Raw genomic sequence first — 100,302 nt, forward strand, 5'->3', positions numbered from 1 at the left:
GAGATGTGTATAAGAGACAGCGACCCACCCGCCCAGTACGGTCGGGTCGCCAAAACCACCGCCGCCAGCACCGCGAGCGGCGCCGCCAACGGCACCCACGGCAACTCGGGCGCAAGAACCACCGCCGCCAACGCCACGGCCGTGAACGACAGCGCCCCAACGACGGTCGGCACCGTGACGTCGCTGGTGTACCGCAGCACCAGGTACGCCGCGCCTGCCAGACCACACAACGCCGCGTACACCGGGCTCGCCGATGCCATCACGATCACGGCCGCCGTCGCCAACACAGCCACCGTGGCCGCGACCCGAAACACGTTGCCCAACAACACCATGACCACAGCCAAGCCGCACACGCCAAGCGCCGCATCGTCGGCCGGCAACGCCGCGGCCGCCACCATGACGAAACCGAACGCCGTTGACACCGCCCGGTTCACCGTCGCCTCCGCACGGGCCTGGGATGATCGGGCACCAACTGCATCGCCTGGTCGAGCGTGTCCTCTTCGCGCCACGCCACGATGTCGACGCCGACCGTGCCCATGTCGCGATACATGAACGACCGTTGCAGCGACCACATCCGCGCCACCAACGCGTCGCACCCCTCCTCGAACGGCGCCCCGTGCAGGACGTCGACCGCGACCACGGTGTGGCCCCGCTTGCACAGGTCGATCAACGCGAGTGCGAACTCGGTGTCGAGCATCGTCGAGAATGCCACGACGATGGCACCCGGCGGGACCGCGGCCCGCGGCGCCAGAGTCCCCGATGTCGTGTCATAACCCCCGCTGACGCCGAGCATCGCGTCGAGCACCCGATAGAACTGCCTGCGCCCGATGTCGGCGCTCAACCATCGCGGATTGCGGTCCCCGAGCGCGACGATGCCCGCCCGGTCGCCGCTGCGCAGCGCGCTCTGCACCACCTGGACCGCGCCGCGCGCCGTGCGCTCGGTGGCCTCGGTTGCCGGCCCCGCCGGCTGGGCGTAGTTGTCGATCAGCACGACCACGTCGACGGCCCGATCGGTCAACCGCTCGGTCACATGCAGGCTACCCCGACGCGCGCTCACCGCCCAATTCACCGCTCGCAGATGATCTCCCGGCACATACCTGCGCACGTCCGCGTACTCCACACCGGGGCCCGTGTGCCGGGTCAGGTGAGTTCCCAGACGGTCGAGCAACTCGGTGCGCGGGATCGCCGTCGACTGCGGCGGGGCCATCGGGAACACGTACACGTCGGCGGCGTCGACCACCCCGACGCCCTCGACCAGACCGCTCCGCGCTGTGACCGTCAAGTGTGCGTGCAGCGGATAGCGGCCCCAGCGTTGCGCACTCGCCACCACGGTCTGCCCGCCCTCACTCTCGCGCTCCACAGCCTCCAGCGTCATCCCTGCGACAGAACCGCTGAGCAGGCGAACCGTCTCGCCCTCGGCTTCCGCCCACATCCTGATCCGCGCGGGCTCGTCTTCGAAGCAGCGGTGGATGCCGGGGTCGGCGTACACCCGCACCGTCGGAACTGCTCGCTGCCATCCGACCGAACACAGCACCCCGATCAACGGAGCGGCGAAGGCGATCAGCTGCCAGCGCGCCCCGAGCACCGCGACGGCCAAGGCCACGGCGGCACAGGTCAACAACGAGCGGGACAGAGGCGAAGCGCGCCAGCGTAACTCGGCGTCGGTGCAGCGGATTTCGATCACGGGTTGGTCCGCGGCACCGGCAGCCGGCGCAGCAGCTCGTCGACGACGTCGCTGCCGCGTACCCGTCGCACCCACATCTCCGGCCGCAATGTGATCCGATGCGCGATGGCCGGAACCGCAAGTGTTTTCACGTCTTCGGGCACGACGTAGTCGCGGCCCTGCAACAGCGCGCGGGCGCGGGCCAGCTGCACCAAATCGAGTTCGGCGCGCGGGCTGGCGCCGACCGCGATCTGCGGATGCTGGCGCGTCGCGGCGGCCAGCGACACCACGTACCTCAGGACGTCGTCGTGCACGGTCACCTGCTCCACCGATTCGCGCATCGCGACCAGATCGTGGGCATCGACCACCTGCGCGACCGTCGGCTCGGACGAACCGCGCTCGATGCGGCGCCGCAACATCGACGCCTCCTCCTGTTCTGAGAGATACCGCAGCTCCAGCCGGATCGTGAACCGGTCCAGCTGAGCCTCCGGCAGCGGATAGGTGCCCTCGTACTCGATCGGGTTGTCGGTCGCCAGCACAATGAACGGCGCGGGCAGCGCATGCGTGGCACCATCGATGCTCACCTGACTCTCCGCCATCGCCTCGAGCAGTGCCGCTTGCGTTTTCGGCGGTGTGCGGTTGATCTCGTCGGCGAGAAGCAGATTCGTGAAGATCGGGCCACGGCGGAATTCGAAGTGCCCCGACTGCATGTCGTAAACCGTCGATCCGAGCAGGTCGGCAGGCAGCAGGTCCGGCGTGAACTGCACTCGGGTGAACTGCAGCCCAAGCGCCGCGGCGAAAGACCTGGCGATCAACGTCTTTCCGAGGCCGGGCAGATCCTCGATCAGCACATGCCCGCCGGCCAGCACCGTCGTCAGGATCAACGCGAGCGCCCCACGCTTGCCGACCACCACCCGCCCGATCTCGTCGAGCACCGCCTCGCAATTCGCGGTGGTCGCCGCCGCAGGCAGTCCTGTCGTCATACCCGCTCCAACCGTTGCAGGATCTCGTCGAGCGTCGCCCGGCCGGGCCCCGGTGACTCCGACCCGCGCGCGGCGACGTTCTCGGGGTTGACCCACCCCCACAGTTCCGGGCCGAACAGCATCTCGCCGGTCGCGTGATACGCCGCGCGATTACGGGTCCGTCGTTGTCCGGTCGCCAGTTCGAACTGCCGGGCGAGCATCGGCCGCAGGTGGCGATCCCAGTCGGTGCGGGTCGCCTCGGCGCGGCTGATCAGGGTCTCGGTGCGCGAGCGCCAGCGGCGCAGCGACTCGGCGGCGTCATCGGAAAGTGTTTGTTCATCGTCGGTTTCGCCCTCGTGAGCGAGCTGCCATCGCAGGCCGAGCAACGCCAGTGCGAGCGCGACGCCGGAGACGACGAGGATCAGATCCCGGTCTCGGCTCGCGACGGCGAGCAGTTCCGCCCCCGCCACGAACAGGAACGCCGCCGTCACAAGCCTTTTCACGACGCCGCCTCGGCTGTGCGCTGCGGTAGCTCGGTCAACACACGGTTGAGCACCAGCACCGCGGCGTCGCGATGTTTCTCGCTCATCACATGCGGCGAGAACCGCGCCTCCTCGAACAGCTCGACCAGTTCGGTGGCGCTGTCGGCCCGCAACGCCCCGCTGGCGACCGCACGCGCGAGCACCTCGGTCGGGGTGTCGCAAGCCTGCGGTACCGCCCCGGGCACCCGCGTCAGTTCGCGTTCCATCGCGGCGTAGCAGGCGATGATCGCCTCTCGCGGTTCGCGGCTCAAATCGCCGATCTCGGCGAGCCCCACCTCCGCCGCGCGTGCGAGCGACGTCGTGGTCGTCGGCACCACCGACGGCGAGTCCGCCGCCTCGAAAGCAACAGCGGGACCCGGACGGGGTCCCTGCCGCCGTGACGCGACCGCCGTCCCGACGACGATCAGCGCCATCAGCAGAAGCATCGGCGGGATCAGATAATTCACCACGTTGCTGTCGGCGGGTTCGTCCTCGACGGGCGGACGGGGCTCTACCGGGCCACCGGCAACCTCGTCGGGGACCGCCGGCGGCGCCTGTTCGGTCGGGACCGGCAGGGAAACCCGGGACAACAGCGCGACCAGAAACACCAACGCGATGAGCGCCGCCAGCGCGACGAGCGCGAACCGCCATGACGGCCGCTCCCCCGATCGATCGCTTCGCGGCAGGCTGCCCATGGGCACGGGACGCGGCCGTTTGTCCCGCATCCGCACGATGATCGCGAAGCCGATGATCCCCACCGCGGCGCACAACAGCGCGATGACCGCGGCCAGCGCCAGGGGATTGCTCGAACGTGGCTCCACCTCTTCGGCGGCGCGCTCCACGCCGGGGACGTAGCCGCGCAGCGCCCAGGCGGCAAGCACCATGAGCGTGATCACCCCGATCACGCGTCGCGTCGACGTGCCGGTAGCGCCCATGGCCCTGTGGCCATCCTGACACGGATGGCCGCGGCCCGATACGTTCAACGGCTATGAGCATCACACTGCATGAGTCCCGCGTCGCCGATGCGCTCGACCGGATGTACGCCGAGGCCCGCTATCAGATGGAGGCGCTCCGGCGCGCCGACTTCGCCCGCCTGAACGAGGCGACCCCGCAGGAGCGCGCCGACGCCCTCAGCGACTTCTATCTCCCGGTCACACCGGAGGCGGGCCGCCTGCTCTACGCACTGGTGCGGGCGAGCAAGCCAACCACCGTCGTCGAGTTCGGCATGTCGCTCGGCATCTCCGCCATCCACCTCGCCTCCGCGGTGCGCGACAACGGCAGGGGCGCCGTCGTCACCACCGAGCTGAGCGCGGCCAAGGTCGCCGCTGCCACGAAGACCTTCGTCGACATCGGTCTCGACGATGTGATCACCGTACTCGCCGGCGATGCGCTGCACACTCTGCAGACACTCTCCGGCGCAGTCGATTTCGTTCTTCTCGACGGCTGGAAGGAGCTGTATCTGCCAGTGCTCGAGCTCCTGGAGCCGCGCCTGAGCCCCGGCGCGTTGGTCGTCGCCGACAACACGTCGATGGATGAACTCGCGCCCTATCTCGACTACGTCCGCGATCCGGCGAACGGCTATGTCAGCGTTCCGTTCCCGGCGCGGGAGAGCGACAGCATGGAGATCAGCTGTCGCGCGGTCACTTAACGCGACGCAACCGAGCCTTGGCCTCTTTCACCGCGGCCGCGGCATCGCGGCCGGCCTGCTTGCCCTTGTCGTAAGCATCCTCGGCGGCGGCCAGGCCGCGCTCGGCTTCCTGCAACCGGCGCTGAGCGTCCTGATACCGCAACCGCGCGGCGGCCAGGTCGGATTGCACTTCGGACAGCGCGTCGTCGGCCTCGGCCCTGGTGCGCTCTGCGGCGGCCAGTTCGGCGCGGGCCTTCTGCAGTTCGCGGCGCGCCGCCGCGTCCTTCGTGTCACGCCCTTCGGCGGCCGGCTCCTCGGCAGCGGGCTTCGGCGCCGGTTTGCGCTTGGTGGTGGGGCTGAAAACTATTGCGGTGTCCCCGAACTCACCGAAGCCAGACCACTCCTCGGCCTTGGTCAGCCGCCCGAGCCGGTCGGCGACGTCGGGGTCGGCGACCGCGGCCTGCAGGGTCCCGGTGACATCGTCGCGCAGCGCTCCGGTGGGGTTCTTGAGCTCAGCCTCCTCGAACGCGGTGCGCGTCAGATCGTTGACCAGCCTGCGTTGTTCGGTGGAGAGCTCGCGGATCCGGTCGCCGTCCATCGCCGCGTGCGCGTCGCGCAACCGTTCGCCGAGGCTCTTCAGCCGTTTCTGCACGTTTTCGTCGCTGAGTGCGAGTCGGTTCACCACCCACGCCGCGGTGGTCGGTTTGCGCGCGGCCGAGATCCGTTTGACGGCCTCGGCATCGCCGCGCTTCTTCGCGGCTCCGGCCAGCTTCGTGCGCAGCGGGGTGAAGTCCTCGAGCTTGGCGGCATACAGTTCGTCGAGCGCATCGTCGGCCATCGCCTCATTCTCCCAAAACACAGCGGATCATCCGTCGCGATGAGCCGCGAACACGCCCGCGCTCGGCGATGATCATCGGGTGCACACAGCGCCCGGTACCACCTCGCTGCGTCCGGCGGTGGTGATCGCCGCGCTGGGCATTGTGTTCGGCGATATCGGCACCAGCCCGATCTACACCATTCAGACGGTGTTCAACCCGCACGATCCGCATCCCGTCCCCGTCGCGCACAGTCACGTCTACGGCGTCGTCTCGCTGATCTTCTGGTCGGTGATGATCATCGTCACCCTCACCTACGTCACGTTGGTGATGCGCGCCGACAACCGCGGCGAGGGCGGGATCATGGCGCTGATCACCCTGCTGCGCCGATGGACCGGCCGGCACGGTCGACGCGTGACGGCGACGCTTGCGGCGTTGGGACTGTTCGGCGCCGCACTGTTCTTCGGCGACAGCATGATCACACCGGCGATATCGGTGCTGTCGGCCGTCGAAGGCCTCAAGGTGATCGACCCGGGCCTCGGCGATTTCGTCGTCCCGGTCACCGCGGTCATCATCGCCGCACTGTTCTCGGTGCAGCGCCGCGGCACCGCGACGATCGGGCGCTTCTTCGGTCCCGTCATGATTCTGTGGTTCACCACCATCGGTGTATGCGGTGTGCGGGGCATCGCCGGGCATCCGCAGATCCTCAAGGCTTTGTCGCCCACCTACGCCCTGGCGTTCATCACCGAACACTTCCACATCGGGTTCTTCGCGCTGGCCGCGATCGTCCTCGCGGTGACGGGAGCCGAGGCGCTCTACGCTGACATGGGTCATTTCGGCAGGCGCGCAATCACTTTCGGGTGGCTCGGCCTGGTTCTGCCAGCATGCACGCTGAGCTACTTCGGCCAGGGCGCGCTGGTGCTCGGCGACGAATCCACAGTCGCCGCGCCGTTCTTCCTGCTGGCACCCGAGTGGGGTCGAATCCCGTTGGTGCTGTTGGCCACCGCGGCGACCGTGATCGCCTCGCAGGCGGTGATCACCGGCGCGTTCTCGGTGACCGCGCAAGCCGCCCGGCTCGGATATCTGCCGCGGCTGCGCATCGACCACACGTCAGCGTCGACCATCGGCCAGATCTACGTGCCGTGGATCAACGGCGCCCTGCTGTTGGGAGTGCTGATTCTCGTCTTCGCCTTTCGGAGTTCGGCCTCGCTGGCCTACGCGTTCGGAATGGCGGTGACGGGCACCATCACGATCACCACGACGCTGTTCTTCTACTACGCGCGCACCCGCTGGCGGTGGCCGTTGTGGGCGGTGCTGCCCGGCGCGGGTGCGCTGCTGGTGGTCGACCTGATGTTCTTCGGCGCCAACCTCACCAAGCTGGTGCACGGGGCATGGTTGCCGTTGACCATCGCTGTCGCGGCGTTCACGGTGATGACCACGTGGCAGCGCGGGCGCAGGCTGGTCACCGCCGCGCGCGAACGCGCCGAGGGTCCGTTGCGCGGCTTCGTCGACGGCCTGGCGCGGCGTGATCCGCCGCTGATCCGCATACCGGGCACGGCCGTGTTCCTGAACCGCAGCCGGCACACCGCGCCGCTGGCGATGCGGGCCAACGTCGACCACAACCACGTCCTCGCCGAGCACGTGTTGATCGTCTCCGTCGAGACCGAGACGGTGCCGCGCGTCCCCGATGACGAGCGGATGACGCACGACGACCTCGGCTACACCCAGGACGGAATCGTCCACGTGGTCGCCCGGTTCGGTTACATGGAACGACCGAACGTGCCGCGCGCCCTGGCCCTGCTGGATCCGGCGGACACCGAGGGCCCGATCGATCTCGACAGCGCGTCCTACTTCCTGTCCAAGCTCGAACTGTGTCCCGGCGACGCCCCGACCATGGCGCCGTGGCGCAAACGGCTGTTCATCGCGACGTCGCACATCACCGCCGACGCAGCGGCGCACTTCGGCCTACCCCTGGACCGCACCGTGATCGTCGGCTCCCGCATCCAGCTCTGACGGGTCAGGCCACGCCGAGCGAGGCCAGCAGGTCGGCCGTGCGCCACCAGATCAGCACCGCGAAGAGCACGAGCGCCGCCGCGCTGGCCCCCGCCTGCACCAGGTCGCGCGAGCCGCGCGGGGCGTACACGTAGGCCGTCGCGATCGCCGCGCCGGTGACGAGTCCCCCGATGTGGCCCTGCCAGCTGATGTTCTGCGAGCTCACCAGCGGAATGACGAACGTGAACGCCAGGTTGATCGCGATGATCGCGACCACCCACCGCACGTCCATGCGCAACCGCTTGCCGACGACGAAGATCGCGCCGAACAAGCCGAACACCGCGCCGGAGGCTCCCGCGGTCTGTGCGGCCGGCGACGACAGCAGATAGACCAGTACGGATCCGCCCAGCGCGCTCAGCAGGTACAGGCCCGAGAACCGAAGCCGGCCCAGCGCCGCCTCCAGCGGCGGACCGACCACATAGAGGGCCCACATGTTGAACAGGATGTGCGCAGTTCCGTAGTGCAGGAACGCCGACGTCAGCAGGCGGTAGAACTCGCCGTCGGCGACGGCGCAGGACTGCAGCACGAGCTCGCGCTGCAGCCCGGGCACCGCCATCTGCAGCACGAACATCACCACGTTCGCGGCGATCAGCACGTAGGTGACCATCGGCTTGTCCGACGGCATCCCACCGAACTGGGTCCGCACCGGGCGGACCTGTTGGGCGCCGGCGTTCACGCATTCCACGCACTGGTGTCCGACCGCCGCGTCGCGCATGCACTCCGCGCAGATGTAGCGGTTGCAGCGTGCGCAGCGGACGTAGGTGACGCGGTCGGGGTGCCGGTAGCACGTCGGCGTCACCGGAGGGGTCGAGCCGGGATGGGGACCGGTCACAGCGTTCCGAACAATTCGATCCAGTTGCCGTCCGGATCGGCGACGAACATCCAGCCCATCCCCGGCACCGGCGCGAACTCGGTCAGCGGTTCGACGACGTCATACCGCGAAGACGCGAACGCTTCGGCAACGCCGCGCAGGTTCTTCACGCCGACGGTGAAGTAGCGGATGCCCGCCTGCGCTCTGCCGCCTCCGGCGGCCGCGGGTGCCGGCGGCGGCGTCTCGTAGGTGACGAGTTTGACCACGCTGCCGCCCAGCGAGTACCGCTGCGAACCGCCGGGGAACTCGATCTCGCCTTGAGGTTCGAGTTCGAGGAATCCTTCGTAGAAGGCGACCATCTCGTCGCGGTTCGTGGTGACGAGCCCGACTTCGAGGCCGGGGCTCAGCAGGTCCAGCTTCACAGGGACCACCTTAGATTCATGGTCAGAGCCCGTTGCGCCGGATAACAATTCGGTCACTGTGCACATCACGATCAATTAAAGATCGACAGCAAATTCTGAGAGTTCTCGAAGTTTCTGGTTGCCCGCTTATCGAAATCGACCGAAATTGCGGTACAGATCACGCCGTCGCGGTGTAACGCCTGCGTGTGCTCCGATTCCGGGTTCCGCGGCGGCGTTTGCGCGTGTTTGCCATGGGTACCTTGGTTTTCGGGGACGGGGGAAATCAGCGACAAACGCAATGAAGGAAAGAATCAATATGAAATTCCGTGGTATCGCCGCGCGTCGGCAGATCGCCGGCGCCTGTGCCGCCAGCCTGCTCGGCGGCTTGGCCGCAGCAACCATCGCCGCGCCGTCGGCGATGGCCGCACCGGACTGCAGCGCAAGCGCCGTGTCCGGCACCGTCAGCTCCGTGACGGGTGCGGCCCGTACGTACCTGGACAGCCATCCGGGTGCCAACCAGGCCGTGACCACCGCGTTCGGTCAGGACCGCAACCAGGCCTCGGCCACTCTGCGCGGGTACTTCAACGCCAACCCGCAGGAGTACTACGACCTGCGCGGCATCCTGTCGCCGATCGGCGACGTGCAGCGCACCTGCAACGTCAAGGCGTTGTCGCCGGAGTTGGCGTCGGCCTATGACGAGTTCATGGCCGGCTAATCCGGTTGATGATCAACCAACAAGGCCCGTCGCCGCAGCTCGCCGCTGCGGCGACGGGTTTTTTCCTTGCCACGCCCGTCATCCGTTTAGACTGGCTCGCATGACTTTGCCGCGACTTGCCGCCGCCGCTGCGACGGCGCTGCTCGCCCTCGGCGGGCTGGGTGTCGCGCACGCCCAACCGGACGAACCGCACCACACCGATACAACGGCGCCTGGCCCGTCGGCCGCGCCGGGGCCGCCTCCGGCCGCGCCCCTGACCGCGATCGACAAAGACGGCACCTACCAGGTCGGTACCGAGATCCTGCCGGGCACCTACGCGTCGGCGGGTCCCATCGACGGCAGCGCCTGCTACTGGAAGCGGGTCAACAACGACCAGGTTCCCGACAACGCGCTCACCAAGAAGCCGCAGGTGGTTCGCATCGAGGCCACCGACACCGCGTTCACCACCAGAGATTGCCAGCCGTGGCAGCAGACCAACGCCGCGCCGCCGCCTGAGGCCTCGCCCACCGATCTGCTCGGCCAACTCGGCTCGTTCATCGGCAAGGGAATCCTGAGCGGCGGCCCCCGCTAGCCTGTCGGAGTGGTCGACCTCCACCCCGACATCGCCGCACTGCGCCCCCTGCTGGGCGTCTGGTCCGGCCGCGGCTCCGGCGAGTACCCGACGATCGAACCGTTCGGCTACACCGAGCAGATCGCGTTCGACCACGTGGGCAAGCCGTTCCTGACGTACCGACAGAAGACCACCGCCGACGACGGCCGCCCGCTGCACGGCGAGACGGGTTACCTGCGGGTGCCGTCGCCGCGGCGCGCCGAATGGGTGCTGGCCCATCCGAACGGGATCACCGAGATCGAGGAGGGCACCCTCGTGCTCGACGGCGCGGTCATCGAGCTGGAACTGACCGCGACCTCGATCGGCCTCACTTCCACCGCGAAAAATGTTGCGGCGTTGGGTCGTTCGGTCCGGGTCGACGGCGACGAGTTGGTCTACTCGTTACGGATGGCGGCGATGGGCCAGCCGTTGCAACACCATTTGGGTGCGACCCTGCACAGGACCACCGAATGACGGCGCCGGACGGCAGGATCGAAGTACCCGCCGACCTCGACGCCGTGACCGCGGTCGGCGATGAGGACCACTCCGAGGTCGACCCCGCGGCGATCGAGCGCATTTGGCAGGCCGCGCGCCACTGGTACCGCGCCGGTATGCACCCGGCGATCCAGGTCTGCCTACGCCGCAACGGCAAGGTCGTGCTCAACCGCGCGATCGGGCACGGTTGGGGTAACGGTCCTTCGGATCCGCCGGACGCGGAAAAGGTTCCGGTCACCACCGAGACCCCGTTCTGCGCGTACTCGGCCGCCAAGGCGATCACGTCGACGGTGGTGCACATGCTCGTCGAGCGGGGCTGCTTCTCGCTGGACGACCGCGTGTGCGAGTACCTGCCGAGCTACACCAGCCACGGTAAGCACCGCACCACGATCCGGCACGTGATGACCCACAGCGCGGGCATTCCGATCCACACCGGCCCGCGGCCGGACCTGCGCCGCATGGACGACAGCGAGTACACCCGGGAAAAGCTCGGCGAGCTCAAACCGCTCTACCGGCCCGGGCTCGTGCACATCTACCACGGGCTGACGTGGGGTCCGCTGATCCGCGAGATCGTCGGCGCCGCGGCCGGACGCAACATCCGCGACATCCTGGCCTCCGAGATCCTCGGACCGCTGGGTTTCCGGTGGACGAATTACGGTGTGGCCCCGCAGGACGTTGCGTTGGTTGCGCCCAGCCATGCGACCGGCAAGGAGCTGCCGCAGCCGGCCGCGACGGTGTTCCGGCTGGCGGTCGGCGGGTCGCTGTACAAAATCATCCCGTTCTCCAACAGCCCGCAGTACCTCACCAGCGTGCTGCCGTCGTCGAACACCGTCTCGACCGCGTTCGAGCTGTCGCGGTTCGCCGAATTGCTCAGACGCGGTGGCGAACTCGACGGCGTGCGGATCATGGCACCGGAGACGCTGAGGGCGGCGACGGCGGAGTGCCGGCGGTTGCGACCCGACGTCGCGGTCGGTCTGGCACCGCTGCGGTGGGGCACCGGTTTCATGCTCGGCTCGAAACGGTTTGGTCCGTTCGGCCGCAACGCCCCGGCCGCGTTCGGGCACACGGGTCTGACCAACATCGCGGTGTGGGCCGATCCGCAGCGCCGGCTCGCCGCGGGCGTGATCAGCAGCGGCAAGCCTGGCCCGCACCGCGAGGCCAACCGCTACTCAGCCTTGTTAAACACGATCGCCGCTGAGCTGCCGCGAGACTGAGCTTGTGCGCGACAAAACTCCGAAAAGTCACGCATATCTTCAGTTTCGCGGAGCTGCCTCCGGGCGCACGCCGCGGTAGAAGCCGCGCCAGACGATCCACGGCATCAACACGCGATCGATCGACCATCCGGGGAACCGAAATGCCTGGCCCTTCGGGGTGAACACCTCGAGCCCGTCGGCCTGCGGTCCGAGCACCGAACCCCAGCGCCGGGTCGCCGGCCGGAAGGACCGCAGCGGCTTTCCGGCGAAGTGGGCGCGGATGTTGTGGGCGAGCAGGCCATCGGCGCGGTTGCGGGCCGAGGTCCGCAGCGGGTCGGTCGCCGCGACGTCCCCGATCGCGAACACACCTGGCGCACCTGGCACGCGAAGTTCGGGGGTGACCCGCACGAAACCGTTCTCGTCGAGCAACTCGCCGGGAAGCCATCCCGTATTGGGTGTGACGCGGCCGATGGCCCACAGCACGGCGTCGGCGGTCGCTGCCGGTTGTCCGCTGCTCCACTGCACCGGCGCGTCGGTGATCGCATCACAGGCGAAGCCGTCCGGCAGCACCGCGCGGTGACCGGCGTGCAGTCCGACGCCCAGGTCGCGCAGTTGCGTGCCGATCCGCTGCCACACCCGCGGGTGATGGCCTGCGAGGGCGCGCTCGCCGGGAAAGTACAGATCGACGCGTTTGTCGGGCCATGTCTTCGCCAGGTTGGCGGCGCTGCTGACGGCCGCGGCGCCCCCGCCGACGACGATCACCGATCGCGCGGACGCCAGCCGCTGATGTGCGGCATCGAGGTCGTGCGTGATCTCCTCGGCCGTCTGCAGATGCGGTCGGCGCCAGAAGCCGTTCGTGACGCCGGTCGAGATCACCAGCGCGTCATAGGGCTCGACGACCTCGCCGTCGGCGGTGCGGATCAACACCTTGCGGGCCGTCGGGTCCAAGCCGGTCAGGATGCCGTGCACGGTGCGGACGCGGTCGAGTCCGTTGAAGCGGTGGAACGGAATCCAGTTGTAGCGGGCCCAATCCTGCGGCCTGCTGATGCGCATGCCGAGTTCCTGGCCGCTGAGCAGTCCCGGCTTGGCGGAGATCCCGACGACATCGGCGTGCCGCGCGAGCTTGACCGCGGTCAGCACACCGCTGTCGCCGAGTCCCGCGACGACCACCCGCGGGCGACTCCTGCCGTGTCGCATGCGGTCACCCTAGCCACCGGGCAGGCTGCCGACCTCCAGACCCGCCAGCTCGGACTCCCCGTCGAATACCACCCGGCCGAAGTCCTTGACCACGCACCGCAACCGGCCGCCGAGGTGCTCGAAGTCGGTGTCGACGTTGCGCCGCTCGGCGGGCAGCGGAACCGGAAGCACGTGGGGATCGAGATGTGTTCCGTCACCCTGCAATTCGACCTCGTACCGAAGTGAGGTAGCGCGCATGCTCCATGTTCCGTCGCCGACGTCGGAGCGCACCCAGGCGGTCGGCGGGGTCAGGCGGAGCACCTTGTTCTGAAGCCGGACCACGATGCCGCCGACGTCCTGTTTGAGCGGCCCGAGCGCCAGCAGTCCACCGGAGAACGCGACCGAGACGTCGGCGTCGCCGAAGTCGTGCGCCTGACCCCACCACCACCGCTGCGGGAACCCCGCGCCCCAGTTGCGCTCGGTGTAGAGCTTGGCGCCGTCGAACTCCCACCGGTCATCGTCGAATTCGACGGTGCCAGTGGCGGATCCGCCGAGCCGGTACGCGTGCCAGTACTGGTTGAGGAACGGTACGACCGATGCGAGCCCGCCACCGGCCAGTGCCTTGGGCCACCGGACCGGATCGTCGAACTTCATGTCGACGCGCACGCCGGGAAGGTCCATCAGCAGCCGGTCATATGTCGCGTGAAACCGGCCGCCGTCGGCGTCGAGCCGGAACGGGTCCGCGCCCGCGCTCGCGCCGTCCAGCGCCGCGCTGTACACCCGGCCGCCCGGATGCAGGGCCACCGCCGTCGTCGCCCAGTCGCCGTCGGGATGCTTGTTGACGCTGAACAACGCCACGACGACGCGACCGGTCGCCGCATCGGTCAGCCGCCAGAACCAACCCTCCATCTCGGTGCCGTGCGAGGTCAGGGGATCGCTGAAGGGCAGATCGGCGCCGGTTCGGCGATAGAGGCCGGCGAACGGGCCCGCGATGAGCCTCGTCGCGTCACGCGTGGTGTCGAGGGCGGTCATGACCGCTGCTTTGACGGTTCGGCCCGTCCGCAAACCCTCACTGGGGCGGATCGAGCCGCACCCGGTACATGGACGGCCAGAACTTGCCGGTCAGCAGGTATTCGTCGCCGCCGAGGTGGGCGATGCCGTTGAGCACCTTCTCCGGGTCCTCCTCCTGCCCGGGCCACAGGCCCGCGGCGTCGACCACGGTGTTGACCCGGCCCGTCGCCGGATCGATGCGCACGATCTCGTCGGAATGCCAGACGTTGGCCCACACCTGACCGTCGACGCATTCGAGCTCGTTCAGTTCGCGCAACGGTTGGTCGTCGCGGGTGACGTTGACCGAACCGGTCTCGGCGAATGTCGCCGGGTCGTGGAACCGCAGCCGATCGGTGCCGTCGCTGCGGACCAGCCGGTCACCGTCGCGGCACAGGCCCCAGCCCTCCCCGTCGACCGGTGCCTCCCGCACGGGCGTCAGGGTGGCCTTGTCCCACTGCACCGCCACCCCGTCGCGCCATGTCAGCTCCCAGATCCGGTCGTCGACGACGGTGATGCCCTCGCCGTAGTAGTCGTTCGGCGCGGGCGTCGCCCGGCGCACCGCACCGGTGGCCGGGTCGAGTTCGCGCACCTGTGACCTGCCCTTGATGCCCGTGCCCTCGTACAGGCTGGGACCACTGAGTTCCAGCCCCTGCGTCCACGCGTTAGCGTCGTGCGGAATCTCTGCCAGCACAACGGGTTTGATCACGGGCGCCGAGCCCGACGGCGCGGGTGTGTCGCTCTGGGCGGTCGGCGACGGGCCACCGCAGGACACGGTCGCCACCGCCAGCGCGATGACGGTCAGGCGGCGGACAACACAGGCATACATAGGGCATATGCCTACCCGATGGACGGGCGTCGCGTGCGGATGGGGCGAAACTGCGTTACGCGGTCAGGCCGGTGCGGAGGGTGGCCAGGCTGCGCGCCAGCAGTCGCGACACGTGCATCTGGGAGATGCCCAGCTGCTGGGCGATCTGCGTCTGCGTCTGCGAACCGAAGAACCGCAGAGTGAGAATCTCGCGTTCGCGGGGCGGCAGCTTGGCCACGAGCGGCCGCAGCGCCTCGCGAAACTCGACCGCGTCGATGCCGCTGTCCACGCCGCCGATCCCGTCCAGCAGCGACGGACCGGCGTCGGAGTCGCTGTTTGCGGGGGCGTCCAATGAGCGGGTCCGGTAGCACTGCGCAGCGATCAGCGACTGGACGACCTCGTCGCGTTCCATACCGAGTTCGTGGGCGAGTTCGGACGGTGTGGGCGCGCGGCCCATGCGCTGGCTGAGGTCCGCGGTGGCATCGGAAACCTGCGTCCTCGACTCCTTGAGCCGCCTCGGCACGTGCATCGCCCAACCGCTGTCACGGAAATAGCGCTTGACCTCGCCCATGATGGTCGGCACCGCGAAGGCGAGGAAGTCGGTGCCCGCCGCCGGATCGAACCGTTCGACCGCGTTGAGCAACCCGAGTCGGGCGGTCTGCACGAGGTCGTCGCGCGACTCGCCCCGTCCGCCGTAGCGGCGCGCGATGTTCTCGGCCAGCGGAAGGCAGCGGTGAATGATCCGTTCGCGCAACTGATCGCGACTTGCCGAGTTGGCGGGCAAGGTGGTGAGCTGAGCGAGCAGACGCGACACGTCGCCGTAGTCGAAATTGCCGGGTTCGTGCTCGGTTGCGGATCGTTCGAGTGTCGTGGCCATACGCCTCCTCCCATGCCGGCAAAGGCGTACCCGAGTCGGCACAGGCTGTATGCGCGCTTGACGGCCGATTCGCCGAAGTCTTCGCGTATCGGATGACACTCGCCGTGCGAATTTCGCTATGTGGCGTGTGAGCCGGACAGCGCGGCGTCGATTGCGCGGTAGATGCGCTGCTCGCTGACCGGGCGAGGGGTGCCCAACTGCTGTGCCCACAGGCTGACCCGCAGTTCCTCGATCTGGCGGCCGATGTCGCGGATGTCGGTGCCGCGGGCGCGCGCGGGACTCAACGCCCGCAGCAGTTCGTCGTAGGCGTCTTCGACGGCGTGCACCCGGTCCATCCGCTCGCGGTCGGCGGCGGGCGCGTACGGCAGCCGGTCCAGCCGCCGGCCGATCGCCAGCAGATAGCGGCTCAGATCGCTCAGATGCGCCGCGCCCGTGGCGGCGACGAAGCCGCGCGGCAGCAATCGGTCGAGCTGTGCGCGGATGTCGGCGACGGCGTCGGCCTGCGCAGCCGAGGGCGCCGACGGCAGCGCCACCTCGACGTCGTTGGCCGCCGAAAGCACCTTCTCGACGCGAGCGACGATCCCCGCGGTGGTGGGCACGAGGTCGGCGGCGACGTGCTCACGCAGCGCGGTGAACTCCTCGCGGGTCCACGCCGGCGCGGGTGCGAGCATGTCGGTCGCGGCGTCGGCGCAGTCTTCGAGCAGCGCCTGCAGGGAGCCGTCCGGGTTGGCGCCCAGCATCAGCTTGGTGCGCGGCGACAGTTGCCGCTCAACGGCTTTCACCGGCGACGCCACTGCGAGGCGCAACAACGTGCGGGTGCCGGCCCCCATCGACGCCAGTTGTTCAGCCGCCGTGGGGAACACGTGCAGGTCGACCGTGTCGCCCGCATCGACCAGCGCCGGGTAGCCGCGCACGGTGTGGCCGCCGACGGTGTTCTCCACAGTCCGCGGCAGCGCGTCGAGGTCGTCGGGCCACGTCCGCAACCCCGTGCGATCGAGGCCACCGGCGACCGCGTCGGCGACCGCGCGCCGGACCGGGACGGCCAGTTCGTGCTGCAGCGCGTCGAGATCCTTACCGCGTGCGAGTTCCGTTCCGTCGGCGCCTTCGACGGCGAACGTGACGCGTAGGTGCGACGGCAGCTTGCCGAGGTCGAACGCGTCGATCGGCACCAACACGCCCGTGCGGCGGTGCAGTTCGCGCTGCACGGCCTCGAGCAGCGGTTCCGCACCGGGCGTGATCGCCGCCAGCACGGCACGCGCGGTGTCCGGTGCGGGAACGAAGTTGCGCCGCAACGCTTTCGGCAGCGATCGGATCAGTGCGGTGATCAGTTCTTCCCGCAGAGCCGGGACCTGCCACGCGAACTCGTCACCGCCGAGCCGGGCCAGCACCTCGACCGGCACGTGCACCGTCACACCGTCGTCCTCGGCGCCCGGTTCGAAGCGGTAGCTCAACGGCAGCGCCAGGTCGCCGGCGCGCCACGCGTCCGGCTGTCCCGCGGCCGCGTCCTCGGTTCGCAGTAGATCGTCGCGGGTGAACGTCAGCAGGTCGGGCGTGACGTGACGTTGCTTCTTCCACCACGCATCGAAGTGCCGCGCGGACACCACATCCGCGGGAATTCGGGCGTCGTAGAACGCGAAGATCTCGTCGTCACCGACGAGCAGGTCGCGGCGACGCGCCTTCTCCTCCAGTTCCTCGAGTTCCTCACGCAACCGGGCGTTGTCGCGGAAGAAGTGGTGGCGGGTCTGCCAGTCACCCTCGACCAACCCATGCCGGATGAAGAGCTCACGCGCCAGGACGGGTTCGATCTGCGAGTAACCGACACGGCGGCGAGGCACCAGCGGCAAGCCGTAGAGCGTCACCCGCTCGTACGCCATCACCACACCGCGTCGGGCATCCCAGTGCGGTTCACTGTAGGTCCGCTGCACGAGGTCGCCCGCGATGCGCTCGACCGTTTCGGGCTGGATGCGTGCCCCGATCCGGCCGAACAGCCTGCTGGTCTCGACGAGGTCGGCGACGACGATCCAGCGCGGCGGCCGCTTGGTCAGCACCGAACCCGGCGCCAGCACGAACTTGGCGTTGCGCGCACCCTGGTATTCGCGGCCGTCGCCGTCGCGCAATCCGATATGCGACAGCAGGCCCGCCAGAAGCGCGGCGTGCACCCCGCCGGGATCGGCGGGCTCGGGATCGCGGGACTCGGTGATCCCCAGCTCCCGTGCGATGCTACGCAGTTGCCCGACCAGGTCCTGCCATTCGCGGATCCGCAGGTAGTGCAGAAACTCGTCGCGACACATCCGTCGAAATGCGTTGCCGGACAGTTCCTTACGTTGCTCGCTCAGGTAGCGCCAGAGATTGAGGTAGGACACGAAATCCGAATGCTCGTCGGCGAACCGGGCGTGCTTCTGTCGTGCGGCGTCCTCGCGATCGGCGGGCCGCTCCCGCGGATCGGGAATCGACAGTGCGGCGGCCAGCACCAGGATCTCCCGCACACAACCCTCGGCATCGGCCTGCAGGATCATGCGGCCCAGCCGGGGATCGACGGGCAGCTGCGCGAGCCTGCGGCCGACGTCGGTGATGCGCCCCTCGGCGTCGAATGCGCCGAGTTCCTGCAACAGCTGCACACCGTCGCGGATGGCGCGCCGGTCCGGCGGGTCGAGAAACGGAAAGCCCTCGATGTCACCGAGATTCAGCGCAGCCATCTGCAGGATGACCGCCGCCAGGTTGGTCCGCAGGATCTCCGGGTCGGTGTAGCGAGGCCGCGCCGCGAAGTCCGCCTCGGAGTACAGGCGGATGCAGACCCCCGGCGCCGTGCGTCCCGAACGGCCCGCCCGCTGCGCCGCCGACGCCTGGGAGATCGGCTCGATCGGCAACCGCTGCACCTTGGTCCGGCGGCTGTAGCGGGAGATGCGCGCGGTGCCCGGGTCGACGACGTACCGGATACCGGGCACCGTCAGCGACGTTTCGGCGACGTTGGTGGCCAGGACGACGCGGCGCCCGGTGTGGCCGGGTTGGAACACCCGCTGCTGCTCGGCCGTCGGCAGCCGCGCGTACAGAGGAAGCACTTCGGTGTTCTTCAAGCCGCGCAGAGCTTCTGCGGTGTCACGGATCTCCCGCTCGCCCGACAGGAACACCAGCACGTCGCCCGGCGGCTCGCTCTCCAACTCGTGAATGGCGTCGACGATCGCCTCGGTCTGGTCGCGCATCTGCGTGCGCACCACCTCGTGGTCGGGATCGTCGGGATCGTCGTCCTCGTCGACCGGGACCGCGACCTCCAGAGGGCGATAACGTATTTCGACCGGATACGTGCGGCCGGACACCTCGACAATCGGTGCGTTGTCGAAGTGCGCCGCGAAGCGCTCGGGTTCGATCGTGGCGGAGGTGACGATCACCTTGAGGTCGGGGCGTCTCGGCAGCAGTTCACGGAGGTAGCCGAGAAGGAAATCGATGTTGAGGCTGCGTTCGTGGGCCTCGTCGAGGATCAGGGTGTCGTAGCGCAACAGCCGGCGGTCGCGCTGGATCTCCGCGAGCAGGATGCCGTCGGTCATCAACTTCACCAGCGTGCGGTCACCGGCCTGGTCGGTGAAGCGCACCGTGTACCCGATCGCGTCGCCGAGCGGGCTGCCCACCTCGTCGGCGATGCGCTGGGCGACGGTGCGGGCGGCGAGGCGCCGCGGCTGGGTGTGTCCGATGGTGCCCCGCACGCCGCGACCGAGCTCGAGGCAGATCTTCGGCAGCTGCGTCGTCTTCCCGGAACCGGTCTCGCCCGCGACGATCACCACCTGGTGCTCGTTGATCGCCTTGGCGATCTCGTCGCGGCGCTCACTGACCGGCAGGTCGGGATAGGTGATGGTGGGCACCGCGGCCGCACGGGTCGCGACCAGCCCTTCGGCCGCGGCGATCTGTTCGGCGATTCTGGCGATCTTGTCCGGATCGGCGCCACGCAGCTGGCGCAGGCGCCTGCCGAACCGGGCGGCGTCGCGGATCGTCAGCCCGTCGAGGCGCTTGCGGAGCTGCGCGACAGAGGGCCCGGACACCGTGGCCAGGATAGGCGGCCGGTCAGGGAGTCGGCAGCTCGGCGGTCGACGGGGTGCCGGTCCAGTTGGCCAGCAGCCGCAGCGCGGTCTCCGACGGCGAGCCGGGCTCCGCGGTGTAGATGCACAACGTCTGGTCCGAATCGCCCAGCACCGCGACGCTCTCGTAGTTCACCGCGAGGTCACCGACCACCGGATGGTGGTAGCGCTTGATCCCGTGCGTGCGTTCGCGCACGTTGTGGTCGGCCCACCACCGGCGGAACTCCCCGCTCTTGACGGCGAGCTCGCCGACCAGCTCGGTCAGCAGCGGATCGTCGGGATGCCTGCCGGCGTCCAGGCGCAGGATCGCGACGTTGTCGCGGGCCACCTCTTCCCAGTCGGTGTAGAGCTCGCGCGCGGACTCGTCGAGAAAGGTGAAACGCAACAGGTTTCGTTCCCTCGGCGGCAGGGCCTCGAAGTCGCCGATCAGCGCGCGGGCCAGCCGGTTGGCCGCCAGCACGTCCATCCGGCGGCCGAACACGAATGCCGGCGTCACGTCGTCGAGCGTCTCGAGCACCCGGCGGATACCCGGTCGCACCCGCTGCACGGGGGCCGGACGCCGCCTCGCGCGACGGGTGTTCGTCCGCGCGATCTGGAACAGATACGACCGCTCGACCTCATCGAGCCGCAGCGCGCGGGCGACGGCGTCGAGCACCTCGTCGGAGACGTTGAGGTGGCGGCCCTGCTCGAGGCGGCTGTAGTAGTCGACGCTCACGCCGGCCAACTGCGCGACCTCCTCGCGGCGCAGACCGGGCACCCGTCGCACCCGGCTGGTGCCACCGATCTCCACGTCGTCGACGCGCAGCCGCGCGCGCCGCGTCCGCAGGAACTCCTTGAGCTCGGCGTTGTGGTCCATGCATCCAGTGTGGGCGCACCGGCCGCCTCGCACCGCGTCAAAGGTGGACCTGCCAGTCCTAGGTACGCCGAACCGAGGCCGACGGGGGCTCGTTTTGGCCGCTCAGAAGGCCGCGCGCGGTTGTTGTCTCGGATGTGCGGCACTCCCGCCGCCATCGAACGGAAGAAAGGTTCCGACATGACAACCCACACCACCGCCCCGTTGGCCGGACGCGTCGCCGTGATCACCGGAGCTTCGAGCGGCATCGGCGAGGCGACCGCCAAGAAGCTCGCCGCGTCCGGGGCCAAGGTCGCCCTGATCGCGCGCCGCGCGGACCGGCTCGACAAGCTCGTCGCGGAGATCGTCGAGGCGGGGGGTACCGCGCTCGCCCTTGCGGTCGACGTCACCGACGCCGACGCCGTGCACGCGGCGGCCGAGCGGGTGGCCGCCGAACTGGGCACCGTCGACGTGTTGTTCAACAACGCCGGGGTCATGCTGCCGTCGGCGATCGACGAGCAGCGCTTCGACCAGTGGCAGCAGCAGATCGACCTCAACATCGCCGGCTTGATGACCGTCATCGGCGCGTTCGTTCCGCAGCTGCTGAAGTCCGCGGCCGACAAGGGCGTCGCCGACCTGATCAACACCTCGTCGATCGCGGCGCAGAACATCTTCCCCAATTTCGCGGTCTATTCGGGCACCAAGGCGTTCGTCACACACATGTCCCGCACCCTGCGCGCCGAGCTCGGCGCCAAGGACGTGCGCGTCGCGACCGTCGAACCGGGCATCGTCGAAACCGAGCTGCAGGGCCACGTCACCGACGCAGGCGCCCTGGAGTGGTTGGACGGCACCCGCGAGCAGATCGACTGGCTCGCACCGGATGACGTCGCCGAGGCGATCGACTTCCTGGTGTCACAACCGGCGCGGGTGAACGTGCAGCAGCTGACGATCATGCCGACACGTCAAGCGTCGTGAGTGTCCGCGGTCGCGGTGCGGTCCTAGCGGGGCCGCACCGCGCCACCGGAGGTCGCGTAAGCCTCACGGGCGGAGTCGATCTCGTCGCAGAGGCGCTCGGCGTCGGTGTACAACCCGCCGAAGATGGCCCACTGGGTCGGCCGGTCGAGCTCCCGGTTCTGCACGTGCTCGGTCAGCTCGTCGAACGCCGCCCGGCAGCGACGGGCCTGCTCGGTCAGCGGCCAGCCGCTGAAGTCCTCGACCGTGTGCATTTCCCCCGCGGCGGCCACGGCGTCGCGTACGGCCGCCAGCAACGTGCCGTAGCGGCGGAGGAATTCGTCGTGTTGCGCACCCGACTCGTCGCGCGCGACGGCGCGGGCGACACCCGTGGCCACCCAGCGCAGCTCTTCACCGATCCGCTCGAGCGCGTTGACCGTCACCCTGTGTCCCGCCACCCCGGTGTCGGTGTGGACCAGTAGGCGGCGCAGGTTGAGCTTTGTCGTGCGCACGGCGTGGTCGAGGGTGTGACGCGCCTGCGCGGCCTTGTTCGGCAGGGTGTCGGCGCGCCACCGCCAGTCGTGGGCCTCGTCGTCGCTCACCTCGCCGCCCGAGAGCCCGTCGGCCATATCCGAGAGCAGGTCGATCATCGACCCGCTGACCGATTCGACGGCGTAGCGCGCGCTGCGGTACCGCAACGGCGGCGCGACGACCAAGGCCACCACGAGCGCCACCGAGGCGCCCAACAGCACCATCCCCGCGATGGAGGGCAGCGGGCTACCGGCCGACGCGCCACCGGACGGCAGCGCGAACGCGCCGTAGGCGAAGATCGCCGCGACCGCGACGTTGATTCCCTGGCTGCCCAGCCGGTGCCACCGCCCGATCACGAGCGCGACGACGAGGATCGCCGGGAACAGCCATACCGCCACACCCCACATCCACACGACCGCGCCGGCCAGGGCGATGCCGGCGAGCATGGCCGCCGTGTAGCGGACGGCCTTCGCGACCGAGTCGGCGATGGTGATCTCGACCAGCATCAGTGCGGAGAACGCCGCGAAGGTGGCGTGGGAGGACCCGAACACCTTCGTGGCCAGGAGCCACGCACCCGTGCAGGCGATGACACCCTTCAACAACGCGAGCGCGGTTTCGCGATCGAGCCTCACCTGGGTCAAGGCGCGACGCAGACGCGGTATGAGACTGCCCACCACGTCGTGAGGCCTTCCCGCGGACCGCGGGGGTAAACCGTCAGGCCTTGTCGGGGGCCCAGTAGTCGAGCATCTCGGCGAACGTCTCGAACGCCGGAACCGAGACGCCGTACGTCGCCTCCAGGTGGATGCTGAGCGGGAACCCGAGGTCGCCGACGCCGTCGAGGACGCGCTTGTACAGGTCGACCATCAGCTTGCGCTTCTCCGCCGGTTCGGTGGCGGCGAGCTTCCTGACGAACTCCTGCTCCGCCGCGACGGCCGCGTTGCCCGGATCCTGGATCAGCCAGTTGATCAGGCCGACCTTGCTCTCCATCTTCGGCACGAACCCGAACGACAGCAGGATCTCCGGGCGGTGGTCGGTCTCGGCGGCGAAGTCGCGCAGGAAGCCGACGATCGCGTCCGAGTACAGCAGCTGGGTCATGCCGTAGGTGGCGCCCTGATCGCACTTGAACCGGAACCGGCCCTGTTCGCCGTCGCGGGTCGGGATGAGGATCGCGCCGCGGTTGGGCACCAGATCGGAGTAGATCGACAGGGCATCAGTGGGGGCGACGCCGGTGCCTTCGCCGTCGTTCATCGTGCGCGGCACCCCGACGAACGCGATGCCGTCGAATCCTGCGCTGGACAGGTCGGTGAGCCGACGGCGCAGCGTCGGTTCGTCCATGAACGCGGTGACCTGCGTGCACAGGCCGTTCATCCCGGACAGTTCGGGGGTGATGATCGCCCAGAAATCGAGCACGTCCATCTTCGGCTTCATCTCGATGGGACGGTCGTCGTCCTCTTCGATCATGCCGGGGATCATCACGTGCCGGATGCGGCCGTCGAGGCCCGTCTCGGCGGAGCATCGCAGCACCTTCTGCGCATCCTCCAGCGCCTGCTCGTGCCCGCGTTCGACGTTCGGCGGCACGAGTTCGAGCGCGATGGTGTTCAGCGTCACCGGGCTGCTCCTCATCCGACGGTTGGTTCCCGCGCGCGGCAGGTCCTCGCTGACCCGATTTTTTTCCAATCCCGCGCTCCCTCGGGAAGCCTCACCATACAGACAGTGCGTTCCGGCGCCGCCGCTCGAGGGCTCGCAGCCGATTCCCAGCTCTCGATCACCTACCTGCCGACTGCGGTTGGTACCAACGGAGCCATGACACCCGGACGACAATGCCTGGACACCGCCGAAGGTGTTCTCATCGCTCTTCGACACTGCACGGTCGACGAGGCGTTTCGCGAGATGATCCGCGCGGCCCAACAACATCAGGTGCCGCTGTTCACGCTCGCCGATGCGCTCGTCACGGCCGCGGGCGGTAAGGCGGAATGCCCGAATGCGGCGGCGCGGACCGCGGTGCTCGCCGAATGGGGTGCGCTGCTGCAGACGCCCGCTCGGTTGTGAATCCGGCGACGCGATAGCGCCCCGAACCGTCGCCGGTTTCACAAACGAGGAGGAGCCGCGGCTGCTCGTACTGTGGATGGAGTGAGCCTCGCACCCACCGCCGTCACCTTCGCCGACCGTTATGCCAGCGACCTGCCCGAGTTAGCGGTGCGCTGGCAGGCCGAGGCGGCGCCCGACCCGCGGCTGCTTGTCCTCAACGAACCGTTGGCCGGCGAACTCGGCATCGACGCGACCTGGCTGCGCGGGCCGGACGGGCTGCGGCTGCTGGTCGGCACGCAACTCCCCGGCGAGGCCACCCCTGTCGCGCAGGCGTACGCCGGACACCAGTTCGGCGGATACGAGCCGCGGCTGGGCGACGGGCGCGCGCTGCTGCTGGGCGAGCTCACGACGACCTCCGGCGAGCTGCGCGACCTGCACCTGAAGGGGTCCGGCGCGACGCCGTTCGCCCGCGGCGGCGACGGGTTGGCGGCCGTCGGACCGATGCTGCGCGAATACATCGTCAGCGAGGCGATGCACGCCCTGGGCATACCGACCACCCGCTCGCTGGCCGTCGTCGCCACCGGACGCCAGGTGCAGCGCGAGACGCCGCTTCCGGGCGCCGTGCTGGCGCGGGTGGCCAGCAGCCATCTGCGGGTCGGCACGTTCCAGTACGCCGCGAACACCGGCGATATCGATCTGCTTCGGCGCCTGGCCGACCACGCGATCGACCGGCACCACCCGCAAGCCGCCGAGGCGGGCAACCCGTATGTCGCGCTGCTCGAGTCGGTGATCGCGGTGCAGGCGGCGCTCATCGCGAAGTGGATGCTGGTCGGTTTCGTGCACGGCGTGATGAACACCGACAACATGACGATCTCCGGCGAGACCATCGACTACGGGCCGTGTGCATTCATGGAGGCCTACGACCCGGAGACCGTGTTCAGCTCGATCGACTCGTGGGGCCGCTACGCCTACGGCAACCAGCCGGCCATCGCGGTGTGGAACCTGGCCCGGCTGGCCGAGGCCCTGCTCCCGTTGTTCGCCGACGACCAGCAGCAGGCGATCGCGATCGCCGAGGGCAGCCTGGCCGGCTTCGCGCCCAAGTTCCAGGACGCCCTGTCCGCGGGCATGTGCGCGAAACTTGGCCTAGCAGAGACGCCGGACGAGATCGCGGTGCCGCTGATGAACGATCTGATCACCCAACTGCACCAGAGCCACGTCGACTTCACCTCGTTCTTCCGTCAGCTCGGACACGCCGCCCGCGGCGACGACGAGCCCGCGCGCGGGCTGTTCCTCGACCTGGCCGCCTTCGACGAGTGGCTGGTGCGCTGGCACGCGTTGCGGCCCGACGCGACGCTGATGGACCGCACCAACCCGGTCTACATCCCGCGCAACCACCTGGTCGAGGAGGCGCTGACCGCGGCGACCGGCCCCATTGGCGGCACCGCCGCCGACGGCGACCTTGAGCCGCTGTATCGGCTGCTCGACGCCGTGACCGCGCCGTACGACGAGCGTCCCGGCCTGGCGCGCTACGCCGAACCCGCGCCGGAGGACTTCGGGAAGTACCGAACCTTCTGTGGGACCTGACCGGGCGGCCTTAGACTGCGTTCATGACTTTGCGACGGCATTTGATCGCGGGGCTTTTCGCGGCTGCGCTGGCGGCAGCGCCCGTTTCACCCGTCGTCGCGGCGGCGCAGCCCGGCAACTGTTGCTGCCCGCCGGGCCAGACCGGCGTCATCTACGGGTGCTCGTCGTTCTGCGTCGACGGCAAGGCGCTCGACACCAGCACCGGTCTGTGCGTTCCGGTTCCGCCGCCTTACCCCCATCCGCCGGTCACGCAGTGACCTGAGTCAGCCGGTCTGCTGAAGGTCGCCCCGGGCGAGGCAGATTTCGGCGAGCTCATCGAGCGACAACGGCAGTACGCGCGCGAGCGCGGCGATCGTCGTGAACGACGGCGTCGCCAGTCGGCCGGTCTCGATCTTGCGGAGCGTTTCCGGTGAAATCGCCGCCGCCTCAGCCACTTCCGCGAGTGTGCGCGCGCCGCGAGCCTGCCGGAGTTGCTCGCCGATGCGCTTACCGGCGGCGAGTTGTTCTGCGGTCAACGGAAGTCGCACCATGCTCGGCAGCCTACCTCGACGCGGTATGAAAATACCGCGCGCTCCGTTAGGCTGGTATTTTCATACCGGTCAGGAGGTCAGTCGGGTGCTGGAGTTGAAGACACCGAGGGAAGTCGCGGCGATGGACGTCACCGGTAGCTTCCTCGCCGAACTGCTCGACGATCTCGCTGCGCGCGCCCAGCCCGGGGTGAACCTGCTGGACCTCGAGCACCGCGCCAGGACGTTGATCGCCGACCGCGGCGCCGAGTCCTGCTACTGGGACTATGCGCCGTCCTTCGGCCGCGGGCCGTTCCGCAACGTCATCTGCCTGTCGGTGAACGACGCTGTGCTGCACGGACTTCCGCACGACTATGTGCTGAGCGACGGTGACCTGCTCAGCATGGACATCGCGGTCTCGATCGACGGATGGGTCGCCGACTGCGCACGCAGCATCATCGTCGGCACCGCGGCAGCCGAGGATCGGCGCCTCATTACCGCCACCGAACAGGCGCTCGATGCGGGCATCGCCGCGGCGCTTCCCGGCAACCGCCTCGGCGACATCTCCGCGGCCATCGGCGCCGTCGCCGCCGACTACGGATATCTGGTCAACACCGAATTCGGCGGCCACGGGTTGGGCCGCACCATGCACGAGGATCCGCACGTCCCCAACACCGGGCGCCCGGGCCGCGGGCTCAAGCTGCGCCCCGGGCTGACGCTGGCACTCGAACCGTGGTTCGCCGCAGGCACGGACAAGATCGTCTACGACCCCGACGGGTGGACCATCCGCTCGGCCGACGGCTCGCGCACGTCGCACAGCGAACACACCATCGCGATCACCGACGGCCCGCCGCTCGTGCTCACCCGCCGCGAGCGCGTCACCAGCCCGCCGGGCGGCGGCGAAGGTTAAGCCCGCGTCGTGTCGGTAATTCAAGATCTATGCCCGACGAACCACCGCGCCGCGACCTGCTGCAAGAGCTTCTCCATGCGTACGGCCCGTGCGGCCAGGAGAACTCCGTGCGCGATGTGTGCCGCCGCGAGCTGAAACCCCACGCCGACGAGATGTGGGTCGACGAGGCGGGAAACCTCGTCGGCCTGGTTCACGGCCGGGACCGGCAGGCGCAGGCGATCCGCGTGATGGCGCACATGGACGAGCTGTCGATGCTCGTCAAGCGCATCAACGATGACGGGACCCTGCGCATGACGCCGCTGGGCACGATGTATCCGGGGAACTTCGGCCTGGGCCCGGTCGCACTGCTCGGCGATCAGCGCACCGTCTGCGGCGTACTGACGCTCGGCTCCGAGCACACCACCAAGGAGAGCACGCGCATCTGGGAGACCAAACCCGATCAGGGTGATCAGGCGCTGGACTGGCTGCACGTGTACGTCTTCACCGGCCACAGCCCCGACGAATTTGCCGAGGCCGGCATCAAACCGGGCACGCGGGCGTGCGTGCACCGCAGCAAGCGCACTTTGATCGACGTCGGCTCGGACTACCTCGGGTGCTATTTCATGGACGACCGCGCGGCGGTCACCGCGCTGCTGGACGTGGCCGGCCGGCTCGCTTCGGAGGGCGGGCGTCCCGCGCGCGACACCTATCTCGTGTTCACCACCAGCGAGGAGGTCGGCGGTGTCGGGGGCACCTACGCCAGCCGCGCTCTGCCCGGCGACCTGACCCTGGCACTGGAGGTGGGGCCGACGGAGGACGAGTACGGCACGACTTGCAGCGGCGGCCCGATCGTCGCGTACAGCGACGCCGAGACCATCTACGACAAGGCGGTCGCCGACGCCCTGATCGCCGCCGCGACCGACCTCGGACTGTCGCCTCAGCCCGCGGTGCTCGGTGCGTTCGAATCCGATGCCTCACACGCGAAAGCCAGCGGACTCACGGCTCGTGCCGGCCTGCTGTGCCTGCCCACGCTCAGCACGCACGGCTACGAAGTCATTGCCCGACAAGCGATTCCAGACATGGCCTCGACGCTCGCCGAATTCCTGCGGCGCGCTGCGTGATTCGACGTTCAGCCGTCTAGTTCGCCGGCGATTCCGCGCTCGATCGCCGCGCGGGCACGCTCGGGTAGCACCAGCAGCCCGTCGAGTTCGCGCCGGGCGAGGTCGTAGCCGCGCTCGCGTTCCTGCGGGGTGGCCGCGATGTCGGTCGCGATGCGCAGCATGCTCTGAGCGCGTGCGATGCGCTGCTGATCCTGTGCCGAGAAGTCGCCGCGCCGACGGCGGACCGCCTCGGTTTCGGCGGCCTCGAACGCGGTGACGTAGTCGGTGACGGCGTCGACATACTCGCGCGCCGCGCCGGCGTCGTCGACGAGATCCTCCGCCTTGGCCGGGCGCAGCAGGTCCGCGCGCAGTTTGGTCCGGTGGAATCGCTCGGTCAACGGGTCGCGCATGTCGGTCATCAGCGGGTAGTCGAGCAGCTTCGCGACGTCGAGTTCGTACTCGAGCCAGCGGGTGTCGACCCGGTCGTGTGCCTTCACCGCCCGCGCGATCGCCTGCCACTGCACGCCGGGACCCGTGACGCGCTGCGGCGGGTCGGTGGCGATCTCTTCGCGGCCGCCGTCCTGGCGTGCGCGGGCCGCGACCACGGCCCGCCATCCGCCGTAGAGCACGCCGACGAGCGGAACGAGCACGATCAGCAGCTCGAACAGGCGGATGATCAGGCCCATGCAGCCAGGATGCCACCGGGGCGGAACCGGCCGGTGGTCCGCGCAAGATTGCAGCTAGGGCTGTGGGTGGATTGCGTTCACGACCCTGGGCGCAAAATCGACGACACGGGCGGTCAGGCGTCGCCGGCACCTGGACCGTAGGCCCGCGCGATGTCGGGCGAGTCGAGCCAGCCCGAGTACGTCGGCCGCTGCGGCCAGCCCTCCGGCGAGTCCTGCCACTCCTCCTGGCGGCCCCACGGCAGCACGTCGATGAGCGCGAACGTGTGGCTGACTTGTTCGGTACCACGGCCGTTGGTGTGCCAGGTGCGGTACACGGTGTCACCGTCACGCAGGAACACGTTGACCCCGAACCCTTCACCGGGCGCGGAGTCGACGTCGGCGCCGAACGAGCTCTCCGACGACGAGTACCAGTCCATCCGGTTGCCGACCTTGGTGCGGTAGGCCAGCGCCTCCTCGATGGGGCCGTTGGTGACGATGACGAAGCGGGCGTCGTAGTTGTCGAGGAACTCCAGGCGGGTGAACTGTGAGGTGAAGCCGGTGCAGCCGCCGCACTGCCATTCCGCGCCGTCGGACCACATGTGGTTGTAGACGATCAGCTGGGAGCGGCCCTCGAAGACATCGGCAAGCCGGACCGGACCCTTTTCGCCGATCAGCGTGTAGTCGGGCATCCGGACCATCGGCAGCCGCCTGCGCTGGGCGGCGATGGCGTCCAGTTCTCGCGTCGCCGCCTTCTCGCGGCGGCGCAGGTCGTCGAGCGCGGCGCGCCATGTCGCATGATCGACGACGGGGGGTAAGGCGGCCGGTTGAGTCGTGGCGGTCATACGTTCCTCCTGCGGTGGTGATGCTCTTGCAGGAGTAGACCGACTCAGCGGCCCAAAGTCATCGCTATTTGCTCTTCTTGCCGCCGCCGGAGTTCTTGCCGCCCTTCTTCGACGCATCGGGCGTGTTGGCGATCGCCGCTGCGCGGGACTTGCTCATGCCCTTCTTGCGCAGACCCTCGTACTGTTTGTCGTTCTTGACGCTGGAACCGTGATCCTTCGCCATGGTGGCCCTCCTTGATGGTGGTCCGCACCGAATACCCGCGAGCGGGCGTGTCTGCACACGACACACCGCGAATTTTCCGCCGTTCCTGCACGCTCACGCCGCCCGAGCGTGCGCACTTCACCGCATGACGTGCGGATATTGCGTAGCGGGGTGGACATCGAACATGTCCCGGTACGACGGTGGCTGCCGGTCGCCGTCGTCCTTGATGCCGTACTTGACCGCCAGCTCCGCGCCGATCAGCGTCTGGCCGCTGACGTCCATCACGGCGGGATCCCGAAACAGCGCCCAGATGACGTGGCCGGTCAGCTCCGGGGTTTCGGCGGTGTCGAGGATGTGACCGAACTTCTCGGGGTTGCTCGCGATGATTCCGCGGACCCGTTCGGTCAACAGCGAACCCATCCAGATCGACACCGCGGCGATGCCGAATTCCCGGAAGTCGAAGGCCATGTCGGCGGCCATCTTGTCGGTGCCGGCCTTCGGGACTCCGTAGGCCGGCCCGAACGCGTAATGCACCGCGCCCGACGATGACGTGAACGCGACCAGGCCGCTGCGGTGCGGAAGCATCAGCGGCGCGGCGTGGACTGTCGCGACGTAGCTGCTGCGCAACCCGACGTCGAGGGTGTCGATGACGTTGAGCGGTTCTTCCCAGAACTTCGTGCGGCCCATCATCTCGTCGCGGATCAGCGCGGCGTTGTTGACCAAGATGTCGATGCGTCCCTGCTCGCGCGCGACCCGATCGAAGAACTCCTTGACTTGAGCGTCGTCGCCGTGGTCGACACGGACGGCGATGCCCTTGCCTCCCGCATCGGTGACCGCCTGCGCGGTCTCGTCGATCGTGCCCGACAGCCGCGAACCCCCTACGCTGCCGCCGTTCTGGGTCCGTCCCGTGACGTAGACGGTGCACCCGTGGCTGCCCAGTGCGCGTGCGATACCCGCCCCCGCACCGCGGCTGGCCCCGGTCACCACCGCGACGGTCTCGGTCACCTGATCACTCTCCTCGAACGTTCTACTCGCCACGACGCCGTACTGTACGCTCGTATAGCGGGACCGGTCGAGTCGACCTTGGAAGGGTCGCGGCGGCAGGATTCGTTCTGGCGAACCGCGTGTCGGCGTCACCCGCGGCCGAAGCCACCGCGGGTGCGAGAATGTTCGTCAGCCAATCTGAGAGGTGACGATGGCAGCATCGCCCCGCCGCGTCGGTGCCGAGACGTCGAAGACGCGCGACATCCTGCTGGACTCCGTCGAGAAGATGATGCTCGAGGAGGGATACGCCAGCGTGAGTTACCGCGCGCTGGCGGCCAAGGCGGGCGTCACCTCGAGCCTGGTGCAGTACTACTTCCCCTCGCTCGACGACATCTTTCTCGCGGCGATCCGGCGCTACTCCGAGCGCAATCTCACGGTGTTGAGCGAGGCACTCGACACGCGTTCGGAGGATCCCCTGCACGCGCTGTGGGAGTACAGCTGGGACGAGGCGACCGGCGCCCTCATCACCGAATTCATGGCGCTGGGCAACCATCGCAAGTCCATCGCATCGGAGATCGCCGAAGTCACCAACCGGGTCCGCAAGATCCAGGTCGACGCGCTGGCGCAGCGGTACGGCGCTCGCACCCGCTTCGACGGTGATCTGTCGCTGGGCGCCGCCGTGCTATTGATCACCGGGATTCCCAAGTTCCTCAACCTCGAGGAGGGCGTCGGCGTCGATGCGTCGCACACCGAGGTCGTCAAGGCGGTCGAAAAGTACCTCGACACAATCGAACCCCGGGCCGCGCGGCGCAAGCCCAAGAAGAGGCCGACCACCCGTCGCTGACCTTGCTATACGATTGCATGGCCTGTACGTTCGTACAGCAAGGTGATGCGATAGCGAGGGGACAAGCGTGAACCGCGTGGCAGTGGTCACCGGCGGCGGCTCGGGGCTGGGCCGCTCGATTGCCGAACATCTCGCCCGCGACGGACATTCCGTCGCCGTCGTGGACGTCAACCTCGGCTCCGCATCCCAGGTGGCCGACGAGTTGCAGGCGTCTGGCGCAACCGCCGCGGGAATCGCGGCCGACGTATCCGATCGGGCCGCCGTACAACAGGCCTTCGATACGACGCGTAAGTCGTTGGGGCCGATCGGGATTCTGGTAACCAGCGCGGCGCTCGCCGGATTCACGAAGTTCGACGAAATCACCCTCGACGAATGGAACCGCTACCTGGCGGTCAACCTCACGGGCACCTTCTTGTGTATGCAGGCCGCGCTGCCCGACATGGTCGCTTCGCAGTGGGGGCGGATCGTCACGATCTCGTCGGCGGCCGGTCAGAACGGAGCCGTCCGTCAGGGCCACTATTCGGCGACCAAGGGCGGGGTCATCGCGATGACCAAGACCGTCGCAGCGGAGTACGCGTCGCGGGGAATCACCGCAAACACCATCCCGCCGTTCGTGATCGACACTCCGATGCTGCGCGAACAACAGCGAGCCAAGAAGCTGCCGCCTGCCGAGACGCTGGTGCGGGCCATCCCCGCCGGCCGCCTCGGTACCGCGGACGACGTGGCGGCGACGTGTGCGTTCTTGTGTTCGGAGGCAGCGGGTTACGTGACCGGACAGGTGATCGGCGTCAACGGGGGCGCGGTGCTGTGACGCGTCAACCGGCAGGCGGCACGGGGCGCACCTTGTTGTGCACCAGCTCGATCAGCTGACCCTCCGGGTCGCGCGCCATGCAGGCGAATCCGCCTCCCGGATCGGCGACGATCGTGCCACCCGCGGAGGTGACCGCCGCTTGCGCCGCGGCCATATCGTCCACGACGATCGACAGGTGGGTCAGGCCGGCGCCGACCATGCCGCGTTCGGGTTCATCGGGCGCGGGATGCCCCGCGAAGGTCAACAGCTGCAGCACGAAGCCGTCCTGCTGTAGGTAGGCGGCTTCGAACCCGATCGGTGGGGTGAGCGGAAGCAGTCCGGCCGCCATCTGGTCGGGGATCGTCATTCGTTTCACCTCGGCGAAGCCGAGCGCCTCGTAGAACGACTTGGAGGCGTCGAGGTCGCGTACACGCAGACCGACATGGCTGACTCCCATGTCACACCCCCGCCGGGCCGGGGCCGCCGTGCATGTACAACGTCTGGCCCGAACAGAAGCTGGACGCGTCGGAGGCGAAGAACAACACGCCGTGGCCGATTTCGTCGGGTTCGCCGACGCGGCCGGCTCCGTTGGTCTGGCCGATCATGTCGATGTCGAAACCCTGCCGCTGCGCGTCGGATTCGAGGCCCGGTGTGCGGATCGCACCGCATGCGATCGCGTTGACCCGCACGCCTTTACGGGTCCACGCCGCAGCCATCGACCCTGTCAGGTTGTTCAGTCCGGCCTTGGCGGCCGCATACGCCACCGCCTGAGGCATGGCCAACAGGCTGGCGCCCGACGAGATGTTAACGATCGCACCCTTGCCCTGCTTGATCATCGGCTCGACCGCGGCACGGGACAGGTACCAGGCGGAGGACAGGTTCAGGTCGAGGACGTGCTGCCATTCGTCGTCGGTCCACTTCATGATCGACTTCGTCTCGCCGCCGCCCGCGCTGTTGACCAGAATGTCGAGCCGGCCGAACTCGGTCAGCGTCGTGGCGACCAGCTCGCGGCACGCATCGGCCTGGGTCACGTCGGTCGGCACCGCGAGCGCGCGGCGGCCGAGCGCCTCGATCTCGGTGACGGTGGACTTCAGCGGTTCCGTTCGCCTGCCGGCGAGCACGATGTCGGCGCCGCGCTCGGCCAGCGTGAGCGCCGAACCGCGGCCGATGCCGGTCCCTCCGCCGGTGATGACGGCGACCCGTCCCTCCATCGAGAATCTGTCGTTCACGGTCATGTCCTTTCTTGGTGGGTCTGCGGCGTTGAGCGTCAACGCAGTTCGTCGATGACGTTCGCGTAGCGATCGAGGTAGGCCAACGTGGTGAAGGGATCGTCGCCGTCACGACGGCCGCCGCCCAGCACCACCCGGTTGATTCCGAGATCCCGGTAGCGGAGCAGTCTTTCGGGCTTCGGCTCTCCCCACGCCATGACGGTGATATCGAGCATGGCGGGGTCGCGCCCGACGTCCTCGGCCGTGCAGCGGTAGTCGGCCAGCGCCGCAGGCAGATCACGGAATGCGGCGTCGCCAGGCAGCCACCCGTCGGCCCAGCCGAGGCACTCACGCGTCGCCTTGGGCCCGGTGGTGGCCGCCAGCAGCGGCGGATGTGGTTTCTGGTGCGGTTTGGGATGGCTCCACACCGGTTCGAAATCGTAGAAGTCGCCGTGGTGTTCGGCTTCGTCGTCGCGCCACAGCGTCTTCAAAGCGGCCACCATGTCCGCCAGTGCACGGTAACGGTCCCGCCATGCGGTCGAACTGCCCACCTCGAGTTCGGCGCGCATCCCGACCCCGGCACCGAGGACCAGACGCCCCTGGCTCATCTGGTCAAGCGTCGCGACTTCCTTTGCGAGGGTGAAGATCTCACGTTCGAGCGGTAGCACCACCGAGGTGCCGACGCGCAGCGTCTCGGTCGCCTGCGCGGCCGCCAGCAGGGACAGGAGGGGATCCCCCATCTGCTTCTGCGATGCGAGCAGGCCGCCGGGCACCTGTTCTTTGGCGGCGACGGGAATCTGTGGGTGCTCGCCGACCCAGAGCGATTCGAATCCCCGGGCTTCGAGTTCGGCGCCGAGTACGTCGGGTTTGAGGTCGCGCGGCGTGTTCAGCGAGACGAACCCGAGATCCACCGCCACGCTCCTTTACGCCGCCACCGGTTGTGCCATACGATCGTACAATGCCATACGTTCGTACAACAAGCGCCCGTCCTGCCGGAAGGCCGCCATCGTGACCGCGCCCATCAGGAACGAGCTGTACTACGACCCGTATGACGTGGCTATCGACGTCGACCCATATCCCGTCTACCGCCGCCTGCGGGACGAATCACCGGTGTACTACAACGACAAATTCGGGTTCTGGGGCCTGAGTCGGTTCGCCGACGTCGAGAACGCGCTGCGCGACGTCGAGAACCTCAGCTCGGCCAAGGGCGACATCCTCGAGGTCGTCAAGGCTGAACCGGTTATGCCGCTGGGGGTTTTCATCAACGAGGACCCACCCCTGCACACCGTTCATCGCCTGTTGGTGTCGCGCGCGTTCACACCGCGGAAGATGGCGGCCATCGAGGACCAGGTGCGCGCGTTCTGCGCGGCCTGCCTGGATCCATTGCGCGACGGCGATCGCTTCGACTTCACCACCGACCTCGGCTCGGAGATGCCGATGCGCGTTATCGGGATGCTGGTCGGCATGCCGGACTCGCTGCAGCGTTCGGTCCGCAGTGTCGCCGGTCGCAGGCTGCGCAACACGCCGGGTGAACCGCTGCCGGTCAGCAAGAACAACTACTTCAACGGCAACATGTTTCGCGAGTACGTCGCCTGGCGCGAGCAGAACCCGTCCGACGACCTGGTGAGCGAACTGCTCAATGTCGAGTTCACCGACGTCGACGGCACGGTGCGGCGTTTGAGCACCGAAGAACTGCTGGTCTTCCTCGGCGTGATCGCCAACGCCGGGACCGAGACCGTGGGCCGGCTGTTCGGCTGGCTGGGCAAGCTGCTCGGCGAACACCCCGACCAGCGGCGTGAGCTGAGCCGCGACCCGAGCCTGATCGGAAACGCGGTCGAGGAAGTGCTGCGTTTCGAGCCGCCGGTACACCACATCGCTCGGTATGTCGCCAATGACGTTGTGTACCACGACCAGACGATCCCGACCGGCAGCGCGCTGCTGCTGATGAGCGGGTCGGCGAACCGCGACGACCGCAAGTTCGACGATCCGGACACCTTCGACATCCACCGCGCGGCCAACAACCACCTGTCGTTCGGGCGGGGCACGCACTTCTGCCTCGGTGCTTCCCTGGCCCGCGTCGAGGGCCGGGTGGCCCTGGAGGAGATCCTCAAGCGCTGGCCGGACTGGACGATCGACACGGACAACGCTGTGCGGGCGCCCACGACGACGGTGCGCGGCTGGGACTCGATGCCCGCGGTGCTCGGCTGAGACTTCGCAGCCCCGCCGCGGTCAGCGGCGGGGGCGGTCCGCAGGCACGTTGAGCCGGTTGTCCGCAGTCTCCAGCTCTGCGAATTGCATTGGCCACGGGTCTCTTCCGTGCTGGACGACCCAGCACGCCCCCGTGGTGTCCAGGGGCGCGGTCGCCGCAGTGACGACGGCATCCGCGCTGGCTTCCGGTTCCATCACCGGTACCCCGATTCCCTCCACCAGCGCGCGACGGTCGCCGAGCGCGCCCGTCTCGGTGATACCCGGGCAGATCGTGTGCACCGCGATGCGTTCGGCGGCGAGGCTGGGAGCGACAGAGCGCATCAAGCCGACGACGGCGTGCTTGCCGAGCGAGTACACCGGGTCGGGGTGCCACGGCATGAGTCCGGCGAGCGACGCCGTCGCCAGGATCGCGCGGTCGCCGTCGGCGAGGGAGCGCATCGTTCGCACGGCCGTCGCGACGCCGTACACCACGCCGTCGAGGTTCACGCCCAACGACTTCCGGTAGTCGGAAAGGTCGAGTGAGCCGATGTCGCCCGACCACCGGACGGTGACGCCGGCGTTCAGCAATGCGAGATCGAGCCCGCCGAGGTCCTCGACGCACCGGGTGAACGACGCAGCCACCTGATCGCTGTCCGCGACGTCGCAGGCCAACGCCAACCCGCCGAGCGGTTCGGCCGCCGCACGCGCCGCGCCTTCGTCGATGTCGACGACGCAGACCCGCATGCCTTCGACCGAAAGCCGTTGCGCGGCAGCACGGCCGATGCCCGAACCACCGCCGGTGACGAGCGCGACCCGTCCGGCCAGCTGCATCAGGGCCTCACCACCGGTCGACGGGTTCGCTGTCCATCTGCAGCGGCCGCGCATAGGACAGGTCGGTCCGGTCCCACTTGCCCTTGATGAAGCCCTTCACCGCGCCGGACGCCAGCACCGACGAGTCGCCCTGCATCATCCACTCGATCGTGCAGCGCCGCAGCGCGATCTTCCACTCGCCGTCGCGGCGTTCGAGGCGGTCGAGGTAGCGCCCGCCCATCAACGCGACCACCTTGCCGCCCTTGGCCCGCATCGAGCCCATCACGTAACTCTCGGCGTGGGCCACGTCGCCGTCGATCTCGCACGTGTGGGTGGTGATGTTGTGCAAGTGGTCCTCGAACACCGCGCTGTGGGCGTTGTTGGCGTACTCGGCGTACTCGGCGCCGACCTTCACCACGGGGCCGTGTTCGTCGACGCCGTCTTCGAAGTAGACGCTCGACATCAGGTCGCTGTCGTGACGGTCGTGCCCGCGAGCCTGGTTCATGACACAGTCCAGGATCGCGATCCGGTCCTCGACGTACTGCAGCCGATTGCGCAACTGCTCAAGGTCGTCGGCGGTGGTCATGCGGGCCCCTTCCCATGGCGTCCATACATTCGTACAGCACGTTATACGATCGTATAGCATCGGCTCAACGGCCACCGCTTCCCGCTAAGGTCGACGGGCAGCACGACCGCCGAACGGAGGAGCATGCGGCAACCGACCAACGACGTGTGGGAGACGCTGGCCACCGCGCGGGCCATCCGCCGGTTCACCGACGAACCCGTCGACGAGGCGACGCTCAAGCGCTGCCTGGAGGCGGCCACGTGGGCTCCCAACGGCGCCAACGCCCAACTGTGGCGCTTTGTCATCCTGGACTCTCCCGAGCAGCGGGCCGTGGTGGCGAAGGCGGCGCAGGCCGCACTGCGGTCCATCGAGTCGATCTACGGGATGAGCAGGCCCGCCGTCGACGACACCAGCCGCGCCGCCCGCAACAACCGGGCGACCTACGAACTGCACGACCGCGCCGGCGAGCTCACCTCCGTCCTGTTCGCCGCGTTCCGCAACGAGTTCGCCTCGGAGTTCCTGCAGGGCGGGTCGATCTTCCCGGCGATGCAGAACTTCTATCTCGCCGCCCGCGCGCAGGGACTCGGGGCGTGCTTCACGAGCTGGGCCTCCTACGACGGGGAGAAGCTGATCCGCGAGGCGGTCGGCGTGCCCGACGAATGGGCGCTGGCCGGCCACGTCGTCGTGGGGTGGCCGCGCGGTCGGCACGGCCCCGTGCGCCGCCGCCCGATCTCCGACGTCGTCTTCCGCAACCACTGGGACGGCGAGCGCAGCGACATCATCTACGGTGCCGGCGCCCGCAAGCGCTGACCCCGGGAGCGTCAGACCGCCACCGACAGCCTTGCGGCGGGATGCAACCACGCAGCGACACTGCGGACATAGTCCTTGAACGCAACGAGGCGCGACGGATCGTCCTTGATCTGCGAACCCGGCCGCTCGGTCACGAATGACGGTGCACCGCAGGAGATGTCCCAGTTGTAGTCGGCGAAGTGGTGGACCGTCGACTCGGCGACCGCCCGGCCCATCGGCCTGCCGTCCGGCGCGCGTTCACCGTCGAGCAGTACCGCGAGGTTGAACACCCGGCCGGTCGACGCGCTCCGACCCTGGGCCAGCACGGCGGCGTTCGGAACGCCGTCGGCCGACACCAGACCTTCGTGCGGATGCGCGGGAAACCATTCGATCCGTCCGCTGGCGGTCTGGTCGGTGCGCAGCAGTTCGTGAGCGGATTCGCTCGCCAGCACCCGCTGGCAATCCCCGTTGGCTCCGGAATGGTAGTTCGGCCACGAGATGTCGGGCGTGTCCCGATCGTCGCACATGGTCTCCGGATCGACTGTCGCGTCGTGGAATTCGTTGACCAGGCCGAGTGAGCCGAGCCGGTTCAGACAGCAGCCAAGATCTTGGTGATCGCGCGCGGTGAGCACGCCGCCGCCGTCGTAGCGGAACCGCATGATCGCCTCGGCATCCGCGGGAGTCAACCCGTTGCCGACGTCGACGGCCATCAACCACAGCTGGTCGTAGCCGAGCTCGTCGAGGTGGCTCAGCACGGGGTCGTCGCCGTCGACACGGTTGCGCGCCACGACTTCGTGCCCTGCGGCGCGGAGGTCGTCTGCCAGCAGTGAGAACCGGGAGATGTCCCAGTCGTCGGGATGGGCACAGATCGTCGACTGCAACAGGATCCTGGACATCGGAACTCACCCCTGCACGCGCAGGTGTTTGCGCGCTTCGAGTTCGGCCTCGTCGACGAGCACGAGCATCGGCTGGTCCGGTACGCACAGCATGGTCACGGTGAAGCGACACCGCATGTCATCGCGATTGTTGCCGTCCGAGTAGTGAATGACGTCACCGCCGGGCTCCCAGAACGCCTCACCCGCCCGGAGCACCCTGGGCGGTTGGCCTTCGAGCTCGAAGAGCATCTCGCCTTCGAGCATGTAGCCGAACGCCGGGCCGCCTGGATGGCGGTGAGGCGGAGCGCCGGGGCTCCCCGGCGGGTAGTCGATGACGACGGTCATCGCGTGCGCACCGGCGGGGATGGTGGGCGGCTGCACCTCCTGTACAACGGTCAGTGCGTCTTCCCACGAGGCGTCCTGTGTCTTGGTCATTCTCGTTCTCCTTTCGGGAGTTCCAGGTTTCAGACGGCGCCGCCGCCACCGTCGGCGTGCAGCACCGAACCGGTGACGAAGCTCGCGCGCGGCGAAGCGAGAAACAGCACCGCCTCGGCGATCTCTCGCGGTCTTGCCGTTCGTCCGAGCGGAAGCGAACGGCCGAGCTCCTCGTTGGTCTCGCCCCATTCGGCCTCCACGCCTTCGGTTTTCGTCGGGCCGGGCGCGACGCTGTTGACGCGTACACCGCCTGGACCGAATTCAGCGGCCCACGTCCGGGTCAGCGATTCGACGGCGGCCTTGGACGCGCTGTAGACGCCCGCACCCGGCACACCCTTCGACGCGACCATCGTCGTCACGTTGACGATCGAGCCGTGGCCGCGCTGCAACATTCCGGGCACCAGGCCGGCCGCCAGGAAGTACAGGCCGCGGACGTTGGTGTCGAACGTCTTCCCGAACGCGTCGACCTGCTGGTCGACGGTCAGCGCCGACGGGAAGTTCGCGGCGTTGTTCACCAGGATGTCGATGTCGCCTGCCTGCTCGATCAGCGACGCCACCGAGTCCATGTCCGACAGGTCGGCCTGGACGAAGCGCACGTTGCCGTCGATGCCCGATGCGGCGCGCTTACCGCGTTCGGCGTCCCTTCCGGTGATGATGACCGCGGCACCCTCGCGCGCAAACAACCGCGCGCAGGCGAGCCCGATTCCGGCGGTGCCGCCGGTGATCAACGCGTTCTTGTATGCCAATTCCATTGCTGTTCCTCAGGCGATGCAGGGTTCGGGGGTTGCGGTGCGGTCGTGCGCGAGATGGGCGAGCGCCATGCGCATGCGCTGCCTGGCCCGCGAAATCCGCGACATCACGGTGCCCATCGGGATGGCGAGGATCTCGGCCGTCTCGGCGTAGGTGTAGCCCTCGACATCGGCGTAGAACAGCACCTCGCGGAAGCCCTCGGGCATCGCGGCCATCGCCGACTTGACGTCGCCGTCGGGTAGCGCGTCGAGCACCTCCGCCTCGGCCGAACGGACGCCCCCTCGGCGGGCCGCGGCGCCGGCCAGGTCACCGTCGGTCAGGTAGTCGGCCGAAACCTCGGTCACGCGGCGCTGTTTGGCACGGTGGGTGCTGACCCATCGGTTGTAGAGGATGCGGAACAGCCACGCCTTGAGGTTGCTGCCTTCCTGGAAGGACGAGAACCCGGCGTATGCGTGCAGCAGGGTGTCCTGAAGCAGGTCCTCGGCGTCGGCGTCGCTGCGGGCCAGCCGGCGCGCGCCCCGGGCCAGCACCTCGAAGAGCGGCGCGGCATCTCGAGCGAACCGCGCGGCGAGTTCCGTGTCCTGGGTGGTCCTGGTGGGGAGGGACGTGATGGTCATGATCCGATCTCCTCGAGTCGCTGGTGTCACACCCCACGCTCGCCGCTAGCGAGGGAAAGCGGACCCTTGAAAACCCGTAGTCCGTCGTTTCGTGGTCCGTAGCGGATCTCCACGGTCAGTCGCCGACGAAGCTGACGGTCTCCTCGACCGGGGCTCGCCCCGTCCGGATGTAGACCTCGTCAGGGTGCTGGTGGCCGATCGACATGCCGCAGAAGAGCATGAGCTCGTCGGGCGGCTGCACGACGTCTCCAACGGTCTCGCGCACCTGTGACCAGGCCATCTGCGGGCAGCTGTGCAATCCCTCCGCCCGCAGGAGCAGCATCACGGTCTGCAGATACATGCCGAGATCCGCCCACTGCGGCCGGCCGAGGTCACGGTCGACGTAGCAGAACAGCGCCGCAGGAGCGCCGAAGCAGTCCCAGTTCGCGATCGCGGCGCGCTGCCGAGCCTGCCAGTCCTCGCGCTCGATTCCGAGCGCGCTGTACCGCTCTCTACCGAAGGTCGAGCGGCGCTCGCTGTAGGGCGACTTCAGATCGGCCGGGTACAGCTGGTACTCGCGTTCGTCCCAGGGGTCGCCTGCGGCCACGCGCTCCGTCGCGAGCTTCTTGAGCCGCTCGAGGGGTTCGCCGGTCACGACGTAGATGCGCCACGGCTGAAGGTTGGATCCCGATGGGGACCACCGGGCTGCGTCGAGCACACGCTCGAGCACCTCCATGGGGACCGGCTCGTCGGTGAATCGGCGTACCGCTCGTCTGCTCTTGACCGCGTCGTAGACGTTCATGATGACCTGCTTTTCGGTTCGATGCCTTGACGGCTACCTCAAGACTGCCGACATTCGCGGCCAATCGAACCCTGGAAAGCGCGTGGTCCGAATCGATTACGGATTCTGCGTGGTCTGCTAACTCGCCCACGACATGTTACGAAGCTGCCGGCGCGAGGTGATGCCGAGCTTGACGAACACCTTGCGCAGATGCCATTCGACGGTGTGCGTGCTGATGAACAGCTGCGCGCCGATCTCCTGATTCGTCAGGCCGTCGGCGGCCAGCCGGGCGATCTGCGCTTCCTGCGCCGTCAGGTCGCCGCCGCCCGAACTCGCCGTCTGCTTGCGCACCTTCTCCCCCGTGGCGACGAGTTCGCGGCGTGCGCGTTCGGCGAATGCCTGCGCGCCGATCCGCGTGAAAGTCTCATGGGCGTCGGTGAGTTCGCGGCGGGCGTCGATCCGTCGGTTCGCCCGGCGCAGCCATTCGCCGTACAGCAGCCGGGCCCTGGCGTGATGCACCACGATTCCGGCGCGGTCCAGGCGCTCGATGGCCTCGACGAACAGGCGGTCGGCGGTGTCGTCGTCGGCGAGCAGGGCCTGGGCGTTGGCCAGCGCCCCGAGACCCCAGTCGGTACCGCTGGCGCCGGCGCGCTGCTCGAGCCGTTCGAGGGCGCGTCGCGCCGTATCGTCGTCCCCGGTCCGCGTCGCGGCCTCGACGAGTTCGAACAGGCACCAGCCGTGGATTCCGAAGTCGTCGTAGTCACATGCGTCGCGGGCGGCGGCCACCGCCTCCTCGTAGCGACCGAGACCGTTGTACAGCAACGCAGTTGCGTAGCCGGTGAGCCCGAGCAGACGGCCCTCACCCCGGGCGATCCCGTCGGACGCGGCGCTCTGGAGCAGCGGACCCGCCTGCGTGACGTCACCCCGCCACGCTGCGAGCAATACCCAGTGGTAGCGCACCGGCGAGTTGTGGTCGGTGGCCGCGGTGATCGAGGCGGCCTCCTCGAGAAGCTCTGCTGCCGAGCCGAATTCGCCCGCAATCGTGTGGACCCCGGCCCGGTAGATGAGCGCTCGGGGCAGCCCGGCGAGCGCACCGGAGGTGCGAGCGTAACGCACCGCCGCAGTCGACAGTTCGAGCAGGAGTCGGCGGTCCCACAGTTCGTGGGCGCACGATTCCTGCAGTATCGGAAACCCGGGCACCTTCAGCCAGCGGCCGACCGCGCCGTCGTCGGAATTCGCCTGCTCGCACATCGCTTCCAAGCCTGCACGCAGCGTGGCCCCACCCTGTCCGACCCCGCCGGTGATCCGCTCGGCGATTCCCTTCAGCAGGTGGTCGATCGCCCGGGGTAGCTCCGAGACCTCCTGCAACGCGGTTCGCGCGTCCTCCGCGGCGCGCACGAGCGCATCCGGTTCGCCGAGGCGACCCGCATACATCAGCGCTGCGATCGCCTCGAGATACCCCTCCCGCGACGAATACCCGTCGACCCCGTGCAGGCGGCGCGCGGCGTCGAGAAGCGGGGGCGCGGTGTCCGCCAGTCGCGGCGCGCCGGTTTCGCCGGCCCGGCTGCGCACGAAGTCCATCTGCGCCCGCAGCCGCGCGATCAGCGCCCGCTGCAACTCGGACAGCGGGCCGAGTTCGGCGATCGCGAGCAGTTCATGCGCGGCTTCCGGCGCGGCGGCGTCCCGTTTGGCGTATGCCGCTGTCAGCGCTCTCGCCCCGCGCAGCGACGGGTCGGCCGTCAGCGTGGTCGCGCGCTCCAAAAACGTTGCTGCCGCCGCCATTCCGCCTCTGCTCTGGGCACGCGCCGCGGAATCCTCCAGCTCGGCGGCGATCGCCTCGTCCGGTCCCGCCGCGGCGTTGGCCGCATGCCAGGCGCGACGGTCGGGGTCGGTCGCCGGATCGGTCGTGTCGGCGAGCGCGCGATGGACCGCCCGGCGATCCGCCAGGGCGGCGGCGCGGTAGGCCGCAGAGCGAATCAGCGGGTGGTGGAAGCGCATCCGCGGGCCGAACTCGATCAGGCCGTCGGCTTCCGCGGGTGCCAGGTCGTCGACGGGGATGCCCAATTGCGCTGCGGCGCGCAGGAACAGGGCGGCGTCACCGATGGGTTCGGTGGCGGCGATCAGCAGCAGCTGCCGCGTCGCGCGAGGTAACGCCTGGATGCGCCGGATGAAGCCCTGTTCGACTGCCGCCGTCGACGAGCGCTTACCGGATATCCAGAATCCGCCGGACAGTTCGGTCGCCGACACGCTGCGCGGCACCTCGAGGATTGCGAGCGGAACGCCTCGGGTCTCGGCGATGATGCGGTCGCGCACCCGCGGGTCGATCCCGCCGAACATGACCGATTCCAACAGTTCTCGCGCATCGGTGTCCGACAGTCCCTCGACCGGCAGCTCGGGCAGACCGGACAGCAGCTCGGGCTGGTCGCGGACCGCGAACACCAGTCCGACCGGCTCGGCGAGCAGTCGTCGCGCGATGAAGCCGAGCGTCTGGATTGAAACCTGGTCCAGCCACTGGGCGTCGTCGACGATGCACAGGACCGGTTGGTCATCGGCCGCGGCGGCCAGCACGCTGAGCACCGCGAGCCCGACCAGGAAGCGGTCGGGTGTCTCCCCGACTCCGCGCCCGAACGCTACGTTGAGCGCTTCGCGTTGCGGTTCGGGGATCGCGTCGAGGTGCGTCATCAGCGGAGCACAAAGTTGCTGCAGTCCGGCGAAGGCCAGCTCCATATCCGATTCCACACCGGCGACGTGCACGATCTGGAATCCGGACGCGGCTTCGCAGACGTAGTCGAGCAGGGCCGTCTTCCCGACACCCGCCTCGCCGCGCAGGACCAGCACCTGACAGCTGCCGGATCGGACGGTCGCCACCAGGTTGTGCAGCGTTTCGCATTCCCGGGTACGGCCACGCAGGGCTTGTGCTGCACCCTGGCCAGACATAGACACCACCGCGTTCTGGGTGGACCCGCGACGGTCGCCGGTTACCCGATCTGATCTTGGATCGTACGAGGCGTGCGCCGGCGGGTCCACAGCCGCGATTTGTGAGTGATTCCGTTCGCTCGCCGAACGTTTTCACTCACAAATCGCCCGTCAGGCCGTCGCGGCGGTCGCCAGGATCCAGTCCTCGTAACGCGTGGCGAACAGCGTTGCGCCCGCGCCGGGCACCAGCGTGCGTTCCTCGAGGTCGATGCCCCAGTACTTCGCCGCGGGATCGGCGACGACCCGGCGGGTGTCGCCGCGGGCGGTCAGCGCGGTCCGGATCAGGTCGGGCAGCAGGACCTCCGCGGGTCCCCCGATCTCGACAATGCGGTTGGCCGGCTCGTTCGCCGCGGCGATGGCGAGGCCCTCGGCGACATCGGCGGCGGCCATCGGCCGGAAGTACGCCGGTGGCATCCGCACGATGTCGCCGTCGGTGGCCGAGTCGGCGAGCGTCGGGAGAAACTCGAAGAACTGTGTCGCGTGCACGATCGTGTACGGGATCGGCCCGTCGCTGATCAGCCGTTCCTGGTCGAGCTTGGCCTGGAAGTAGCCACTTTGCGGGGCCATCTGGTCGGTGCCCACCACCGACAGCGCGACGTGGTGGCCGACGCCGGCGTCCTTTTCCGCGTCGAGCAGAGTGGTCGTGGCGGTGCGAAAGAACTCCTGCGCCGAATCGTCGAGCTGCGGCGAGTTCGACACGTCGACCACCACGGCCGCGCCCTGCAGCGCATCCCGCAGGCCCTCGCCGGTGAAGGTGTTCACGCCCGTCGAGGGCGCCGCGGCGACCGTGTCGTGGCCCTGCCGATCCAGGATCTGAACCAGTTTCGAACCGATGAGGCCGGTTCCGCCGATGACGACGATCTTCATGATGAGCCTTCCGTTTGTCCGACAGCTTCCTGCCCGTCCAAACGGCTGGCGGCTCAAAAACTCATCCCGCCGCCGGCGAAGAAGCTCAAAACGCGTACCGCACCCGGCAGCTGGGCAGCTTCGCGGCGATCAGATCGGTCAACTCGTTGACCCAGCGACCCTTCCACGGGCTCTTGTAGCGCACGTTCCACTGCCCGCTCTGGCTGCGCTTGACCTGTTGCAGGTCGGGACGCCACAGCAGGTCCTCGCCTTTGGGATGCCAGCCGAGATTCACGTCGTGCAGACCCTCGTTGTGGGTGAGGAAGATGATCTCGGCGGCCAGCTGCTGCTTGGTGCGATCGGACGTGCCGTCGGCGATCTGCTCGAGCAGCTCCGTCCAGTCGGCAAGCCAATTCTCATGCACGACAACCGGGCTGAAGTTCAGGTGCACCTCGTAGCCGGCTTCGACGAAGTCGTCGATCGCGGCGATCCGGTCGACGATCTTCGACGTACGCACGTCGAGCACCCGCGACGTCTCCGCCGGCATCAGGCTGAACCGCACGCGGGTACCGCCGCGCGGGTCGTAGTCGAGCAGGTCGCGGTTGACCAGCTTGGTCGCGAAGCTCGCCTTGGCGTTGGGGATTCGCGCGAACAGGTCGACCAGGTCGCGGACATTGTCGGAGACCATGGCGTCGACCGAGCAGTCGCTGTTCTCGCCGATGTCGTAAACCCAGTCGACGGGATCGCATTGGTTCGGTTGCGGTTTCACGCCTTGCCGGGCGGCGTGGCGTTCGAGGTATCCGGTGATCTTCTCGATGTTGGCGAACACCGTGATCGGGTTCGCGAAACCCTTACGACGCGGAACGTAGCAGTACGAGCACGCCATCGCGCATCCGTTCGCGGTCGATGGTGCGATCCAGTCGCTGGAGCGCTCGTTGCGTCGCGCGCTCAGGCTCTTCTTCTCACCGAGCACCAGCACTTCCCGCTTGTTGCGAACCCAGTCCTCGATGTTGCCCTCGTTTCCGTACAGGCCCGGTATCGCCTGATGCGACAGCACCTGGATGCGCTCGGCATCGGGGAAGCGCTCGAACACCTGACGCGCGCGCGGTAACCGTTCGATGTCGGGCTCGTGGTAAATCCGCTTGACGTCGAGAAGGCGGTCGGCGAGCGCAGCGGGTGTGCGCCGGGTCACGCCGTCGTGGTCGGCCATCGTCATGTCCCGTTCAACGTGCGGCGGTCCGACTCCGATGCAGTTGATCTTGTTGACGGCCAATGAGGTTCGTCACGCTCGCCGCGATACTGCGCGATATCGCGTGCGATCGGTGTGGCCTGCTGCCGAAAAGACCGCAGCGGGCCGATCAGCGGCTCGTCGTAACCGGCGAACCACAGACCCGGCGCGGCGGCAGGCAACCCGTTGACCTTCGGGGCGCCCTCGTCGTCCAGCACGTCGTGGTGTCCCACCAGCGGATCGAGTCCTCGCCGGTAGCCTGTCGCGGCAATCACCGCATCCGGCGTCACCACGTTGCCGTCGGCCAGCACCACCTTGTCGCCGTCGAACGACTCGACGGCGGCGACGATCTCGATGCGCCCCGCCTTGACGTGGGGCACCAGCTCGTCACCGATCGTCGGGATCTGCTCATCGGTCAGCAGCGCCGAGTAGATGCCCCGGCGCGGCGCGGGCAGGCCCTCGCGGCGGAGGTCGCCGAACCACAGCTTGCGCATCAGTGCGGCCGCCTGGTCCAGCACGGGCACCGGGAGGCGTTCGAACGCGGCGCTGAACGTGTCGACCGGAATCCCTGCGGCAGACCGCGGCACGAGATGCGGCGGTGTACGCACCGCCATCCGCACCCGCCGTGCGGCACCGTCGCTGAGCTGCAACGCGATGTCGGCCGCCGAGTTCCCCGCGCCCGCCACCAGCACGTCGCGGCCGGCGAAGGGTTCGGTGTTGCGGTAGTGCTCGGAGTGCAGCACCTCGCCGGTGAATGTCTCGATTCCGGGCCACTCCGGCAGCGCCGGCGTGTGGTAGTTGCCGGTGGCGATGACGACGGCCGCCGCGCTGAGCGACCCGTCGTCGGTGACCAGCCGCCATGCGCCGTGTTCACGGTCCACTCGAATTACGTTGACGCCGAACGCCATACGAATCTTCTGCCGACGCACGTAGTCGTCGAAATAGTCGACCATGTGGTCGCGGGTGGGCCAGCGTCCGTACTGCAGCGGAATCCGCTGTCCGGGCAGATGCGACCACCACCCGCAGGTGTTGAGCCGGAAGCCGTCGTAGCGATTGCGCCATGACGACGCGGGGGCATCGGCGCGGTCGACCACGAGCGCCTCGACATCGCATTCGTGACGGAGCTGCCGGGCGATCGCGAGGCCACTGGGACCCGCGCCGATGATGACGACGGGTTCGTCGTGCGCCATCTACGGCAGGTGTCTGGTGGTCAGCAGCCCCTTGGTGAGGTCGCGCTGGAACTGCTCGAGCAGCGACCGGCGCCGCAGCGGCGGGCTTTCGGTGTGCGCTTGCTGGGCCACTCCACCGATGACGTCGGCGAGCGCGTCGACCGAGTTCCACTGGGGGCGCCAGTCGAGTTCGGCCTCGGCGCGCCCGCAGTCGAGCAGCGGAACGCTGAACGGCATGTCGAGCCAGCCGCGGTCGATCGGCTGCAGTCGCGCGCGCCAGCTGAGGTCGACCAGCGCGCCGAGTACCCCCGACGGCACGTGGACCGGTTTGGCCTTCAGCACCTCGGCGACCTGATCGCGGCCCACCGGCGGCTCGGATGCCAGGTTGAACGGGCCGCTCGCGCCGCGTTCGACCACTCTGGCCAGCGCGTCGGCGACATCGTCGGCGTGGATCAACGGAATACACAGGCGGCGGTCGAGAGGCAGCAGCGGCAACAGCGGTACCGCGAGCATCGGCACGTATCCGGGCAGCGCGTAGCGCATCAGACCGCTCGCCGCGGCACGCTGCACGATGAAGCCGGGCCGCATCCGCGCGATCGGGACGCCCGCATCCCCGTGTTCGAGTTCGTAATCGTCGAGCAGCGCTTCGGCGCTCGACTTGTCGCGGCTGTACGGCGAGGTGCGGATTCCGCTCGTGGGCCACGACTCGTCGACGTATTGGCCGTACCGGCCGGGCGCGTAGGCGCCGACCGACGACTGGTGCACCAGGCGCCCGACCCGCGCGTCGTGCGCGGCCTCCAGAACGGCCGTCGTGCCGCCCACGCCGATGCGGTTGAGGTACTCGGTGTTTCGGGTCGGTTGGAAACCCCATGCGAGGTGGACGACCGCGTCCGCGCCGTCGAAGATGCCCCGGAGTTGGGCGGCCGCATCGGAATCGGCGAGGTCGAGCCCGTGCCAGCGGGCCCTTTTGTAGACGCCGGTCGGTTCCGGCGGCCGTCGCACGACGCCGACGATCTCGTGTGCGGTGTCGCTTTCGGTCAGCCGCCGCAGCAGTGCGGTGCCGACGTTGCCCGAAGCTCCGGTGATGACGATGCGCATGGAACAAGACTTCCCGCATCGCACCCGATCAACACGGGTCAGACGGCAGCGGCGGTCTCACCCTCGAGTTGGCGGGCCCGGACATCGTTGAGGAACCGGCCCACCTCGACCGCGAGTCGGCGCGCATGCGACGAATCGACAAGATCGAATGCGTGTCCCGCACGTCGAACCTCGCTGTACTCCACCGGATTTCGCGACACGGCGCGCAGTTCCTCGGCGAACACGCGAGCCTCCCCCACGGGGATGATGGTGTCCTGCTCACCGTGGATGAGGAAGAACGGCGGCGCATCCGCGTGGATGCGGGCCAGCGGTGAGGCCGCCTCGAAAATCTCCGGATGCCGAGACTGCTTGCGCCCGACCACGACTCGCTCCAGGAAGTTCTGGAAGTTCTTCCGGGTGGGGGTCGACCGGTCCTGCCAGTCGTAGCGCCCGTAGATCCCGACGACGGCGTCGACGGTGGTGTCGGCGTCCTCGGTGAGTTCGCCGCGGAATGCCGGGTCGCCGGGTGTGAGGCCCGCGAGGGAGGCCAGGTGGCCGCCCGCGGAGCAGCCCGCGATCGCGACGAAGTTCCGGTCACCGCCGTACTTGTCGACGTTGGCGCGCGCCCAGGCGATCGCCGCGTTCACGTCGGCGATGTGGCGGGGCCAGCGGTTCACCGGGGAGACCCGGTAGTCCATCGTCAGGCACACCCAGCCCTGCTTGACCAAGTGGTGCAGCATCGTGTGGCCCTGCATCACGCGTGACCCCTGCACCCAGGCGCCGCCGGGGACGAACAGCAGTACGGGCGCGTCGGGCGGCAGGTCGGGGCGCCGCCACACGTCGAGCAGCTGCGAGGGGTGGTCTCCGTAGCGCACCGAGCTGCGGTACAGGCAGCGCTGACGCTGGGCGCGGAAGCGGAGATAGGGAGGCACGCGGCTGCCGCGGTAGGACGCGACGTCCTGATCGGGCATATCGGCGGGCGCGGCCTCGGCCGGGTCGGCGCCGAGACGTCGGGTGACCATGCCGCGCAGCGCTGCGGGCGCGTAGTGGTGGCCGTACATCGCCATCGCGGTGAGGCCGGCGAACGGTTCCAGATGCTTGCCGACGACCGGGAGCGACGAATAGAACCGCGTCGACGCCATGACCAGGTCGAACGGGTGCAGTGACGGATGAAGAGCCATGATCAGCCAGCCAACGCCAGGTCAGGGTCGCCGGCTCCGCTGCAGGTCACGCAGACGGCCTCTTCGAGGCTGAAATGCCCGCACGTGGGGCAGATGAACTCGAGCATGCGTTACGCCTTTCGAGACTTGTGTCATGCCGACTTTCTGCAGCCCGCCTCACATACCCCTGCGTCTGCGCGCCAAAACCCGCCGATACCGATCTGTGCCGTCAGTACTGTGGCGTTCGTGAAATACCTAGACGTCGAGGGAATGGGCCGGGTCAGCCGTATTGGGCTCGGGACCTGGCAGTTCGGTTCTCGGGAGTGGGGCTACGGCGAGAGCTACGCCTCCGGACCCGCCCGTGAGATCGTGCAGCGATCCCTGGCGCTCGGCGTCACGTTGTTCGACACCGCCGAGATCTACGGGTTCGGCAAGAGCGAGCGGATCCTCAGCGAGGCCCTGGGCGATCGGCGCTCGGAAGTGGCGGTGGCCAGCAAGGTCTTCCCGGTCGCACCGTTCCCCGCGGTGGTCAAGCAGCGCGCGCACGCCAGCGCGCAGCGGTTGGGGCTGCAGAAGATCCCCCTGTATCAGGTCCACCAGCCGAACCCCGTGGTGCCCGATTCGGTGATCATGCCGGGAATGCGTGACCTGCTCGATGAGGGCGTGATCGGCGCCGCCGGCGTCTCGAACTACTCGCTGTCGCGCTGGCAGCGGGCCGACACGGCGCTCGGACGACCCGTGATCAGCAACCAGGTGCACTTCTCGCTGGCCCATCCGCAGGCGCTCGAACGCCTGGTGCCGTTCGCCGAGCGGGAGAACCGCGTCGTGATCGCCTACAGCCCGCTGGCGCAGGGATTGCTCGGCGGAAAGTACGGACCCGACAACCGCCCCGGCGGCATCCGTGCGACGAATCCGCTCTTCGGCACCGAGAACTTGCGCCGCGCCGAACCGCTGTTGCAGACGCTGCGCGACGTGGCCGCCGATGTCGGGGCCAAGCCCGCGCAGGTGGCGCTCGCGTGGCTGATCCACTTGCCCAACGTGGTCGCGATACCGGGCGCGTCGAGCGTCGAACAACTCGAGTTCAACGTGGCCGCCGCCGACATCGAGTTGAGCGCCGAGGCGCAGGAAGCGCTCACCGCCGCCGCCCGCGCGTTCCGGCCGGTGGGCACCGCGCGCTTCCTGGCGGACACGGTTCGCGAAAGGCTCGGCGTCGGTTAGTTTTTCGTGTTCTCGAGGGTGAGCACCGTGATGTCGGGCGGGGCGCCGACGCGCACCGGCGGGCCCCAGAACCCGGCGCCGCGGGTCACATACAGCTGGGTGTCGTCGACGCGCGTGAGGCCCGCGAGCGACGGCTGGGCGGCGCGAACGAGGTAGTGGAACGGCCACATCTGCCCGCCGTGGGTGTGGCCGGACAGTTGCAGGTCGACCCCTCGCGCGGCCGCCTCTTCGACCTGCACCGGCTGATGGGCGAGCAGGATCGTCGGCCCACCGGATGAGAGACCGGACAGTGCGCGATCGAAATCCGGCCCGTCCGAATGCCTTTCCCCGACGAGGTCGTTGACCCCTGCGAGGTTGAGCACCGCGGAGCCGCGACGGATCGCCGTGTTCTCGTTGCGCAGCGGCTGGACGCCCCAGCGCGCCATCTCGCGTAACCACTCGGCGGTGTCATCGACGAAGTACTCGTGATTGCCGGTGACGAAGAACGCGCCGTCGGGTGCCGCGAGGTCTCGCAACGGCGCTGCGGCCGAACCGAGTTCGGCGACGGTGCCGTCGACCAGATCACCGACGATCGCGACGAGGTCGGGTTCCGCCTCGTTGATCATTCCGACGATCCGCTCGGTGTGCGCCCGTCCCAGCAGCGGCCCGAGGTGGATGTCCGACACCACCGCGATCCGAAAACCGCGGAACGCCGGATCGAGGGCACGCAGCCGCACCGGCGCCCGCAGCAGGTCCGGTGGCCCCAGTGCGGTGGCCGTGCCGACTCCGACCAGGCCGACCGATGCGGCCCCCGCGGCGACGGCGCTCGCGCGGGCCAGGAACAGGCGGCGGCTGAGCGCGTTCGGGTCCTCGGGCTCCGGAGCCGACGGCGCCCGACGGACCCACCGCCGCAGCAGCAGTCGCACCGGTTCGAGCACCAGCAGCGTCAGCAGCAGATAGGCGGCCACACCGAACCACAGGTAACCCGGCCAGGCGTACCAGCCGGCGTCGGCCGGACCGAACACGCGCGGCAGCAGCAGCGCCGCGAGAAGGAGCGCGGCCAACCCTAGGAGGACGGCGCTGAGCACCCGCCGCGCGCGACCCGGCCGGGTGGTGTCCTTGACCAGCCGTTTCCACAGGTAGACGTGCATCAGCGCGAGCACCGCGCCGAGGATGACGATGAACATGCGCACCCTTCAGGTGATTTCGGTGCACTACCGATCGATCAGCGACTGGTAGCGCACCGGAATCGCAGAGGTCCCCTACAGCGAGACCGTGCCGTAGTCGCAGACGTGCTCGACCAGCGTGCGGAGCTGATCGTCGGTGGTGCCGAACGTGTTGTCGATCGCCGTCAGCCGCGCCGCATAGTGCCCGACGGGATACTCCGCCGTCATCCCGATACCGCCGTGCAGCTGGATCGCCTCCTGCGCGATGTGCCGGCCCGACCGCCCGATCTGGAACTTGGCCCGCGCGGCGATCACCGGGTCGAACCGGTTGTCGGCGATCGACATGGCCGCGTAGAAGTTCATGCTGCGCGCGAGTTCGAGCGAGACATACATGTCGGCTGCCCGCTGCGTCAACGTCTGAAAGTTGCTCAGCGGAACGCCGAATTGCTTTCGGCTGGTGAGGTATTCGGTGGTCAGGCGCAACGCCTCCTCCATCGCCCCGACCGCCTCCGCGCACAGCGCCGACTGGAACCGGATCACGGTGCGGGCGACGTGTTCGGTCGCGTCGCCGCCGTCGCCGAGCGGTTCGGCGGGGGTGGAGTCGAAGTCGAGCTGCGCACCCCGGCGGCCGTCGAAGGTTCGGTAGGGCTGCCGTGTCACGGCCGCACCGTCGACGACGAACAGTCCCACGCCGCCGTCGGGCAGCGCCGCGGTGACGATGACGGTGTCGGCGGTGTCACCGGCCAGCACCGGGTTCTTGCGCCCGGTGATCGTCCAACCGTCACCGCTATTCTCGGCGCGCGTCGCCGGTGCGGCCGACGGCAACCGCGTTCCGGGTTCGGCGTGGGCGAACGCCAGCAGCGTCTCGCCGGTGGCGACGGCGTCGAGCACCTGCTTCTGCTGGTCGCTGCCGAGCTCGGCGATCAAGCCGCCGGGGACGATCGCGGCCTGGGCGACCGGTTCGGGCGCGAGCCGCCGGCCGACCTCGGTCAGCACCACCATCACCTCGATCTGGCCGGCCTCGTCGGGATCGAACCCGAGTCCCAGGATGCCGACCTCGGCCAGTTGGCCCCACACCTCACGGCTCCAGCCGGGCTCACCTTCGGTGCGCACACCCTCGCGGCGCGACAACACGTCGCGGGTGACGTCGCGCAGTAGTTGCTGTTCTTCGGTCAGGTCGAAGTCCACGGCCGGCTCACAATCCCAAGATGGTCGAAGCGATGATGGTGCGCTGAACCTCGTTGGTACCGCCGTAGATCGACGTCTTCCGATAGTTCAGGTAACGCGGTGCGGCGTCCTGCGCCCAGGTGGGCACGTCGAGGTCGCCGGCGTCGAACGGCAGCGTCTCCGGCCCCGCCACCTCAACGAACAGCTCGGTGGCGGCCTGCTGCAACTGGCTGCCGCGCAACTTGAGGATCGACGACGCGGGGTTCGGCTTGCCGTCGGCTTCGGATCCGCTGACGCGCATCTGCGTGAGTTCCAGTGCGAGCAGCCCGGTTTCGATCTCGGCCACCCGGGCGGCGAACAGCGGATCCTCCAGCAGCGGTGTGCCGTTGACCTCCAACTTGGCGGCGTGTTCCTTGACCTGCGCCATCCACAGCTTCGTCAACCCGATGCGGGCGATGCCGGTGCGCTCGTTGCCGAGCAGGAACTTGGCGTATGTCCAGCCCTGGTTCTCCTCGCCGACAAGCTGATCGGCCGGAATCCGGACGTCTTCGAAGAAGACCTCGTTGACCTCGTAGCTGCCGTCGATCAGCTCGATCGGTCGCAGCGTGATTCCCGGCGTCGACATCTCGGCCAGCAGGAAGGAGATGCCGGCCTGCCGCTTCGGCGCGCTCGGGTCGGTGCGCGCCAGCAGGAAGATCCAGTCGGCGTACTGGCCGAGCGTCGTCCACGTCTTCTGCCCGTTGACGACGTATGTGTCGCCGTCGCGCACGGCGGTGGTCCGCAGCGACGCGAGGTCCGAACCGGCCTCCGGCTCGGAGAAGCCCTGACACCACCAGATGTCGATGTTGGCCGTCGGCGGCAGGAAGCGTTCCTTCATCGCCTGCGAACCGAACTGCGCGATCACCGGGCCGACCATCTTGGTGTTGAACGCCAGCGGTTCGGGGACGCCGGCCAACTGCATCTCGTCGAGCCAGATCTGGCGCTGCAGCGGCGACCACTCCTTGCCGCCCCACTCGACCGGCCAGTTCGGCACGGCCAGCCCGTTGGCGTTGAGGATGCGCTGGCTGGTGACCATGTCTTCGGGGAACTTGGTATGGCCGGTCTTGCCCCGCTCGCGGATGTCTTCCGGAATCTCGGAGGTGTAGAAGCGCCGCAACTCCTCGCGGAATGCGGCGTCCTCGTCACTCAACGCCAGTTTCACGGTCTACCCCGTTCTCGTTGCTCCACATTGCGCACGGTTTACCCACCGCGAGCAGACGCAAAAGTGTCCTTTCGGAGACGATTGTGGGCAGTTTTACGTCTTCTCGCGCAGAGAACTGACACTACTTCCAGGCGAATACGGGTTGCTCGAGTTCGTCGACCGGATCGTGTCTGCCCTCGAGGCCGAGCCAGCGCAACTGCAGCAGCACCGCACCCGTCGGCGCGTGGATCAGGTCGTTGCCCAGCGGGACCTGCACGACGGGTCGCGGGCTCTCCGGAATCTCGATGAACCGCGGCGAGTCGGGCCGCTGCAGTTGATGCAGGCCCACCCGATACACCGCGACGACCTCGTCGGGCGCCGGGCGGGGCTCCAGCCGCCCGCCGCCCCAGATGACGACGGGCGTGATGACGTATCCCGACCGGGTCGGATAGTCGTCAAGCAGGCCCAGCACGGTCGAGTCGGGCAGCTGGACGCCGACTTCCTCGTCGAGTTCACGCAGCGCGGCGTCGACCACGGTCTCATCCGGGTCGAGCCGACCGCCGGGCAGCGCCCACTGTGCGGCGTGCGACGTCAGACGCGACGCCCTGCGGCACAGCAGAAAGGCAGCGCCCCCGGAGACGTCGACCATACGGCCGTCGAGGCCGGCGTCGGGCATACCCCGCCCGTCATTCCAACCCTCGACATCGACCGGGTCCACCCGGTCCTCGCCGACCTCGGAGTCCACGAGCACCACGGCGACCGCCGCGTGCCGCTTGGTCGGGTCGGTGACGGCGCGACGTTCGTGTCGCGACAGGTTCGCTGTGATCCGCTCGCGCAGCGACTCGTCGTAGGAGATCGTCACCGCTCGACCATAGTTTCGCGGTGTTTCGTCGCCACCGTCCGGGGCAACTCCCTCTGGACCACAGCCCATAGAGAGGATCGACATGGCACTCGACGATGACGACATCACCACCTCGGGCGCAGGCGGAGAGGGACCCGCGGACGGCGGCTCCAACCCACAAGGACACGACGGCGGCGCCGACGGCACGGCCGGCGGCGAAGGCCCCGCTGACGGCGGCAGCAACCCACAAGGACACGACGGCGGCGCCGACGGCACGGCCGGCGGCGAAGGCCCCGCTGACGGCGGCAGCAACCCCGAGGGTCACGACGGGGGCGCCGACGGGACGGCCTGACACCCGCCCGATGACGACATCCCCATGCTGACGGCACCGATGCTTCGGCGCTGCGTGGCGGTCGACGCCCGACGGTTCGCCGACGAGTACTGGGGGCGCAGACCGCTGCTCACCCGGGCGGATGCGTTACCCCGCGACTTCAACGATCTGCTCTCGCCCGACACGGTCGACGAACTGATCGCCGAGCGCGGGGTGCGCGCACCGTTCATCCGGCTGGCCAAGGAAGGCGGCGTCCTGCCCAAGGACTGCTACCTCGGGCCCGCCGGCTTCGGCGCGGAGATCCCGGATCAGATCGACTCCGCCAAGCTGCTGACCCAATTCGCCTCGGGCGCAACGATTGTGATGCAGGGTCTGCATCGGTTATGGCCGCCGGTCATCGACTTCGTCCGCCGGGCGGTCGACGATCTGGGACATCCGGTGCAGGCCAACGCCTACATCACCCCGGCGAGCAACCGTGGCTTCGATCCGCACTACGACGTGCACGATGTCTTCGTCCTTCAGGTGTCCGGTCGGAAGCGCTGGATCGTGCACGAGCCGGTGTACGAACATCCGCTGCCCTCTCAGCCGTGGACGAAGCACCGCGCCCAGATCGAGAAGCGGGTGGCCGACGACGCCCCGGTCATCGACACGGTGCTGGGCGAGGGTGATGTGTTGTATCTGCCGCGCGGATGGGTGCATTCGGCGCAGGCGCTGCAGACGACGTCGATTCACCTCACGATCGGGGTCGAACCCGTGACGGCGGTCGACGTGGCGCGCGCCGTCGTCGACCAACTGACGAACGATGCGGCCTTCCGCGCCTCGCTGCCCATGGGCGCCGCCGACGCGGATGAGACGATGGCGACGGTGACGAAGGTGATGGCGGAGATGGTCGGGTCGCTGCGCGACGACGCGGCGACCCTCAGTGCGGGCGCCGCCGCGAACCTGTCCAGCCGTCACGCCGACCGGACCCGTCCGGTGGCGGTGCGCCCGCTGGCATCCTTGGCCGCTGCCGACCGGGCCGGGGAGGTCACCGTCCAGTGGCGGCACGGGCTGAGTGCGACCGTCGACCAATCCGGGGAGCGCGTCGTCCTGCGCCTGCCGGACCGGACCATCACCTTCCCGCAGATCTGCGGCGACGCCATCCGCGCCGTGCATCTGGGCGGCGTCGTCGATGCGGCGAGCATGCCCGGTCTCGACACCGCCGATGCCACCGTCCTGATCCGGCGGCTGCTGCGGGAGGGCGTTCTCGTTCCCGCGAGCGTTCCCGAGCACCGGAACCTTCCGGCAGACGCCGGATGACGGCGGCGAAGCGAATCCCGTGCAGCGATCAATCGCTGGCCCGTGACGACCCGATGTTCGGCACCGCGTCGGCGGGCTCGCGGTGGCTGCTGCTCGAACTCAGCGGCGCCTGGGGGCCCTCGGTGTTTCTGCAGTCCCCCGGCTGTATCGACCCCGAGCTCGGCCGCGCGGTCGTGCGTCGGGTCGAGAAGGCGGGCATGCGCATCGCGGCGATACGCAAACACGGTCGCCGGCCCGAGACTCCGCGGTGGCGCTGGTTCATCGCGCACTGCGACGTCGGCGCCGAGGCGCTTCACCACGGGGAGGTCGATGCCCCCCGTGACTTTCTCGAGCTCGCGCTCGACGGCAGCGACGGAAGCCCGACGACCGATCCGGTGATCGCGATCTGCTCCCACGGCAAACACGACCAGTGTTGTGCGGTGCGGGGGCGCAGCGCGTGTCGGGCGATCGCGGCGGAGTACCCCCAATTCACCTGGGAATGCTCGCATCTCGGCGGCGACCGCTTCGCGGCCACCATGCTGATACTGCCCGAGGGCCTGTGCTACGGCAGGGTCGACTCCGCCGATGCGGCGGGGCTGGTGCGCCGCTACCTCGACGGTCGGCTGGACAACCGGTTCCTGCGCGGACGCACGTCGCTTCCCCATGCCGTTCAGGCCGCACAGTACTTCGTGCGTGAGCGCACCGGCGACGACCGCATCGACGCGCTGCACCCGCTGCGGGTCGAGCGCGGTGAACACCTGATCACGGTCCTGCTCGACGGTGACGACGGACCCATCGAGGTGGTCCTGCACGAGGAGTTGTCCGAACCCCTTCTCTCGCAATGCCATGCGCAGGTCCCCGGTCAGGTTCGCGTGTTCACGCTGGGGTCCTTGACCCTGGCCGGCGGGTGAGCGTCAGCCTCCTCCACGCACCGCAGGCAGCACCAGTGTGTTGATGACCTCGCGGACGAACGCCGTGTCGACACGTTGCCCGTTCACCACCCGCATCAGGCTCATCGCGGTGGCCACGTCGGCCACCATCGTCCAGTCGCGATCCGCGACCTCACCGCGGTCGACGGCCCGTCGGAGGATCGTCGCCATCTTTCGGCGGCCCCGCAGCAGCATCAAATCGTCGAGCGCCAAGGCCAATTCGCGGTCGTGGACGGCTTCGATCGCTACCCGCAGGATCAGGTCGTAGGTGACCATCGCGTCCTCGTTGCGCTCCGCGCGCTGCACCAGCGCTTCCATGTCACCCTGGAGGCTGCCGGTGTCCGGGGGCTCGTCGGTGAGCAGGTCGGGCCGCCAATAGACCAGCGCATCGGTGATCAACGCGGCCTTCGACGACCATCGGCGGTAGATCGCCGCCTTGCCCACCCCGGCCCGCGCGGCGATGTCGTTCATGTTGGTGGCCTCGTAGCCATGCTCCCGCAGCGCGGCCAGCGCCGCGTCGAGGATCGCGGGGTCCCTCGACCGATCCAAGCGCCCCTCAGTGCGCTGGCGTAGCTTCGGCTCCGACGCGGACATCACCGACCAACCTAGACGTCACGGCGTCGACGGTTGCGGGATCGGCGCGGTGTCCGCCGGATCCGACCTTCTGCGCCGGGTCCTTTCAACGATCTGGAACGTGTTCAGTGGCCACCAGAACCACCGGCCGAGTGCCGCCGCGATCGATGGCGTCATGAAGGAGCGCACGATCAGCGTGTCGACGACCAGTCCGATGCCGATGGTCGTACCGAGCTGGCCGACCACCCGCAGATCGCTGACGATCATCGACATCATCGTGAAAGCGAACACCAGTCCGGCCGCGGTGACCACCCGGCCGGTCGCGCCCATGCCGCGGATGATGCCGGTGTTCAGGCCGGCGTGGATCTCCTCCTTGAGACGCGATACCAGAAGCAGGTTGTAATCCGAGCCGACCGCCAACAGGATCACCATCGACAGCGGAATCACGATCCACTGCACACCCAGGCCCAGAATGTCCTGCCACAGCAGCACCGACAGGCCGCAAGCGGTGCCCAGCGAGGCCGCCACAGTGCCGACGATCACCAGCGCGGCCACGACGCTGCGGGTGATCAGCAGCATGATCGCGAAGATCAGGATCATCGATGCCAGGACCGCGATCATCAGATCGCTGACGACGCCATCCTGCATATCGGAGTACAGCGATGCGGTACCGGCCAGTGAGACCTTTGCGTTGGCGAGCGGAGTGCCCTTCACGGCGTCGGCGACAACACCCCTGAGGTCCCGAACGTGTGAGATGCCCTCGACTGACGCGGGATCGCCCTGATGGGTGATGATGAACCGGACCGCCTTGCCGTCCGGCGACAGGAACATCTTGAGGCCACGCTCGAAGTCCGGATTCTGGAACACATCCGGCGGTAGGTAGAAGAAGTCGTCGTTCTTGGCCTGATCGAAGAACAGACCGATCTCCGTCGCGCCTCGCGCCAACTCCTGTTGCTGGGCCTGCATTCCCGCCATGGTGCTGTGGGTGGAAAGCATGAAGTCACGCATCGTCTTCATGGACCCGATGGTGTTCTCCAACAGGGGCAACATTTGCGGCAGAAGTTCATCGAGGCGATCGAGATCGACTGTCAGGCTGCTGATCTGATCTGCGAGGGTGTCGATCCCGTCGAGCGAATCGAAGATCGAGCGCAGCGACCAGCAGATCGGGATGTCGAAGCAGTGCGGCTCCCAATAGAAGTAATTCCGCAGCGGCCGGAAGAAGTCATCGAAGTCGGCGAGGCTGTCGCGCAGTTCGTTGGTGGTCTCCACCATCTCATGGGTCTTGGCGACCATGCTGTGCGTGGTTTCGGTCATCTCCTTCGTGACCGTGTACATGCGTTCCATGTTCGCGACGGTCCGGCTCAGTTCGTCTGCCTGCTCGAGCATCTGAGCCGAGTTGTCGTTGTTGAACTTCGCTGACTGCAGCGTGCCGGCATTCTGCGCACCGAGCAGGAACGGAATGGAACTGTGCTCGATGGGCGAGCCCAACGGGCGGGTGATGGTCTGCACTCGGTCGATGCCACGCATGTGGACCACATACTTGGCGACGCGGTCGATGACCAGCATGTCCGCGGAGTTTCGCAGGTCGTGGTCGGCCTCGAGCATCAACAGCTCCGGGTTCATCCGGGCCTGCGAGAAGTGTCGGTCGGCAACGCCCATGGCGATGTTGGCGGGCATGTCCTCGGGAGTGAACTTCTGGTCGTTGTACTGCGGCACATAGGTCAGCAGGCTCACGAAGCCGATGACCGCGATCAGGCTGGTCATGAAGATGATCGGGACCGGCCAGCGGACAACGGCAGTGCCGACCTTGCGCCATCCCCTTTGCGAGAGCTCACGCTTGGGATCGAGTAGGCCGAACTTCGATGCGACGGTCAGGACCGCCGGCGCGAGCGTCAGCGCCGCCACGATGATCACCAGGACCGCGATCGCGCAGGGCAGGGCCATGGTCTGGAAGTACGGCAGCGTGGTCATGGTGAGGCACATGCAGGCGCCCGCGATGGTCAGGCCGGAGCCCAGGATCACGTGTGACACACCGTGATAGGCAATGTAGTACGCGTCCTCGCGGCTTCGACCCCTGGATCGTTCCTCGTGATATCGGCCCCAAAGGAAGATCACGTAGTCGGTGCCGGCGGCCAGCGAGAGCATCGTGACCATGCTCACCGCGTAAGGCGTGAGGCCGATGATGTTCAGATAGCCCGCCAAAGCGGTAACGCCCTGAGCGGAGAAGAGTTCCAGGCCGATGACCACCATCGAGATGACCATCGTGACGACAGATCGGTAGATCAGGAGCAGCATCACGATGATGACCGCCACCGAGACCAACTCCATCGTCGCCATGCTCTGATGGCCCGCGACGCTGGTGTCGGCGTTGAGGACAGTGTTACCGGCGACATGCGCCTTGATGCCCGGCGGCGCGGGCACCGAAGCAACGAGATCTCGGACGGCGGCCACCGACTCGTGACTGGCGGTGGTGCCCTGAGACCCGTTGAGGAAGATCTGCACGTACGCGGACTTACCGTCCACGCTCTGCGAGCCTGCCGCGGTCAGCGGATCACTCCAGAAGTCTTGAACGTTCTGGACGTGCTCGCGATCGGCCTCCAGCTTGGCGACGATCTCGTCATAGAACTTGTGCGCTGTATCGCCCAGGGGCTCATCGCCTTCCAGCACGACCATCGCCGAGGAGTCCGAGTCGTACTGCTGAAACACCTTGCCGATGTTCAGCATCGACTGATACGACGGCGCATTCGTGGGACTGATGGGCACCGAGCGGGTCGCGGCGACCTCATCCAGGGAGGGAACGAACATTCCCAGCGCAACGGCCACGAGGGCCCAGAACACGATGATCGGCACCGAGAAGATCCGGATCATGCGCGCCAGGATCGGCCGACGGGGCTTCGTGTCCGCGTTGGTCATCGAATCGCCCCTAGGCGCGCCGCGTGCCGGGAAGCGCCTCGCTGACTCGTGACGCTCATACGGATTTCACCAAGCAGTAGATGAACGGCTTCACGGTGTCCGTACTCGCCCGCTCATCGCGGATTTCACCGTCGACGGTCACCCGGCAGCCGAGATCACTGACGTCGCGTTCGCCTTGGGCGATGATGTTCGCTGACATCGACGGCAACGTCGTCACGATTGTGAACGACCATGGTAGCGGTGTGTTTTCGATGAGATGTGGCTGCCCGTTCTCATCGAGATAGTTGAGGTTGGCGGTCCCTCCCGACCCGGTGACCTCGTAGGTGATGTGTTTCGGATTGAAGTTCGAGGTTATCGCCGAGGTTTCCGCGGGGTTCGGGATGTGCGCACCGGCGGACTCGCGGATCCGCAGAATGGCATAGGCGCCCACCGCAACCACCACCAACAACAGCAGTGGTATCCAGAACTTCTTGAAGATCCGGAACACCTGACCCTCCTGACCCGACCGTTCCGGCACGGTGAGCGGAACTCGAGTTCCGTCTGCGTGCTGGCGAGAACTGTACCGCACCGCCGACGACCGATCTCTGGCCGATCCCGGCCCGCCTCGGCGCGATGCCGATTTTCGACGTTTCGGTATTAGTGGTTGGGGGTACACGGGCGCGGTCCGCTGGAGTCAACGGCGCCGACCGCGGGACGAACTAGTTGATAGGCGGTCGAAAATGAAGTTGCTTCACCTGTTCCCTGCAGTTGCTCCAATTGCGTTGGCATTGGCGGGTTCTCCCGTCGTCGCGGCACCCGCATCCGCCGCACCGTGTCCCGATGTCCAGGTGGTGTTTGCCCGCGGCACGTTCGAGGCGCCCGGCGTCGGCGCCACCGGCCAGGGATTCGTGGACGCATTGCGCGCCAAGGAACCGGACCGGTCGATCGACGTCTACGCGGTGAATTACCCCGCTTCGCTTGACTTTGCCACCGCCGCCGACGGCGTCATCGACGCAAGCAACAAGGTCACCTCCACCGCGGCCAACTGCCCGGACACGCGGATCGTGCTGGGTGGATACTCGCAGGGCGCGGCGGTCGCCGCGTACATCACCGAGGACGAGCTCCCCGAGGGTTACACGCCCCCGCCGGGGATGACCGGTCCGATGCCGGCGTCGGTCGCCGACAACGTGGCCGCGGTGGCGCTGTTCGGCAAACCGTCGAGCGGCTTCTTGCAGATGATCTACACTGGCGCCCCGCCGATCACCGTCGGGTCCCGTTATGCCGGAAAGACTTTGGACCTCTGCATCCCGGCCGATCCGGTGTGCTCACCGTCGGGCAGTGACAACGCCGCGCACGGCGGCTACCTGGTCAATGGGATGACCGACGAGGCGGCGCAGTACGTGGCCGACAGGTTGCCGCGCGGCGAGGCGCCCGGCGGCTCCCAGTGAACGCTCAGGCGGCGGCCCTGCCGAAATAGAGTTCCTGGGTCGCGAGGCACACCAGCTGTCCGGCCCGGTTGTACATCGTCGATGTGGTCAGCCCGCGCCCCGCGATGCCGCTCGGTGAAAACTGGTCGGACAGCACCCAATCCGAAAGGTCGACCGGGCGGTGGAACCACAGCGCGTGGTCGATCAGCGCGTTGAAGGTGCCGATCGGGGTGGCGCCACGCATGGCGAGAGCGGTTTCGACCATGGTGGTGCCGGACAGATAGGCCAGCAGGCAACTGTGCAGAACCGCGTCGTCACCGACGGGTTCGCTCGGCCGCCACCACATGCGCAGCCGCGGTGACGGTTCGCCGGCCTCGAGCGCCAACCGCGGAGGCGCGTCGACGTAACGCAGGTCGAACGGCTGTGGGCGGACCCAGAAGCCGTCGTGCTCACCGGCGAATGCGGCCAGTTGTTCCTGCACCGGCGGCAGCGAATCCGGTTCACCTACATCGGGAATCGACTGCTGGTAGTCGAGCGACTCGACCGGAGCGCTGAGCGACACCAGCGCCTCGAGCAGGATCTGGTCGTCCTGGCGGGCCGTGACCTGGCGGGTCGACAGCGTTCCGCCGTCGCGGGCCACGTCGACGTGGAGGTCGACCGGATAGCGGGCGTCGCCCGCGCGGACGTAGTAGACGTGCGCGCTGTGCGGCAGGCGGCCCGGGGCCGTCCTGCTCGCCGCCATCAATGCCTGGCCGGCGATGTGGCCGCCGACGATGTGGTGCGCGGGGTTGTCGAGTTGCTTCGCGACGAAGTGCCGGTCGCCCTGACGGTCCACGTCGAGCGTGGTGATGATGTCGGCGAAGGTCGGGGCGCGGTAAGTCACCTCGGCATCATGCCAGTGCGATTTGTGTGCGCTTCGTTGCGCTCAGCGCAACAAACTGCACACAAATCACAGTTCGGCGATCGTCGACGTCGGCCTCGGTGGTGTCCCACGCGGTCATCCACCGCACCTCGCCCCGCGAGCGGTCCCAGTCGTAGAACCGCACCCGGTGCCGGATGCGGTCGGCCGCGTCGACCGGCAGGGTCGCGAAGATCGCGTTCGCCGGGCTGTTCTGTGTGAAGGCGAGACCGGCCAACCGTCCCTCGGCGATGTGCGCCTCCAAAGCGGCGCGCAGTCGCGCGGCCATCGCGTTCGCGTGCGCGGCGCTGCGCAACCCGAGGTCGTCGTCGAACAGCGTCAGCAGTTGCGCCGAGGTGAAGCGCATCTTGCTGGCCAGTTGCATCGTCAGCTTCCGCAGATATGTCAGGCCGCTCGCGCGGCCCGCGTCGAGCACGACCACCGCCTCGGCGCCGAGCAGCCCGTTCTTGGTGCCGCCCAGGCTGAGGATGTCAACACCCGCGTCTGTGGTGAACTCGCGGAACGGCACGCCGAGCGCCGCGGCCGCGTTCCATAGCCGCGAACCGTCCATGTGCACCGCCATCCCGTGGGCGTGCGCGAAGTCCGCGACGGCGCTGACCTCGTTCGGCGAGTACACGGTGCCCATCTCGGTCGTCTGGGTGATGCTCACCGCCAGCGGCTGGGCACGGTGCTCGTCACCCCAGCCCCAGGCCTCGCGCGCGACGAGTTCGGGTGTCAGCTTGCCGTCGGGCGTGGGCACGGTGAGCAGCTTGAGCCCGGTCATGCGTTCGGGTGCGCCGGCCTCGTCGGTGTGGATGTGGGCGGTCGACGCCGTCACGACGGCGCCCCAGCGCGGCAGAACGCTGGTCAGCCCAATGACATTCGCGCCGGTGCCGTTGAAGACGGGATACACCTCGGCGGCCTCGCCGAAGTGTTCGCCGATCACCCGCTGCAGGCGCGCGGTGTAGACGTCCTGTCCGTACGCCGGCTGGTGGCCTCCGTTGGCGACGGCGAGCGCGGCGAGCACCTCCGGGTGCACACCGGCGTAGTTGTCGCTGGCGAAGCCTCTCCATTCACGGTCATGCAGGGTCCCGACACTCACGCGCTCATCCTTTCACCGGCGACGGTGAAACGATTTCCGCACAGAAATATGTATGTGCTATGCATACTTAGTGCCGCCGTCCCGATACGACCAACTCGACGAACTGCTGACCCGCATCGCGGTCGCGCGGCTGCGGCCGGGTTGGCGTGACCGCCTTCTCGACGGCGCGGGTCCGGTGACCAGCGCTTCGACGCTACGAGTCCTGCGCGCCATCGAGCAGTGCCAGCAGCATTCCGGCGGCGCCTCCATCCGCGATGTCGCCGACTTCCTGGCCGTCGACCACTCCACCGCGAGCCGGTCGGTGGCCGCCGTCGTCACCGCGGGCCTGGTGACCAAAACCTTCGCCGCCGACGATCAGCGACGCTGCATGCTGGTGCTCACCAAGGCCGGGCGGCAGACGTCGCAGACGGTAACCGACCGACGCCGCGAACTGGTCGCCGAGATGATCGCCGACTGGCCCGACACCAAGGTCGACACGCTCGTCGACCTCCTCGACCGGCTGACCGAACGATTCGAACGGGCGGCCGCCCGATGACCGCCGAAGCCACCGCCCCACCCCAGGCCCGCGGCGCGCTCGGGTTGATCTTCGACCCGGTCTTCGGCGCGTTGTTCTGGGGGAAGATCTTCTCGGTCGTGGCGGTGTGGACGCACGGCATCGTCGCGGCGATCGTGATGTTCGACGCGACGCACTCGGCGCTGATGGTCGGGTTGGTCGGCGTCGTGCAGTTCGCGCCGCAGCTGATCCTCAGCCCGACGAGCGGCAAGTGGGCCGACACCGGCAACCCGGCCCGCCAGATCCTGCTCGGTCGCGTGCTGTGCGTGGCCGGCTCCGGATTCACCGCGGTGTGGCTGCTCGCCGAACCCGCGCAGCACGACATCTCGTCGGCCGTCCCCGTGCTCCTCGGCACGCTGCTCGTCGGATTCGGTTTCGTGGTCGGCGGGCCCGCGATGCAGTCGATCGTGCCGAACCTCATCCGCGACGGTGAGCTGTCGACGGCCATGGCGCTCAACAGCTTTCCAATGACGATCGGGCGCATCGTCGGGCCGGCGGCGGGCGCGTACATCGCCGCGCACACGGGTGCCGGTGCCGCGTTCGCGGTCAGCGCGGGCCTGCATTTGATCTTCGCGTTCTTCCTGCTCGCCGTGCGGTTCCCCGCGCCACCGACAAGGCATGCCGACACGGATTACCGCGTGCGCGTGGCGATCAGGTACGTGTGGCGGGATCGGCCCCTGTTCCTGGCCCTGCTGGCGGTGACGACCGTCGGGCTGGCGTCCGATTCCTCGATCACCCTGACCCCGTCCCTGGCCCACGAACTCGGCGGCGGCGCCAGCCTCGTCGGAACCCTTTCCGCCGTCTTCGGCGTCGGCGCGGCCGTCGGCATGGCGGCGCTCGCCTTGCTGCGCGGGCGCATCGCGTCGCAGACCGTGTCGGCGATCGGGCTGGCAGGGCTGGGCCTCGGGTGCGCGGTGCTCGCCGCCGCGCCGGCCCCCGCGGTCGCCATCGCCGGGTTCGTCCTCGCCGGCCTCGGCTTCGGCTGGGCGATGACCGGGCTCAGCACCGTCGTGCAGGAACGGGCCCCCGAACCGCTGCGCGGCCGGATCATGGCGCTCTGGCTGGTCGGCTTCCTCGGGTCACGCCCCATCGCCGCGGCGCTGCTCGGCGGCACCGCCGACGTGTTCAACGTGCAGGCGGCCTTTGCGGTGGCGATGGTGTTCTGCGCGACGGCCGCGCTGTGGTGCCGGCCGGCCAAGCTCGCAGGCCCGTTACCGGCGCACGTCTAACCGGCCGGGAGTCAGGCGCTTTCGGCGGCCTTACGCGCGCGCTCGGTCATCGAGGCGACCACTCCCCCGTCGTTGAGGATGTCGGTGCCGGTGAGATAGCCCGCCTTCGGACTCGCGCAGAACGCGAACAGCTCGGCCATCTCCTGCGGTGTGCCCCACCGTGGCACGGCCGCGTCGGCGACCATCGCGCCGGCGCCCGCCTGCTCCTCCAGCCTGCCCATCTCGGTGTCGACGGATCCCGGCGAGACCGAGACGATGCGCAGGCCCTTGGTGTTGAACCGTTCGGCCTGCGACGAGCTGTACCACCGGACGAAGCTCTTGCTGATCGCATACGCGATGCCCGACCGCGCCTCCGGCCCCGCGATGTCGCACGCGGCCAGCATGTTCGTCATGAACACGTTTTGGTCCGTGAACGCCTGCGGGAACTGACTTTTCGGAATCAGCTCATCGGGCAGCATGTGCGCGGCCATCGACGCGACGTTCACGATCGCCACGCCCTCGGCCGCCGCTTCGAAGAATGCCTCGTTGACGTTGAGCGTGCCGATCGCGTTGGTACGCATGACGTATTCGCCATCACCCATGCTGGGACTGACGCCTGCGGTGTGGATGACCGACGCGATCGTTCCGAGGCCGGCGGCGGTTTCGAAGAGCCGGTCGACCGCCGCGCGCTCGGTGACATCGCCGTGCACGACGGTGGGTGTGATGCCCTCGTCTGTCAGCGCGGCGGCCGCGGTGTCGAGCCGGTCCTTCCGGACGTCGCACAGGACAAGGGCGTGGTCACGTCCGACGATGCGGGCCGTCGCCTGACCCATGCCCCCCGCACCGCCCGTGATGATCGACACTCGACTCATACGGGGACGGTATACCGAAAGCCCGACGGGATGGCCGACGGGTACGCGCCTTTTAAACGCCGACCGCGCGTTCCAGGTCCTTGAGCGACGTCTCGAGGTGGCCGAGCAGGCGCTGCAGTGACGGCACGCTGCGGCGGTCGCCGACCAATCCGAAGTCGAGGTTGTCGGCGTTGTTGGCCAACGTGATGTTGAGCGCCTGCCCGTCGAGCGGGATCGAGAACGGGTAGTTGCCGTCGAGTCGGGCGCCGTTCCAGTACATCGGCTGCCGCGCGCCCGGCACGTTCGAGATCACGATGTTGAACGGCGGCGGCGCGGTGGCGACGAAGCCCGGCAGCAGTCCGAGCGCCAGCCCGCCGACCAGCAACGCCGAGACCGCCAGCTGCTGCACGCGCGGCAATTCCGCGTACACCTTCTTGTTGTCACGCATCGATTTCGCGATCGCCTCCAACCGCTGCATCGGGTCCTCGAGATCAGTGGCGAGGTTGCACAGGATGGCGCCGACCAGGTTCCCTCCGTTGTCCGCGTCCTTCTCGGTGCGCAGGTTCACCGGGACCATCGCGACCAGCGGCGTATCCGGCAGAGCGTTCTCCTCCGCCAGGTACTCCCGCAACGCCCCCGCGCACATCGCCAGTACGACGTCGTTGACGGTCACGCCCGCAGCGCTTTTCACCTTCTGGATGCGCTCCAGCGCCCACGACTGCGCGGCGACCCGCCGTGCCCCGCCGATGCGCACGTTGAGCATCGTCTTCGGGGCGCGGAAGGGGAGGGTGAGTTCCTGTTCGAGCAGCGCGGCACGGGCCAGCGACAGCGTCGTCGGCGCGACACCGGCGACGGAACTCGCGGCCTCCGTCACCGTGCGTAGCAGCGACGGGCGGTCTTTAGGGCCCGACCTGCGGCGCGGCGCCAAACTCCACGGCGCCTGAATCGTGGTCTCGCCGGGATCGGTGGAAAGCGTCCGCTGCACCAGCTTCATCGCCGACACCCCGTCGATCAGCGAATGGTGGAACTTCGTGTAGACCGCGAATCGTCCGTCGTCGAGGCCTTCGATCAGGTGCGCCTCCCACAACGGGCGGTGCCGGTCGAGCAGCGTGCCGTGCAGCCTCGACACCAGCTCCAGAAGTTCGCGCACGCGGCCCGGCGCGGGCAGGGCCGAGCGACGCAGGTGATATTCGAGGTCGACCTCTTTGTCCGACGACCACACCAGGTTGGTGACCCCACCGAAGAACGCCGGGTGCTTCCGGAACGTCGGCTGCACATCCGTCTGCGCAACGAGGGTGTCGTACATCCCGCGCAGGAAGTCGGGTCCGGCGCCCTCCGGAGGCTTGTAGAGCGTCAGACCGCCGACATGCATTGGGTGCTCGCGGGATTCGCCGAGCAGAAAGATCAGGTCGGTGGGTGATATCGGTTGCATGCAGCCTCCGGCTCCGGTGCTCGAGAATGCTCAGGACTTGTCTGAACATCCCCCTCGGCGCCGTTCCACAAACGTGTGCGGTGCCCGCCCGCCGTCACGGCGATGACTCCAGCTTCCCACTCGCGGCGCGGCCGCGCGAGGTCCTCAGATCGCGGATGAGGACGGCGGCGCGGAGTGTCCCTGGGGCTCGCGAGTCGTCATCAACCGGACGATCTCCTTGCGGTCCGCCTCCGACGGCAGGCCCATTCCCGGCTCGTAGCCGTACACCTCGTGCAACGGTGTCGAGGCGGTGCGGGTGTCGAGGATGTCGACGTCCTCGGTGCTGATGAGTCCGGGGTGTTCGACGCCGCACGCCTCGGCCACCTTGACCAGGTCACGACGCAGCGTCTTGATGTAGTTCGCGACGCGCTCGGCCTTGACCTCGGGCACCAGCCCGCGCGCCAGCCAGGCGTTCTGGGTGGCGACTCCGGTCGGGCACGTGTCGGTGTGGCACTTCTGCGCCTGGATGCATCCGATCGCGAGCATCGCCTCGCGCGCGACGTAGACCATGTCGCAGCCCAGCGCGAACCCGACGACGGCATTGTCCGGCAGGCCGAGCTTGCCGCCGCCGAGGAACACGACGTCCTCGTGCAGGCCCCGGTCGGCGAAGATCCGATAGGTGCGGGCGAAGCCGAGTTGGAAGGGCAACGACACGGTATCGGTGAAGATCAGCGGCGCCGCGCCGGTGCCGCCCTCACCGCCGTCGATCGAGATGAAGTCCACGCCGCGGTCGGTCTCGCGCATCAGATCGGCCAGCTCACACCAGAATTCGAGGTCGCCGACCGCCGACTTGATCCCCACCGGCAGCCCCGTCTCGGCCGCGAGCAGTTCAACCCAGTCCAGAAGGCTGTCGGTGTCGGAGAACTCAGCGTGCCGCGACGGGCTCACGCAGTCGCGGCCCTCCGGGATCCCGCGGGCGGCCGCGATCTCGGCGGAGACCTTGGGTGCGGGCAGTAGCCCACCGAGGGTGGGCTTGGCGCCCTGGCTGAGCTTGATCTCCAGGGCGCGAACCGGCGCACCGGCCACCACGTCCTTGAGCTTGGCCAGATCGAAGCGGCCCTCGGCGTCCCGGCAGCCGAAGTAGGCGGTCCCGATCTGGAAGATCAGCTCGCCGCCGTGGCGGTGGTAGCGCGAGATGCCGCCCTCACCGGTGTTCTGCAGACAGTCCGCCAGCACCGCTCCCCGGTTGAGCGCCTCGACGGCGTTGGCCGACAGCGATCCGAAGCTCATCGCGGAGATGTTGACGACCGAGTTCGGCCGGAATGCGCCGCGCCGCCCGCGCGCCGCACCGAGCACCTTGGCGCAGGGCACCTCGATCTCGCGGCTGGTGCCGGGTGAGGTCGGGGGTACGGCCCTGGCGAAGGTGCGGTGTTTGATCACCGGATAGCCGGCGGTGTACTCCAGATCGTTGTCCGTGCCGAAACCGAAGTAGTTGTTCTCCTTCTTCGCCGACGCGTACACCCACCGGCGCTGGTCCCTGGTGAACGGCCGTTCCTCGTCGTTGGAAGCGACGATGTACTGCCGCAGTTCCGGTCCGATGGCTTCGAGGAGATACCTCGCATGCCCGACGACGGGGAAGTTTCGCAGGAGTGCGTGCCTGCGCTGGAACAGATCACGCGCGGCCACGGCACCCAACGTCGAGGCGGCCGCGGCGGCGAGACCACGAACGGTCCGGCCCATGGCGGCAGGGTTTCCGCGCAGCCTCGGCCCGAAACCCGGCCCGTCACCGGGCGTGGCGCAGGATCACCAATTCTCCGGTCAGCGTTCCGTCTTCGAGGAGCCGCCCGATATCGCTGCTTTGTTCTTCGGCCAGTTGCCAGGCCCGCTTGCTGCCGTGCCGTTCGGCCAGCGCGGTTTCCACCTTGTCGGCGCGTTCGTTCCACGCCCCGGGTATCTCGGGCAGATCGGCGGTGCTCAGCCGGTCCTCGGCGACGAGGGTCGCCCGCTGGATCAGCGCGTCCAACCGGTCCGGCGTCGGGAAGTGGTTGTCGGGGAGCCGATCGTCGGGGATCGCGCGGTGCGCCACGAACGCGAGCAACCCGATGTATCCGCCGGGCCGCACCGCGCGGCGCAACTCGCCCAGCAGCGTGAGTTGATCCGGCGTGGTGCACAGCACGCCCAGCGACCACGCCGCGTCGAAACTCGCGTCGGCGATCGGCAGCGCCGAGCCGAGCCCACAGATCACGGGGTGGTCGAACAGTTTGCGCGCCGCATGGCAGGCGCCGGCCTCGGGTTCGACGAGCACGGGGCGCACCGAGCGCGCTTGCGCCGCGTACGCCGCCGGCCCGCCCACGCCCGCGCCGCAGTCCAGCAGCGTGTCGCCCTCCGAGAGGCCCATGTGCTCAATGAGCCAGTCCAGCGCGGCGGGGCTTCCGCTGCCGCGGCAGGCCGCGGGTATGTAGTAGTCCGGGCCCAGGTCCCGCGCCACCCCGGCCGTCCATTCGGCGACGGTGTCGAACTCGGCCTCCATCGCTTCACTCACGCAGCCACCTCCTGAACGCGGCGTCCCACCTCGGCCTTGATCTCGGCCCCGACGCGTGCGCCGGACGCCGACGCCAGCCCGGAGATGTTCACGCCTTCGACCCCGTCGATCGACAACAATGCCCGAGCCTCGGCGACCGCGGCCTCGATTCCGGCAGCCACGGGATCGGGTGCGGCCAGGACGTATTCGGTCACCGACGGGTCGAGGTCGAGGCCGGGCAGCCCCTGCAGCACCGCGGCGGACACGTTGTCGGTGAACACCGCGACCGCCGCGATCACCGGGATGGACAAACCGGCGGCCCGGGCCGCCTGCATGAAGTCCGCGATCATCGCCGGATACGGGACGTGGTTGAGCACCGCCAAACTGGCACCCGCGTGCTGCTTTTGCACCAGCCGGGTGGGCCGGGCGGAAACGGGTGGCGCCGTCGGCGTCTCCGGTACCGCCGCAACCATGCCGATCGACGCGGCGAGGTCCACCAGGCGGGGGCCGTCGAGATCGAAGGTCTGCGTGACGTCGGGCCGCACGTCGTAACCCCGTCCGTCGCCGGTCACGCACAGTGCGGTCTCGACACCGACGCTGCGCAACCCCCGTAGTTCCTGTTCGAGCACCACGCGGTTGCGGTCCCGGCACGACAGCGTGATCCACGGCGTCACACCGGCGTCGAGCAGCAGACGGCCCATCAAGGTGGGCGGGAAGTCCGGTTTGTTCTGATGTTCACCCACCAGCACGGCGTCACACGACCGCGCGAGCAGTCCCGCCGTCTCCACGACGTCGTGCGCGTCGAACGGTGCGCAGCTGAAGTCGGTGAGCACCAGCGGCGGTCGGACCGGCCGCGGTTCGCGCCGCGGTCCCGACCACGGCACGACCTCGCCGAACACGCAGGGGCCGGGGCGCATCTCGCACTGCCCGTCCGGCCGCACGCCACCGCAAGGTCCGAACTCCATCCGCTTGGGACAGCTCGACTCCGGCGGCGACGTCACGCATCTCCCCTCAACGCTGAGTCTCCCCTCAACGCTGAGCTCAGATACCCACCTCGTCGGTGCGGCAACCGCGGCCAGCGTCGCACCGGGGCGCCGGACCCACCGGGTACGTTCGTTGTGGTGGACGACGCGCAGGACGGGACAGCCGATTCGAGAGCCGACGACATCGCCCTGACCGGGGTCTCGGAGACTGCGTTGCTCACGCTGAACGGCCGGGCGCATCAGGCCCGCCACCCGAACGCCATCATCGACGATCCGATGGCGATCCGCCTCGTCGACGCGATCGACTTCGACTTCGACAAGTTCGGCCGCAAGGGCCAGGAGATGGCGCTGCGCTCGCTGGCGTTCGACCGGGCGGCCGGTCACTATCTGTCGGACCATCCTCGTGCGACGGTCGTCGCGCTCGCGGAGGGGCTGCAGACCAGCTTCTGGCGACTGAACACCCTGATTCCGCACGCTGACTTTCGCTGGCTCACAGTCGATTTCCAGCCGATCATCGACCTGCGCGAGCGGCTGCTGCCGGCGTCGCCGCGGATCACCACCCTCGCCCAGTCGGCGCTCGACTACTCGTGGATGGAGAAGGTCGACGACAGCTCGGGTGTCTTCATCACCGCAGAGGGCCTGTTGATGTACCTGCAGCCCGATGAGGCGATGGGCCTCATCGCCGCCTGCGCCGAACGATTCCCCGGCGGTCAGATGGTCTTCGACCTGCCGCCTGTTGTCGTGAAGAAGATCGCCCCGAAGGGTCTGCGCGCATCGCGGCGGTACCGCGTGCCGCCGATGCCGTTCAGCCTGTCGGCCGCGCAGTTGGCCGCCCTGCCCGAGTCCATCCCCGGCATCCGCGCCGTGCACGACCTGCCGATGCCGCCGGGACGGGGCTGGTTCTTCGAGAAGGCCTATCCGGCTTTCTGGCAGTTCAAGCCGACCAAGAATCTCCGCGGCGCGTACACCTTGCTCGAGTTCGGCTGACGTCAAGGCCGTTTGACGAATATCACTCCGACGTCCCGAAACAGGGTCTGAGCTGGCCCGTTATCGCCCATTCGGCGTAATTGGATTGTTACCGAGGTTTGTCACATTCGTCACTCGGGTAACTTTGATAACAGACCGGCAACACATCGGCCGGCCGCCACACCGAAGAAAGAGACGAATGGGAAATCACGATGAACACCGTCCTGTACTTCAGCACCAACGGCCCCGTTTATGAAACCCGCGCTTACACCACCGCGGATATCGACCAACTCGTAGAAGATCAGGGCCTGCAGTCCCTGACCAGCGCCGACCGGCAGTTCGACTTCTGGTTCAGCCCGACCACGCAACGCTGCCAGCGACGCATCAACCGAAAAGCCACCGAAGTGCTACTGGCGACCAGCAGTTTCACCCCCAAGACCGTCCCCCTGCTGCGCGGATGCGTCGTCGTGGCCACTCATGACGAGGACGGTGAGCTCGACGGGCTCAGCTGGCAGCAACTCGACCTCCTGGTCCGCCGCAGGCACGCCCTGACGCGGCGCGATGAGCGCGTGCTCAACAGGCGGATCCAACGCGAAGAGCGCAAGCAGCAGCGCAGCACCCCCACTCCGGCGGTCGCCTCCCTCGGCTGCGCGCGGCCCCGCTTCGCCGTGCACTGACGCCTCTGCCGATGAGTCGCCCGCTGCGGCGGCGGAGGCACGTACGGTCAGACGGTGAACTTCGAGGAGTACCGCGCTCAGGACGCAACCGGGTTGGCCAAGCTCGTCGCCGACAATGAGGTGACGGCCACCGAGTTGCTGGACGTGGCCAGAAACCGCGCGGCCGCAGTGAATCCGCGCATCAACGCGATCGTGCGTGACGTCCCGGCCTCACCGCGGGATGCGGCCGCGGGCCCGTTCTCAGGTGTGCCGTTCCTGATCAAGGACCTCGCCCAGGATTACGCGGGGTTACCGACGTCTGCGGGATCGCGCGCGCTGATGTCGAAACCCGTGGCCGAGCACTCGGAGGTCGTGCGGCGGTGGCAGGACGCCGGCCTGGTCATCTTCGGCAAGACGAACACCCCGGAATTCGGGGCGAAGGGCATCACCGAACCCGCGGCGTGGGGTCCGGCGCGCAATCCGTGGGACCTCAACCGCACGCCCGGCGGCTCGTCGGGAGGTTCGGCCGCAGCGGTCGCTGCCGGAATCGTGCCGTGCGCAGGCGCCAACGACGGCGGCGGATCCATCCGCATCCCGGCGGCATGCTGCGGGCTGGTCGGCCTGAAGCCCGGGCGCGGCCTGACACCGTCGGGACCCGCGACGGGTGAGTCCATGCACGGCGCCGCGGTCCAGGGCGTCGTCTCCAGGACGGTCCGGGACACGGCGGCGATGCTCGATGTGCTGCGCGGCGGCGAACCGTGGGGACCGTATGTCCCCGGCATCCCTGAGACGCCGTTCGCGTCCTGTGTGGGAGCCGATCCCGGCACGCTGCGCATCGGCGTCCGTGTTGCGTCCGCGATCAACCCGTCTCCGCACCCCGAGGCCGCCGCGGCCGTCGAGGCGACCGTGCAGGCGCTCACCGAACTCGACCACCACGTCGACGAACTTCCGAGCGCCCCCTTCGACGACGCGGCCCTTGCACGGGACTTCCTGCTGACGTGGTTCGTCTACACGGCGTGGGAACTCGATGAGGCCAAACGGGTATCGGGTGCCGGTGATGAATCGTTCGAACGAGACACGCTCATCCTGGCCGCGCTCGGGCGGGCGACGAGCGGCGTCGACTACGTGGACGCCGTGCAGCGGCGCCACGAGCACACGCGCAGGCTGACCACATTCTTCGAGTCGTACGACCTGCTGTTGACACCCGCACTGGCGACGCCGCCGCCAACCATCGGCGAGTTCGACCTACCGGTCACGCTGCAGCGCGCGGCCCACGTGCTGATCAAGACGCGCACGGCGAAGTTGTTGCGGTACACCAAGATCGTCGACGACATGGTGGACAAGAATCTCAGCTGGGTGCCCTACACCCAGCTCGCCAATTTGACTGGGCGTCCGGCGATTTCGCTTCCGCTGCACTGGACGGCGGGCGGGCTGCCGCTGGGGGTTCAGTTCGTCGCGCCGCTTGCAGGCGAGTCCACGCTGATCCAGTTGGCCGCCCAACTCGAGCAGGCCCTGCCCTGGGCCGATCGCGTCGCCCCGATCTAACCGCCCGACATCCGCTGCCGCAGCCTCGCCGCCTGCACGGTGAGATGGTTGCGCTCGGCGATGTTCTGCGCCTTCGCGGCCGCCTCGACGTAAAGTTCAGCGGCCGTGGCAATTTCGCCCGCACGCTCGTGCAGGTACGCGGCCGCTGCGGTATAGCGCGGAAGTGCCGGATCGAGCTCGGCCAGCGCGGCGAGCCCCGCTTGCGGCCCGTCGGCCTCTCCGACGGCGACCGCGCGGTTGAGCCGCACTACCGGGCTGCCGGTGAGGCGGACCAACTCGTCGTACCACTCGACGATCTGCACCCAGTCGGTCTCGTCGGCGGTCTGCGCGTCGGCGTGCAGCGCGGCGATCGCGGCCTGTGCCTGGTACTCCCCCAGTCGATCCCGGGCCAGTGCGGCCTGCAGCACGGCCACCCCCTCGCCGATCAGGTCACGGTGCCACAGCCGACGGTCCTGCTCGGCGAGCGGCACCAGGCTGCCGTCGGCGCGGGTGCGGGCCGGGCGGCGCGCATGGTGCGTTTGGCCCTGCTGATCCGTTGCGCCATCGTCGCTTCCGGTACGAGGTGGGCCTGGGCGATCTGGCGCGTCGTGAGCCCGCCGACCGCCCGCAGAGTCAACGCGACCGCCGACGCGGGGCTGAGGTCGGGGTGTGCACACAGGAAGTACAGCCTCAGCGTGTCGTCGACGGGCACGGCCGGTCCGGGTGCCGGTTCGTCGACGGCCTGCTGCTCGCGCCGGTGCCGGGCAGCATCGGAGCGGGTGAGGTCGATGAACCGGCGCCAGGCGGTGGTGATCAGCCAGCCCTTGGGGTCGTCGGGGGGCCGGGCCGGCCAGGTCTCGAGGGCGCGCAGCAGCGCCTCCTGAACGGCGTCCTCGGCGGTCGCGAAGTCCGCACCGCGGCGGACGAGGGTCGCCAGGACCGCGGGGATCAGGTTCCGCAGCGCCGCCTCGTCCACCGCGCCGGGCCTCACTCGGTGACCGTGGGCGGCGCCGTCAGGAACGGCCGGAGTTCGAGCCATTCGTGGATCGGCCGCCCGCCCGCGCCCGGAGCCGCCGACAGTTCCCCAGCCAATTCGACCGCGCGCTCGTAGGAATCAACGTCGATGACCATCCACCCCGCCACCAGATCCTTGGTTTCGGCGAAGGGGCAGTCGACCACCGGCGGATTGCCCTCGCCGTCGGAACGCACCCATGCGCCCTCCGGCGCCAGGGCCGCATGCGTGACGAACTCGCCGGTGCTCTCCAGTCGCGCCGCGAAATCGTTCATGTACCTGATGTGCGCCTCGATCTCCTCGGGCGTCCACCGGTCCATCGGCACGTCGTTGACGCCGGCCGGCGCGCCTCGGTAGTGCTTGAGCAGCAGATACTTGGCCATGGTTCTTCCTTTTGTCGTTCGGGTCGCGACCCTAGTTGGTCGCCCACCCCTGGGACGGAGCCATCGCGCGATTCTCGACATCGATCGGCTCGGCCGGCCCGTCACCTGGCTAGGGTGCAGCCATGAGCCTCGTGACCTACGAGTTGGACGAACACATCGCGACCATCACCCTCAACCGCCCCGAAGCGCGCAATGCGATCAACGGTGAGGTGCGGCGCGGCCTGAACGCGGCGTGGGAGCGGTTCCGCGACGACGAGGACGCCTGGGTCGGCATCCTGACCGCCAACGGCGACGTCTTCTGTGCAGGCGGTGACCTCAAGGACGGCGAAGGTTCGGTCGGCACCTTCGGCGGCACGTTCTGGGAGAAGCCGACTATCAACTCGTTCGAAAGCGGTATGGAGCTGTTCAAGCCGACGATCGCCGCGGTCAACGGCCCCTGCATCGGTTACGGCCTGACGGGCGTCCTGTTCTGCGATTTCGTGATCGCCTCCACCACAGCCACTTTCGCGTTTCCCGAGGTCTCCATCGGCGTCCCGACGATCGTCGGCGCGATCCGGCTGCCCGAGCGGGTCCGGTGGGCCGACGCCATGGAGTTGCTGCTGACCGGCAAGCCGATCGACGCCGAACGCGCCAAGGAGATGGGGCTGGTGTGGCGGCTGGTCGAGCCCGCCGATCTGCAGGCCGAGGCGCGGTCCTGGGCGGCGACGCTCACCGAAGCGGCGCCGTTGGCGCAACGCGCAACGAAGGAGGTGGCCTGGCGCACCGCCAACATGGGTTGGATCGAGTCCGTCCGCTTCGGGGAGACGATGCGCAAGGTGGCCGCCGCGACCGACGATGTGCGGGAGGGGCTCACGGCCTGGCGGGAGAAGCGCCCGCCGCGATGGCGCGGCCGCTGAGGCCTACTCCGGACTCACGACTCCTCGGCTTCCTCCCGCTCGTCTTTCAGCCGTTCCTTGCTGCGCAGCAGGCGAAGCAGCGTCACCAGCAGCAGGCCGCCGACCACGTTGCCGACGATCGTGTATCCGAACCACTTCAACCAGTCGACGTAGCCGAACGGGGCGCCGCCGATGAGTGCTCCGAAGATCAACAGCGAGTCCAGAATCGAGTGGAACATCTGTAGCCCGGCGAGCAGGAATCCGCCGGCGACGGCCGCGGCGATCTTGCCGAACGTCGAATCCGTGCCGTGCTGCATGCGCGTCATCAACGTGATGACCATGCCGCCCAACAACGACAGCGTCACCGTCTCCGCCGACAACGGCGCCGTGGCGAAGTGGCTGGCCGACTCGACCGTCTGCTCATGCAGTTTCGGGTAGGCCGTCACGATCAGCCACATGATCGCCCATCCGCCAATGAGATTGGCGATCAACGTCCCGCTCCACAACTTCAGCAGCTGTGCGACGCTCGCGCGTTTGGCGACGACGGTCGTGACCGGCACCAGGAAACCTTCGGTGAACAGCTCGCTGCGACCCAGCAGCATCGCGAGGAACCCGATCGAGAACGCGACGCCGGCGAGCAGCTGGTTGTGCGTGGCGGTCAGCACCGACAGATATGCGAGCACGCCGACGGCGACCTCGGTACCGCCGAAGAAGCCGGTGACCAGGACTTCGCGCCACGTCCGGTGAAGGCGCTGCGTGCCCTCGTCGACCATCCTCTGGAAGGCGCCCTCCAGCTCGTCCTCGATGGGACTGTCCGTATCGCCTATCTGGCGCTGACGGGTCTCGCTCATGTGGGTCCTCCGCTTCCGTGACGGTCAGGGGTACCCGGCTTGCGCAGCGCCGAAGCAAAGCGCGGCGGTGGCCGGTTTTTGCGCCGAGGGTCATTCAATGCGTTTTCGCACAGCCCTACGCGCAAAAACGGCTCGCAGTCCCAACATTGTGGATCGGCTACAACGGTCGCCCTCGATGTTGTCGAGCATCGGCAAACCCTCAGCAGGCGATCCGGTTCACCATTGGAGAAACACACGCAATCGCAGACAGCGAGAGGAGAGCACGGTGCATCGCCAGGGTGGCCACGATCAGCGAAGGACGGCCGTCCAGCGGGCTGACGAGCAGGAATGGGCCACCTTCACCCTGCGCCTCCCCCGCCTGCCCGTCCTGGTGCGCCTGAAGGGGCGCGACCCCCTCGTCCGCTCTGTGGACCGCGTTGAGGCCCTGATCCTGACCTTGGCGATCGCCGTGTCGCTGATCGCCGTGCCGATCGCAGGCGCCATCGGTACATCGCTGTTCGACGCGAAACGTTCGGCCTCCCACGCGGCGGTGGAAGCGGTGACGGCCGGTTCGCTCGTCCTGTTCGCGGTTCTCGCGGCCGTGACGGCCGTCCTTCTCGTCACCCGCGCCGTTTGCAACCGCATCCGCTCCGCCAGGTGGCAGCGAGGGCTCGACAGCCTGGTCGACGGCCGCGAAGGCCAGAGCCGAACGCAGTAGCGACGGGGCCGGTTGCAGGTAGCCCCCATACCGATCCCCGCCACCGCTCAAAAGGGTTGGCCGTCAGCATGGCTGACAGTCGCGCCCCCTTCGAGGAACGTACTCGTCGTACCCGTCAGCACCGCCAAGGAGACGATGAGATGTCCACTCCCACCGCCGAAACCACCGCGTCTGCGCTCGAGAGGTTCACCGCGGCCGTCGCCGGTCATGCCGACATCGTCACCGACGGTGCAACGCTGACCGACCGTGGCCACGACTTCTGGGGAGTGGGCGGTGACGCCGAACTGCTTCTGCGCCCGCACAACCGCAACGAGGTGGCGGCGATCATGCGGCTCGCCACCGAATTCGGCATCCCGGTCGTTCCCCGCGGCGGAGCGTCGAACTGCTCCGGCGGCATGATGCCCGCCACCGGGCGGGTGCTGCTCGACCTGTCGGCATTGAATCAGATCATTCACATCGACACCGAAAACCATTGCGCCCGCGTCGAACCCGGCGTCATCAATTCCGACCTCCAGGAGCGCCTCGCGCCGCACGGACTGTGCTTCTCACCGGACCCGGTGTCCGCACATCTGGCCACCGTCGGGGGCAACCTCATCGAGAACGCCGGTGGTCCACACGCGTTGAAGTACGGCGTGACCTACAACCACATCCTGGCCGCCGAGGTCGTGCTGCCCGACGGGTCGACACGCACTCTGCGCGCCGACGACGACGGCCCGGACCTGCTCGGCGTGCTCATCGGATCCGAAGGGACGCTCGGCATCGTCACCGAGGTGACGGTTGCGCTGCGACCGATCGCCGCCGTCACCCACAGCCTGATGGGTGCGTTCGCGACCGCGCAGGAAGCCGCCGACACCATCGCCGCCATCATCGCCACGGGCGTCGTGCCAGCCGCGGTCGAATGGCTCGACCGTGACGGAATCGCGGGGCTGCAGCAGTTTTACGACACCGGTTATCCCCTCGACGCCGACTCGATCGTGCTGATCGACGTCGATGGCAGCGCCGCCGAGGTCCGGCGCGACCAGCAGATCGTCGAGAAGGTGCTCAGGGAGCGGGCCACCGAGGTCCGCGTCGCAGAGAACGAACAGGACCGCGCCAAGCTTTGGTACGGCCGCCTGCACGCGCCCGACTCGGTCGTGCAGAGCGGTAAGGGATTCTTCATCGGTGACGTGACCGTGCCCCGCGACCGCATCCCGGAGATGCAGGCCGCCATCCAGGCCACCGCGGCACGCCACTCCGACGGGCTGCTGTTCATCGCCGTGTGCGGCCACGCGGGCGACGGTGACCTGCACCCGACAACCTTCTACGACAAGGACAATCCGCTCGCCGCCTCGGCGCTCGAGGCCGCGAACAACGAGATCATCGACGCCGCACTGAAACTGGGCGGCACCATCACCGGCGAACACGGTGTCGGCACCGAGAAGATCCCGTTCATGACCAAGCGTTTCACCGCAGTCGAGATCGCCGCCCAACGCTCCATCAAGGCGGCGTTCGACCCGGCCGGACTCCTCAACCCCGGCGTGATGCTGCCCGAGCCATCACCCGACGAACCCGACACCGACTCCTTCGGCGCCGCCGTGCGCAGCGCCATCGACGGGACCCTGCAACCGGATCCGGCCGCGCCGTTGACCACCGGCGGCGACACCGGCATCGACGTCAACCTCGGCAACCTCAGCCTGACCGTCGGCGCCGACGCCACGCTCGATCGGCTCAACCGCTTCCTCGACGAGCACGGCGTCACCTGCGGCGCGGTGCCCGCTTCTGGCGGCGACCGCACCATCGGCGAACTCGTCGCCACCGCGGCCGGCGCGGAGCGGATCGCGGTCCGGCACGCACTGCTGGGCGCCGACGTCACGGTCGTCGACGGCCAGACGCCTGCCCGCTTCGGTGCCGAGACCATGAAGGACGTCGCAGGCTACGACACCAAGCGGCTCTACATCGGCGGCCGCGGCGCGTTCGGCGCCATCTCCCGGCTGATCTTCAAGATCGGGGTGAAGGCGTAGCGGGCGCCCCGACATGTCCCAAACGGAAACCCGCCGGTGTCCCGATTCGTGATTTACACCCAGCCGCCGGAGTCCAACGATGGTCCCAGCTAGCTGGAGAGGCGGTTGGGATGACGATCAGTGTGGCCGAGCGCGCGGAGCTGCGCACGGCGGTCCGCGAGTTGCTGGGTGACAAGTGCACCGAAGACGACGTGCGCCGGGTGATGACCTCGGACGACGGCTTCGACCGCGAGCTGTGGCGTCAACTCGCCGAACAGGGTGTGCTCGGCATGCTCGTCGAGGATCGACTCGGCGGTCTCGGATTCGGGGCCCTCGAACTCGAGGCCGTCGCCGAGGAGACCGGCGCGGCGCTCCTCCCGGCGCCGTTCATCTCCAGCGCGGTTCTGACCGTGGCGCTCGTGCGGGCCGCAGGCTCCGACGACGACAAGCAGCGGCTGCTGCCGGGGCTCTCCGACGGCACCGCGATCGGCACGGTCGCGATCACGGGGCGGTCCGGTTCGTGGACGGTCGAGGGCGTCGACGTCGAGGCCGCCGCGGACGGCACCCTCACCGGCGAGGCGCACTACGTCACCTGGGGTCAGGTGGCCGACGTCGTGCTCGTGGTCGCACGCACCGCCGACGGTGTCGGCGTATTCGAGGTGGCACCCGGCGCGGCGGGTTTCTCCCGCACGGCGGTATCGGTTTTCGATCCGACGGTGCGCTTGTCGACGTTCACGTTCGCGGGCACACCCGCGCGCCGCCTCGGCGCCGCGGGCTGGGACGCCGTACAGGAGGCCCTCGACTACGCCGTCATCGCCTCGGCCGGCGAGCAGGTGGGCGGCTCCCGCCGAATCTTCGACATGACCGTCGACTACCTCAAGACCCGCGTCCAGTTCGGCCGCCAGATCGGGAGCTTTCAGGCGCTCAAGCACATGGCCGCCGATCTGCTGATCGAGGTCGAGAACGCGACGTCGGCGGCCCAGCACGCCGCCGCCGAAAAGTCCACCGGCAGCGAAACATCCGACGGGGCGGTCGCTTTGGCGGGCTTCGCCTGCGCCGAGGCCTACGAGACCATCACGATGAACGCCATCCAGATGCACGGCGGCATCGGATTCACCTGGGAGCACCCCGCCCACCTGTTCCTGCGCAGGGCGCGAACCGGCCTACAGCTGTTCGGCGGTCCGCGGCTGCATCGCGAGCGCTACCTCGTCTCGAAAGGTGCCTGATATGACTTCTCAGCTTCCCACCGCCGACGAGCTGCGCGCCGAAGTCCGGGAGTGGTTGCGCGACAACTGGACTCCGCTGCCCAAGTCCGATGACCCGTGGGCGTCCTCCCCGGAGCGCATCGCATGGCTGGAGAAGGTGCTCGACGCCGGATACGCGGTGCCGACCTACCCCACCGAGTGGTTCGGCCGTGGCTACCCGAGCGACCTGGCCGCCGTCATCGGTCAAGAGTTCTCGGCGATCAAGGCGCCGGGATCGCGGCAGGACAAGTACAACATCCCGGCCAACACCGCGCTCAAGCTCGGCACCGAGAAGCTCAAGGGCGACCTACTGCGCGATTTCCTGGTCGAGCGGTCGCGCACCTGCCTGCTCTACAGCGAGCCGGGCGCCGGCTCCGACCTGGCCAGCGTGCGCACCACCGCGGTCCGCGACGGCGACCAGTGGGTGGTCAACGGGCAGAAGGTGTGGACGTCGGGCGCGCTGACCGCCGACTACGCACTGCTGCTGGCCCGCACCGACTGGGATGTGCCCAAGCACAAAGGCTTGAGCCTGTTCATCATGCCGATGAAGCAGCCCGGCATCGAGGTGCGCCCGCTGGTGCAGATCACCGGCGAATCCCACTTCAACGAGGTCTTCATCAACGACGCGACCGTGGCCGACGACTACCTGTTGGGTGGCGAGGGCAACGGCTGGCGGGCGCTGCAGACCGCGCTGGCGTACGAACGCTCGATCATGGGCGACAGCGCCCGCGGATCCCGAAGCCGCAAGGCCGACAGCCTGATTGAGCTCGCCCGCGAACATGGCGTGCTCGACGACCCCGCCGTGCGCTACCCACTGGCCAAGGTGCTGGCGATGCGCGAGCTCAACAAGCTCAACAACGCCCGCGCGAAAGCCAGTACGTCGCAAGGTACGTCGAGCTCGATCATGTCGCTGGGCAAGCTCGCGATGTCGAAGATCCTGCACACCGAGGCCGCGATGAAGACGCAGATCATCGGCGCGCAGGCCCTGTTGGCCGGGCCGGAGAACCCGGTGGCCGATGACGTCAACTTCCTGACGCTCAACGCATTCTTCACCTCGATCGGCGGCGGCACCGATCAGATTCAGCGCAACATCATCGGCGAGCGAGTGCTGGGGTTGCCCAAGGAGCCCGAGGCCGACCGCGACATCCCGTTCCGTCAGGCCCGCCGGAGCTGACGCGGTGTCACACAGCGCCGCATACGATCCCCCGCTGTCCGGAACCCGAATCCTCGATCTGAGCTCGGGACCTATGACGGCAGTCGGCCGCCTGCTCGCCGATCTCGGCGCCACCGTGACCGCGGTGCAGATGCGCGGTGTCACCGAAGACGTCGCTGTGGGCCCGCACGTCGGCGGGGTTCCGGTGCAGACCGCGATCAACCGGCACGGCATGGCGCCCATCGCGCTGGATCTCTCGACCGTGGTCGACCGCGACCGGTTCGCCGAAATGCTCGGTAGCGCAGACATTCTGATCGAAAACACCCGGCCGGGGTCGCTCGCCGAAGCGACGCTGGCCGTGCGTGAGATCCGCAGGCAGCACCCGTCGCTGGTGATCCTGTCGCTCAGCGACTTCGGCCGCGACAACGACTACCGCACCTGGCAGGGCAGCGGCCCGGTGTTTCACGCCTTGAGTAGCGAGCTGTCCCGGTCCGGCATCCCGGGCCGTGAGCCGCTGGTCCCGCCAGCCGAGTTGCCCTATCACGTGGCCGCCGCGCAGGCCGCGGTGATGACCGTCGCGGTCTACCTGGACCGCTTGCGCACCGGCGAGGGAGACCTGATCGACTTCTCGATCCTCGACGGTGCGATGCAGACGCTCGATCCGCCGTTCGGGTCGGCCGGGAGTGCGTCGGCGGGCGTCGCGGTGAGCGTGCAGCAACGCGACTGGGACGCCGAACGCCAGCGTTATCCGATCATCCCCTGCAAGGACGGCCACGTGCGGATCTGCATTCTGGCCAAACGGCAGTGGCGCGGGATGTTCACCTGGATGGGCAGCCCCGAGGAGTTCGCCGACCCGTCCTACGACAAGCTCGGAAAGCGTTTCCGCTCACCGCATCTGCTCGACGCCATCGCCCGCTTCTGCGCCGACAAGACCCGCGCAGAACTCGAATCGCAGGGGCAGGCCCACGGCGTGCCGACGGCGGCCGTCCTCACGCTGTCGGAGGCCTTGACGGCCGAACACTTCGGTGCCCGCGGCTTTTTCCGCGACGTCGAGTTGGCCCCCGGCGTCGTGGCCCCGATCCCGGTCGGGGTCACTGAGATCGACGGACACCGGGCGAGCGCACTCGACATCTCGTCCGAACGCTCCGAACGCCTCACCGCAGCCCCGTTGTTGGCGAGCCGCCAGCGCCAGGGCGAAGGCCGCCCCCTGGAGGGTATCCGGGTGCTGGACCTCGGCGTCATTGTCGTCGGCGCCGACACCGGCCGGCTTTTCGGTGATCTGGGCGCCGACGTCGTCAAGATCGAACACTCCGCCCACCCCGACGGGCTGCGCGTCGGCAAGCTCACGACGATGACCCAGCCGTTCGCCGCGGGCCACCGCAACAAGCGCTCGATCGGGCTCGATCTGCGCACGGAGGAAGGCAGGGAACTCGCGCATCGCCTGGCGCGGATCTCCGACGTGGTGCTGACGAATTTCAAACCCGGTGTCGCCGAGGCGTTGGGCATGGACCACGCGACGCTGCGGCGGATCAACCCCGGCGTCGTGGTGGTCGACAGTTCGGCGTTCGGCCCGACCGGTCCGTGGGCCAAACGCCTGGGATACGGGCCGCTGGTCCGCGCTGCGGTCGGGTTCACGAACCAGTGGGTGTATCCGGGCGAACCGGATACCTTCTGCGACACCGTCACCGTGTACCCGGACCACGTCGCGGCCAGGATCGGCGCCCTGTCCGCGATCGCGCTGCTCCTGCGTCGCGAGCGCACCGGTGAGGGCGGGTCGGCGAGCGTCGCCCAGGCCGAGGTGATGTTGAGCCACGTCGCCGCCGAGATCGCCGCCGATGCCCTCGAGCGCGCCGGGCACACCCGCTCCGGTGCGCAACCGCGTGGGCCGTGGGGGCTGTTCCCCGCGGCCGGGGACGACAAGTGGATCGCGATCACCGTTCGCGACGACGCCGACCTGCAGGCGTTGCGGTGGGTCGTCGGCCTGCCCGGCGACGGCGAGGTGGACCCCGATGCCGTGCGCGCGTGGACCGAACGGCATTCGCGGACCGAGGCGATGGAGAAGCTGCAGGCCGCGGGCGTGCCGGCCGGTGCCGTCATGCACGCCGACGAGCTGCCGTCGTGGAGCTACTACGAGCAGCGGCGGTCGTTCCGCGAGGAACTCCACCCGCACGGAGACGTCCCGTTCACGATGGAGAACGTGCAGATCCACTGCGATCACGTGGCCGACCCGCCGCTGCGCCAAGCCCCACTCATCGGCGAGCAGACCGCTGAGATCGCCGCGGAGCTCCTCGGCCTGAACGCGACCGAGATCGAGGCGCTGCACAGCCGCGGAGTGTTCGAGACGACAGACGTCGACGCAGCGGTCTGACCGGGACGCGCCGGTGATCTCGTAGCATTCGGGGTGCACGGGCACCCCGTTCGAGACCGGCAGGAATGGACATCGACTTCACCAGGCTCAGGTACTTCGTCGCCGTCGCCGACGAATTGCACTTCAAACGGGCCGCGGACAAGTTGATGATCACGCCGCCCCCGCTGAGCAAGCAGATCAAGCTCCTCGAAAAGGAACTCGGTGGACCGCTGTTCGAACGCGGATATCACGAGGTGCGGTTGAGCCCGCTCGGCGAGCGGCTGATCGGTCCGGCCCGCGAGATCCTGCGGCAGGTCGAGGAGTTCAAGGCCACCGCGATGCAGGGGGCGCAGGGTTCGGTGCCGCTGCGGCTCAGCGCCACCGCCTATGCGCCGTCGGACCTCCTCGCCCAGCTCGAGGCGGTGCTGGCCGACCTGCCCGGGGCGACGGAGTTCACCGTTCCGGGGTCGGGCACCGAGGTCGCCGCCAAGCTGATCGCCGGACAGGCCGAACTCGGCCTGATCCACCTGCCCGCCAGCGACAAACGCCTGCGCCACAAGGTGGTGGCGAGCTACCAGGGCGCGGTCGCGGTGCGGTTCGACGATCCGCTGGCCGCCAAGGACCTGGTGGTGATCGACGAGTTGCGCGACCGGGAGGTCGTGATCGACTTCGCCCGGCCCAATCCGGTGGTGCTGGCGGGATTGACGCGGCGCCTCAACAGCCGCGGTGTGCATCGCATCGTCCGCGCGACGACGAACCAGCGCGGAGGCGAACTCGAGATGGCCACGCAGGTGTTCAACCGGCACCTCGTCGCGCTGGTGAGCTACGCACCGGATTCGCTGATCGGCAAGATGTTCTCCCCGCCGGAGTTCAAGTTGATCCCGATCGACGAGACCAACTGGGCCCCGGCGCGTATCGCGCTGGCGTGGGTGCCCGAACGGCTCCGAAACCGGCTTGCCGAGGTCGAGTCGGCCGTCGAGCAGATCGCCGACCGGCTGGGGCCGGTGCATCGGGGTGCCTGAGGCTTCTCTCGCCGACGTCGCAACAGGACTCGGCACCGATCTCGACGCGCTGTTTGCGGCGTTCGCCGCATGGGCCGAGGCGAACGGCACGGTACTGTATCCGGCGCAGGAAGAAGCGCTGATCGAGTTGGTCAGCGGTGCCAACGTCATCCTGGCGACCCCGACCGGTTCAGGGAAGTCGTTGGTCGCCACGGGCGCGCTGTTCGCGGCGCTGGCTCGATCCTCGGCGGGGCGTAGCCGCAGCTTCTACACCGCACCGATCAAGGCGCTGGTCAGCGAGAAATTCTTCTCACTGTGCGAGGTGTTCGGCGCGGTCAACGTCGGCATGCTGACCGGCGACGCCGCGGTCAACGCCGACGCCCCGATCATCACATGCACCGCCGAGGTGCTGGCCAATATCGCGCTGCGCGAAGGGGCCGACGCGGACATCGCGTTGGTGGTGATGGACGAGTTCCATTTCTACGGCGACCCGGACCGCGGATGGGCCTGGCAGGTTCCGCTGCTGGAACTGCCGAAGGCCCAGTTCCTGCTGATGTCGGCGACGCTGGGTGACGTCTCGTTCCTGCGTGACGACCTCTCCCGGCGCACCGGCCGGCCGACTGCGCTGGTGGCCAACGCCGAACGTCCCGTGCCGCTGTTCTTTTCGTATGCGACCACTCCGATGCACGAGACGATCGGTGACCTACTCGAGACCGGGCAGGCCCCGATCTACGTCGTGCACTTCACCCAGGCCTCGGCGCTGGAGCGCGCGCAGGCGCTGATGAGTGTCAACGTCAGCACCAAAGACGAGAAGGCCGAAATCCGGGAAATGTTAGGCGCATTCCAGTTCTCCACGGCCTTCGGCACGACGCTGTCGCGGCTGGTACGACACGGTATCGGAGTGCACCACGCCGGGATGCTGCCGAAGTACCGGCGGCTGGTCGAACAGTTGGCGCAGGCCGGCCTGCTCAAGGTCATCTGCGGGACCGACACGCTGGGCGTCGGCATCAACGTGCCGATCCGCACGGTGGTGTTCTCGGCGCTGTCGAAGTACGACGGTATCCGCACCCGGTTGCTCAACGCCCGCGAGTTCCACCAGATCGCCGGCCGGGCCGGACGGGCCGGCTACGACACCGCGGGTACCGTAGTCGTGCAGGCGCCCGACCACGAGGTGGAGAACCTCAAACAGTTCGCCAAGGTCGCCGACGATCCCAAAAAACGCCGAAAGCTGGTGCGACGCAAGGCTCCCGAGGGCATGGTGCCGTGGAGCGAGTCGACGATGAATCGGTTGATAGAGGCCACGCCCGAACCGCTGACCAGCAACATGCGGGTGTCGACGGCCATGATCCTCGACGTCGTCGACCGTCCCGATGACCCGTTCGAGGCGATGCGGCGGCTGCTGACCGACAACCACGAGCCACGCAAACGTCAACTGCACCACATCCGCGAGGCCGTCGGTATCGCGCGGTCGCTGCTGCAGGCCGGTGTGGTGGAGCGCCTCGACGAACCCGGACCCGACGGCCGCAGGTACCGGCTGACCGTCGACCTCCCCCCGAACTTCGCGTTGTATCAACCGTTGTCGACCTTCGCGCTGGCCGCCGTCGATGTGCTCGATCCGGCGTCGGAAACGTTCGCGCTGGACGTGGTTTCGGTGATCGAGGCGACGCTGGAGGACCCGCGCCAGATCCTGGCGGCGCAGCTGAACAAGGCGCGAGGCGAAGCCGTCGCGGCGATGAAGGCAGAAGGCATCGAGTACGACGAGCGCATCGTGCTGCTCGACGACGTCACCTATTCCAAGCCGCTCGAGGAGTTGCTCGAGCACACCTTCGAGGTTTACTTGCAGAGCAACCCGTGGGCGGCCGACGCCCGGCTGTCTCCGAAGTCGGTGGTACGCGAAATGTGGGAACGCGCCATGACGTTCCGTGAATACGTCAGCGAGTACGGACTGACCCGCGCCGAGGGCGCGGTACTGCGCTACCTGTCCGACGCGTACAAGGCGCTGCGGTCCGGGGTGCCCGCCGCGGCCAGGACCGAGGAGCTCACCGATATCGTCGAGTGGCTCGGCGAGCTTGTCCGCCAGGTGGATTCGAGCCTGCTCGACGAATGGGAGCAGCTGACCGACCCCGACCAGCCGAACGACGCCCCCGCCGCGGTGCCGGCCACGCCGCGCCCGCTGAGTGGCAACCAGCGTGCGTTCACGGCGATGGTGCGCAACGCCTTGTTCCGGCGCGTGCAGTTGTTCGCTCGGCAACGCTGGAACGAACTCGGCGCGCTGGACAGCGGTTCGGGATGGACCGCGAAGCGCTGGGAGCAGGTCGGGGGAGACTACTTCGACGAGCACGCCGACGTCGGCACCGGCGGCGACGCTCGCGGTCCGGCGCTGCTGATCATCGAGCGTGAGCCTGAGGTGTGGCGGGTGCGGCAGATTTTCGACGATCCAGCGGGCGACCACGACTGGGGCTTCACCGTCGAGGTCGACCTTGCGGACTCCGACGAGGCCGGCGCGGTCGTACTGCGGGTCATCGACGCCGGCCGCTTCGACTGAGCGACCCGGATCGGTCACTACCGAAGCCCACGGATGTTCGGTGCAGGAAGTCGACAGCGGACGTCGATCCGGAGAAGTCCATGGCCATACCGACGAGTTCTCCCTCATCGCGAAGGGCGCCGAACCGTTCCGCCGCGCGGAGGCGCGCCTCGTCGATGTCGCTGACGAAGACCTCGGGTGCACCCCCGCCGGGTGGCCGGTTCGTCGCGGGGCGTGAGCGTCGTCAGACTGCGGCGAACCGCTCCGACGGCGCGGCCGAACGGCTCGCGGTCATCGCTTCCCCGAGGCACCACACCGCGACGCCGATCAGGACCAGGTCTTTGAGCAGGAACTGGCCCGGCAGCCCGGACAGCACCGGGATCGGGCCCGCATGCGTCGAGACCACACCGGGGGTCGTGAACAGGAAGCTCAAGGTTCCGACGAACAGCACGACGGCCATCGCGCTGCCCGCCGTAGAGGCGCGGGCCGAAACCGGGCGCAGCGCAATGAGTATCGCGGCGATGATCTCGGCCGTGCCGAGCGCATAGGCCACCGTCGTCACGCTGAAGATGTCGTACACCCAGCTCATCAGCGGGCTGTGCTCGATGAGCGTGCGGCTCTCCATCTTCACGTATTTGCCGACGCCGATCCAGGCGAGCACCACGACGAGGCCGTAGCGGCAGATCGCCCGGCCCAATACGGTGATCCGCGTTGCGGTCAATGCTCCTCCTGCTGCGCTCGGCCGTGATCCTCGGCGATGGCGGCCAGCAATCCGTCGAAGTCGTCGGCACACGGACCGCAGGCCCGCAGGTGTGCCATCACACCCGGAAAGCGCTGCGCCCTTTCGTCTGCCGGTACCTCGGCGTAGATGTGCAGAACCTCCATCGCCTCCTCGCAACCGACGTCGCGGGGATCGGTGGCGAGGAACCGGTGCAGGCGGGTCCAGTCGGTCACGATGTGTCCAATGCGGCGCGGTCGGTCAGATACTCATTGGCGACCAGGAACTCGCGGATCTTACGTCGCGCCTCGAAAACGGCTTTGTAGACTGCGTTTCGGTTCACGCCGCGCGTGATGCACAAGGCATCGAGCGGTATGCCCTTGACGACGATGTCGATGAACATCTGTCGTTGACGGTCGGTGAGGGTAGTCTCGACGGCGCGCCTGATTGCGGCGGTGAGCTCGGCGGTCTCGGCATATTGGCTCGGATCGACACCGAACCGCTCGGGCAGCCGGTTCCAGTCTTCGGTCTGCAGGGCCACCGGCGGGTCGCGCCAATAGTGGCGGCCGAGCTTGTTGGCGACCTCGAGGATCACGAACTTGTAGGCCCACGTCGTGAAGCGGCTCTCACCGCGAAACGTCGCGAGCTTGTCGAGCACGGCGACGGTGGCATCCGACGCGGCCTGCTGTGCGATGTCGTCGAGTTCAATGCCGCTGATCCGCGTTTGCCGTCGCCGCACCTCGCTGTGCGCGGCCCGCAGCAACTGCCCGTGCAGTCGGGCGATCGCGGTCTCGCGCCGAGGGTTCGCGGAGTGGAGCAGGCGCAGCCATTCATCGGACTCGGCGTCCACCCGCACTCCTTTCCTGAAACGACGTGGGTCCTCTCGTTTCATTGGCGTCGCCGTCCGCCGCCGTCTTACCTCGATCCGAGTTTTTCCCACATGCACCCGCATGTGCCTACCGCCGGACACCAATCTGCACTACCCCGCGCTCACCGTCTCGGCTGACGGGCTTGGCTGATGGTGCGATTACCGCCGGCCGCTCGGGGGTATCGCAACGAGCATGACATCTCCAAACGAGAATGTAACGCCGGAGCCTGCCGAGAGTGCCGAGGACGTGCTGTCTCCCGCGACCCCCGGCGCGGAAGGGTTGCCGCTGCCCGATGACGCCGTCGAGAAGCCGTCGGAGCAGTAGCCTGCCGGAATCATCTCCGGTGGCGTGGCGTTGAACGGCTTCGTGGCCGTTCAGAAGTTGTTTGCACCATTGACCATCGGCTCATTGACCGTTCCGAACCGGTTCGCGATGGCGCCAATGACCCGTCAGGCCTCTCCGGACGGTGTCCCGGGGGCCGATGTGGCCGAGTACTACCGCCGCCGCGCCGCCGGTGGCGTCGGGCTGATCATCACCGAAGGGATCCGGCTTCCGGACGCCGCCGCCGGATACCCGTACTCCATCCCGACACTCGCCGGACAGGACGCGGTGGCGGGCTGGGCGCGCGTCGTCGACGGTGTGCACGCCGAGGGCGGGACGATCGCCGCGCAGCTGTGGCACCAGGGCGCGCAGCGCGACGACGCCGATGGTGTCGCGCCGGTCAGCCCGTCGGGTGTCGACGGCCACGGTCGGCCCAGGGGGCGTGCGCTGGAGGCCGACGAATTGTCTCGAGTCGCCGATTTGTACGTGCAGAGCGCTGAGGCCGCCCGAGACGCCGGTTTCGATGCTGTCGAGCTGCACGGCGCCCACGGTTACCTACTGGACGAGTTCTTCTGGACGCGAACGAATCTGCGCACAGACGAGTATGGCGGATCTCTCGCCGAACGCACGCGTTTCCCGTCGGAGGTCGTCGCCGCGGTGCGGGCCGCCCTGGGGCCGGGATATCCGATCATCTTCCGCTTCTCGCAGTGGAAGGGCACCGACTACGCGGCGTCGATCGCCGCCGATCCCACCGACCTTCTCCAGCTGCTGACCCCGTTAGCCGACGCCGGGGTCGACGTCTTCCACCCGTCGACGCGCAGGCACTACGTGGCCGGATTTCCGGATCACAACCGCGAACTGAGCCTCGCGGGCTGGACGAAGAAGGTGTCGGGCCGTCCGGTGATCGCGGTGGGCTCGGTCGGCCTGGAAACGCAGTTCCGCAGCGAGCGGCGGGGCGAGGTGATTGCGCCGGCGCCCGTCGATCGCCTGGTCGAGCAGTTCGAGTCGGGCGAGTTCGACATCGTCGCGATCGGTCGCGCCCTTCTCGCCGATCCGGCGTGGGTCAACCGGCTACGCGATGGCCGACTCGACGAGTTCGCCGGATACGACCCCGAGGTCGCGCTGGCGGAGCTCGCCTGACCGGTCCCTGCGCGAAACGCCACGTCGGCGTCGTGGTGCTCGGCCTGATCGCCGACAGGTATCCGCCCGGCGTCACTGGGACAACGCGTCGATCACCGCTTTGAGCTTGCTTCCGACTTCTTCGGCGATCGGCTTGAGTCCCGGCTCCTCTGTGACGTCGACCAGCAACTGCGGATTCATCGCTTCGATGAGCGTTGTCTGCGGGTCCTCTGGGTCGCTGCGGACCACGACGTTGCACGGCAGCAGTAGACCGATCTGACGTTGCACGTCTATCGCCCGGTGCGCCAACGGCGGATTGCACGCGCCGAGGATCAGGTAGTTCTCCATGTCCTCGTCGAGCTTGTTCTTCAGCGTCGCTTTCACGTCGATCTCGGTCAGTACACCGAAGCCTTGCTCAGCCAGCGCGTCACGTGTGCGGGTGACCGCATCGTCGAACGATGTCTTCAGGCTCGTGGCCAGTGCGATGCTCATGATGGCTCCCGTGGTCGTCGGAATGGTCAGGCCAGTGCGAGGAAGAGTTTCTCGAGTTCCGCCTCGGTCATGGGCTTCTCATTACCCTCTTGGTCGCCGGTCATGCATTCCCGTAGACCCGTCGCGACGATCTTGAAGCCGGCACGATCGAGCGCCCTAGAGACAGCCGCGAGCTGAGTCACGACGTCCTTGCATTCGCGGCCCTGCTCGATCATCGCGATCACGCCGGCGAGTTGTCCTTGCGCGCGCCGCAGCCGGTTGAGCACGGCGCCGATGGCCTCTTGATCACCAACCATGGTGGTTCCTTTCGTCTGTGGTCCACATTACCCGTGGGGGTATGGACTGCCCCCTTCAACGCGGCGGCCGAAGGCGAAATTCCCTGGTCGCGGCGGCTGCCGGAGCGCTGAAAAAGACCGATCCGGCTCCGGAATAAATACCGCGGGGGGTACGGTAGATAATACCGAGGGGGGTATACGCTTCCTCGTACGTTCTCGAAGAGAGGTCTCATCATGTGTTACGCAGTCCGATGTCCGTCCTGCGGCAAGACGACGTGGGACGGCTGCGGCCAGCACGTCGACGAGGTGATGCGGTCGGTACCGACCGCACAGCAGTGCCGCTGTGAGCGGACCGCGGGGCCCGCGCCTCGCCCCGCGCGCGGGTTCTGGCGCCGGTAACGGGTACAGGCCTTTCATGGCGTTGGCGGCAGGTGTAGGTCTCGGTGCGCTGATCGGCGTACTTCTGGGCCTTCTCGGTGGCGGGGGCTCGATACTCGCCGTTCCGGCCCTCGTCTACGGCATGGGCATCGGCGTCGAACAGGCCATTCCGATCTCGCTGATCGTCGTCGCCACCGCGTCGGCGGTCGGTGTGCTGCCGAAGATTCGCGCCCGACAGGTCCGGTGGCGCATGGCCGGAATCTTCTCGGCGGCCGGTATCCCCGCGACGGTCCTCGGCAGTGCCATCAGCAGACACCTGCCGGAGTCGGCGCTGCTGATCGGGTTCGCCGTCGTGATGGTCATCGCCGGGGTTCGCATGCTGATCGATCAGGGCCATACCGGCACCGCTTGCGAGGTGCGCGCCGGTCAGGTCAATTGGCGCCGCTGCGCGCCACGATCGATCGGGGCCGGCCTTGTCGTGGGCTTGCTGACCGGGCTGTTCGGCGTCGGTGGCGGATTCCTCATCATTCCGGCGCTCGTGGTCGTACTCGGGGTCGAAATGTCCACTGCGATCGGCACTTCGCTGCTGATCATCGTCGCCAACTCCGTGGCCGGCATCTTCTCGCATCTTCACGGCATCAGTGTCGACTGGTCGCTCACCGCGGCATTCGTCGCAGCGGCGATGGTCGCCTCGCTCGCCGCCGGATACTTCGGCACCAAGGTCGACACCGACCGTCTGCAGCGCTGGTTTGCCTACCTCGTATTCGCCGTCGCCGCTTACGTTCTCGTCGACACCATCTTTCTACGATGACAACAGAAGGAGAACCAATGGACGTCTCGATCATCGAAACCGCCGGACTCGGTGACCGCAGTTATCTGATCAGCCACGGTGACGTCGCCGTTGCGATCGATCCGCAGCGCGACATCGACCGGGTGCTCACGCTTGCCGATGATCTCAAGGTGCGCATCACCCACGTGGCCGAAACGCACCTGCACAACGACTATCTGACCGGTGGACTCGAACTGTCGCGCACCGTCGGCGCCGAGTACGTGGTGCCCGCGGGCGATGATGTCAACTACCCCCGTCGCGCAGTCAGCGACGGTGAGGTGATCGACGCCGGACCCATCCGTCTGGAGGCGATGCACACTCCGGGCCACACCCATCATCACATCAGTTATGTGCTGCGGGACGACACCGGCAAGGTCCAGGGCGTCTTCACCGGTGGTTCAATGTTGTTCGGCACCACCGGTCGTACGGACCTGATCGGCGCGGAGGACACCAAGGAACTCACCCATGCGCAATATCACTCGGTGCGCAAGATCGCCGATCATCTGCCCCCCGACACACCGGTCTACCCGACTCATGGTTTCGGCAGCTTCTGTTCGGCCACACCGGCTTCCGGTGATGAATCAACGGTCGGCGAGCAACGACGGTCCAACCCGGCGCTCACACAGGACGAACAGAGCTTCGTCGACGAACTGCTCGCCGGACTTTCGGCCTACCCCGCGTACTACGCGCACATGGGCGTCATCAACAGTGAGGGTCCGGCCCCAGTCGATCTGACGCCGCCCGAGCCGATCGATCCGGACGAACTGCGCCGCCGACTCGAGGCCGGCGAATGGGTGGTCGATCTGCGCAATCGGAGGGCCTTCGCGGCCGGACATTTGCAGGGAGCGTTCGGTTTTGAGTTGTCCGGCTCCTTCGTCAGCTATTTCGGCTGGCTCTATGAGTGGGGTGCGCCGGTGACGTTGATCGGTGAGTCGCCGGATCAGATCGCCGACGCAAAACGGGAATTGGTGCGTATCGGCGTCGACCGACTGACGGGTGCGGCCACCGGTGACATCGACGATCTGAGCGATGGAATGCCGCTCGGTTCCTACCCGGTCGCGGATTTCGCGGAACTGGCCGACCAGCGCCGCGCGGACGCCGTGGCGGTGCTCGATGTGCGACAGAGCCACGAGTACGAGTCCGAGCACATTCCGGGAGCGCGCAACATACCGTTGCATGAGCTACCCGAGCGGCTCGGCGAAGTCCCCACCACGACGGTCTGGGTGCATTGCGCGTCCGGATATCGGTCCTCGATCGCGGCGTCGATACTCCATCGCGCGGGCCACGCCGTCGTGCTGATCGACGACCACTTCGACAGGGCGAAAGAGCTCGGCCTCACCGCGGCGGACGATAACTAGGGTTCGGAAAGCGCGGCAAATGGGCATATCCCGCATGTCTCTCGAAGGAGGAGCTCATATGGTCAGCCGTACCGTCGACGGCCGTTCGCCATCCGCGTGGCTGTTGCCCCTTGTCGTGGGCCTGGCCACGGCGGCCACACTCGTCGTCAATTATCTGGCCAACGCCCTACCGATCAACGGCCAGACCACCGGTGACGTCACCCGCCGCTACGAGGTGTACTTCGTGCCTGCCGGTTACGTCTTCTCTATCTGGAGCGTGATCTACCTCGGGTTGATCGCATACAGCGTGTACCTCGGCGTCGCACTGACCCGGGGCCGTGCCGACAGCGGCGCCGCGCGCGCCATCGCCCCCTGGTACGTGCTGACCGCGGTGGCCAACTGTTGTTGGCTGTTCGCGTGGCATCACAACCGGTTTCCGCTGAGCATGCTGCTGATGGTGGTGCTGCTGATCGCCCTGATCATCATTTACCGCCTGCAAGCCTGCAGCCCGCCCACCTCGACGCTGGAGCGCTGGACGGTGCACATCCCGTTCCGCGTGTACCTGGGCTGGATCTCGGTCGCGACGATCGCCAACGCGACGATCACCCTCGACGACGCGGGGTGGTCCGGCTTCGGGCTCTCCGAGCCGACATGGGGCGTGATCATGATCGCGGTGGCGGCCGCCCTTGGCGTGGTGATGAACCTGCTTCACCGCGACGTCGCCTACGGGCTGGTGATCGTCTGGGCGCTGGTCGGTATCGCGGTGCGCCTGCACGACACCACGTCGATCCTGATCGCCTCGTTGACCGGTGCGGCCGTGGTGGCCGTGGTGGCCGCCGCCGTCGCAGCGAGTGTGCGCCTGCGTACGCGCGCGCCGAAAGAGTCCGCGAAAAACCGTACGCTCGCGAACTAGTCGGCTAAGACTGAGCCATGCCGGATCTCAGCGCACGATCACCTCACGCGCCCACCGCGTTCCGGTACCCGGGGCTCACCGGCCGCCGCGCTCGCCTGCGAAATGTGGTGAAGCGACTCGTGCGTGTGGACCTGCTTCCCTCCGAGGCCACCGCGCGGGCGTTCATCACGGGCCTGAACGCGGGTGACCCCGTCGCCGAACGCTTCGTCGCCGAGACCTATCACGGTGAGCTGGGCGCCAGGAAGGCCCGCGATCTCGTCGAGACGGCGCAGCGGGTGGGCATCGACAACGTCGCCGAGGCGCCCGCATCGATGCGGGCGCTGTTCGAGGAGTTCGAGCAGCTGCCCGACTGGGTCGATCCGCAGCTCGTGGAGGAAGGCGCGGCGGTCTGGCGCCGTTGGGCCTACGCGTTGGGGGCGCTCGGAAACGCCGGCACCAACGACACCTACACCGAGGGCTGGCTGGCGGTACCGCTGTCGCTTTCCGGCGGCTATGCCGGGCAGCGCGCGCTGCATCGGTACCTGGAGACGTCACGCTGGTGGATCGAGGTCTGCAGACCCGGAGCGATCCTGACGCCAGGATCGCTGGGCCGCAACATCTCTCTGCATGTGCGGATCATGCATGTCAGCGTCCGCGACCGTGTCAAACAGCATCCGGAGTGGGACGCCGAACGCTGGGGGCTGCCGATCAGCCAGTCGGCCATGCTGCTGACTCTGTTGGGCGGCAGCGTCGCACCCGCTTTCGGTCTGTTCCTTCTCGGGCACCTCACCTCACCGCGCGAGATGCGGGCCGTTCTGCACTTCAACCGTTACTGCGGGCACCTTGTCGGGGTTCGGTGCGACGGGTACTTCCCCGAAACCGTTGCCGACGCGTGGCGGATTCTGTTCATGTCCGACGCGGCCCGCAGCTACGACAGCGGAGACAGCGGCACCGAGCTCGTCCAGTCCTTCGTCCCGGCCTTCGCGCCCGCGCCGGCGTACCGGGGCCTGGAGCGGCTCCGCGCCGAGTACCACTACCGCCTGCAGGCCGGGTATCTCGGCTTGTACATGCTGCCCTGGAACCGCCGCCGCTACCGGCTGCCATCGGCCCTGCCGGGAATCGCGTTGCTGCTCAGCCGGTTTCCGGTGGTCCTCGCATTGGAGATCGGTCGCCGGTTGTCGTCGACGCTGGACCGCCGCTGGCAGCAGTACAACCTCAAGCGGTGGGAGGGCTGGCTACAGTGGCAATCCGCCGGTAAGGCGGCGGCTTTCGAGGCCGCCGTGCCCTTGCGTCGCTGATCACGCCCTCGACTGCACGAGCGACGGGCTTCCGACCCCGATGGTGATCTTCGGAGCTGCCGCGGGGTCGAGCCAGGTCAGCAGTGTGCGCATCTCGTCGCGGCCGATGCCCACGCACCCCCAGGTCGGGTTGCCGTCGGTTACATGGAGGAAGATGCCAGAGACCTTCCCCGGGATCCGTTGCGGGTTGACGGTGATGTTGACGGCGTAATCGTAGACGGGACCGGAGTCGTACAGGTTCTCGGCGATGGAGGACGGCTTGCGTGGCGAACGGACGCGGGTGTTGTAGGTCGGTGAGTCGGCATCCTCGTCCCACCAGTCCTGGTTCGTGGCCTGAAAGTACGGCATCTTGGTGCCTGGGTTTGGTTGCCGGCCGAAGGCCTGGTCGAAGGTGAACGTGCCGACCGGTGTTCGGTGCACACCGTCGGCGGGGGCGCCGACACCCAGCGCGCCCACTTTGGCGGGTGTCGGTCCCAGAACGGGTTTCCACTGCCCTCCGGTCTGCTCGAAGGCGGTGAGCGTTCCCGAGGTGGCACTGGCGGCGGGCACCCCGACGACGATCCACTGCGTCGTCTGCACGGCAGCAGCGGCAGGTTGGGCTTGGGTCGTTGCCGGTGCCGCGAGCGGTAGCGACAGGAGCGCAACGCCGAGGCACGCCAGCGTCTTTCGCAGTTTCACGTGGTACCTCGGGATGGGGATAAGTCACTCGAATGTCGAATCGAGCCATCGTATCCGCGATATCCGGCCCAACCCTGCGGTCGAAACCCGTTCGCGGCCAAAGCGAGACCGTGTCGCTACTTGGTGCAGCCGGTTGCTTTGATCCCGTGTCCAATACTTGTCGGACCCTTTTGTGATGATGTGGTTATGGTTTCGCTCGCTTCTCCGGATGCTCGGGTTGTGGTGGGCCCTAAGCAGCGTTTGGGTCAGCTCTATGAGCAGTTGGCCGAGTTGTCGGGGCAGCGTAATGCGATCGATGGGCGCATCGTGGAGATCATCGCCGAGATCGACCGCGACGGGCTGTGGTCGACCGCCGAGGGTGTGCGATCGGTCAAAGCGCTGGTGGCCTGGAAACTGGGGATGTCTGATGGCACCGCCACCAAGGTGGCCGCGGTGGCGCATCGTTTCGAGGAGTTTCCCCGCTGCACCTCCGAGATGCGCGAAGGCCGGTTGTCGTTGGATCAGGTCGGGGTGATCGCCCAATACGCCGGCGCGGGCTCTGATGGGCACTACGCCGACATGGCGGCGGTGGCGACGGTCAACCAACTACGGTTCGCGATCAAACTCGAACCGCGCCCCGAACCCGAACGCCCCGAACCGCGCCGCGGTATCAGCAAAACCGTCGGTGACGAGTTCACCACCTACCGCATCACCCTGCCCACGATCGAGGCCGCCAAGCTCGACGCCGCCCTGCAGTCGCACCGCGACGCGCTGATCGGCGAACACTTCGCCGATCACGGCCCCGATGCGGTCGGCGACGATTACGAGCGCCCCGCCGAGGGTGACTGGCAGTGCCGCGTTCCGTTCCCGACGGTGACCGATGCGTTCATGCGCCTGGTCGAGACCGCGTGGGATGCCGAGGTGGCCCGACGCCCGCATGATCAGCACAGCACCGTCATCGTGCACCTCGATGTCGACACCCCCGCGGCGTGGCCGCACCTGGGCCCGGTGCTGTCCGAGGCCGATCGGCAATTGTTGTTGTGCGACACCGGCTGTGAGGTGTGGCTGCAGCGCCACGGCCAGGTGATCGGGTCGGGGCGCTCGACGCGGGTGATCAGCCGCCGACTGCGCCGCGCGCTGGAGTACCGCGACCGCACCTGCCGCGTCCCTGGATGCGCGGCGACCCGTGGGCTGCACGCTCATCACATCCGGCACTGGGAGGACGGCGGGCCCACCGAACTGGACAACCTGGTGCTGGTCTGCCCCTATCACCACCGGTTGCACCACAGCGGCGAGATCACCATCACCGGCCCCGCCGAGCACCTAATGGTCACCGGCCGCGACGGCAAACCGCTGAACCTGTCTCTTATACACATCT

104 protein-coding genes are annotated in these 100,302 nt (G+C 68.1%); 43 read left to right on the forward strand and 61 right to left on the reverse strand.

Translation table 11 applies throughout. The annotated features are described in order from the left end of the window. The 5 genes from A5752_RS07410 to A5752_RS07430 all read right to left on the reverse strand — a co-directional run. Nucleotides 1–434 (reverse strand): hypothetical protein (locus A5752_RS07410; RefSeq protein WP_067083791.1); only part of this gene is annotated, 434 nt, incomplete at its 3' end. Further along, nucleotides 431–1,684 (reverse strand): DUF58 domain-containing protein, encoded by a 1,254-nt coding sequence (locus A5752_RS07415; RefSeq protein ID WP_067083794.1) that lies wholly within the window; start codon nt 1,682–1,684, stop codon nt 431–433. The genes A5752_RS07410 and A5752_RS07415, both read right to left, overlap by 4 nt. Continuing rightward, nucleotides 1,681–2,646 carry an AAA family ATPase gene (locus tag A5752_RS07420; protein ID WP_067083798.1) on the reverse strand — a complete coding sequence of 322 codons (966 nt, stop codon included), beginning with the start codon at nt 2,644–2,646 and terminating at the stop codon, nt 1,681–1,683. Before A5752_RS07420 ends, A5752_RS07415 begins: the two co-directional genes overlap by 4 nt. Continuing rightward, nucleotides 2,643–3,128 (reverse strand): hypothetical protein, encoded by a 486-nt coding sequence (locus A5752_RS07425; RefSeq protein ID WP_067083800.1) that lies wholly within the window; start codon nt 3,126–3,128, stop codon nt 2,643–2,645. Before A5752_RS07425 ends, A5752_RS07420 begins: the two co-directional genes overlap by 4 nt. Further along, a complete protein-coding gene (locus tag A5752_RS07430) occupies nt 3,125–4,081 on the reverse strand; it encodes a DUF4129 domain-containing protein (protein ID WP_067083802.1) in 957 nt (318 codons plus the stop codon). Before A5752_RS07430 ends, A5752_RS07425 begins: the two co-directional genes overlap by 4 nt. 53 nt (nt 4,082–4,134) lie before the next feature. Between A5752_RS07430 and A5752_RS07435 the strand changes: the two genes are divergently transcribed. After that, nucleotides 4,135–4,794: an O-methyltransferase gene (locus A5752_RS07435; RefSeq protein WP_067083804.1), complete on the forward strand. Its 660-nt coding sequence runs from the start codon at nt 4,135–4,137 to the stop codon at nt 4,792–4,794. Here the strand turns inward: A5752_RS07435 and A5752_RS07440 are convergent. Further along, a complete protein-coding gene (locus tag A5752_RS07440) occupies nt 4,787–5,611 on the reverse strand; it encodes a hypothetical protein (protein WP_067083806.1) in 825 nt (274 codons plus the stop codon). The genes A5752_RS07435 and A5752_RS07440 overlap by 8 nt on opposite strands. 79 nt (nt 5,612–5,690) lie before the next feature. Between A5752_RS07440 and A5752_RS07445 the strand changes: the two genes are divergently transcribed. After that, the gene (locus A5752_RS07445) at nt 5,691–7,601 is read left to right on the forward strand and encodes a potassium transporter Kup (protein ID WP_067083807.1); all 1,911 of its coding nucleotides are present in this window, start codon (nt 5,691–5,693) and stop codon (nt 7,599–7,601) included. Nucleotides 7,602–7,605: 4 nt separating this feature from the next. Here the strand turns inward: A5752_RS07445 and A5752_RS07450 are convergent, their stop codons facing one another. Both A5752_RS07450 and A5752_RS07455 read right to left on the reverse strand, forming a co-directional pair. Then, nucleotides 7,606–8,472, reverse strand: a complete 867-nt coding sequence (locus A5752_RS07450) for a rhomboid family intramembrane serine protease (protein WP_067083809.1) — start codon at nt 8,470–8,472, stop codon at nt 7,606–7,608. Then, nucleotides 8,469–8,873 (reverse strand): VOC family protein, encoded by a 405-nt coding sequence (locus A5752_RS07455; RefSeq protein ID WP_502686681.1) that lies wholly within the window; start codon nt 8,871–8,873, stop codon nt 8,469–8,471. The genes A5752_RS07450 and A5752_RS07455 overlap by 4 nt, the downstream gene beginning before the upstream one ends. Nucleotides 8,874–9,168: 295 nt before the next feature. Between A5752_RS07455 and A5752_RS07460 the strand changes: the two genes are divergently transcribed. From A5752_RS07460 to lipE, 4 genes are all read left to right on the forward strand, one after another. Further along, nucleotides 9,169–9,567, forward strand: coding sequence for a heme-binding protein (locus tag A5752_RS07460; protein ID WP_067083812.1), 399 nt, complete (start codon nt 9,169–9,171; stop codon nt 9,565–9,567). Between the two features lie 100 nt (nt 9,568–9,667). After that, the gene (locus A5752_RS07465) at nt 9,668–10,138 is read left to right on the forward strand and encodes an Rv1352/Rv1906c domain-containing protein (protein WP_067083813.1); all 471 of its coding nucleotides are present in this window, start codon (nt 9,668–9,670) and stop codon (nt 10,136–10,138) included. 9 nt (nt 10,139–10,147) lie between these two features. Beyond that, the gene (locus A5752_RS07470; RefSeq protein ID WP_067083815.1) at nt 10,148–10,630 is read left to right on the forward strand and encodes a peroxynitrite isomerase; all 483 of its coding nucleotides are present in this window, start codon (nt 10,148–10,150) and stop codon (nt 10,628–10,630) included. Continuing rightward, nucleotides 10,627–11,865 carry a lipase LipE gene (lipE, locus tag A5752_RS07475; RefSeq protein ID WP_067083817.1) on the forward strand — a complete coding sequence of 413 codons (1,239 nt, stop codon included), beginning with the start codon at nt 10,627–10,629 and terminating at the stop codon, nt 11,863–11,865. Before A5752_RS07470 ends, lipE begins: the two co-directional genes overlap by 4 nt. A gap of 39 nt (nt 11,866–11,904) precedes the next feature. Here the strand turns inward: lipE and A5752_RS07480 are convergent, their stop codons facing one another. From A5752_RS07480 to A5752_RS07505, 6 genes are all read right to left on the reverse strand, one after another. Further along, entirely contained in the window at nt 11,905–13,041 is a 1,137-nt protein-coding gene (locus A5752_RS07480; RefSeq protein ID WP_067083818.1) for an FAD-dependent oxidoreductase, read from the reverse strand. Between the two features lie 9 nt (nt 13,042–13,050). Beyond that, nucleotides 13,051–14,052, reverse strand: coding sequence for a tocopherol cyclase family protein (locus A5752_RS07485; protein ID WP_082963797.1), 1,002 nt, complete (start codon nt 14,050–14,052; stop codon nt 13,051–13,053). Between the two features lie 37 nt (nt 14,053–14,089). After that, the gene (locus A5752_RS07490; RefSeq protein ID WP_067083819.1) at nt 14,090–14,896 is read right to left on the reverse strand and encodes a glutaminyl-peptide cyclotransferase; all 807 of its coding nucleotides are present in this window, start codon (nt 14,894–14,896) and stop codon (nt 14,090–14,092) included. A gap of 55 nt (nt 14,897–14,951) precedes the next feature. Continuing rightward, on the reverse strand, nt 14,952–15,752 hold the full coding sequence (locus tag A5752_RS07495) for a SigB/SigF/SigG family RNA polymerase sigma factor (protein ID WP_067083821.1): 801 nt from the start codon (nt 15,750–15,752) through the stop codon (nt 14,952–14,954). 116 nt (nt 15,753–15,868) lie between these two features. After that, a complete protein-coding gene (gene hrpA / locus A5752_RS07500; RefSeq protein WP_067083822.1) occupies nt 15,869–19,783 on the reverse strand; it encodes an ATP-dependent RNA helicase HrpA in 3,915 nt (1,304 codons plus the stop codon). A 22-nt stretch (nt 19,784–19,805) separates the two neighbouring features. After that, nucleotides 19,806–20,675 carry a helix-turn-helix transcriptional regulator gene (locus A5752_RS07505; RefSeq protein WP_067083823.1) on the reverse strand — a complete coding sequence of 290 codons (870 nt, stop codon included), beginning with the start codon at nt 20,673–20,675 and terminating at the stop codon, nt 19,806–19,808. Between the two features lie 177 nt (nt 20,676–20,852). On the opposite strand from A5752_RS07505, the gene A5752_RS07510 reads away from it, so the two are divergent. Continuing rightward, complete coding sequence (locus A5752_RS07510; RefSeq protein WP_067083999.1) at nt 20,853–21,626, forward strand: SDR family oxidoreductase; 774 nt, start codon at nt 20,853–20,855, stop codon at nt 21,624–21,626. A 23-nt stretch (nt 21,627–21,649) separates the two neighbouring features. Here A5752_RS07510 and A5752_RS07515 read toward each other — a convergent pair whose 3' ends face one another. Both A5752_RS07515 and A5752_RS07520 read right to left on the reverse strand, forming a co-directional pair. Continuing rightward, nucleotides 21,650–22,765, reverse strand: coding sequence for an aromatic acid exporter family protein (locus A5752_RS07515; protein WP_067083826.1), 1,116 nt, complete (start codon nt 22,763–22,765; stop codon nt 21,650–21,652). Nucleotides 22,766–22,847: 82 nt separating this feature from the next. Beyond that, complete coding sequence (locus tag A5752_RS07520) at nt 22,848–23,741, reverse strand: mycobacterial-type methylenetetrahydrofolate reductase (RefSeq protein WP_067083830.1); 894 nt, start codon at nt 23,739–23,741, stop codon at nt 22,848–22,850. Between the two features lie 195 nt (nt 23,742–23,936). Between A5752_RS07520 and A5752_RS07525 the strand changes: the two genes are divergently transcribed. The 3 genes from A5752_RS07525 to A5752_RS07535 all read left to right on the forward strand — a co-directional run bounded on the left by A5752_RS07525 (nt 23,937) and on the right by A5752_RS07535 (nt 26,002). Next, the gene (locus tag A5752_RS07525; RefSeq protein WP_067083832.1) at nt 23,937–24,182 is read left to right on the forward strand and encodes an ANTAR domain-containing protein; all 246 of its coding nucleotides are present in this window, start codon (nt 23,937–23,939) and stop codon (nt 24,180–24,182) included. 81 nt (nt 24,183–24,263) lie between these two features. Beyond that, nucleotides 24,264–25,745, forward strand: a complete 1,482-nt coding sequence (locus tag A5752_RS07530) for a protein adenylyltransferase SelO (RefSeq protein WP_067083834.1) — start codon at nt 24,264–24,266, stop codon at nt 25,743–25,745. A gap of 23 nt (nt 25,746–25,768) precedes the next feature. Next, nucleotides 25,769–26,002 (forward strand): hypothetical protein, encoded by a 234-nt coding sequence (locus tag A5752_RS07535; RefSeq protein ID WP_067083836.1) that lies wholly within the window; start codon nt 25,769–25,771, stop codon nt 26,000–26,002. A gap of 6 nt (nt 26,003–26,008) precedes the next feature. Here A5752_RS07535 and A5752_RS07540 read toward each other — a convergent pair whose 3' ends face one another. Further along, on the reverse strand, nt 26,009–26,275 hold the full coding sequence (locus A5752_RS07540; RefSeq protein WP_067083838.1) for a helix-turn-helix domain-containing protein: 267 nt from the start codon (nt 26,273–26,275) through the stop codon (nt 26,009–26,011). 85 nt (nt 26,276–26,360) lie between these two features. On the opposite strand from A5752_RS07540, the gene map reads away from it, so the two are divergent. Both map and A5752_RS07550 read left to right on the forward strand, forming a co-directional pair. Then, on the forward strand, nt 26,361–27,161 hold the full coding sequence (gene map, locus A5752_RS07545; protein WP_067083840.1) for a type I methionyl aminopeptidase: 801 nt from the start codon (nt 26,361–26,363) through the stop codon (nt 27,159–27,161). A 29-nt stretch (nt 27,162–27,190) separates the two neighbouring features. Beyond that, nucleotides 27,191–28,261: a M42 family metallopeptidase gene (locus A5752_RS07550; protein WP_067083842.1), complete on the forward strand. Its 1,071-nt coding sequence runs from the start codon at nt 27,191–27,193 to the stop codon at nt 28,259–28,261. Nucleotides 28,262–28,269: 8 nt separating this feature from the next. On the opposite strand, the gene A5752_RS07555 is transcribed toward A5752_RS07550, so the two are convergent. The 4 genes from A5752_RS07555 to A5752_RS07565 form a co-directional block, all read right to left on the reverse strand. Next, the gene (locus A5752_RS07555; RefSeq protein WP_067083844.1) at nt 28,270–28,926 is read right to left on the reverse strand and encodes a hypothetical protein; all 657 of its coding nucleotides are present in this window, start codon (nt 28,924–28,926) and stop codon (nt 28,270–28,272) included. 113 nt (nt 28,927–29,039) lie between these two features. After that, complete coding sequence (locus tag A5752_RS07560; protein ID WP_067083846.1) at nt 29,040–29,747, reverse strand: DUF899 domain-containing protein; 708 nt, start codon at nt 29,745–29,747, stop codon at nt 29,040–29,042. 64 nt (nt 29,748–29,811) lie between these two features. Beyond that, the gene (locus tag A5752_RS27710; RefSeq protein ID WP_197500568.1) at nt 29,812–29,970 is read right to left on the reverse strand and encodes a DUF7218 family protein; all 159 of its coding nucleotides are present in this window, start codon (nt 29,968–29,970) and stop codon (nt 29,812–29,814) included. Between the two features lie 117 nt (nt 29,971–30,087). After that, nucleotides 30,088–30,954: an SDR family NAD(P)-dependent oxidoreductase gene (locus tag A5752_RS07565; protein ID WP_067084001.1), complete on the reverse strand. Its 867-nt coding sequence runs from the start codon at nt 30,952–30,954 to the stop codon at nt 30,088–30,090. Between the two features lie 190 nt (nt 30,955–31,144). Between A5752_RS07565 and A5752_RS07570 the strand changes: the two genes are divergently transcribed. Together A5752_RS07570 and A5752_RS07575 are read left to right on the forward strand one after the other, a co-directional pair. Further along, nucleotides 31,145–31,777, forward strand: coding sequence for a TetR/AcrR family transcriptional regulator (locus tag A5752_RS07570; RefSeq protein WP_067084002.1), 633 nt, complete (start codon nt 31,145–31,147; stop codon nt 31,775–31,777). Nucleotides 31,778–31,844: 67 nt separating this feature from the next. Next, on the forward strand, nt 31,845–32,588 hold the full coding sequence (locus A5752_RS07575; RefSeq protein ID WP_067083848.1) for an SDR family NAD(P)-dependent oxidoreductase: 744 nt from the start codon (nt 31,845–31,847) through the stop codon (nt 32,586–32,588). 4 nt (nt 32,589–32,592) lie between these two features. On the opposite strand, the gene A5752_RS07580 is transcribed toward A5752_RS07575, so the two are convergent. The 3 genes from A5752_RS07580 to A5752_RS07590 are packed head-to-tail and all read right to left on the reverse strand — an operon-like array spanning nt 32,593 to nt 34,686. Beyond that, nucleotides 32,593–33,024: a VOC family protein gene (locus A5752_RS07580; protein WP_067083850.1), complete on the reverse strand. Its 432-nt coding sequence runs from the start codon at nt 33,022–33,024 to the stop codon at nt 32,593–32,595. A 1-nt stretch (nt 33,025) separates the two neighbouring features. Continuing rightward, nucleotides 33,026–33,796: an SDR family NAD(P)-dependent oxidoreductase gene (locus A5752_RS07585; RefSeq protein ID WP_067084004.1), complete on the reverse strand. Its 771-nt coding sequence runs from the start codon at nt 33,794–33,796 to the stop codon at nt 33,026–33,028. 38 nt (nt 33,797–33,834) lie between these two features. Continuing rightward, nucleotides 33,835–34,686, reverse strand: a complete 852-nt coding sequence (locus tag A5752_RS07590; protein ID WP_067084006.1) for a TIGR03619 family F420-dependent LLM class oxidoreductase — start codon at nt 34,684–34,686, stop codon at nt 33,835–33,837. A 97-nt stretch (nt 34,687–34,783) separates the two neighbouring features. On the opposite strand from A5752_RS07590, the gene A5752_RS07595 reads away from it, so the two are divergent. Further along, nucleotides 34,784–35,983, forward strand: a complete 1,200-nt coding sequence (locus A5752_RS07595; protein ID WP_231983349.1) for a cytochrome P450 — start codon at nt 34,784–34,786, stop codon at nt 35,981–35,983. Between the two features lie 21 nt (nt 35,984–36,004). Here the strand turns inward: A5752_RS07595 and A5752_RS07600 are convergent, their stop codons facing one another. Beyond that, the gene (locus tag A5752_RS07600; protein ID WP_067083852.1) at nt 36,005–36,793 is read right to left on the reverse strand and encodes an SDR family oxidoreductase; all 789 of its coding nucleotides are present in this window, start codon (nt 36,791–36,793) and stop codon (nt 36,005–36,007) included. 7 nt (nt 36,794–36,800) lie between these two features. Continuing rightward, on the reverse strand, nt 36,801–37,358 hold the full coding sequence (locus tag A5752_RS07605; RefSeq protein ID WP_067083859.1) for a nuclear transport factor 2 family protein: 558 nt from the start codon (nt 37,356–37,358) through the stop codon (nt 36,801–36,803). A 123-nt stretch (nt 37,359–37,481) separates the two neighbouring features. Here A5752_RS07605 and A5752_RS07610 point away from each other — a divergent pair, with 123 nt between their 5' ends. Further along, nucleotides 37,482–38,147, forward strand: a complete 666-nt coding sequence (locus A5752_RS07610) for a nitroreductase family protein (RefSeq protein ID WP_067083869.1) — start codon at nt 37,482–37,484, stop codon at nt 38,145–38,147. 11 nt (nt 38,148–38,158) lie between these two features. Here the strand turns inward: A5752_RS07610 and A5752_RS07615 are convergent, their stop codons facing one another. The 11 genes from A5752_RS07615 to A5752_RS07665 form a co-directional block, all read right to left on the reverse strand. Next, a complete protein-coding gene (locus A5752_RS07615; protein WP_067083877.1) occupies nt 38,159–39,022 on the reverse strand; it encodes a hypothetical protein in 864 nt (287 codons plus the stop codon). A 6-nt stretch (nt 39,023–39,028) separates the two neighbouring features. Beyond that, nucleotides 39,029–39,436, reverse strand: coding sequence for a cupin domain-containing protein (locus tag A5752_RS07620; protein ID WP_067083880.1), 408 nt, complete (start codon nt 39,434–39,436; stop codon nt 39,029–39,031). Between the two features lie 29 nt (nt 39,437–39,465). Further along, complete coding sequence (locus tag A5752_RS07625) at nt 39,466–40,188, reverse strand: SDR family NAD(P)-dependent oxidoreductase (protein ID WP_067083882.1); 723 nt, start codon at nt 40,186–40,188, stop codon at nt 39,466–39,468. A 9-nt stretch (nt 40,189–40,197) separates the two neighbouring features. Beyond that, the gene (locus tag A5752_RS07630; protein WP_067083884.1) at nt 40,198–40,803 is read right to left on the reverse strand and encodes a sigma-70 family RNA polymerase sigma factor; all 606 of its coding nucleotides are present in this window, start codon (nt 40,801–40,803) and stop codon (nt 40,198–40,200) included. Between the two features lie 115 nt (nt 40,804–40,918). Further along, nucleotides 40,919–41,584 carry a nitroreductase gene (locus A5752_RS07635; protein ID WP_067083889.1) on the reverse strand — a complete coding sequence of 222 codons (666 nt, stop codon included), beginning with the start codon at nt 41,582–41,584 and terminating at the stop codon, nt 40,919–40,921. Nucleotides 41,585–41,701: 117 nt separating this feature from the next. Then, on the reverse strand, nt 41,702–44,500 hold the full coding sequence (locus A5752_RS07640) for a helix-turn-helix transcriptional regulator (protein ID WP_067083892.1): 2,799 nt from the start codon (nt 44,498–44,500) through the stop codon (nt 41,702–41,704). Nucleotides 44,501–44,650: 150 nt separating this feature from the next. After that, nucleotides 44,651–45,406 (reverse strand): SDR family oxidoreductase, encoded by a 756-nt coding sequence (locus A5752_RS07645; protein ID WP_067083895.1) that lies wholly within the window; start codon nt 45,404–45,406, stop codon nt 44,651–44,653. An 85-nt stretch (nt 45,407–45,491) separates the two neighbouring features. Further along, the gene (locus tag A5752_RS07650) at nt 45,492–46,601 is read right to left on the reverse strand and encodes a spore photoproduct lyase family protein (RefSeq protein WP_067083901.1); all 1,110 of its coding nucleotides are present in this window, start codon (nt 46,599–46,601) and stop codon (nt 45,492–45,494) included. After that, nucleotides 46,598–47,803 (reverse strand): flavin-containing monooxygenase, encoded by a 1,206-nt coding sequence (locus A5752_RS07655; RefSeq protein WP_082963798.1) that lies wholly within the window; start codon nt 47,801–47,803, stop codon nt 46,598–46,600. The genes A5752_RS07650 and A5752_RS07655 overlap by 4 nt, the downstream gene beginning before the upstream one ends. Continuing rightward, nucleotides 47,804–48,880 (reverse strand): NAD-dependent epimerase/dehydratase family protein, encoded by a 1,077-nt coding sequence (locus A5752_RS07660; RefSeq protein ID WP_067083905.1) that lies wholly within the window; start codon nt 48,878–48,880, stop codon nt 47,804–47,806. 38 nt (nt 48,881–48,918) lie between these two features. After that, on the reverse strand, nt 48,919–50,040 hold the full coding sequence (locus tag A5752_RS07665) for an alpha/beta hydrolase (RefSeq protein WP_067083913.1): 1,122 nt from the start codon (nt 50,038–50,040) through the stop codon (nt 48,919–48,921). A 225-nt stretch (nt 50,041–50,265) separates the two neighbouring features. Here A5752_RS07665 and A5752_RS07670 point away from each other — a divergent pair, with 225 nt between their 5' ends. Next, nucleotides 50,266–51,237: an aldo/keto reductase gene (locus tag A5752_RS07670; protein WP_067084010.1), complete on the forward strand. Its 972-nt coding sequence runs from the start codon at nt 50,266–50,268 to the stop codon at nt 51,235–51,237. Here the strand turns inward: A5752_RS07670 and A5752_RS07675 are convergent. From A5752_RS07675 to A5752_RS07690, 4 genes are all read right to left on the reverse strand, one after another. Beyond that, nucleotides 51,234–52,403, reverse strand: a complete 1,170-nt coding sequence (locus A5752_RS07675) for a metallophosphoesterase (RefSeq protein WP_067083915.1) — start codon at nt 52,401–52,403, stop codon at nt 51,234–51,236. The two genes, A5752_RS07670 and A5752_RS07675, sit on opposite strands and share 4 nt — an antisense overlap. Nucleotides 52,404–52,478: 75 nt before the next feature. Then, nucleotides 52,479–53,570: an acyl-CoA dehydrogenase family protein gene (locus A5752_RS07680; RefSeq protein ID WP_067083917.1), complete on the reverse strand. Its 1,092-nt coding sequence runs from the start codon at nt 53,568–53,570 to the stop codon at nt 52,479–52,481. Between the two features lie 7 nt (nt 53,571–53,577). Beyond that, the gene (locus tag A5752_RS07685) at nt 53,578–54,750 is read right to left on the reverse strand and encodes an acyl-CoA dehydrogenase family protein (RefSeq protein ID WP_067083919.1); all 1,173 of its coding nucleotides are present in this window, start codon (nt 54,748–54,750) and stop codon (nt 53,578–53,580) included. A gap of 121 nt (nt 54,751–54,871) precedes the next feature. Further along, nucleotides 54,872–55,591 carry an NUDIX hydrolase gene (locus A5752_RS07690; RefSeq protein ID WP_067083920.1) on the reverse strand — a complete coding sequence of 240 codons (720 nt, stop codon included), beginning with the start codon at nt 55,589–55,591 and terminating at the stop codon, nt 54,872–54,874. An 82-nt stretch (nt 55,592–55,673) separates the two neighbouring features. Between A5752_RS07690 and A5752_RS07695 the strand changes: the two genes are divergently transcribed. Genes A5752_RS07695 through A5752_RS07705 form a run of 3 tightly spaced genes read left to right on the forward strand, consistent with a single transcriptional unit; the run spans nt 55,674 to nt 58,090 of the window. After that, entirely contained in the window at nt 55,674–55,922 is a 249-nt protein-coding gene (locus A5752_RS07695) for a BatC protein (RefSeq protein ID WP_067083922.1), read from the forward strand. Nucleotides 55,923–55,961: 39 nt separating this feature from the next. Then, a complete protein-coding gene (locus tag A5752_RS07700; RefSeq protein WP_067084012.1) occupies nt 55,962–57,200 on the forward strand; it encodes a cupin domain-containing protein in 1,239 nt (412 codons plus the stop codon). Further along, nucleotides 57,197–58,090, forward strand: coding sequence for a ferredoxin family protein (locus tag A5752_RS07705; protein ID WP_067083924.1), 894 nt, complete (start codon nt 57,197–57,199; stop codon nt 58,088–58,090). The genes A5752_RS07700 and A5752_RS07705 overlap by 4 nt, the downstream gene beginning before the upstream one ends. A gap of 3 nt (nt 58,091–58,093) precedes the next feature. On the opposite strand, the gene A5752_RS07710 is transcribed toward A5752_RS07705, so the two are convergent. The 3 genes from A5752_RS07710 to A5752_RS07720 are packed head-to-tail and all read right to left on the reverse strand — an operon-like array spanning nt 58,094 to nt 62,081. Next, entirely contained in the window at nt 58,094–58,702 is a 609-nt protein-coding gene (locus tag A5752_RS07710) for a TetR/AcrR family transcriptional regulator (protein WP_067083926.1), read from the reverse strand. A gap of 18 nt (nt 58,703–58,720) precedes the next feature. Beyond that, complete coding sequence (locus tag A5752_RS07715; protein WP_067083928.1) at nt 58,721–61,594, reverse strand: MMPL/RND family transporter; 2,874 nt, start codon at nt 61,592–61,594, stop codon at nt 58,721–58,723. 55 nt (nt 61,595–61,649) lie between these two features. Then, a complete protein-coding gene (locus tag A5752_RS07720; RefSeq protein WP_067084014.1) occupies nt 61,650–62,081 on the reverse strand; it encodes an MmpS family transport accessory protein in 432 nt (143 codons plus the stop codon). Between the two features lie 232 nt (nt 62,082–62,313). On the opposite strand from A5752_RS07720, the gene A5752_RS07725 reads away from it, so the two are divergent. Next, on the forward strand, nt 62,314–63,021 hold the full coding sequence (locus A5752_RS07725; protein WP_067083930.1) for a cutinase family protein: 708 nt from the start codon (nt 62,314–62,316) through the stop codon (nt 63,019–63,021). A 4-nt stretch (nt 63,022–63,025) separates the two neighbouring features. On the opposite strand, the gene A5752_RS07730 is transcribed toward A5752_RS07725, so the two are convergent. Together A5752_RS07730 and A5752_RS07735 are read right to left on the reverse strand one after the other, a co-directional pair. Continuing rightward, nucleotides 63,026–63,883 carry an acyl-CoA thioesterase gene (locus tag A5752_RS07730; RefSeq protein WP_067083932.1) on the reverse strand — a complete coding sequence of 286 codons (858 nt, stop codon included), beginning with the start codon at nt 63,881–63,883 and terminating at the stop codon, nt 63,026–63,028. Between the two features lie 7 nt (nt 63,884–63,890). Continuing rightward, entirely contained in the window at nt 63,891–65,000 is a 1,110-nt protein-coding gene (locus A5752_RS07735; protein ID WP_067083934.1) for a threonine aldolase family protein, read from the reverse strand. 52 nt (nt 65,001–65,052) lie between these two features. On the opposite strand from A5752_RS07735, the gene A5752_RS07740 reads away from it, so the two are divergent. Together A5752_RS07740 and A5752_RS07745 are read left to right on the forward strand one after the other, a co-directional pair. Beyond that, nucleotides 65,053–65,535, forward strand: coding sequence for a MarR family winged helix-turn-helix transcriptional regulator (locus A5752_RS07740; protein ID WP_067083936.1), 483 nt, complete (start codon nt 65,053–65,055; stop codon nt 65,533–65,535). Then, the gene (locus A5752_RS07745; RefSeq protein ID WP_067083938.1) at nt 65,532–66,782 is read left to right on the forward strand and encodes an MFS transporter; all 1,251 of its coding nucleotides are present in this window, start codon (nt 65,532–65,534) and stop codon (nt 66,780–66,782) included. Before A5752_RS07740 ends, A5752_RS07745 begins: the two co-directional genes overlap by 4 nt. An 11-nt stretch (nt 66,783–66,793) precedes the next feature. On the opposite strand, the gene A5752_RS07750 is transcribed toward A5752_RS07745, so the two are convergent. The 5 genes from A5752_RS07750 to A5752_RS07770 all read right to left on the reverse strand — a co-directional run bounded on the left by A5752_RS07750 (nt 66,794) and on the right by A5752_RS07770 (nt 72,509). Then, on the reverse strand, nt 66,794–67,633 hold the full coding sequence (locus tag A5752_RS07750) for an SDR family oxidoreductase (protein ID WP_067083940.1): 840 nt from the start codon (nt 67,631–67,633) through the stop codon (nt 66,794–66,796). Between the two features lie 52 nt (nt 67,634–67,685). Then, complete coding sequence (locus A5752_RS07755; RefSeq protein ID WP_067083944.1) at nt 67,686–69,044, reverse strand: WS/DGAT/MGAT family O-acyltransferase; 1,359 nt, start codon at nt 69,042–69,044, stop codon at nt 67,686–67,688. Between the two features lie 144 nt (nt 69,045–69,188). Further along, the gene (locus A5752_RS07760) at nt 69,189–70,763 is read right to left on the reverse strand and encodes an FMN-binding glutamate synthase family protein (RefSeq protein WP_067083946.1); all 1,575 of its coding nucleotides are present in this window, start codon (nt 70,761–70,763) and stop codon (nt 69,189–69,191) included. Between the two features lie 43 nt (nt 70,764–70,806). After that, nucleotides 70,807–71,565, reverse strand: a complete 759-nt coding sequence (locus A5752_RS07765; protein WP_231983350.1) for a class I SAM-dependent methyltransferase — start codon at nt 71,563–71,565, stop codon at nt 70,807–70,809. Then, nucleotides 71,562–72,509, reverse strand: coding sequence for a methylenetetrahydrofolate reductase (locus A5752_RS07770; protein WP_067083951.1), 948 nt, complete (start codon nt 72,507–72,509; stop codon nt 71,562–71,564). The genes A5752_RS07765 and A5752_RS07770 overlap by 4 nt, the downstream gene beginning before the upstream one ends. 156 nt (nt 72,510–72,665) lie before the next feature. Between A5752_RS07770 and A5752_RS07775 the strand changes: the two genes are divergently transcribed. From A5752_RS07775 to A5752_RS07785, 3 genes are all read left to right on the forward strand, one after another. Further along, a complete protein-coding gene (locus A5752_RS07775; RefSeq protein ID WP_231983351.1) occupies nt 72,666–73,514 on the forward strand; it encodes a class I SAM-dependent methyltransferase in 849 nt (282 codons plus the stop codon). A gap of 191 nt (nt 73,515–73,705) precedes the next feature. Further along, nucleotides 73,706–74,170, forward strand: coding sequence for a hypothetical protein (locus A5752_RS07780; RefSeq protein ID WP_067083953.1), 465 nt, complete (start codon nt 73,706–73,708; stop codon nt 74,168–74,170). A gap of 54 nt (nt 74,171–74,224) precedes the next feature. After that, nucleotides 74,225–75,694 carry an amidase gene (locus tag A5752_RS07785; protein ID WP_067083956.1) on the forward strand — a complete coding sequence of 490 codons (1,470 nt, stop codon included), beginning with the start codon at nt 74,225–74,227 and terminating at the stop codon, nt 75,692–75,694. Here the strand turns inward: A5752_RS07785 and A5752_RS28265 are convergent. Genes A5752_RS28265 through A5752_RS07795 form a run of 3 tightly spaced genes read right to left on the reverse strand, consistent with a single transcriptional unit; the run spans nt 75,691 to nt 77,068 of the window. Further along, the gene (locus A5752_RS28265) at nt 75,691–76,164 is read right to left on the reverse strand and encodes an RNA polymerase sigma factor (RefSeq protein ID WP_502686697.1); all 474 of its coding nucleotides are present in this window, start codon (nt 76,162–76,164) and stop codon (nt 75,691–75,693) included. The genes A5752_RS07785 and A5752_RS28265 overlap by 4 nt on opposite strands. Next, nucleotides 76,119–76,712, reverse strand: a complete 594-nt coding sequence (locus tag A5752_RS28270) for a sigma factor (protein ID WP_502686698.1) — start codon at nt 76,710–76,712, stop codon at nt 76,119–76,121. Before A5752_RS28270 ends, A5752_RS28265 begins: the two co-directional genes overlap by 46 nt. Then, nucleotides 76,661–77,068, reverse strand: coding sequence for a YciI family protein (locus A5752_RS07795; RefSeq protein WP_067083958.1), 408 nt, complete (start codon nt 77,066–77,068; stop codon nt 76,661–76,663). Before A5752_RS07795 ends, A5752_RS28270 begins: the two co-directional genes overlap by 52 nt. Nucleotides 77,069–77,190: 122 nt before the next feature. Between A5752_RS07795 and A5752_RS07800 the strand changes: the two genes are divergently transcribed. Then, nucleotides 77,191–77,964 (forward strand): enoyl-CoA hydratase/isomerase family protein, encoded by a 774-nt coding sequence (locus A5752_RS07800; protein ID WP_067083960.1) that lies wholly within the window; start codon nt 77,191–77,193, stop codon nt 77,962–77,964. Nucleotides 77,965–77,978: 14 nt separating this feature from the next. Here A5752_RS07800 and A5752_RS07805 read toward each other — a convergent pair whose 3' ends face one another. Next, nucleotides 77,979–78,794, reverse strand: coding sequence for a formate/nitrite transporter family protein (locus A5752_RS07805; protein ID WP_067083962.1), 816 nt, complete (start codon nt 78,792–78,794; stop codon nt 77,979–77,981). 265 nt (nt 78,795–79,059) lie between these two features. On the opposite strand from A5752_RS07805, the gene A5752_RS07810 reads away from it, so the two are divergent. From A5752_RS07810 to A5752_RS27440, 8 genes are all read left to right on the forward strand, one after another. Beyond that, nucleotides 79,060–79,491 carry a hypothetical protein gene (locus A5752_RS07810; protein WP_067083964.1) on the forward strand — a complete coding sequence of 144 codons (432 nt, stop codon included), beginning with the start codon at nt 79,060–79,062 and terminating at the stop codon, nt 79,489–79,491. A gap of 140 nt (nt 79,492–79,631) precedes the next feature. Continuing rightward, nucleotides 79,632–81,491 (forward strand): FAD-binding oxidoreductase, encoded by a 1,860-nt coding sequence (locus A5752_RS07815; RefSeq protein ID WP_067083966.1) that lies wholly within the window; start codon nt 79,632–79,634, stop codon nt 81,489–81,491. A gap of 110 nt (nt 81,492–81,601) precedes the next feature. Continuing rightward, the gene (locus tag A5752_RS07820) at nt 81,602–82,696 is read left to right on the forward strand and encodes an acyl-CoA dehydrogenase family protein (protein ID WP_067083969.1); all 1,095 of its coding nucleotides are present in this window, start codon (nt 81,602–81,604) and stop codon (nt 82,694–82,696) included. 1 nt (nt 82,697) lies between these two features. Next, nucleotides 82,698–83,888, forward strand: coding sequence for an acyl-CoA dehydrogenase family protein (locus tag A5752_RS07825; protein ID WP_067083971.1), 1,191 nt, complete (start codon nt 82,698–82,700; stop codon nt 83,886–83,888). A gap of 4 nt (nt 83,889–83,892) precedes the next feature. Beyond that, nucleotides 83,893–86,235 (forward strand): CaiB/BaiF CoA-transferase family protein, encoded by a 2,343-nt coding sequence (locus A5752_RS07830; RefSeq protein WP_067083973.1) that lies wholly within the window; start codon nt 83,893–83,895, stop codon nt 86,233–86,235. A gap of 65 nt (nt 86,236–86,300) precedes the next feature. Further along, nucleotides 86,301–87,236 (forward strand): LysR family transcriptional regulator, encoded by a 936-nt coding sequence (locus A5752_RS07835; RefSeq protein WP_067083975.1) that lies wholly within the window; start codon nt 86,301–86,303, stop codon nt 87,234–87,236. Then, the gene (locus A5752_RS07840; protein ID WP_067083977.1) at nt 87,229–89,760 is read left to right on the forward strand and encodes a DEAD/DEAH box helicase; all 2,532 of its coding nucleotides are present in this window, start codon (nt 87,229–87,231) and stop codon (nt 89,758–89,760) included. The genes A5752_RS07835 and A5752_RS07840 overlap by 8 nt, the downstream gene beginning before the upstream one ends. Before the next feature lie 40 nt (nt 89,761–89,800). Beyond that, nucleotides 89,801–89,977: a hypothetical protein gene (locus tag A5752_RS27440; RefSeq protein ID WP_156613694.1), complete on the forward strand. Its 177-nt coding sequence runs from the start codon at nt 89,801–89,803 to the stop codon at nt 89,975–89,977. A 6-nt stretch (nt 89,978–89,983) separates the two neighbouring features. On the opposite strand, the gene A5752_RS07845 is transcribed toward A5752_RS27440, so the two are convergent. From A5752_RS07845 to A5752_RS07855, 3 genes are read right to left on the reverse strand one after another with little or no spacing between them, the layout of a single operon-like run. After that, entirely contained in the window at nt 89,984–90,460 is a 477-nt protein-coding gene (locus A5752_RS07845; RefSeq protein ID WP_067083979.1) for a DUF417 family protein, read from the reverse strand. Further along, entirely contained in the window at nt 90,457–90,693 is a 237-nt protein-coding gene (locus A5752_RS07850; protein WP_067083980.1) for a hypothetical protein, read from the reverse strand. Before A5752_RS07850 ends, A5752_RS07845 begins: the two co-directional genes overlap by 4 nt. Further along, a complete protein-coding gene (locus A5752_RS07855; protein WP_231983353.1) occupies nt 90,690–91,409 on the reverse strand; it encodes a sigma-70 family RNA polymerase sigma factor in 720 nt (239 codons plus the stop codon). The genes A5752_RS07850 and A5752_RS07855 overlap by 4 nt, the downstream gene beginning before the upstream one ends. Nucleotides 91,410–91,518: 109 nt before the next feature. Here A5752_RS07855 and A5752_RS28155 point away from each other — a divergent pair, with 109 nt between their 5' ends. Then, entirely contained in the window at nt 91,519–91,650 is a 132-nt protein-coding gene (locus tag A5752_RS28155) for a hypothetical protein (protein WP_286150377.1), read from the forward strand. Nucleotides 91,651–91,692: 42 nt separating this feature from the next. Continuing rightward, nucleotides 91,693–92,787, forward strand: coding sequence for an NADH:flavin oxidoreductase (locus tag A5752_RS07860; RefSeq protein ID WP_067084018.1), 1,095 nt, complete (start codon nt 91,693–91,695; stop codon nt 92,785–92,787). Between the two features lie 72 nt (nt 92,788–92,859). Here the strand turns inward: A5752_RS07860 and A5752_RS07865 are convergent, their stop codons facing one another. Next, nucleotides 92,860–93,258, reverse strand: a complete 399-nt coding sequence (locus tag A5752_RS07865; RefSeq protein ID WP_067083986.1) for a DUF302 domain-containing protein — start codon at nt 93,256–93,258, stop codon at nt 92,860–92,862. 26 nt (nt 93,259–93,284) lie between these two features. Beyond that, complete coding sequence (locus A5752_RS07870; RefSeq protein ID WP_067083988.1) at nt 93,285–93,554, reverse strand: metal-sensitive transcriptional regulator; 270 nt, start codon at nt 93,552–93,554, stop codon at nt 93,285–93,287. 213 nt (nt 93,555–93,767) lie between these two features. Between A5752_RS07870 and A5752_RS28275 the strand changes: the two genes are divergently transcribed. Genes A5752_RS28275 through A5752_RS07890 form a run of 5 tightly spaced genes read left to right on the forward strand, consistent with a single transcriptional unit; the run spans nt 93,768 to nt 98,267 of the window. Continuing rightward, a complete protein-coding gene (locus A5752_RS28275) occupies nt 93,768–93,932 on the forward strand; it encodes a DUF8730 family Cys-rich protein (RefSeq protein WP_502686694.1) in 165 nt (54 codons plus the stop codon). 16 nt (nt 93,933–93,948) lie between these two features. After that, nucleotides 93,949–94,722 (forward strand): sulfite exporter TauE/SafE family protein, encoded by a 774-nt coding sequence (locus tag A5752_RS07875; RefSeq protein WP_067083990.1) that lies wholly within the window; start codon nt 93,949–93,951, stop codon nt 94,720–94,722. A gap of 17 nt (nt 94,723–94,739) precedes the next feature. Further along, the gene (locus tag A5752_RS07880; protein WP_067083991.1) at nt 94,740–96,098 is read left to right on the forward strand and encodes an MBL fold metallo-hydrolase; all 1,359 of its coding nucleotides are present in this window, start codon (nt 94,740–94,742) and stop codon (nt 96,096–96,098) included. Nucleotides 96,099–96,156: 58 nt separating this feature from the next. Further along, entirely contained in the window at nt 96,157–96,990 is an 834-nt protein-coding gene (locus tag A5752_RS07885) for a TspO-related membrane protein (RefSeq protein WP_067083993.1), read from the forward strand. A 17-nt stretch (nt 96,991–97,007) separates the two neighbouring features. Then, entirely contained in the window at nt 97,008–98,267 is a 1,260-nt protein-coding gene (locus A5752_RS07890) for an oxygenase MpaB family protein (RefSeq protein ID WP_067083994.1), read from the forward strand. Here A5752_RS07890 and A5752_RS07895 read toward each other — a convergent pair whose 3' ends face one another. Beyond that, the gene (locus A5752_RS07895) at nt 98,268–98,945 is read right to left on the reverse strand and encodes a L,D-transpeptidase family protein (RefSeq protein ID WP_067083995.1); all 678 of its coding nucleotides are present in this window, start codon (nt 98,943–98,945) and stop codon (nt 98,268–98,270) included. A gap of 186 nt (nt 98,946–99,131) precedes the next feature. On the opposite strand from A5752_RS07895, the gene A5752_RS07900 reads away from it, so the two are divergent. Further along, on the forward strand, nt 99,132–100,302 hold a 1,171-nt coding region (locus tag A5752_RS07900; RefSeq protein WP_082963800.1), incomplete at its 3' end, for an HNH endonuclease signature motif containing protein.

This window comes from Mycobacterium sp. 852002-51961_SCH5331710 (assembly GCF_001665535.1).
Lineage (GTDB): Bacteria > Actinomycetota > Actinomycetes > Mycobacteriales > Mycobacteriaceae > Mycobacterium.

Excerpts from the sequence above, each read along its gene's own strand:
- A5752_RS07420 (WP_067083798.1), bottom strand. The coding sequence starts at position 2,646 with ATGACGACAGGACTGCCTGCGGCGGCGACCACCGCGAATTGCGAGGCG.
- A5752_RS07430 (WP_067083802.1), bottom strand. The coding sequence starts at position 4,081 with ATGGGCGCTACCGGCACGTCGACGCGACGCGTGATCGGGGTGATCACG.
- A5752_RS07435 (WP_067083804.1), top strand. The coding sequence starts at position 4,135 with ATGAGCATCACACTGCATGAGTCCCGCGTCGCCGATGCGCTCGACCGG.
- A5752_RS07440 (WP_067083806.1), bottom strand. The coding sequence starts at position 5,611 with ATGGCCGACGATGCGCTCGACGAACTGTATGCCGCCAAGCTCGAGGAC.
- A5752_RS07460 (WP_067083812.1), top strand. The coding sequence starts at position 9,169 with ATGAAATTCCGTGGTATCGCCGCGCGTCGGCAGATCGCCGGCGCCTGT.
- A5752_RS07465 (WP_067083813.1), top strand. The coding sequence starts at position 9,668 with ATGACTTTGCCGCGACTTGCCGCCGCCGCTGCGACGGCGCTGCTCGCC.
- lipE (WP_067083817.1), top strand. The coding sequence starts at position 10,627 with ATGACGGCGCCGGACGGCAGGATCGAAGTACCCGCCGACCTCGACGCC.
- A5752_RS07480 (WP_067083818.1), bottom strand. The coding sequence starts at position 13,041 with ATGCGACACGGCAGGAGTCGCCCGCGGGTGGTCGTCGCGGGACTCGGC.
- A5752_RS07485 (WP_082963797.1), bottom strand. The coding sequence starts at position 14,052 with ATGACCGCCCTCGACACCACGCGTGACGCGACGAGGCTCATCGCGGGC.
- A5752_RS07490 (WP_067083819.1), bottom strand. The coding sequence starts at position 14,896 with ATGTATGCCTGTGTTGTCCGCCGCCTGACCGTCATCGCGCTGGCGGTG.
- A5752_RS07495 (WP_067083821.1), bottom strand. The coding sequence starts at position 15,752 with ATGGCCACGACACTCGAACGATCCGCAACCGAGCACGAACCCGGCAAT.
- A5752_RS07505 (WP_067083823.1), bottom strand. The coding sequence starts at position 20,675 with ATGGACCACAACGCCGAGCTCAAGGAGTTCCTGCGGACGCGGCGCGCG.
- A5752_RS07510 (WP_067083999.1), top strand. The coding sequence starts at position 20,853 with ATGACAACCCACACCACCGCCCCGTTGGCCGGACGCGTCGCCGTGATC.
- A5752_RS07525 (WP_067083832.1), top strand. The coding sequence starts at position 23,937 with ATGACACCCGGACGACAATGCCTGGACACCGCCGAAGGTGTTCTCATC.
- A5752_RS07535 (WP_067083836.1), top strand. The coding sequence starts at position 25,769 with ATGACTTTGCGACGGCATTTGATCGCGGGGCTTTTCGCGGCTGCGCTG.
- A5752_RS07540 (WP_067083838.1), bottom strand. The coding sequence starts at position 26,275 with ATGGTGCGACTTCCGTTGACCGCAGAACAACTCGCCGCCGGTAAGCGC.
- A5752_RS07550 (WP_067083842.1), top strand. The coding sequence starts at position 27,191 with ATGCCCGACGAACCACCGCGCCGCGACCTGCTGCAAGAGCTTCTCCAT.
- A5752_RS07555 (WP_067083844.1), bottom strand. The coding sequence starts at position 28,926 with ATGGGCCTGATCATCCGCCTGTTCGAGCTGCTGATCGTGCTCGTTCCG.
- A5752_RS07560 (WP_067083846.1), bottom strand. The coding sequence starts at position 29,747 with ATGACCGCCACGACTCAACCGGCCGCCTTACCCCCCGTCGTCGATCAT.
- A5752_RS27710 (WP_197500568.1), bottom strand. The coding sequence starts at position 29,970 with ATGGCGAAGGATCACGGTTCCAGCGTCAAGAACGACAAACAGTACGAG.
- A5752_RS07570 (WP_067084002.1), top strand. The coding sequence starts at position 31,145 with ATGGCAGCATCGCCCCGCCGCGTCGGTGCCGAGACGTCGAAGACGCGC.
- A5752_RS07580 (WP_067083850.1), bottom strand. The coding sequence starts at position 33,024 with ATGGGAGTCAGCCATGTCGGTCTGCGTGTACGCGACCTCGACGCCTCC.
- A5752_RS07600 (WP_067083852.1), bottom strand. The coding sequence starts at position 36,793 with ATGCAGCTGGCCGGACGGGTCGCGCTCGTCACCGGCGGTGGTTCGGGC.
- A5752_RS07605 (WP_067083859.1), bottom strand. The coding sequence starts at position 37,358 with ATGACCACCGCCGACGACCTTGAGCAGTTGCGCAATCGGCTGCAGTAC.
- A5752_RS07610 (WP_067083869.1), top strand. The coding sequence starts at position 37,482 with ATGCGGCAACCGACCAACGACGTGTGGGAGACGCTGGCCACCGCGCGG.
- A5752_RS07615 (WP_067083877.1), bottom strand. The coding sequence starts at position 39,022 with ATGTCCAGGATCCTGTTGCAGTCGACGATCTGTGCCCATCCCGACGAC.
- A5752_RS07620 (WP_067083880.1), bottom strand. The coding sequence starts at position 39,436 with ATGACCAAGACACAGGACGCCTCGTGGGAAGACGCACTGACCGTTGTA.
- A5752_RS07625 (WP_067083882.1), bottom strand. The coding sequence starts at position 40,188 with ATGGAATTGGCATACAAGAACGCGTTGATCACCGGCGGCACCGCCGGA.
- A5752_RS07630 (WP_067083884.1), bottom strand. The coding sequence starts at position 40,803 with ATGACCATCACGTCCCTCCCCACCAGGACCACCCAGGACACGGAACTC.
- A5752_RS07635 (WP_067083889.1), bottom strand. The coding sequence starts at position 41,584 with ATGAACGTCTACGACGCGGTCAAGAGCAGACGAGCGGTACGCCGATTC.
- A5752_RS07640 (WP_067083892.1), bottom strand. The coding sequence starts at position 44,500 with ATGTCTGGCCAGGGTGCAGCACAAGCCCTGCGTGGCCGTACCCGGGAA.
- A5752_RS07645 (WP_067083895.1), bottom strand. The coding sequence starts at position 45,406 with ATGAAGATCGTCGTCATCGGCGGAACCGGCCTCATCGGTTCGAAACTG.
- A5752_RS07650 (WP_067083901.1), bottom strand. The coding sequence starts at position 46,601 with ATGACGATGGCCGACCACGACGGCGTGACCCGGCGCACACCCGCTGCG.
- A5752_RS07655 (WP_082963798.1), bottom strand. The coding sequence starts at position 47,803 with ATGGCGCACGACGAACCCGTCGTCATCATCGGCGCGGGTCCCAGTGGC.
- A5752_RS07660 (WP_067083905.1), bottom strand. The coding sequence starts at position 48,880 with ATGCGCATCGTCATCACCGGAGCTTCGGGCAACGTCGGCACCGCACTG.
- A5752_RS07665 (WP_067083913.1), bottom strand. The coding sequence starts at position 50,040 with ATGGCTCTTCATCCGTCACTGCACCCGTTCGACCTGGTCATGGCGTCG.
- A5752_RS07675 (WP_067083915.1), bottom strand. The coding sequence starts at position 52,403 with ATGTTCATCGTCATCCTCGGCGCGGTGCTCGCGCTGATGCACGTCTAC.
- A5752_RS07695 (WP_067083922.1), top strand. The coding sequence starts at position 55,674 with ATGGCACTCGACGATGACGACATCACCACCTCGGGCGCAGGCGGAGAG.
- A5752_RS07700 (WP_067084012.1), top strand. The coding sequence starts at position 55,962 with ATGCTTCGGCGCTGCGTGGCGGTCGACGCCCGACGGTTCGCCGACGAG.
- A5752_RS07705 (WP_067083924.1), top strand. The coding sequence starts at position 57,197 with ATGACGGCGGCGAAGCGAATCCCGTGCAGCGATCAATCGCTGGCCCGT.
- A5752_RS07710 (WP_067083926.1), bottom strand. The coding sequence starts at position 58,702 with ATGTCCGCGTCGGAGCCGAAGCTACGCCAGCGCACTGAGGGGCGCTTG.
- A5752_RS07715 (WP_067083928.1), bottom strand. The coding sequence starts at position 61,594 with ATGACCAACGCGGACACGAAGCCCCGTCGGCCGATCCTGGCGCGCATG.
- A5752_RS07725 (WP_067083930.1), top strand. The coding sequence starts at position 62,314 with ATGAAGTTGCTTCACCTGTTCCCTGCAGTTGCTCCAATTGCGTTGGCA.
- A5752_RS07740 (WP_067083936.1), top strand. The coding sequence starts at position 65,053 with ATGTGCTATGCATACTTAGTGCCGCCGTCCCGATACGACCAACTCGAC.
- A5752_RS07745 (WP_067083938.1), top strand. The coding sequence starts at position 65,532 with ATGACCGCCGAAGCCACCGCCCCACCCCAGGCCCGCGGCGCGCTCGGG.
- A5752_RS07750 (WP_067083940.1), bottom strand. The coding sequence starts at position 67,633 with ATGAGTCGAGTGTCGATCATCACGGGCGGTGCGGGGGGCATGGGTCAG.
- A5752_RS07755 (WP_067083944.1), bottom strand. The coding sequence starts at position 69,044 with ATGCAACCGATATCACCCACCGACCTGATCTTTCTGCTCGGCGAATCC.
- A5752_RS07760 (WP_067083946.1), bottom strand. The coding sequence starts at position 70,763 with ATGGGCCGGACCGTTCGTGGTCTCGCCGCCGCGGCCGCCTCGACGTTG.
- A5752_RS07770 (WP_067083951.1), bottom strand. The coding sequence starts at position 72,509 with ATGGAGTTCGGACCTTGCGGTGGCGTGCGGCCGGACGGGCAGTGCGAG.
- A5752_RS07780 (WP_067083953.1), top strand. The coding sequence starts at position 73,706 with ATGAACACCGTCCTGTACTTCAGCACCAACGGCCCCGTTTATGAAACC.
- A5752_RS28270 (WP_502686698.1), bottom strand. The coding sequence starts at position 76,712 with ATGGCTCGAACTCCGGCCGTTCCTGACGGCGCCGCCCACGGTCACCGA.
- A5752_RS07795 (WP_067083958.1), bottom strand. The coding sequence starts at position 77,068 with ATGGCCAAGTATCTGCTGCTCAAGCACTACCGAGGCGCGCCGGCCGGC.
- A5752_RS07800 (WP_067083960.1), top strand. The coding sequence starts at position 77,191 with ATGAGCCTCGTGACCTACGAGTTGGACGAACACATCGCGACCATCACC.
- A5752_RS07805 (WP_067083962.1), bottom strand. The coding sequence starts at position 78,794 with ATGAGCGAGACCCGTCAGCGCCAGATAGGCGATACGGACAGTCCCATC.
- A5752_RS07815 (WP_067083966.1), top strand. The coding sequence starts at position 79,632 with ATGTCCACTCCCACCGCCGAAACCACCGCGTCTGCGCTCGAGAGGTTC.
- A5752_RS07820 (WP_067083969.1), top strand. The coding sequence starts at position 81,602 with ATGACGATCAGTGTGGCCGAGCGCGCGGAGCTGCGCACGGCGGTCCGC.
- A5752_RS07825 (WP_067083971.1), top strand. The coding sequence starts at position 82,698 with ATGACTTCTCAGCTTCCCACCGCCGACGAGCTGCGCGCCGAAGTCCGG.
- A5752_RS07835 (WP_067083975.1), top strand. The coding sequence starts at position 86,301 with ATGGACATCGACTTCACCAGGCTCAGGTACTTCGTCGCCGTCGCCGAC.
- A5752_RS07855 (WP_231983353.1), bottom strand. The coding sequence starts at position 91,409 with ATGCGGGTGCATGTGGGAAAAACTCGGATCGAGGTAAGACGGCGGCGG.
- A5752_RS28155 (WP_286150377.1), top strand. The coding sequence starts at position 91,519 with ATGACATCTCCAAACGAGAATGTAACGCCGGAGCCTGCCGAGAGTGCC.
- A5752_RS07865 (WP_067083986.1), bottom strand. The coding sequence starts at position 93,258 with ATGAGCATCGCACTGGCCACGAGCCTGAAGACATCGTTCGACGATGCG.
- A5752_RS07870 (WP_067083988.1), bottom strand. The coding sequence starts at position 93,554 with ATGGTTGGTGATCAAGAGGCCATCGGCGCCGTGCTCAACCGGCTGCGG.
- A5752_RS28275 (WP_502686694.1), top strand. The coding sequence starts at position 93,768 with ATGTGTTACGCAGTCCGATGTCCGTCCTGCGGCAAGACGACGTGGGAC.
- A5752_RS07875 (WP_067083990.1), top strand. The coding sequence starts at position 93,949 with ATGGCGTTGGCGGCAGGTGTAGGTCTCGGTGCGCTGATCGGCGTACTT.
- A5752_RS07880 (WP_067083991.1), top strand. The coding sequence starts at position 94,740 with ATGGACGTCTCGATCATCGAAACCGCCGGACTCGGTGACCGCAGTTAT.
- A5752_RS07885 (WP_067083993.1), top strand. The coding sequence starts at position 96,157 with ATGGTCAGCCGTACCGTCGACGGCCGTTCGCCATCCGCGTGGCTGTTG.
- A5752_RS07890 (WP_067083994.1), top strand. The coding sequence starts at position 97,008 with ATGCCGGATCTCAGCGCACGATCACCTCACGCGCCCACCGCGTTCCGG.